General features: G+C 56.5%; 87 protein-coding genes and 1 tRNA gene. 51 read left to right on the top strand and 37 right to left on the bottom strand.

What is annotated here, in order from left to right; translation table 11 throughout:
* The coding region (locus GSQ82_RS11960; RefSeq protein ID WP_158792510.1) for a PQQ-binding-like beta-propeller repeat protein at positions 1-643 on the bottom strand (643 nt) is incomplete at its 3' end.
* Positions 644-1,230: 587 nt separating this feature from the next.
* Between GSQ82_RS11960 and GSQ82_RS25720 the strand changes: the two genes are divergently transcribed.
* Positions 1,231-1,833, top strand: coding sequence for a helix-hairpin-helix domain-containing protein (locus GSQ82_RS25720; protein WP_371417199.1), 603 nt, complete (start codon positions 1,231-1,233; stop codon positions 1,831-1,833).
* 88 nt (positions 1,834-1,921) lie between these two features.
* Entirely contained in the window at positions 1,922-2,827 is a 906-nt protein-coding gene (locus tag GSQ82_RS11950; RefSeq protein WP_158792508.1) for a sugar phosphate isomerase/epimerase, read from the top strand.
* 201 nt (positions 2,828-3,028) lie between these two features.
* Here GSQ82_RS11950 and GSQ82_RS11945 read toward each other — a convergent pair whose 3' ends face one another.
* The 6 genes from GSQ82_RS11945 to GSQ82_RS11920 all read right to left on the bottom strand — a co-directional run bounded on the left by GSQ82_RS11945 (position 3,029) and on the right by GSQ82_RS11920 (position 9,257).
* Positions 3,029-3,787 (bottom strand): c-type cytochrome, encoded by a 759-nt coding sequence (locus GSQ82_RS11945; RefSeq protein WP_254061596.1) that lies wholly within the window; start codon positions 3,785-3,787, stop codon positions 3,029-3,031.
* A 79-nt stretch (positions 3,788-3,866) separates the two neighbouring features.
* Positions 3,867-5,264 (bottom strand): multicopper oxidase family protein, encoded by a 1,398-nt coding sequence (locus tag GSQ82_RS11940; RefSeq protein ID WP_158792507.1) that lies wholly within the window; start codon positions 5,262-5,264, stop codon positions 3,867-3,869.
* Positions 5,265-5,289: 25 nt separating this feature from the next.
* Positions 5,290-6,249: a sugar phosphate isomerase/epimerase gene (locus GSQ82_RS11935; protein WP_158792506.1), complete on the bottom strand. Its 960-nt coding sequence runs from the start codon at positions 6,247-6,249 to the stop codon at positions 5,290-5,292.
* A 59-nt stretch (positions 6,250-6,308) separates the two neighbouring features.
* Positions 6,309-7,475 carry a Gfo/Idh/MocA family protein gene (locus GSQ82_RS11930; RefSeq protein WP_158792505.1) on the bottom strand — a complete coding sequence of 389 codons (1,167 nt, stop codon included), beginning with the start codon at positions 7,473-7,475 and terminating at the stop codon, positions 6,309-6,311.
* 79 nt (positions 7,476-7,554) lie between these two features.
* Positions 7,555-8,439: a ThuA domain-containing protein gene (locus GSQ82_RS11925; protein WP_254061595.1), complete on the bottom strand. Its 885-nt coding sequence runs from the start codon at positions 8,437-8,439 to the stop codon at positions 7,555-7,557.
* Between the two features lie 410 nt (positions 8,440-8,849).
* The gene (locus GSQ82_RS11920; RefSeq protein ID WP_254061594.1) at positions 8,850-9,257 is read right to left on the bottom strand and encodes a helix-turn-helix transcriptional regulator; all 408 of its coding nucleotides are present in this window, start codon (positions 9,255-9,257) and stop codon (positions 8,850-8,852) included.
* Between the two features lie 312 nt (positions 9,258-9,569).
* On the opposite strand from GSQ82_RS11920, the gene GSQ82_RS11915 reads away from it, so the two are divergent.
* Complete coding sequence (locus GSQ82_RS11915) at positions 9,570-12,056, top strand: TonB-dependent receptor (protein ID WP_158792503.1); 2,487 nt, start codon at positions 9,570-9,572, stop codon at positions 12,054-12,056.
* Positions 12,057-12,066: 10 nt separating this feature from the next.
* Here the strand turns inward: GSQ82_RS11915 and GSQ82_RS11910 are convergent, their stop codons facing one another.
* The 5 genes from GSQ82_RS11910 to GSQ82_RS11890 form a co-directional block, all read right to left on the bottom strand.
* The gene (locus GSQ82_RS11910; protein WP_216847076.1) at positions 12,067-13,035 is read right to left on the bottom strand and encodes a substrate-binding domain-containing protein; all 969 of its coding nucleotides are present in this window, start codon (positions 13,033-13,035) and stop codon (positions 12,067-12,069) included.
* Positions 13,036-13,468: 433 nt separating this feature from the next.
* Complete coding sequence (locus GSQ82_RS11905; RefSeq protein ID WP_158792501.1) at positions 13,469-14,194, bottom strand: response regulator transcription factor; 726 nt, start codon at positions 14,192-14,194, stop codon at positions 13,469-13,471.
* The gene (locus GSQ82_RS11900; RefSeq protein ID WP_254061593.1) at positions 14,191-15,660 is read right to left on the bottom strand and encodes an ATP-binding protein; all 1,470 of its coding nucleotides are present in this window, start codon (positions 15,658-15,660) and stop codon (positions 14,191-14,193) included. Before GSQ82_RS11900 ends, GSQ82_RS11905 begins: the two co-directional genes overlap by 4 nt.
* Before the next feature lie 173 nt (positions 15,661-15,833).
* Positions 15,834-19,295 carry a carboxypeptidase-like regulatory domain-containing protein gene (locus tag GSQ82_RS11895; RefSeq protein WP_254061592.1) on the bottom strand — a complete coding sequence of 1,154 codons (3,462 nt, stop codon included), beginning with the start codon at positions 19,293-19,295 and terminating at the stop codon, positions 15,834-15,836.
* 768 nt (positions 19,296-20,063) lie between these two features.
* Positions 20,064-21,806, bottom strand: a complete 1,743-nt coding sequence (locus GSQ82_RS11890; protein WP_158792499.1) for an amidase — start codon at positions 21,804-21,806, stop codon at positions 20,064-20,066.
* 320 nt (positions 21,807-22,126) lie between these two features.
* Between GSQ82_RS11890 and GSQ82_RS11885 the strand changes: the two genes are divergently transcribed.
* The 5 genes from GSQ82_RS11885 (at position 22,127) to GSQ82_RS11865 (ending at position 27,575) form a co-directional block, all read left to right on the top strand.
* Positions 22,127-23,887 (top strand): TIGR03118 family protein, encoded by a 1,761-nt coding sequence (locus tag GSQ82_RS11885; protein WP_158792498.1) that lies wholly within the window; start codon positions 22,127-22,129, stop codon positions 23,885-23,887.
* Positions 23,888-24,016: 129 nt separating this feature from the next.
* Positions 24,017-24,355, top strand: a complete 339-nt coding sequence (gene cyaY / locus GSQ82_RS11880; protein ID WP_158792497.1) for an iron donor protein CyaY — start codon at positions 24,017-24,019, stop codon at positions 24,353-24,355.
* 139 nt (positions 24,356-24,494) lie between these two features.
* A complete protein-coding gene (locus tag GSQ82_RS11875) occupies positions 24,495-25,304 on the top strand; it encodes a glycosyltransferase family 2 protein (RefSeq protein WP_158792496.1) in 810 nt (269 codons plus the stop codon).
* 55 nt (positions 25,305-25,359) lie between these two features.
* Positions 25,360-26,997 (top strand): carboxylesterase/lipase family protein, encoded by a 1,638-nt coding sequence (locus GSQ82_RS11870; protein ID WP_158792495.1) that lies wholly within the window; start codon positions 25,360-25,362, stop codon positions 26,995-26,997.
* Positions 26,998-27,155: 158 nt separating this feature from the next.
* Entirely contained in the window at positions 27,156-27,575 is a 420-nt protein-coding gene (locus GSQ82_RS11865; RefSeq protein ID WP_158792494.1) for a cobalamin B12-binding domain-containing protein, read from the top strand.
* Positions 27,576-27,653: 78 nt separating this feature from the next.
* Here GSQ82_RS11865 and GSQ82_RS11860 read toward each other — a convergent pair whose 3' ends face one another.
* The 5 genes from GSQ82_RS11860 to GSQ82_RS11840 form a co-directional block, all read right to left on the bottom strand.
* Complete coding sequence (locus GSQ82_RS11860) at positions 27,654-28,415, bottom strand: SDR family oxidoreductase (RefSeq protein ID WP_254061591.1); 762 nt, start codon at positions 28,413-28,415, stop codon at positions 27,654-27,656.
* Between the two features lie 13 nt (positions 28,416-28,428).
* Positions 28,429-28,881, bottom strand: coding sequence for a thioesterase family protein (locus tag GSQ82_RS11855; RefSeq protein ID WP_158792493.1), 453 nt, complete (start codon positions 28,879-28,881; stop codon positions 28,429-28,431).
* Positions 28,874-29,683: an enoyl-CoA hydratase/isomerase family protein gene (locus GSQ82_RS11850; RefSeq protein WP_158792492.1), complete on the bottom strand. Its 810-nt coding sequence runs from the start codon at positions 29,681-29,683 to the stop codon at positions 28,874-28,876. The genes GSQ82_RS11855 and GSQ82_RS11850 overlap by 8 nt, the downstream gene beginning before the upstream one ends.
* 35 nt (positions 29,684-29,718) lie before the next feature.
* Entirely contained in the window at positions 29,719-30,594 is an 876-nt protein-coding gene (locus tag GSQ82_RS11845) for a hydroxymethylglutaryl-CoA lyase (RefSeq protein ID WP_256370079.1), read from the bottom strand.
* A gap of 193 nt (positions 30,595-30,787) precedes the next feature.
* On the bottom strand, positions 30,788-32,500 hold the full coding sequence (locus GSQ82_RS11840; RefSeq protein WP_158793638.1) for an acyl-CoA carboxylase subunit beta: 1,713 nt from the start codon (positions 32,498-32,500) through the stop codon (positions 30,788-30,790).
* Positions 32,501-32,742: 242 nt separating this feature from the next.
* Between GSQ82_RS11840 and pncA the strand changes: the two genes are divergently transcribed.
* Positions 32,743-33,396 (top strand): bifunctional nicotinamidase/pyrazinamidase, encoded by a 654-nt coding sequence (gene pncA, locus GSQ82_RS11835; protein ID WP_158792491.1) that lies wholly within the window; start codon positions 32,743-32,745, stop codon positions 33,394-33,396.
* Positions 33,393-33,761 carry a hypothetical protein gene (locus GSQ82_RS11830; RefSeq protein WP_158792490.1) on the top strand — a complete coding sequence of 123 codons (369 nt, stop codon included), beginning with the start codon at positions 33,393-33,395 and terminating at the stop codon, positions 33,759-33,761. Before pncA ends, GSQ82_RS11830 begins: the two co-directional genes overlap by 4 nt.
* Positions 33,762-33,968: 207 nt before the next feature.
* On the opposite strand, the gene GSQ82_RS11825 is transcribed toward GSQ82_RS11830, so the two are convergent.
* Positions 33,969-34,583, bottom strand: coding sequence for an HD domain-containing protein (locus GSQ82_RS11825; RefSeq protein ID WP_158792489.1), 615 nt, complete (start codon positions 34,581-34,583; stop codon positions 33,969-33,971).
* A gap of 217 nt (positions 34,584-34,800) precedes the next feature.
* Between GSQ82_RS11825 and GSQ82_RS11820 the strand changes: the two genes are divergently transcribed.
* Positions 34,801-35,334 (top strand): helix-turn-helix domain-containing protein, encoded by a 534-nt coding sequence (locus GSQ82_RS11820; RefSeq protein ID WP_158792488.1) that lies wholly within the window; start codon positions 34,801-34,803, stop codon positions 35,332-35,334.
* A gap of 171 nt (positions 35,335-35,505) precedes the next feature.
* Positions 35,506-36,504: an isoprenyl transferase gene (locus GSQ82_RS11815; protein WP_158792487.1), complete on the top strand. Its 999-nt coding sequence runs from the start codon at positions 35,506-35,508 to the stop codon at positions 36,502-36,504.
* Positions 36,505-36,570: 66 nt separating this feature from the next.
* Here GSQ82_RS11815 and GSQ82_RS11810 read toward each other — a convergent pair whose 3' ends face one another.
* Positions 36,571-37,782, bottom strand: coding sequence for a DUF1624 domain-containing protein (locus GSQ82_RS11810; protein WP_158792486.1), 1,212 nt, complete (start codon positions 37,780-37,782; stop codon positions 36,571-36,573).
* Between the two features lie 147 nt (positions 37,783-37,929).
* Between GSQ82_RS11810 and GSQ82_RS11805 the strand changes: the two genes are divergently transcribed.
* The 4 genes from GSQ82_RS11805 (at position 37,930) to rseP (ending at position 42,256) form a co-directional block, all read left to right on the top strand.
* Complete coding sequence (locus GSQ82_RS11805; RefSeq protein WP_158792485.1) at positions 37,930-38,793, top strand: phosphatidate cytidylyltransferase; 864 nt, start codon at positions 37,930-37,932, stop codon at positions 38,791-38,793.
* A gap of 125 nt (positions 38,794-38,918) precedes the next feature.
* Positions 38,919-39,263, top strand: a complete 345-nt coding sequence (locus GSQ82_RS11800; protein ID WP_158792484.1) for a hypothetical protein — start codon at positions 38,919-38,921, stop codon at positions 39,261-39,263.
* 381 nt (positions 39,264-39,644) lie between these two features.
* On the top strand, positions 39,645-40,835 hold the full coding sequence (locus tag GSQ82_RS11795) for a 1-deoxy-D-xylulose-5-phosphate reductoisomerase (RefSeq protein WP_158792483.1): 1,191 nt from the start codon (positions 39,645-39,647) through the stop codon (positions 40,833-40,835).
* A 41-nt stretch (positions 40,836-40,876) separates the two neighbouring features.
* Positions 40,877-42,256, top strand: coding sequence for an RIP metalloprotease RseP (gene rseP, locus GSQ82_RS11790; RefSeq protein ID WP_158792482.1), 1,380 nt, complete (start codon positions 40,877-40,879; stop codon positions 42,254-42,256).
* A gap of 245 nt (positions 42,257-42,501) precedes the next feature.
* On the opposite strand, the gene GSQ82_RS11785 is transcribed toward rseP, so the two are convergent.
* A complete protein-coding gene (locus GSQ82_RS11785) occupies positions 42,502-43,533 on the bottom strand; it encodes a phosphoesterase (RefSeq protein ID WP_158792481.1) in 1,032 nt (343 codons plus the stop codon).
* 104 nt (positions 43,534-43,637) lie between these two features.
* Here GSQ82_RS11785 and GSQ82_RS11780 point away from each other — a divergent pair, with 104 nt between their 5' ends.
* Positions 43,638-44,690: a CPBP family intramembrane glutamic endopeptidase gene (locus tag GSQ82_RS11780; RefSeq protein ID WP_158792480.1), complete on the top strand. Its 1,053-nt coding sequence runs from the start codon at positions 43,638-43,640 to the stop codon at positions 44,688-44,690.
* Positions 44,691-44,720: 30 nt separating this feature from the next.
* Here GSQ82_RS11780 and GSQ82_RS11775 read toward each other — a convergent pair whose 3' ends face one another.
* Entirely contained in the window at positions 44,721-46,346 is a 1,626-nt protein-coding gene (locus tag GSQ82_RS11775) for a Na+/H+ antiporter (RefSeq protein ID WP_158792479.1), read from the bottom strand.
* A gap of 212 nt (positions 46,347-46,558) precedes the next feature.
* Here GSQ82_RS11775 and GSQ82_RS11770 point away from each other — a divergent pair, with 212 nt between their 5' ends.
* Positions 46,559-49,198 (top strand): penicillin acylase family protein, encoded by a 2,640-nt coding sequence (locus tag GSQ82_RS11770; protein WP_158792478.1) that lies wholly within the window; start codon positions 46,559-46,561, stop codon positions 49,196-49,198.
* A 142-nt stretch (positions 49,199-49,340) separates the two neighbouring features.
* Entirely contained in the window at positions 49,341-49,706 is a 366-nt protein-coding gene (locus tag GSQ82_RS11765; protein WP_158792477.1) for a VOC family protein, read from the top strand.
* A 106-nt stretch (positions 49,707-49,812) separates the two neighbouring features.
* Here the strand turns inward: GSQ82_RS11765 and GSQ82_RS11760 are convergent, their stop codons facing one another.
* Both GSQ82_RS11760 and GSQ82_RS11755 read right to left on the bottom strand, forming a co-directional pair.
* Positions 49,813-50,970 carry a phosphoserine transaminase gene (locus GSQ82_RS11760; protein WP_158792476.1) on the bottom strand — a complete coding sequence of 386 codons (1,158 nt, stop codon included), beginning with the start codon at positions 50,968-50,970 and terminating at the stop codon, positions 49,813-49,815.
* Between the two features lie 158 nt (positions 50,971-51,128).
* The gene (locus GSQ82_RS11755) at positions 51,129-52,934 is read right to left on the bottom strand and encodes a beta-L-arabinofuranosidase domain-containing protein (protein WP_158792475.1); all 1,806 of its coding nucleotides are present in this window, start codon (positions 52,932-52,934) and stop codon (positions 51,129-51,131) included.
* A gap of 206 nt (positions 52,935-53,140) precedes the next feature.
* On the opposite strand from GSQ82_RS11755, the gene GSQ82_RS11750 reads away from it, so the two are divergent.
* Entirely contained in the window at positions 53,141-54,823 is a 1,683-nt protein-coding gene (locus GSQ82_RS11750) for a tetratricopeptide repeat protein (RefSeq protein ID WP_158792474.1), read from the top strand.
* A 4-nt stretch (positions 54,824-54,827) separates the two neighbouring features.
* Here GSQ82_RS11750 and GSQ82_RS11745 read toward each other — a convergent pair whose 3' ends face one another.
* Positions 54,828-56,555: a CRTAC1 family protein gene (locus tag GSQ82_RS11745; RefSeq protein ID WP_158792473.1), complete on the bottom strand. Its 1,728-nt coding sequence runs from the start codon at positions 56,553-56,555 to the stop codon at positions 54,828-54,830.
* A 65-nt stretch (positions 56,556-56,620) separates the two neighbouring features.
* Between GSQ82_RS11745 and GSQ82_RS11740 the strand changes: the two genes are divergently transcribed.
* Entirely contained in the window at positions 56,621-57,655 is a 1,035-nt protein-coding gene (locus GSQ82_RS11740; RefSeq protein WP_158792472.1) for a tetratricopeptide repeat protein, read from the top strand.
* A 4-nt stretch (positions 57,656-57,659) separates the two neighbouring features.
* Here the strand turns inward: GSQ82_RS11740 and GSQ82_RS11735 are convergent, their stop codons facing one another.
* Positions 57,660-58,889: a hypothetical protein gene (locus tag GSQ82_RS11735; protein WP_158792471.1), complete on the bottom strand. Its 1,230-nt coding sequence runs from the start codon at positions 58,887-58,889 to the stop codon at positions 57,660-57,662.
* Positions 58,890-59,154: 265 nt separating this feature from the next.
* On the opposite strand from GSQ82_RS11735, the gene GSQ82_RS11730 reads away from it, so the two are divergent.
* The 7 genes from GSQ82_RS11730 to GSQ82_RS11700 all read left to right on the top strand — a co-directional run bounded on the left by GSQ82_RS11730 (position 59,155) and on the right by GSQ82_RS11700 (position 79,809).
* Entirely contained in the window at positions 59,155-62,748 is a 3,594-nt protein-coding gene (locus GSQ82_RS11730) for a TonB-dependent receptor (RefSeq protein WP_158792470.1), read from the top strand.
* 109 nt (positions 62,749-62,857) lie between these two features.
* Positions 62,858-65,383, top strand: coding sequence for an amylo-alpha-1,6-glucosidase (locus GSQ82_RS11725; protein ID WP_158792469.1), 2,526 nt, complete (start codon positions 62,858-62,860; stop codon positions 65,381-65,383).
* A gap of 11 nt (positions 65,384-65,394) precedes the next feature.
* A complete protein-coding gene (locus GSQ82_RS11720; RefSeq protein WP_158792468.1) occupies positions 65,395-68,031 on the top strand; it encodes a glycosyl hydrolase family 65 protein in 2,637 nt (878 codons plus the stop codon).
* A 542-nt stretch (positions 68,032-68,573) separates the two neighbouring features.
* Entirely contained in the window at positions 68,574-72,524 is a 3,951-nt protein-coding gene (locus GSQ82_RS11715) for an Ig-like domain repeat protein (protein ID WP_158792467.1), read from the top strand.
* A 12-nt stretch (positions 72,525-72,536) separates the two neighbouring features.
* Positions 72,537-72,944 carry a hypothetical protein gene (locus GSQ82_RS11710; RefSeq protein WP_158792466.1) on the top strand — a complete coding sequence of 136 codons (408 nt, stop codon included), beginning with the start codon at positions 72,537-72,539 and terminating at the stop codon, positions 72,942-72,944.
* A gap of 78 nt (positions 72,945-73,022) precedes the next feature.
* A complete protein-coding gene (locus tag GSQ82_RS11705; RefSeq protein ID WP_216847075.1) occupies positions 73,023-75,902 on the top strand; it encodes a glycosyl hydrolase 115 family protein in 2,880 nt (959 codons plus the stop codon).
* Positions 75,903-76,512: 610 nt separating this feature from the next.
* Positions 76,513-79,809, top strand: coding sequence for a TonB-dependent receptor (locus GSQ82_RS11700; protein ID WP_158792465.1), 3,297 nt, complete (start codon positions 76,513-76,515; stop codon positions 79,807-79,809).
* A 475-nt stretch (positions 79,810-80,284) separates the two neighbouring features.
* On the opposite strand, the gene GSQ82_RS11695 is transcribed toward GSQ82_RS11700, so the two are convergent.
* Positions 80,285-80,686 (bottom strand): hypothetical protein, encoded by a 402-nt coding sequence (locus tag GSQ82_RS11695; protein WP_158792464.1) that lies wholly within the window; start codon positions 80,684-80,686, stop codon positions 80,285-80,287.
* A gap of 1,236 nt (positions 80,687-81,922) precedes the next feature.
* On the opposite strand from GSQ82_RS11695, the gene GSQ82_RS11690 reads away from it, so the two are divergent.
* From GSQ82_RS11690 to GSQ82_RS11645, 10 genes are all read left to right on the top strand, one after another.
* The gene (locus GSQ82_RS11690) at positions 81,923-83,146 is read left to right on the top strand and encodes a site-specific integrase (protein ID WP_158792463.1); all 1,224 of its coding nucleotides are present in this window, start codon (positions 81,923-81,925) and stop codon (positions 83,144-83,146) included.
* A 513-nt stretch (positions 83,147-83,659) separates the two neighbouring features.
* Complete coding sequence (locus tag GSQ82_RS11685) at positions 83,660-85,651, top strand: FG-GAP-like repeat-containing protein (protein WP_158792462.1); 1,992 nt, start codon at positions 83,660-83,662, stop codon at positions 85,649-85,651.
* 154 nt (positions 85,652-85,805) lie between these two features.
* Positions 85,806-86,171 carry a PadR family transcriptional regulator gene (locus GSQ82_RS11680; RefSeq protein WP_371417198.1) on the top strand — a complete coding sequence of 122 codons (366 nt, stop codon included), beginning with the start codon at positions 85,806-85,808 and terminating at the stop codon, positions 86,169-86,171.
* Entirely contained in the window at positions 86,168-86,827 is a 660-nt protein-coding gene (locus GSQ82_RS11675) for a hypothetical protein (RefSeq protein WP_158792460.1), read from the top strand. The genes GSQ82_RS11680 and GSQ82_RS11675 overlap by 4 nt, the downstream gene beginning before the upstream one ends.
* Before the next feature lie 794 nt (positions 86,828-87,621).
* Positions 87,622-88,248 (top strand): hypothetical protein, encoded by a 627-nt coding sequence (locus GSQ82_RS11670; protein ID WP_158792459.1) that lies wholly within the window; start codon positions 87,622-87,624, stop codon positions 88,246-88,248.
* A 176-nt stretch (positions 88,249-88,424) separates the two neighbouring features.
* Positions 88,425-89,510, top strand: coding sequence for a class I SAM-dependent methyltransferase (locus GSQ82_RS11665; protein WP_158792458.1), 1,086 nt, complete (start codon positions 88,425-88,427; stop codon positions 89,508-89,510).
* A gap of 132 nt (positions 89,511-89,642) precedes the next feature.
* A complete protein-coding gene (locus GSQ82_RS11660) occupies positions 89,643-91,175 on the top strand; it encodes a diguanylate cyclase (RefSeq protein ID WP_158792457.1) in 1,533 nt (510 codons plus the stop codon).
* A gap of 983 nt (positions 91,176-92,158) precedes the next feature.
* On the top strand, positions 92,159-93,805 hold the full coding sequence (locus tag GSQ82_RS11655; RefSeq protein WP_158792456.1) for a glycosyltransferase family 2 protein: 1,647 nt from the start codon (positions 92,159-92,161) through the stop codon (positions 93,803-93,805).
* A 92-nt stretch (positions 93,806-93,897) separates the two neighbouring features.
* Entirely contained in the window at positions 93,898-94,002 is a 105-nt protein-coding gene (locus GSQ82_RS25715; RefSeq protein WP_158792455.1) for a PEP-CTERM sorting domain-containing protein, read from the top strand.
* A 145-nt stretch (positions 94,003-94,147) separates the two neighbouring features.
* Positions 94,148-94,726 carry an SOS response-associated peptidase gene (locus GSQ82_RS11645; RefSeq protein ID WP_254061590.1) on the top strand — a complete coding sequence of 193 codons (579 nt, stop codon included), beginning with the start codon at positions 94,148-94,150 and terminating at the stop codon, positions 94,724-94,726.
* Positions 94,727-95,994: 1,268 nt separating this feature from the next.
* On the opposite strand, the gene GSQ82_RS11640 is transcribed toward GSQ82_RS11645, so the two are convergent.
* The gene (locus GSQ82_RS11640) at positions 95,995-96,309 is read right to left on the bottom strand and encodes a hypothetical protein (RefSeq protein ID WP_158792454.1); all 315 of its coding nucleotides are present in this window, start codon (positions 96,307-96,309) and stop codon (positions 95,995-95,997) included.
* Between the two features lie 71 nt (positions 96,310-96,380).
* Here GSQ82_RS11640 and GSQ82_RS25710 point away from each other — a divergent pair, with 71 nt between their 5' ends.
* Positions 96,381-96,692, top strand: a complete 312-nt coding sequence (locus GSQ82_RS25710) for a helix-turn-helix domain-containing protein (protein WP_371417197.1) — start codon at positions 96,381-96,383, stop codon at positions 96,690-96,692.
* Positions 96,693-96,716: 24 nt separating this feature from the next.
* Here the strand turns inward: GSQ82_RS25710 and GSQ82_RS11630 are convergent, their stop codons facing one another.
* Positions 96,717-96,929: a hypothetical protein gene (locus tag GSQ82_RS11630; protein ID WP_216847074.1), complete on the bottom strand. Its 213-nt coding sequence runs from the start codon at positions 96,927-96,929 to the stop codon at positions 96,717-96,719.
* Positions 96,930-97,023: 94 nt separating this feature from the next.
* Here GSQ82_RS11630 and GSQ82_RS11625 point away from each other — a divergent pair, with 94 nt between their 5' ends.
* The 5 genes from GSQ82_RS11625 to GSQ82_RS25705 all read left to right on the top strand — a co-directional run bounded on the left by GSQ82_RS11625 (position 97,024) and on the right by GSQ82_RS25705 (position 99,720).
* Positions 97,024-97,188 carry a hypothetical protein gene (locus GSQ82_RS11625; RefSeq protein WP_158792451.1) on the top strand — a complete coding sequence of 55 codons (165 nt, stop codon included), beginning with the start codon at positions 97,024-97,026 and terminating at the stop codon, positions 97,186-97,188.
* Positions 97,189-97,299: 111 nt separating this feature from the next.
* Entirely contained in the window at positions 97,300-97,698 is a 399-nt protein-coding gene (locus GSQ82_RS11620; RefSeq protein WP_158792450.1) for a hypothetical protein, read from the top strand.
* A 117-nt stretch (positions 97,699-97,815) separates the two neighbouring features.
* Entirely contained in the window at positions 97,816-98,334 is a 519-nt protein-coding gene (locus GSQ82_RS11615; protein WP_158792449.1) for a hypothetical protein, read from the top strand.
* Positions 98,335-98,430: 96 nt separating this feature from the next.
* Positions 98,431-99,066: a hypothetical protein gene (locus tag GSQ82_RS11610; protein ID WP_158792448.1), complete on the top strand. Its 636-nt coding sequence runs from the start codon at positions 98,431-98,433 to the stop codon at positions 99,064-99,066.
* Positions 99,067-99,462: 396 nt separating this feature from the next.
* Positions 99,463-99,720, top strand: a complete 258-nt coding sequence (locus GSQ82_RS25705) for a helix-turn-helix domain-containing protein (protein WP_371417196.1) — start codon at positions 99,463-99,465, stop codon at positions 99,718-99,720.
* A 927-nt stretch (positions 99,721-100,647) separates the two neighbouring features.
* On the opposite strand, the gene GSQ82_RS11600 is transcribed toward GSQ82_RS25705, so the two are convergent.
* Complete coding sequence (locus GSQ82_RS11600) at positions 100,648-102,483, bottom strand: winged helix-turn-helix domain-containing protein (RefSeq protein ID WP_158792446.1); 1,836 nt, start codon at positions 102,481-102,483, stop codon at positions 100,648-100,650.
* A gap of 210 nt (positions 102,484-102,693) precedes the next feature.
* On the opposite strand from GSQ82_RS11600, the gene GSQ82_RS11595 reads away from it, so the two are divergent.
* Both GSQ82_RS11595 and GSQ82_RS11590 read left to right on the top strand, forming a co-directional pair.
* Entirely contained in the window at positions 102,694-103,404 is a 711-nt protein-coding gene (locus GSQ82_RS11595; RefSeq protein ID WP_158792445.1) for a DVUA0089 family protein, read from the top strand.
* Positions 103,404-103,967 (top strand): hypothetical protein, encoded by a 564-nt coding sequence (locus GSQ82_RS11590; RefSeq protein WP_158792444.1) that lies wholly within the window; start codon positions 103,404-103,406, stop codon positions 103,965-103,967. Before GSQ82_RS11595 ends, GSQ82_RS11590 begins: the two co-directional genes overlap by 1 nt.
* A gap of 72 nt (positions 103,968-104,039) precedes the next feature.
* Here GSQ82_RS11590 and GSQ82_RS11585 read toward each other — a convergent pair whose 3' ends face one another.
* From GSQ82_RS11585 to GSQ82_RS11575, 3 genes are all read right to left on the bottom strand, one after another.
* A complete protein-coding gene (locus GSQ82_RS11585; RefSeq protein WP_158792443.1) occupies positions 104,040-106,667 on the bottom strand; it encodes a hypothetical protein in 2,628 nt (875 codons plus the stop codon).
* A gap of 266 nt (positions 106,668-106,933) precedes the next feature.
* Complete coding sequence (locus GSQ82_RS11580) at positions 106,934-107,302, bottom strand: hypothetical protein (RefSeq protein ID WP_158792442.1); 369 nt, start codon at positions 107,300-107,302, stop codon at positions 106,934-106,936.
* 33 nt (positions 107,303-107,335) lie between these two features.
* Positions 107,336-107,875 carry a phBC6A51 family helix-turn-helix protein gene (locus GSQ82_RS11575; protein WP_158792441.1) on the bottom strand — a complete coding sequence of 180 codons (540 nt, stop codon included), beginning with the start codon at positions 107,873-107,875 and terminating at the stop codon, positions 107,336-107,338.
* Between the two features lie 68 nt (positions 107,876-107,943).
* Here GSQ82_RS11575 and GSQ82_RS11570 point away from each other — a divergent pair, with 68 nt between their 5' ends.
* The gene (locus GSQ82_RS11570; protein ID WP_158792440.1) at positions 107,944-108,444 is read left to right on the top strand and encodes a hypothetical protein; all 501 of its coding nucleotides are present in this window, start codon (positions 107,944-107,946) and stop codon (positions 108,442-108,444) included.
* 246 nt (positions 108,445-108,690) lie between these two features.
* On the opposite strand, the gene GSQ82_RS11565 is transcribed toward GSQ82_RS11570, so the two are convergent.
* The 3 genes from GSQ82_RS11565 to GSQ82_RS11555 all read right to left on the bottom strand — a co-directional run bounded on the left by GSQ82_RS11565 (position 108,691) and on the right by GSQ82_RS11555 (position 109,803).
* Positions 108,691-108,963 carry a hypothetical protein gene (locus GSQ82_RS11565; RefSeq protein ID WP_158792439.1) on the bottom strand — a complete coding sequence of 91 codons (273 nt, stop codon included), beginning with the start codon at positions 108,961-108,963 and terminating at the stop codon, positions 108,691-108,693.
* A gap of 164 nt (positions 108,964-109,127) precedes the next feature.
* Complete coding sequence (locus tag GSQ82_RS11560; protein WP_158792438.1) at positions 109,128-109,412, bottom strand: hypothetical protein; 285 nt, start codon at positions 109,410-109,412, stop codon at positions 109,128-109,130.
* 121 nt (positions 109,413-109,533) lie between these two features.
* Positions 109,534-109,803 (bottom strand): AlpA family transcriptional regulator, encoded by a 270-nt coding sequence (locus GSQ82_RS11555; RefSeq protein WP_158792437.1) that lies wholly within the window; start codon positions 109,801-109,803, stop codon positions 109,534-109,536.
* A gap of 50 nt (positions 109,804-109,853) precedes the next feature.
* On the opposite strand from GSQ82_RS11555, the gene GSQ82_RS11550 reads away from it, so the two are divergent.
* A complete protein-coding gene (locus tag GSQ82_RS11550) occupies positions 109,854-110,309 on the top strand; it encodes a hypothetical protein (protein WP_158792436.1) in 456 nt (151 codons plus the stop codon).
* An 814-nt stretch (positions 110,310-111,123) separates the two neighbouring features.
* Here the strand turns inward: GSQ82_RS11550 and GSQ82_RS11545 are convergent.
* Positions 111,124-111,198: transfer RNA gene (locus GSQ82_RS11545), tRNA-Val, on the bottom strand.
* A 338-nt stretch (positions 111,199-111,536) separates the two neighbouring features.
* Here GSQ82_RS11545 and GSQ82_RS11540 point away from each other — a divergent pair.
* Positions 111,537-112,187, top strand: a complete 651-nt coding sequence (locus GSQ82_RS11540; RefSeq protein WP_254061589.1) for an RNA polymerase sigma factor — start codon at positions 111,537-111,539, stop codon at positions 112,185-112,187.
* Between the two features lie 85 nt (positions 112,188-112,272).
* Positions 112,273-112,773, top strand: coding sequence for a hypothetical protein (locus GSQ82_RS11535; protein ID WP_158792434.1), 501 nt, complete (start codon positions 112,273-112,275; stop codon positions 112,771-112,773).
* A 108-nt stretch (positions 112,774-112,881) separates the two neighbouring features.
* Here the strand turns inward: GSQ82_RS11535 and GSQ82_RS11530 are convergent, their stop codons facing one another.
* Positions 112,882-113,094, bottom strand: a complete 213-nt coding sequence (locus GSQ82_RS11530) for a hypothetical protein (protein ID WP_158792433.1) — start codon at positions 113,092-113,094, stop codon at positions 112,882-112,884.
* On the opposite strand from GSQ82_RS11530, the gene GSQ82_RS11525 reads away from it, so the two are divergent.
* On the top strand, positions 113,083-113,355 hold a 273-nt coding region (locus tag GSQ82_RS11525), incomplete at its 3' end, for a DUF3106 domain-containing protein (protein ID WP_158792432.1). The two genes, GSQ82_RS11530 and GSQ82_RS11525, sit on opposite strands and share 12 nt — an antisense overlap.

Genomic DNA, 113,355 nt, shown 5'->3' with positions numbered 1-113,355 from the left:
AGTGGTTGTTAGGATATTTATCCGCCACTCCATCTCGCACATTGAGGATTCCACCTTCACCAAATCCAGAAATGAGCTTTCCGTTCGTGGCGTTCAAAGCAATCAGGCGTCCGTTCGAGGTCCCGATGAATATTTCGGGTGCGTCGTGTCCCTCTCCCGGCCAATAGGAGATACCACGCGATGCAGGTGAGTACGGCAGTACGTACTCCCAGATCTTCGCGCCCGTCTGCGCGTTGAGCGCGACCACACGATCGTAAGGCGTCGAAAAGTACATCGTGTCGCCAACGACCAAAGGTGTGCTCTTTGACTGACGAACACGAACGCGAACCGGAGATGTGTGACCACCAGGACGCTCTGCACCTGGCATCCCATCACCCTGCTTGGCGCTCTGGTCTGCCTCAGCATTGGCAGAAGCCCCTGAAGCGTTCGGGCGTGCGGGGCTTCCTGATCTTGGAACAGCAGCTACGATCGCCGTCGTGTCGAAGGTCCAGGCAAGCTTTAGCTTCGCTACATTTTTTCTATTAATTTGTTTGAGCGGCGAATATCTGGTCCCACCGGCGTCATGGCTGTAGTTGGGCCAATCTGTTTGCCCTTGAGCTTTAAACCCAACCGCGCTGATAACCAGCGTACCCAAAACCAACATCCGTATCCTCATGCACCCTCTCACCTGACCGCCACTCCACGTTCGTATGCGGCTTCATTACTTACATATTCATTGGCAGAATAGTGGCTATGCTCGAAATAAACCGCACAATGTTGTTATCAATCACTTGAGGTACAGCACTATGAACTCAGCACTCCGCTTTTTCCTTCCGAACCGTTATAATTCTTAATGTGCGTATTATGCAATTCAAATTTCTTAAATATCAAAGCTCCAAGAAGCATAGCCTCTGGACGAAGGAGAAGTTTAAGAACGAAACCTCGATGCGAATCACGCTACGGTCCAGGCAAATCAGCTTGCGAAGTCTCCACGAACAACCTCAGGAACACTATGCAGAGCTATCGAATGCCGCGATCCAGATATATGTAGCGATATTGAAATGACAAGGAAGACTATTTGTGACGGCAGACAGCAGATATCATTGTTATCAGTAAAAGCATATGTAGAGCGGCAAAACGTCTCGAAGACCAGGATCGTGACGCCAGCCGCAATACTGGTGACAGCCGGAAAATACAGAGCGTACTGTTCATCTGCGACCATCACAACAAAGCATGTAGACCGGGGAGTCTATGATCAGGCAAATTACTCTATCAATTCTTATGACTGCATCCTTATGCAGTGCAGTCGCGCAATCCAATCCTCCTGCAGCGCCCGGTACCCCGTTGCCGGATGGCCCAGGTAAGCCAGTCATTCAAAGAGCATGCGTCTCCTGTCACAGCACAGCCGTCATCACGTCGAAGCGAGCTTCCACAGATGGGTGGACGCAAATTGTTAACGAAATGGTGTCTCGAGGCGCTGACCTGTCGGATGATGAGATAGACCTGCTCGTTAAGTACCTCTCGACTAACTTTGGACCATCCGTTCCGAAGAGCGATCATCCCGCCTCGACAGGAGCTACATCCCAACCATCTACCCCTGACAATATAGCTCCCTCTTCCAACACTGACTCATCCACTTCTCCGGCACCTTCCACAATCTCCGCTCAGGTAAATGTAAACAAGGCAGGCGTCCAGGAGATTGAGTCTTCGCTTGGCATCTCCAAAACGGCTGCAGAGGCGATCGTTCAATATCGAGATCAGCATGGGAACTTCAAAACCTGGCTGGAAGTATCCTCTGTCCCCGGCGTGCCTCGTGAAAAGATCGAGGACAATCAGAAACGTCTTATCTTTTGAACCGATCATCCACGCCAATGAAACCACCATCGTGCCTACATGACGTGCAGAGAGCTGTTGCTACGGCAACACTCCGGAGGAATCACCCATGAAACAGGTCATCAGCCGACGCGACGTAACGAAAGCAATTGCAATGAGCGTCGCGGGTACAGTGTTGCCCACTAGGTTGTCTGCCGCAGAGAAGCGCCGAATTAAAATCGGCCACACAGGCATCACCTGGCCCAACAAAGATGTTACGGTTGCCATCACCGACGTCAGCAGCGAAGGCTTCTATGGGTTTGAGACCTTCGGAGAGGTCCTGGACACGTGGGAAGATAATCCGGGAGGGCTGGACGCAATTCTAAAGGCTCATCAACTGCCACTGATCTCTGCGTACTGCGGCATGAACCTGATGGATACTGCGAAGCGAAAAGACGAGGTCGCCAAAGCCGTCCGCTGGGCTACTATCGTCAAAAAATACGGAGGAACAGTTACAGTCATTGGGCCGAATGGCGTAGACCGCAGCACCTACGACTTCTCCGCAAATAAAGCAAATATCGTTGCCGCTCTGAATGACATTTGTCAGGCAGTAAGCGACGTAGGAATAACAGCAGCCCTGCACCAGCACACTGGCACATGTGTGGAGTCCCGCGATGAAACCTACGCGGTACTACATTCAGTGAATACCAAATATGTAAGATTCGGCCCCGATATCGGCCAACTGATGAAGGGCGGCTCAGATCCGGTCCAAGTGGTTAAAGACTTCCTGCCAATCATCGAGCACATGCATCTGAAAGACTACAACGGAGAAAACCCTCACCTTTCTGGTTACTGTCCCCTCGGCCAAGGTAAGGTAAACATCCCCGCCATCTTAGATCTCATGGAAAAACGAAAGCTTCATGGCATGGTAATGGTGGAGTTGGACAACGACGGAAAAACACAGCTCGTTCCCCTCGATCTAGTCAAGATCAGCAAAGCCTATCTGCAAGCTCAGGGAGTAGCCTTCAGATCCTAGAAAGCAGTCTCCGAGCCGCGCTGATGACATTTTACTGGCCGCATTTCTAGCGGCCAAAATTCAGCACAGTCATCGATCTACGAAACAGCCGTAGAGCAATCGGAAATTCTAAAGCAATTCTTGCTTCTACTTCCTCTTACCCTTGCTAATTGCAACTGACTAGTCCATCTTCAAAACTGATGGGTGTGCTTTCTCGTAAGCTCACAAAGCTCCATATAATTGCGCATCTCCAGTTTGAAGATCGGAGACGTCCACGCCGCGGCGATTACCCTTTTGCGACACAGCCTTGACCTCTTGAGCATGAATGAAGGCCGCGAGACTTAGCAACTCCTGATTGGAGAAGTTGAAGGCCGGCATCTTCTTCTCGGGACGACCATTTCGCACGACCTCAGAGATCTTGTCCCCTCCAACGTCAGCCGCTACCAGCTTGGATCGGGTAAGGTCCGGCCCAAGCTCTCCACCCGCAGCATCCCGCCCATGGCAAAATGCGCATCTCTGTTGAAAGAGCGCTCCACCTGCTTGGACTAGAGGAGACGTCGAGGCACTATCACTAGCTACGGAAGGAATGGAAGATAAAGGCGTTCCACTAGTCCCTAGAAACCGCAGCAGCGCCGTCAACTCTGTCTCCGGAAGATGAGGAAACCCGGGCATGCGTCCTCTGCCACCGTGAATGATGTCCGTGATTTGCTGGTTTGTCAGTTGCTGTTTCACTCCGATCAAAGACGGAAAGGAGGGCGGGATACCCTCTCGGTTGTCGCCATGACAGATCGCACAATGTCGCGCGAAGACCTTCGCCGCATCGTCTTCCACAGGCTTAGCATCTGAGGCCTGCATCGCTCCGGCTGTTGACCCAGCCACCGGCCCGGGAGCCGGAGTCACCCAAAGAGTCGCAGATCTTCCCTCACCTGCAACCGCCCCTACCCCTAAGATCAGAAATGTTAGAACCAGTAATTGTTTCATAAGTGGAAAAACATCCTCATATATCAAGGTGGGCTTGCTTGCTACTTTAGCGAAATGATCGCACTTACTTTCCAGCCATCTATGTCGAATACTTGATCAACTGCATAAATCCATAGTCCATGTGGAGTTGCTGGTGACAATGCAGCAAAGTATCCCCTGGGTTATTCGCGACGAAGTCAACTTCAACCGTATCCAGCGGCATCACGTTAATAACGTCCTTCATTAACCCGTTCATCAGATTGTCTCCAATCCGTGTCACTTCAAATGTGTGCCGGTGCAGGTGGATCGGATGTTGATCACCGCTGCCGTTACGAAAGACCATCCGATACCTCTTCCCCTGCTGTACCGTTAGCGGTTCAATCTCAGGCCAGGACTTGTTATTAATCGTCCACCTATCGAACTTGCTGCCGCGCCGCCGCCCTATATCTCTAAACGAAAGAACGAACGTCTCATCAGGCTTCGACGCCTCACCGGCATGAGCAAACTGCGTGTAATCCCAATCCTGCGGCGTTGGATCTTTCCACACAGGAGCACCCGTCTGCCCCGCATATTCAACGACGATGCCAAGTCCCATCTCCCGAGCCTTCTCCAGCGTCGAACCAAGCACCCAGACACCCGGCGTGTTCATCTCCACAATCGCGTCCACTCGTTCCGCAACAGCTAGCGACAATACCTCTACAGAACGTGGAGTCGGTACAGGATTCCCGTCCATCGCAATAATCTTGAAGCTATGGCCCGGAAGCGAAAGTACAACATTCTCCGTTGCGCTGGCGTTCAGTAGACGCATCAGCACACGCTGCCCCTTCTTGACTCGAATCGGCTCACCCTCGCCCAGCATATGAGCATTAATAGTTGCGTACTTATACCCCACATCGGAGCCTGCCGTCAGCGGCATATTCGATGATTGCTCACGCATCGTCTGCACCATGGGCACAAACGACGGCTCCCAGTGGTGAATCGCCAGGTTGATCTCCTGGTCATAATGCGCCGGTCGCTGCTTCCCTTCGATAAGCAAAAATCCGAACTGTCCGCTGTAAGTCCCAAGCGTTAGATCGTCGTAAGCCGCAGCATGTGTGTGATACCAGCGAGACCCCGTGGGCTTCGGGGTGAAGTTATACCGATGCGTCTCTCCTGCCGCAATCATCGGCGAACCCTCTTCCATCGCACCGTCGTTCAACGAGTCAATCGCCAATCCATGCCAGTGGACCAGGTCCGCTCCCGAGCTGGCATTCGTAACATCGATCGTCACCGGCACACCCTCACGCAGTCGCAGCAGCGGCCCCGGAACCTGTCCGTTATAAGAGAGCGTCTTGATCGTCACTCCCTTACCGATGTCCAGCGAGCACGGCCCGATACGAAGGACATGGTCAGGCTTCCCACCAGGCGCGGCTGCTGCCATCGTTGTAGGCAAAAAAGCATTAAGGGTCCCGCTCGCGATCACCGCACCCGTTGATGAGAGAAAACTTCTACGATTCATATGTCTCCGTTGCGGCTCTGTAGCACTATGTCCACCAGGCAGCTGTGGGCTTCTCTTTAATCAAAACTTCACTCAAAAATTGTGCTGCCTTCGTAAGGCCTTCTTCGGACGAGAGCAGGCTGTCTTCATGCTCGATGGAAAGCACGTCGTCGTACCCAAACATCCGCAAAGTGGAGACGAACTCCTTCCACCACTCCGCACCATGTCCATATCCGCAAGTACGGAAGATCCACCCACGATTTCGCTCGTCCGTATATGGCTTCGTATCGAGCACGCCTGTACGAACTAGGTTGGAGGGATAAAGCTGAGTATCCTTTGCATGAACATGGAAGATCGCATCACCTAGTACGCGAATCGCCGCTATCGGATCGATTCCCTGCCAGAACATGTGGCTCGGATCATAGTTACAACCGATCGATGGCCCCGCCAGGGCGCGAAGTCGCAGCATCGTCTCCGGGCTATACACCATAAAACCAGGATGCATCTCAATCGCAATCCTCACCCCATGTTGCGCGGCGAACTCAGCATGCCGCACCCAATACGGCGCCACGACCTCATCCCACTGCCACGCAAGCGTAGTCAGATACTCCGGAGGCCACGGGCAGGTCACCCAGTTCGGCGACTTTGCATCGGGCGAATCACCCGGACAGCCGGAAAAATCGACCACAGTCGAAACGCCCAACTTCTCCGCCAGCAGGATCGTCCTGCGACTTACATCCTGCGCCTGCTTCGCCTGCACCGGATCAGGATGCAGTGGGTTTCCATGGCAACTCAACGCACTGATGCTCGCACCGTACTTATCCAGCGTGCTCTTGAACTCCTTCAGCGCGCCCGCATCCTCAAGCATCGATAACTTGCAATGCGCATCCCCAGGATAATTTCCTGTTGCAAGCTCGACCGTATTGATCTGAAACGCCTTTAGCTTAATAAGTACATCTTCAAACGACATCTGTGACAGCAGCGGTGTGAATACTCCCAGTCTCATGAATCTTCCTCACTTCCACTTCGCTAAACTTCCGACTCGAATCCCCATCAAAACTACGATCACGTGGAGCTGTAGTTTACTTTTTGCCAGACACCACCGGCGGCATGGCTGTTCAACATCGCATCGACCACGCAACTGGAGCGGTAGCCGTCTTCAAACGTCGGAAGCATAGCCGACTTTGCCTCAGCCGCTCCGCCTTCGCCTATCCATCGATAGGCATCTCGAATCACATTAAGGAAGGCATCCGCCCAGGACTCCTGGTGACCACCCGGTAGATGGACATAAGGCCGCACATCACGTGAGACCAGCGACGGATCCTTAGCCATCACACCGTTCGGCCGGTTATGGTAACCGATCCAGAGATCGTTCTGCTCCTCTTGCTTCCACTTCAGAGAGCACGCCCTTCCATTCACTTCGAGCTGCAGGTCATTCTTGTGACCAGGAAGCACCTGCCCTACAGAAAATGTCCCTTTAGCGCCGTTTTCAAACCGCAGCAAAACACTCGCAAGATCCTCCGACTGCACTGCCACCGGCCTTCGCTCCCCCGTGACTCCCGCCGAGAAAGCCTCTCCCGAAGATCCCGCCGAATAACGAATCGGTATTACCGTCGTCAGATCCGCAAGCACCGAATCAATCTTCAATCCGCTTACGTGTTCCGCAAGATCGCACCAATGTGATCCAATATCCCCCAACGCGGAAGACACACCGCCCTTGGCCTGATCGGACCTCCAGGAGTACACGCTAGGGTCGGTCATCCAATCCTGAAGATAGTGGCCATGCACAAACGTCACACCCTCCGTCTCGCCCGCCGCAATCATTCCGCGCGCCTGTTGCACCAGCGGATTCCCACGATAATTAAATGTTACAACATTCGCCACGCCACTCGCCGCCGCCTCATCCCGCAACTGGCGCGCCTCCTCTGAGTTCAAAGCGAGTGGCTTGTCGGAGATCACGTGCTTCCCAGCTCGCAGCGCAGCCAACGTCACCGGAAGATGAAGATGGTTTGGAGTTGTATTGTGTATAACCTGCACATCAGGATCTGCAATCAGCTCCTTGAAATCTCCGTACGACCGATCCACCTTGAGTTCGCGCGCCTTCTTCGCCGCGGACGACTGCGACGAACCCGCAATGGCTATAACCTCGACATCACCCAGCCGCCGAACCGCGTCAATATGGTGAGCTGCTACAAATCCTGGGCCAACCAACCCCATTCCAATCTTCTTCATGAAAGTCTGCAATCCTCCTGTGCATGCCGCGAAACCACACCATCCATCTTCCATGCTGACTATCGGTTGAACTTGTCCCCTAAGGCTTCGTCATCCGAGGATGGGACAACACACTGCCCTCTGTCATGCCAAGCGCCCACTTGATGGCCTCGAAGTACATCTTGCGTATGTCCGGATCTTCCCAGGACTCTTCCGTATGGCCAAGTGTGGAATAAAAGACGCGACCCTTGCCATAGGATTTGCTCCATGCCACCGGAAAGTCATGATCCGTCCGATGTATCCGTGGATTGTTCTCATAGTCGAGCTTCGTCGAATCCAGGCTCAGAAGTACATTGACCTTATCGCGAGACCACTCTTTTGGCTGATAGATCTCGTCAAACTTCACAAACTTCTTTGGCAGATGACGCACGGCAGGAAACTCAGGATCTTCATTAACTATAGGTGCGTTGAACGTCCCCCATGGATGCTGATCGAACCAGCCGCCAATCATCTCCCCATACTCCGGCCACTTGTAGTTGGTATCGAGAGCGGCATGGACTCCCACGAAGCCCTTCCCATCTTCTTTAATGAAGGACAACATATCTTCCTTCTGACTCGCATCCATATCGAGTTCGCCTGTCGTACTCGCAAAGATCAAAACATCAAAGTAGTTCAGATTTTTTGCATTGTTGCCCAAGCTCTTCTTAGTAAGCAACTCCGTATCCGTTCGCAGAGTCGTATCCCACAATCCGCTCTCTTTGCCCATCACATAAATAGCACTCATCGCCGCCGAGATGGAGTCATGCTCAAATCCCTTTGTCTGGCCGATCACCAAAACATGCTTCAAGTGAATCTGCTTCGCGTGCGGTGCAGGAGCTACGCCGGAGACCGAGGCTCCCTGGCCTCGAGCGATGCTGCCCTGAATAAACAGTCCTAGACCCAGCGTAACCACTGAAGCTAAAGAGATCGTTCGTTGAATTCGCAAGTGGATTCCTCATCGTGCAAGAGCAGCTTGTTGGGGGTTCCAATAATCGTCCTGTCCAAGAAGACGAGAGAAACCGCGTTTACAATCCGTCGTCCATTTTATGCATTGAGAGTACTTGCTGCGAAAACTTGTACGCGCATCTCTGAAAATTGAACTGCTTTGTCATGCCGCGCTGAAGCACAGCCTAAAGAGGCAGTGTCGCTCTGTGAATCATATGTTCTCTCTAGCGCCATTGAAAACACTCATTTATCAGTGATTACCTTACGAAACATCACAGCCGTTCCGTCAACGTTAGCAAAAGTCCTATCGTCCCTATATTCTTTCGATAAAACATGCGGATTGATCTGGCGCTGCGCCAACGGTAAACACACCCCAGTCAACGGGAGAACACGAATTCTCTGCTTTGAAAACTACGCCGAAGCCCCAAGTCGCTCGATCATCACGTCGGTGGATTTAATAAGAGCAGCAACGGAATCGCCCTTCTTCAACGCAAGCTCGCGCACCGCATTCGCCGTGATAATCGCCGTGATGTGGCTATCTGCTGTACCGACGACCACCTCGGCAAGCAAACCCTCAATGCGGACACTGACAACCTTTCCAACGATCTGATTCCTCCCGCTCACCCGGCGATATCGCGCGCGCGACTCCTCAGAAAGTTTTGCACCGTCTTTCGCCAGAAAAGGCTTGAGCACCGACTCCGCAATACGATGATGTCCGCCCGGCGTCTTGTTTGTCTTCAGCTTGCCCGCAAGAATCCACTGCTTGATCGTGGGATAACTGATTCCGATCAGACGGGCTGCTTCACGAGGAGTCAACATGGGATCGAGTTTCGGCATGGACTATAGATTTAGCACTTTTTTGCGGAGAACGCATGTTAGCGCTATGCGACAACATATTCTCCTATGACGCCGCACAAACATCTCCAGCCATTCGTAAGCTTGACCATGCATTTCTATTCATATAAATTCGAAATTAAAGGCACACGTTTTCTTGTGCGAAATCGAACAAAGTGCTGCCAAACGCGCGCCCACCCTATCGCTGCCACAAACCTTCTTCTACCAACACCCTCCCCAGCGCGATCTTAGTTTTGTACGAATCGACTAGGGGAGGCGCCACTCTCAAGGAGCGCGATGTCTCGCTACGCCGTTGTCCCCCTCTCCCTCTTCAGAAGCTCACGCATCCTCCTTACACTCTGCCTGTCCTTTCTCTTGCTTGCATCAGCGCAGGCGTTCGCCCAATCCAGCCAGCTAAGCGGAACCATCAAAGATCCCGATCAATCCGTAGTAGCAAACGCTACGGTCACGCTGGAAAATATTCAAACGTCCAACACCCTTCAAGCAACCACGAATCAAACGGGGCAGTACACCTTCGCCTCCGTACCGCCAGGAACCTATAGGCTCGAGGCGAAGAGATCAGGCTTCGCAACCATCGTCGTTCCAGCCTTAGCCATCTATGCCGGCCAGAATATGACACGTGACCTGTCCTTCTCCCTCGCCGGTGCCAGCACCTCCGTCACCGTCAACGGTGGTAGCCCCGGAACCACTACAGATGGATATTACGTCGACAACGTCGACCCAGGCGTTCTGGGCTCTTCGCCGATCGTGAATCAGCCCTACACCATCACAGTCCTTCCCTCCGAGCAGATCGTCAACACCCAGGTAAAGAGCCTTCGCGACGCTCTCAAATATCTCCCTCTGGTCTCATTCACCGAGCAGCAGGGCTCGGAGATCCTCCGTCCTGCCACCCGCGGAGTTCAGGGTTCAATCGCTCAGAACACCCGCATGGACGGCATGGCAATCGCAATCACAGGCGCCAACCCCATGGAACAGTATCAGGAGTTGCAGGTAGAGAACGGCCTCGGAGCAGCCATGTACGGACCGGCCAACCCCTCCGGCATGTTCGACTTCATCCTCAAGCGTCCCACCGAAGACCGCACCACGAACATCTATCTCGAGCAGGACAGCAGCTCCATCGGCACCATCTACGGCGATGCCGGCGGCCGCCTCGGACCCCACAAGATCTTCGGCTACCGCAGCAACCTGCTCTTTGGCGATGGAACCGCTTACGTCGATCAGAGCCGCCTCCGCCGCCGCCTGGCCGAGTTCGCCTTTGATCTAAGACCTACCAACAAAACCACCATCGACGCTCACTACAGCGCATACGATCTCGTCCAGCGCGGCTATCCAGGATGGTTCACCTACGGCCCCAACAAGAAAGCCACCGGCACACCTCAAGACCCCGCACCCACACTCCTCCTTCCCAACGCACCCGATCCAACCCGAGTGGGATACGGCCAGGCCTACGCCGGCGTGAACCTCACCACCCAGAGCACTAGCGCGCGCCTCCTGCATGACTTCTCCCCGAACTGGCATGCAATGGCCGGCGGCCTTGCACAGCGCCTCGACCGCTTCATCGACACCCCAGTCAACAATCTGACCGACAACAACGGAGACTACAGCACCTCGCTCGCCACCGGCTTCGCACCTCGCTTCGGCGTAGAAAGCGATCTCGGCTACATCACCGGCCTGGTCTCGAAGTGGGGCCTCAAGCAGGACGTAGTCGTCGCCAGCGAAGGTTACCGCTTCAACCAGTACTCTTACATCTCACCATCCGCCGCCAGCGTCTTGCTCGGCACAGCCAACATCGCAAATCCTGTCATCTTTGCACCGCCCGCCGCTAGCCTCCCGAAGAACGTCGGCCTGTATCAATCCGCGGTCGTCCACCAGCAGGGCTTCACACTCGGCGACCTCATCTCGTTCCCCAAGCGCTTCTCCATCCGTCTCGCCGCCAGCCAGGATTGGATCGGCGTAGACAACAACAACTCCAGCAATGTGCGCACCAGCGGATCGAACAAGAACGGTATTAGCCCATCCGCCAGCGTCATGTACAAGCCAACGGCATCGACCACTGCATACGCAACCTATGCCAGCAGCCTCCAGCAAGGTGACATCGCACCCGGCGGCACAGTGAACGCCAACCAGGCATTAGCCCCCTACCGCAGCAAGGAGTGGGAGATCGGCTTCAAAACCGACGGACAGCCCATCAACATCACCACCGCACTGTTCCGCCTCGAACGTCCCTTCGCCAACACGGTAGCCTTCGGCACCACCGGGCAAACCATATTCGAGATCGTCGGCCAGCAGGTAAACTTCGGAGCGGAGATCTCCGCTCAGGGCACGCTCTTTCATCGTCTCCTCATCGACGGAGGCTTCACCGCCTTGAACGCACGGCTAAACGACACGGGAGTCCAGGCAACCGATGGCAAACGATTCGTCGGCATCCCCGCCTATCACTCCAATCTCTACAGTGAGTACCGCGTACCCGGCGTCGCAAACCTCAACATCACCGGAAACTGGCAGTTCACAGGGCGCCGCACCCAGGACGACGAGAACCTTCACTCCACCGAAGGCTTCAACACCTTCGACCTCGGCTTCCGTTACTCCCGAACACTCTTCTCCAAACTGGCAACGTTGAGATTCACGAGTAACAATATCTCCAACGTTCGCTACTACTCCACGATCGCCGCCGGAGACATCACCGGAACCAACGCGAGCAGCAACACCGCGCACCTCGCACCCCCGCGAACGATCTCAACCTCACTGCAGTTCGCCTTCTGATCTCGTCCGCTCAAGCGTGGATAGCGGAGGCCTCTCCCGGAGCATCGAACTGATGCTGAAGAAACAAAGCCTGCGCCTCCGCGCCTCTGAGCCAACTCAGAAATGCGGAGGCTCCAACCGGATTCGCCGCACCCTTCAGAAGCCCAGCGTAGTACACCAACGGATCCGGAAGATAAGTCCTTCCACCAATGGACAGACTTATCTCCGGATTCTCCGTATGAACATTCAGACTGCTCAGGTTGATCTCTTTGGGAAGCGTAATATAGGGAAGCTTGCTGCTCCCCACGCCGATCTTGTAAGAAGCGCTCACATCGATCGCACCACTCTGTAGACCGGCCTGCACCCCAGGAATGATCTGCTCCGGATTCAGAGTAGGCCCAACAACCTTGTCCACCAGATTTGGCTGGTTGTATTTTTTCGCAGCCAGCATCATCGCAAACAAGATGGCGCGCGCCCCCGGATCGGCAGCAGGATTGCCCCGTCCAATCCTCATACCCGGCTCCTGCAGAACCTCCCACCAGTTCGCCTTGCCTCCCGCAGCCGCCTCCAATTGAGGTGCGAATCGGCTCTTCGGACTGTACACAAGAACCAACTCCGTGCGAGCGATAGGCTCTCCCGTCTCTGCTTTGCCCGCGTGCATCACGGTTAGCATAGGCCCGGCCGTAACAGGAATAAAAACATCAGCCCGCAGAGCCTCACTCACAATCGATTGCGCCACCGTATCCGCGCCTTCAGCATGAGCGTGAAGATCCAGCTTTAGATCCTGCGCAATGGCTGTTTTAATTGCACCTTCCAGCATGGGGCGAATAGAACCCGCGGAAGCCACATCCAACACGGCCAACCCCTGGGCCAGCATGTGTCCAGGCACTCCGAAAACAATAGCCGCCCCCATTAACGAGCCGCCGCGCACTATAAGTTCTCGCCTGCTAAGGTGCCGTTTCAATATCTCTCCGTTCGGCCTGTCGGAACCCTGACTCATACCAGAGATTCTATTCGCAGCGAAATCCCACCGATCAGTCCTTAGCTTTTACTCCATCTCACTCGACAATCTCGCCCTGATACCAATCGCATGGCAGTACAACTCTCGTCGGCGCGACGCCTACTTCCAACCACGGCAAGACCGAACCCCAAAGCTGAAACAGCGATAAGATCCACCCCAAACACACACCAGAGATAGAGTCAGATGCTTGACAAACGCACTCCCCCGACGATTCCATCTAGCAACACCACAAGCCCCGTGGCATCAGCTAACCATCTTTAATGCAAGACTTTAGCTAGCCCCGTTCAAAAAAATTGGCCTTTTTTCGATTTCAAGGGTGCAATAAGACCCGAAGTCCAAGCCTAAACCCTATCTTTCGAAGAGTTTAGCAAAATTCGCCCACTGGGGGGAGCATCCAGTTCTAGCGGATTTATCAAGGCTGAACCCCAACACTCTCGCGAACCTCCTCGGCGAATCGGTATCCAAAGTGACTATCTGTTAATAGATAGATAGGGTCGGACGGATTATCTTCCAGCTTTTTACGGAGCTGGCTCATATACGTCCGCAGATACTCCAACTCATTCCCATACTCCGCTCCCCATACAACATTCAGCAGACGCGCATGAGGAATAGGTACCCCAGGCCTGGCCATAAGGTAATGAAGAAGTTCAAACTCCTTCGGAGTGAAATGTATCGTTTGACCCGACTTACGAACAACGCGCCGTGCAGGATCCAATTCGATACTTCCAATCTGAATCGTCTTGTTGTCGGTGGTATGAGGAGCCTGAGTTCTACGCAGCACAGCTCGTATACGAGCCGTCAGCTCGCGGACATGGAATGGCTTGGTGATATAGTCATCCGCACCCGCATCGAGCGCCCGCACTTTATCATCCTCACTATCTCTCACCGTCAGCATCAAAATCGCCAGACCTGGCGACAAACGACGCATCTCCCGGCACGTCTCAATGCCTCCCATGCCTGGCATATTGATGTCCACAAGTGCGGCGTCATACCGAATCGCGTTGAGAAGCGGCAACGCCTCTTCACCTCGAGTTGCTTCAGTAATGTCAAAGCCGAATATTCCAAGTGCTGTCCGCACCGCATGGCGAATAAGCGCCTCGTCCTCTACAAGTAAAAGCTTGATATGTGGTTTACTCAATGTTGTCTCCTTACAATGCGGGGAAGAGAAAGATAAAACGTTGTTCCTTTTTCGTGTTCGCTCGTGACCCACACTCTTCCCTTGTGCGCCTCCGCAGCCTTTTGAACGATCGATAGTCCCAGGCCTGTTCCCGCTGCACGATAGGAAGCGCCATGGCTTCTGTAAAAGCGCTCGAAGACCCGGGATCGATCTTCGACCGGAATAACTGGACCTTCATTGTGAACCGAGATTAAAACCTGAGAGACATCTTCCAGGGCGGTGACCTTGATTGCGGAGCCAACCAGAGAATACTTTGCCGCGTTTTCGATAAACTCACCAATAGCCGTTCCAATCAGTTCCTCATCCACTCGAACAAAGATATTCTGCGACTCAATCGATACATGAACCTCCTGTCCGTTGAGCCTGCCTGCTTTCATAGTCAACGCTCGAGAGATCAACTTCGAAGCTGCTATCTCTTGTTTGTTCAGCCTGAGGTCTTCAGCTTCAAGTCTTGCCTTCTGCAAGAGCCTTGTGGCTAGCGTGTCTAGCTCCGCCGTTTGCCCACTGATCAGCGCCACCATCTCCATCTGCTCAGCAGCCAATCCCCCAATCTCTGCCAAACAAGAGCTCGCCGTCATGATGACAGTTAGAGGCGTCTTGAAATCATGTGCCAGCGCATCCAGGACTGCTGTACGCAACTGCTCCGTCTGGCGTGCGGCTTCAGCCCTGCTCTCTTTCTGAAAGGAACGCACACGTTCAAACGCAATAGCCGCCAAGGATGCAACAGCCTCAACGATACCTGGACTAAGATTCGGACCACGCAGCACCATACCGCCGAAAGGATGTTGACCCAGACGTAGCGGCCGCAGCCATGTACCGGTGGTCACGTCTACACTGCTTTTATCTTGTAGATAAGCTTCGCGAGCCATCTCGTTCTCCTCACTCGACGAGGAGCCCGCAAAGTCCAGACGCGCAAGACTGCCATCAAAAATGGCAACCGCGTCGACACGCATCGCCTCTATGATCAGCGACGCCATCTGCGACCCAGCTGGCTGACCACGATCAAGAAACAACGTCGCCCTGCTCAGCTCGTAAAGCATTTCCATATGTTGGCTGTTCAGATCAGACTGCCGCGCATGCGCTTGAGACTGAGATGAAAGCTGACTTACGACAAACGCTGTAAACAGGAAGATTGACAGGGCAACCCAGTTCTTGGGGTCTGACATGTGCAAACTGAGAATAGGAGGAATAAAAAAATAGTCGAGGCATCCAGCAGCGCCAAAAGAAGTAATGATGGCCTGCACGAATCCGCATCGGACAGCCGTCACTAATACTAGGGCTAACAACAGAAGGCTAACTGTCGCTAGGTTTACATCGAGCCTGTAAGCACATAGTGAGATAAGCAAAGTAGTTAGCAGTAGAACGATCGACTGATATCCTACACGCCTAAAACTCTTTGAGCCGCTATGCTGACTCGTTATCGACACAAAGGAAGCTCCGCTAAAAAACAATCCGTAAAGCCATCTCTAAACTAACTGCTACTTCATAAAAAATCTGTAAGTATTATCTAAATAGAGCGCGCTGCACCCAGAAGGGCCGCAATCATATTTCATGACTGCGGCCCTTGCTGGATTTCGACTCTTATTACTTTACGGGCAGCTTAGAACTCAACCCGCAGAGCAACTTGTCCAGTCCTGTTACCTGCAGCTTCTGCAGTCTGGGCGCTGCTGAGGACACCAAACCCATTCGCATTGCTTATGCTCGTCGGTGGTGGCGCATAGTTGGTACGGTTCAACACGTTGGTGAAGGTCGACTCAAAACGCAGACGCCAACTCTCTCTTATCGCGAGAACCTTCGCGAGACCCGCACTGACTGCAATAGTGCCAGGTGCCTCGAGGGTACCAACTCCCGCATTTCCGATTCGTCCTGCACCTACCGGTGTCGACATAAACGCACATGGATTGAACACTCTTATGCCTGGAACGGACGATACCGAACAGTTCGGATTCGCTGTAATGGCACCTTTTTGATACGGGTTGCCCACTCTGTCCGGACGAACAATCGATCCATCACCAGAGGGGTCCGTGTTGGTCTGATCATTGCTTTCGCTGTCCGTAGGAGTAAGATACGGTCCCGTTTCAAGCAGCGTAATCGTGTTGATGTTCCAACCGCCGAGGACGCCATCCAGCACTTGAGAAGAGTTCATCCACTGCCGGCCTTTACCGAATGGCAGCTCGTAAGTTCCCGTCACCAGCAGGCGATCACGCCGTGTTCCTACAACGTTGCCGCGGTTTGCACTAATGTCAAAACGGTTCAGATCGGCGAGTCCATAACGAGTCTCCCCTTGGAATGCGGTGGGAGCATCGCCTTGAGCATCGCTGATGTTATGGGCCCAGGTATAGTTGGCCTGATACGACAAGCCCCTTGCCATCCGGTGTGAAGCTTCTAACTCCAGCGCCTGGTAGTTCTGTCCACCAAAGTTCTCTGTCGAAAAAATGACTCCCCAATTCTGAAATGGTGCATTCGCGGGGTTGTATGGAGTGGTGCTAGGCTTCGTCTGATTTAGGTTTACGGTGACAGGCAGCCGGTAGGAGTTCATTCCCACATAGCTCGCTCTCAGCGAAGTATTTGACGTGAGCTGGCGCTCTACCGTCACATTCCACTGTGCACTCTGCGCATCCCGATAATGAGGATCCGTAGCCTGCTCGAGTTCTCCGCCGCCAAACTGAAGACCTGCATTTGGAGGAGTTACATGAGGGAATGTGAAGATAGGCACTCCTCCGTTGTTATTTGCCCAGGTATTGACAGCCGCCTGCGGGTTGCTTTCATTGTTATTTTGTAGTTGCCCCAGAGCTGTCACGGTAAAGATGCCGAAGCCAGCGCGAATAACCGTCTTTGTGTCGCTAAAGGGACGATAAGCAACGCTGATACGAGGATCGAAGTTACGGAGATACGTCTGACGAAGACCCGCCGGCAGATTGTCCTGGCTATTCGAAACCACTGGTGTACAGGTAGCCGCGTTATAGTTCGGATTGACACCAGCCAAACCGCAGGCATTGAAGGATGCCAGAAAATCTGGTGCCGGTTTGAGCCCGTTTAGCAGAATGTCGTTGACGATAACCGCGCCCTGACCATTTGCACCAGTGCCGCTATAGTTTGGATCGAAGTTTGCCTGAATTCCATTCTTGTCGACGAATGGGGGCATGAGCTCCCAGCGCAGACCATAGTTGACAGTCAGGCGATCATTTACCTGCCACTGATCCTGAGCATAAATGCCTGTATCCAGACCACCCGCATCATCTCTGGGACCTGTCACAGCAAAGTAAGTCGTATTCGGTGCTCCGATGAGCAGGTCGCCGAAGGAACTACCGGTAAATATATTCTGATTGAAGGTAAACAGGCCGTAGTCGTCAGAGGGTGTCTCGATCTCCGGGACAGCGAAGCGTACCCAACGAAGATCGACACCGGCACGAATTGTATGCCTGCCACGGGTATACGTAATATTGTCGGCAAGCTGTTTGGTCGTAGACTCAGTGGGACCAACATGATCTCTTCCGATGGGAGTAAAGCCATTTCCATCGGTGAAGTTGATGGAAGGAAAGCCTTGGTCAGTCGGGTGATTAGAAACATTGACACCCTGATCGCCACCTACCTGGATTCCTATGCCTTGCAGTCCTGCAGCACCTTCAATGCCGAAGTTCGGAGATAGGATCGTATCTGTAAAGCCATAACGAAACTCGTTCAAGAGCTTTGCACTGATCACGTAGTTATGAGAGATCAGGAAGCTTCGATCATGCTCTGTATCTACGTCATTCGGCAACAAAGGGTTCACGGTATTTACCGTGAGATTTTTGCGATTGAATCGAGCATATACCTGCTGCTTCGAGTTAATAACCTGGTCGATACGAGCATCGAAGCCGTCTGTGTTGGATGGGATTGGAACTAGAGCCTGATAGTTGATGTTGCCGGGCGCGATATTGTTAGGATCGTTACCAAAATTCGGCAAAGGATAATACTGGTTCAGCAAAGCTGTTGCGGAAGGATTGATATTAGTGATGGTATTATTTTGGTACTTCTGACCAGTAAACGGGTTATTCAACGAAGGAGTTGTGCCGACAAGCGCCTGCAAGTTGCCCGCTCTCTCATCTGGCGTTGGTACAACATACTGCTCCGCTTGCGAAGTACGTCTCCGGTTCCCCTCATAGTCGAAAAAGAAGAATGTCTTATTGTGACCATCGTAAAGATGAGGAATTACCACCGGTCCGCCAATGCTACCGCCAAAAGTATTGAACTGCTTTGGAGCCTTCTCTGTAAAACTATATACGCGAGCATCAAGTGCATCGTTCTGCAAATATTCGAAGATGGTTCCATGGTAGCCGTTCGTTCCACCACGGGTGGTGAACGTCACGTCGGCGATTTGAGCAAACTCGGCATTATTATTGAATGCCGTGACCTTAAGTTCGGCAATTCCTTCCGGCGAAGGATAAGGGTTCGTTCCCGCAGCACTATTGAAGATATTTACCGTCGAGATTCCATCAACCGAAAAGCCGATCTGGTTCGATGTTGCACCACCAATCGCGACATTACCCTGGCTATCTTCCTGAACATTCGGAGAAGTCTGTAATGCAGTCAAAGGACTAGTCGTAGAGGCGCGGAAGTTCAACGGCAACTGTCCAATATCGTTCGTATTCTTTGAATCTCCGATAATTCCATTCTCAGTGTCGATCTGATTTGCTGCGGAATTTACCTCGACAGTAGTTGCCTGAGTCGCAACCGTCAGCTTGAAAACATATCGAACATCTTGCCGGGCCGCCAGGAGCACGCCGTCAATCACCGTGCTGGCAAATCCATCGCGCTCAGCGCGGATGCTGTACTTACCGGCGAGGACGTTATCCATCTCAAAGTTGCCCGCTGCATCCGACGTTACGACACGGTCCGTATTTTCATCGACGCTGTGCAGCGTTACCTTAGAGTCAGGCAATGCTGCGCCCTCGGTATCTTGAACAATTCCTCGGACGCTCCCAAATGTAGATTGCGCCAGTGCTGCACGACCTGAACCTACAACTGAGCCCCCCAAAATAAGCAAGAAAACAAAGAAAGATTGGTACTTCTTCAAATTCACAATGTACCTCCTGTACAAACCGATGGTAGGAGATTCTCCATCAGGAACGCCTAAAGATGAGCCTCTGCCTGTGTCGATCAAACCTCATTGAATAGAGAACGAAAGGGAAATTGAAACGATCGAAACCGGCGAAAGAACACCCCTCGGACCATCGCGATTCTGAAACCAAATATCACAAAATAAGGACTATGTTTATGCGAAACAACACCCGCAGCAGAGGCTGTAGAGTCGCAAACTGTCATCTATACATCCGTGACAGAGCACAGATTCGTATGAAAATAGAACGGCTCCTGTCCTTGAAATAAGCGAGTGTCGCGAAAGCGCGACGCTTGGCGATCGGGTGTGAGCTCCAATCCCAGCTACATTCTCAATTCACTAAGGCTGCAAAGGTTACCCAAGGTTTGGCGGGAACAGATGTCTGGATAAGAACATACGTAAAGCGTGCAAATACTGGCTCAGCTTCTAAGAAGCGCCTACGTTTGCAACCATCATAGTCAAGTTCAACCTGGCCGCGGCGTCTCAGCACGTGATGTGCGACACGAGGAGCTGTAATCCATACAGAATCCTAAACGTCTAAGTGCTCCATTACATAGACGGTCTACAGTGATTCGCTAAATCAATACATATACCCGATGAGATGCAAAGGTTGAAGTCACAATTGATCAATACGATATCCAAATGGAAAGGCCTGCGGAATAATCTTCCTAAAAACTTCTGATGCAGAATCGAGCCATTGTATTAACCCGCATCCCCCAGCCCATCACCCGATCACCGCGCGTCCGGCAACAAACCACTCTCCACCAGCACAGGCGGCCGACGATACTTCGTCGCCTGCTCGTAAGCATAGGCGTAGCCCAGTAGATCGCCGTCCTTCCACGGCCTGGTAGAGATCTCCAATCCAAACGGAAGTCCACCTGGATAAAATCCGCCAACCACGACCACGGCAGGCACGCCAATCATGTTGACCCAGCTCGTATCGCTATGCGGCCCCCCACTGATACGGCCATCCTGCGGCATCGTCTCATCCGGTGGAGGCATCTGCGTCGCAGGGTAGACGAACCCATCGAGATGCAACCGATCCAAAGCCTCGTTATAAAGTTCCAGCGCGTGCCGTCGCGGCCCATAGTAGTTAGCCTCCGCACTCGGATCCGTCTCAACAGTCGCCTGCGCGGGCAGCACCTCAGCCTTACGATCGCCGATGGTTGCGCCTTGCAAAATCGTAGCCGGCAGAGGCGACCCAACCACCCTCTCATACTCATCTGCCGAGTGATACTGTGCAGGACCGAAGACCTTTAGATAATTCTCTGTTCCCTCCCGCGTATACGGAAACGTACCCACCCGGCTTACAATCTGCGCAAAACTATCCGGCAGAATAGAGTCGTCAATAACAACCGTCGCACCCGCAGCCCGCAGTCCTTCAATCGCCTTCATGAAAGCCGCGCGCGTCTCCGGCCGTAGCAAAGTCCGAGCCGCAGCCTCCTCATCAGCCGCAACACTCTCAGGCACAGACGCATGAACTCCCTGGAACGGAACGCCAGCTCCATTCAGGATGAACGCCGGCACTCCAAACCTCTTACCCTTCAGTGCATTCGTCTGCAGATACTGCGTATAAGGTCCCGGCTGAGCCTTCGCCGCCGAATCTGCAGTCCGCGCATCCAGAGGATCTTCGCCCGCCATCACCGTCAGCGCAATAGCGGCATCGGTCACCGTACGTGCAATCGGTCCCGTATTATCGAGCAGCCAGTCAAGCGGCGCAATCCCCGCGATACTCACCAGCCCGCGAGTCGGGAAAACCCCAATCACTGCGCTCGTCGCCGCGGGCATACGGATAGAGTTGCCCGTATCAGTTCCATTGCCGAGCATCGCGAAGTTCGATGTAACCGCCGTCACCGTGCCGCCCGACGACCCACCCGGACTGAAGCGAACATCGTACGCATTCCCTGTCCTGCCGAACGCCGTGCTCCGATTCGTATCGCTCGCCGCGAAATCCGGCATATTCGTCTGTCCAAGAAGGACCGCGCCCGCGCCCTTTAGCTTCGCAACAATCGTCGCATCCTTTGTCGCAACGAACTCATGGCCGGGAATCTTATATCCCTCCCACCCATCCGTAGTTACAAGCCCTTTAATACTGGTATTCGCCTTAGTCACAATGGGAACACCCCACATCGGTCCTCGCTGAATACTCTCGCGCGCTGCTTCCGCATCCTCTCGAGCAGCCGTTGCAAGAGCACCCGACTCATCAAGAGTCTGCACCGCCCTGTAGATACCGTTGTATCTATGGATGCGCGCAATGTACCACTGCACCACCTGGGTCACGGTGTACTTATGAGAAGCGTAAAACCTCTCGAGCTGAGGAATAGTGACCTCCATCAGATCCTTATCCATCTCTGTCTGAGACGGTGCACCAGCTTCTACAGGCCTTCCACGGGCAGCGTCGGCGAACAATGGACGAGCGACAAAGGACGAAGCAAGGCAAACGGCGGCAACGAAGAACAAGCTCTTTCGCGTCATTCCTCATCTTCTCATCAGATCGCCAATACAAACAGCGGCCAATAAAAGATTGATCTGAGAAATAACCGGAACGTTACTCGACCGACTAACTCAGCGTCAATGAGACGCGGTCTTCGCAAGCCGATTCGCAGTGTTCGACCGTACTCATCGCTCACCAATCCCCTTCGTTACAAACGAATGACCTTGCGGTGACAATGCCCTGACAATGTGCTGACACACTCACTCGCCGCTCTCCCTACACTTCAACTTGACCGGACGAAGCCCTCCCCGTCCGGCAGGTAAGTCTGCTTCCCTGCAGAGAAGGAAAAAGAGTAGAGATCATGCAAAACTTCATCCATCATCCCGGCCTTGTAAATAAAAGAGCAGGAATCAAAGCCCTCGTCGCGACTCTGATCGGAGCCGCATCCTTGGGCATCTCAGCCAACGCCCAGACCGCCGGAAGTTACCAGGCGACCAACATCCTCTCTGACGGATCTGTAACCGCAACCGCTACAGATCCCAACTTCATCAATCCATGGGGAGTCTCCGTTGGCCCTGCCTTCTGGATCAACACCCAGGCCACCGGCTTCGACTACGTCGCCACCGCAACCGGAACCATTCCGTTCAAAGTCTCCATCCCGGCAGCCTCCGGCACTGGTACCGGCGTTCCTTCTGGAACCGTCTTCAACGCCTCAGGCGCAGGCTTCAACCTGCCCAACGGGTCCGCCTCCACCTTCCTCTTCTCTACGCTCGACGGCACCATCAGCGGTTGGAACAGCGCACTCGGCACCACCAACAGCGTGGCCCAGATCGCCATCAATAACAGCGCCAACAACGCCGTCTACACCGACATGGCGCTCCTGACCAACGCCAACGGAAACTTCATCCTCGCCGCCAACTTCGGCCAGGGATCCGACATCGAGGTCTACGACAGCAACTTCAAAGCCGCCACCTTGGCTGGAACCTTCACCGATCCAAACCTCCCCGCGAGCTACTCACCCTTCGCCGTCCACACCATCGGCAACCAGGTCTTCGTCACCTACGCCCTGCGCGCCACCACCACCACCTCGCCCACCTCACCCGTCGTCGGCGGCTACGCGGTCTCCTCTTCCGGAACACATCCCGCTGCAACCTCCTACATGCAGACCGTGGGCGCAGGAAACGGCATCGTCGACGTCTTCGACACCAACGGCAACTTCGTCGCGCGCGCCATCACCGGCGGCAATCTCAACGCCCCCTGGGGCGTAGCCATCGCGCCCACCGGCTTCGGCGTCTTCGGCGGCGACCTCCTCATCGGCAACTTCGGCGACGGCATCATCAACGCCTACAACCCCACCACCTTCGCCTTCCAGGGCCAGCTCACCGACGCCACCGGCAAAGCACTCTCCTACGCCTCACTCTGGGAGATCACCTTCGGCCAAAGCAACGCAACTCCCGCCGGTGCCGGCGACCCCAACACCCTCTACATCGCCGCCGGTCTTGCTAACGAGCAGCATGGCCTCTTTGCCGGCATCGCCAACTCCGCCACTGCCACCGGCACTCCTGCCTTCGGATTCAGTGCTTCCACCTCGACTGCCTCCGTTACCGCCGGAAGCTCCACCACCGCTACCATCAGCGTCGCACCCACCAACAGCTTCAGCGGAAACGTCACGCTCGCCTGCAGTGGACCCGTCGGTGTCACCTGCACCTTCTCCCCCAGCCAGCTCAGCGTAACTCCCACTGCCGCTGCCACCAGCACCGTCACCATTCAAACCGCAGCAAGCATGGCCCAGCAAAAGCATCTCAGCCCCTGGAATCGCGAAGCAGGCACCATCGTGGCAGCCTTTCTCCTGCCCTTCGGCTCTATTCTTGCCTTCTCTCGCAGACGCGCCGGCAGAAAGTCCAACCCTCTGCAGCTTCTTGGCCTCTTCATGCTTCTGCTCGTCACCTCGGGTCTTGCCATCGGCTGCTCCAGTTCGATGAACGGCGCCGCCTCACCAGCCGCCTCCACCCCCGCACCCACGTCCACACCCGGCACACCATCCGGCGTCCAGCAAGTAACCATCACCGCGACCTCCGGAAGCCTCACCCAAAATACGACCATTGCCCTCACCGTGCAGTAGGTCAGATGTTTTACCTCACCGGCCGCCCGAATGCCTAGGGCGGCCGTTTTTTTATTCTGCAGCGCCACCGAACACGCCCTACGTGCCGGGCTAAAGCACGTTCACCGCGCAACCAGCTAAACTAACCCCATGATCGACGAAGCCACCTTCCGCCGCGAATCCGACCTCGCCCTAGAATCCCTCAAACAGTCCCTCATCTCCGCGGAAGACGACGACGGCACCTTCGAGTTCGAAGACAACAACGGCGTCATGAACATCATCTTCGAGAATGGCTCCAGCAAGTTCGTCATCACCCCCAACACCCCCATCCGCCAGGTCTGGATCTCTGCCCAGGCCACCAGCTACAAGCTCGACTGGAACGAAGCCACCCAGGCCTTTGCCCTCGCTAAAACCGGTGAAGATCTCAAAACCCTCGTCCAGCGCCTCCTCCGCGAGCACCTCGACGACCCCACCATCACCCTCCCATAAAACACACGCACTATCACCACATCTGCCTTACAGTAGAAGCATCCTCAAGCTCATCCAGATCTGCGTCATCTGCGTCGATCGCACCGAAGAACCACACGTAGCACCACAGAGCGCCCGTTCGTCGAGAGAGATAGCCATCATGACGCAGACGCTGTCCGTAGCCATCATCACGCTCAACGAGGAGGCTAACCTCGCGCGTACCCTCGCCAGCGTGCAGTTCGCTCACGAGATCATCGTCGTTGACTCCGGCTCGACAGATCGCACCCTCGAGATCGCCGCCTCCTTCAAAGCCAGACTCTTCCTCGAACCCTGGCGAGGCTTCGCTGCGCAGAAAAACTTCGCCATCGAACAATGCACCGGCACCTGGATCCTCTCTCTCGACGCAGACGAGGCGCTCAGCCCCCAGCTCCAGACCGAGATTCGCAACCTCCTCTCTCTCCCGCCCTCCGCCGACGCCTACCTCCTCCGCCGACGCAACATCTTTCTCGACCGCTGGATTCGCCACGGCGGCTACTATCCCGATCCCAAACTCCGCCTCTTCCGTCGCCATGCCGCAAATTTCGCCCCGCCCGCCCGTTTCACCGACCGTCCCGTCCACGAGACCATCACCCTCGACGGCGACCTCGAAACCCTCCGCTTCGACATCGTCCACCACGCCTACCCCACCGTCGAAAACTACGTCGAGCACCTGAACCACTACAGCACCCTCGGCATCCAAACCCTCATCGACAAAGGCCGCATCAGCCGCTCTCCCATCGCCTTCCTCTGGAACGTCCTTCTTCTTCCAACCTTCGTCTTCTTCCGCAACTATCTTCTTCGCTTCGGACTCCTCGACGGCCGCGAAGGTCTTCTGCTTCACCTCTACCACGCCACCTACACCAGCTGGCAGTACGCCAAGGCCTGGGAGCGCACACGCAAACAATCTCAGGCCACAGTGCAACATCCATAAGCAATTCGCACCCTCATCAACCGCTCGTGATATTTTCATCTCCGGAGAAACACTCATGTCCCTGCGCCTCCCCAAAACCTCCCTCGCTGTGTCCCTTCTTGTCCTTGCGCCAGCGATGATCGCCCACGCGGTCAACCCCCTGAAGCTGAAACCAAATCTTCACAAAGACAAGACCAACTCCATAAAGGTCAAGACCGACAAGGGCGACGTCGAAGGCGCCTACACCGCCGACCACCAGGTCATCGCCTTCAAGGGCATCCCCTACGCGGCCCCGCCCGTCGGCGATCTTCGCTGGCAGCCCCCTCAACCCGCGGAGAAATGGAAGCGCACTCTCTCAGCCAAAGACTTCGGCAGCCACTGCATGCAGTCCGACTCGTACGACGACATGACCTTCCACGATCCCGGCCCCAGCGAAGACTGCCTCACCCTTAACGTCTGGGCTCCCGCCAAAGCCAAACGCGGCAGCCTCCCCGTCATGGTCTGGATCTACGGCGGCGGCTTCGTCGCAGGTAGCACCTCCGAAAACCGTCAGGACGGCCAGTTCCTCGCCCATCGCAACGTCATCATCGTCTCCATGAACTACCGCCTCGGCATCTTCGGCTTCTTCGCTCATCCCGAACTCACCGCCGAGTCCCCCAACCACGCCTCCGGCAACTACGGCCTCCTCGACCAGACCGCAGCCCTAAAATGGGTGAACGCCAACATCGCCAACTTCGGCGGAGACCCATCCAACGTCACCATCTTCGGAGAGTCCGCAGGCTCCTTCTCCGTCAGTGCCCAGATGGCCTCACCCCTCGCTCGCGGCCTCTTCTCCAAAGCCATCGGAGAGAGCGGCGCAGCCTTCTCAGGCGCCTCCCTCCCCACCGAATCCCGCGCAGTCCTCGAGCCGCGCAACGTCGCCTTCGCCCAGACCGCCTACAACACCTCCCGCCTCGCCGATCTCCGCAAGCTCTCCGCCGACGAGATCCTCCGCGGCGCCACCGCCAAGACCACTCCCCGCCCGCCCCGCTTCGGCATCAGCGTCGACGGCTACTTCCTCCCAGACTCCGTCCCCAACATCTACGCCTCCGGCCATCAGGCGCACCTCCCCCTCCTCGCCGGATGGAACGCAGACGAAGCACGCGGAGAGGTCATCCAGGCCAAGACCCCCACCACCGTCGAATCCTTCACCGCATCCGCGCGCACCAGGTTCGGCGACAAGGCAGACGACTTCCTCGCCCTCTATCCCGCCTCCAGCGACGCCGAGGCCACCCTCTCCGCAGGCGACCTCGCCAGCGACCGCTTCATCGCCTTCTCCACCTGGCGCTGGCTCGAAGCCCACGTCGTTACCGGCCAATCCCCCGTCTACCGCTACCGTCTCGACCTCGGCTCACCCGGCGACAAATTCCACCCCGCCATCCTCGGCGCCTTCCACTCCGACGACATCGAGTACGTCTTCGGAACCCTCGACTCCCGCCTCGGCACAACCTTGCGTCCCGAAGACCGCAAACTCTCCGACCAGATCGGAGCCTACTGGACCAACTTCGCCCGCACCGGCGACCCCAACAACACCGGCCTGCCCACATGGCCCACCTACAACGCAAAAGATGGCTGGCAGGTCATGCACCTCGATGCCACCTCCCAAGCCAAACCCGACAACCAACGCGCCCGCTATCTCTTCCTCGACTCCGTTTGGTCCAAACCAAAGCAATAACCACCAACACCAACCATAGAAACGCGGCCAGAGGAAACCCTCCGGCCGCGTCTTTCTTAAAGCGTTCCCCATCTGCTGCCATATCATCGCAGTCAGAAGCAGCCAAAAACCCGAAGCACTACACCACGCACCCTCTCGCCAGATATACTCGCTTCTCAGTGCAGAACACTCCTCCCATCCGCGTCCTCGTCGCCAAGCCCGGCCTCGACGGCCACGACCGCGGCGCCAAGATCATCGCCCGCGCCCTCCGCGACGCCGGCATGGAGGTCATCTACACCGGCCTCCGCCAAACCCCCGAGATGATCGTCACCGCCGCCATCCAGGAGGACGTCGACTGCATCGGCCTCTCCATCCTCTCCGGCGCACACAACATCCTCGTCCCCCGCATCGTCGCACTCCTCCGCGAACAAAAAGCCGAAGACATCCTGCTCGTCCTCGGCGGCACCATCCCCGATGAAGATCAGCCACGTTTAAAAGAAAGTGGCGTCTCGGCCATCTTCGGACCGGGAACGCCGCTCGAAACCACCATTACCTTCATCCGCGACCACGTAAAGCCACGCGGCCTGCTCTCCGCATAGAACTGAAATCCAGTCATAAGCTCCGAGTACCGAATCTCCCAACTCCAGGATTCGGTACCCACAGAACGTACAGCGTTCTTACCAGGGCAGCGACTGACCCATGTGAATGAAGCCGCCATTCGGCCCATCCGCGCCGATCGTCGCCAGCTCCACCGAGGTCTTCGCGCCATCCTCGATCTCCATCATCGCGCCCTCGCCGCCCATGTCCGTCTTCACCCATCCCGGATGCGCCGCATTCACCTTGATCTTCGTATCCTTCAGCTCATACGCCAGATGAACCGTAAACGCGTTCAGCGCAGACTTAGACGTATCGTAAGCAAGGTTCTTCGACGCATAAATCGGCGAGCCCGGCGTAGCATGCAGCGTGCTCGAACCCAGGATGCTCGACAGATTCACAATCCTGCCCGCGGGACTCTTCTCCAACAGCGGCAGCAACGTCTGGGTCAACTCAATGACCGCAAAAAAATTCGTGTCGAACGTCTTGCGCAGCAGCTCCTGTGACGTCTTGCTCGCCTTCGATGCAACCCTCTCGTCCAGAAACACACCCGCATTGTTGATCAGAATATCGAGCTTGCCGAAGTCCTTTTCAATCAACTTCGCCACCGCAGCATAGTCAGCCGGCTTATCCACGTCGATCTTCACCGCCCGCGCATCGATGCCTTCCTTCTTTAGCGTAGCCACAGCAGCCTCGCCCTTCGCCGCATCGCGCGCACCAACCAGTACCGTAATCCCAAGCTTGCCCAACTGGCGAGCCGTCTCAAGACCAATCCCTTTATTAGCGCCCGTAATCAGCGCAACCTTCTTCGCATCAGCACTCATGCCCATCGCTCCTTCATTCATCTGCTTGCGATCCTTACTGCGATCCATCCATCTGATGTAAAACAGCGGCAAAACGCTCCGCATATTTTGGCGGCAGCGAGCGTTTTTTCATATCCTTCCCCACCACCACATGCACCGTCACACCCTCGCACAACAGCAGCCCGTCTTCCACCCGCAGCACCTTATACCCAAACCGGATCACCGCCCCACGCGCAGCCAGTAGCGTCGTCTGCACCACCAGCTCATCGTCATACCGCGCCGGAGCACGATACCGCGCCGTCGCCTCCACCACGGCGATCCCGCAGCCCTCTTCTACCTCCATCCGCTTGTAGTCCAGCCCCAGCCGCCGGATAAACTCCACCCGCCCCACCTCAAACCAGATCAGATAGTTCGAGTGATACACCACCCCCATCTGATCGGTCTCCGCATACCGCACCCGTATCCGCGCCTCGTAAAACACCTGCTTTGCCTCTGCTGCCTCAGTCATCTCTACAGTCTATCGAACCCCATCTACTCCCCCACACCGGCTTCCGCTTCTCCAGAAACGACGCAACCCCCTCGCGAAAGTCATGCGTCGCCCTGGCCTCAGCGTTCGCCGCCAGCGCCTGTGCAATCGCTGCATCCAGCCACGCCTTATTCTGCCCAGCCAGCAGCCGCTTCGTCGCCGCCATCGACGCCGGACTATTCGCCTTCAACACCTCCGCCAACTCCCGCGCCCGCGCCGCCAGCCCATCCGCCGCAACCACTTCATTCACCAACCCCAGCCCCAGCGCTTCTTCACTCGAGAACAGCCGCCCCGTCAACAGCAGATCCCGCGCCCGCTTATCCCCAATCTGCAACACCAGAAACGCCGACACCAGCGCCGGCACAAAACCAATCCGCGCCTCCGTATATCCAAACTTCGCCCCCGGCACCGCCAGCGTAAAGTCGCACATCGTCGCCAGCCCCGTCCCGCCGGCAATCGCCGCCCCATGCACCACCGCAATCGTCGGCCTCTCCAGCTCATACAGCGTCCGAAACAGCCGCGCAATCCGCTCCGCATCCGCCGTATGCTCCGCGGCAGACTTATCGTTCATTCCCTGCAGCGAACTCAGATCCAACCCCGCGCAGAACGCCTCACCCGCGCCCGCAAACACCACCACCCTGCACGCAGACGCCGCAGCCTCCTCCATCGCCGCAATCAGCTCCCCCTGCATCTCCGGCGTCATCGCATTGCGCCGCTCAGGACGATTCAACGTAATCGTCCGAACCCCATCCACATCCGTAACCAACAAAGTTACATAACTCAAATCACCCTCCACACTCGCTTTTCAGTCCAGCCGAACTACTGCACTCTCTCCCCATACTTCCGCGCGATCTCCACGCCTGCAGCCAGCAAACCATCCAGCGGCCTCATCGGCTCCAGCTCCGCCCCCAGCGCCTTCAGCTCTGCCAGCAGAAGCTCCGTCGCCACATTCCCCACCAGCGCATCCTGCGCAAACGGACATCCGCCCAGCCCGCCAATCGCCCCATCGAACCGCCTGCATCCCGCCTCATACGCCGCCCGAATCTTCGCCGCCGCCTGGTCCGGCCGCGCATGCAGATGCACCCCAATCTCGATCCCATCATGCACCGCCAGAACATCGGCCACCAGGTCAGCCACCTGCTTCGGCGTCGCCAAACCCACTGTATCCGCCAGCGAAATCTGCCTCACCCCGTTATCCGCCAGCAGGTCGCACGCCGCAACCACCTCATCGATATCCCATGCCTCGCCATAAGGATTCCCAAACGCCATAGAGATATACGCCACCACATCCATCCCCGCCTTGTACGCCAGCGTCCCCACCTTCTCCAGCTCCTCCAGCGACTCCTCCGGCGTCTGATTCTGGTTCCGCTGCAAAAACGTCGGCGACACCGAATACGGAAACCCCAGCGTCTGCACACTCCCCGTCTTCACCGCCCGCTCCGCGCCCTTCGCATTCACGCAGATGCCGATAATCTCCACATCATCCGGCGGATCCAGATACTCCAGCACCAGCTCCGAGTCCGCCATCTGCGGCACCGCCGACCGCGAAACGAAGCTCACCGCATCGATATGCTTGAACCCCGCCGCAATCAAAACCCGCAGATAATCCGCCTTCACCTCCGCCGGCATATTCTTCGGCAGCCCCTGCCAAGCATCCCGCGGACACTCAATAATCTTCACCACATTCGTCGTCACTTTAAACCCCTAACCTCTCGCCATTACTAATTATTCTCTTCGTCACGTTCAATGGCTCTCTACTTACTTTTTGCCCTTTTGTTTGTCATCCCGTAGGAATCTGTTTCTGTCGTTCTTTGTTTACGTCGTCATTCTGAGCGAAGCCAAGAACCCCTGTATTCGCCTTTGTTATTGCCTTTCCTTTAAGGAACCATCAAGTTTGCAAAACCCCCGGATTAAACCTAGCCACCTCCGGATTCAAACTAGCCGCCTCCAACGCCGTCATCAGCACCTCCCGCGTCTTCACCGGATCAATAATCGCATCGATCCAAAGCCGCGCCGCCCCATACCTCGGATCAGCCTGCGCATCATACGAAGACTTGATCTCGTCATACAGCGCCTTCTTCTCCTCCTCCGACAACACCTTCCCCCCACGCTCCATCTGCTTCGCCCTCACCTCAGCCAGCGTATTCGCAGCGCTCGCCCCACTCATCACCGCATACCTCGCCGTCGGCCAGGCAAACAAAAACCGCGGATCATAAGCCTTCCCACACATCGCATAGTGCCCCGCCCCAAAACTCCCCCCAACGATCACAGTAATTTTAGGCACGACCGAAGTACTCACAGCCGAAACCATCTTCGCCCCCGCCCGAATAATCCCACTCCACTCCGCATCCTTCCCCACCATGAACCCATTCACATCATGCAAAAAAATCAGCGGAATCAAACTCTGATTGCAATCCATAATGAACCGCGCCGCCTTCTGCGCACTCTCCGTATAGATCACCCCGCCAAACTCCGTCCGCTTCTGCCCCGCCATCGGCCCCGTACTTACAGTAGAAGCCTGGTGCATCTTCTGGTTCGCCACAATCCCCACAGCCCGCCCACCGATCCGCGCATACCCACACAGCAGCGTCCGCCCAAACTCCTCCTTGTACTCATCAAACTCCGAGCGATCCACCACCCTCGCAATCACCTCCCGCATGTCATACACATTGCTCGCAGCCTTCGCCGGATCAGGATCGATCAGCCCATACAAATCCTCCGCCGCAAACTTCGGCCCATCCTTCCCCTCATCACATGCAATCACGCTAAACGGAGCCTTCGCCGGCGAACCAATCTTCCCCACCAAAGAACGTAACCGTGCCAGGCACAGATGATCGTTCGGCTCCTTAAAATCCACCGTCCCCGATATCTCCGCATGCATCGCCGCGCCCCCAAGCTCCTCCGCACCCGTCTTCTGCCCAATCGCCGCCTGCACCAGCGAAGGCCCCGCCAGAAACAACCCCGAGCCCTCCGTCATCAGCACCGTATCCGTCATCACCGGCAGATACGCCCCACCCGCCACACACATCCCCATAATCGCCGTAATCTGCGGTACCCCCAGCGAACTCATCACCGCGTTATTCCGAAACACCCTCCCAAAGTCATCCGTATCCGGAAACACATCCTCCTGCAGCGGCAGAAACACCCCCGCCGAGTCCACCAGGTACAACGTCGGTATCCGATTCTCCAGCGCAATCGTCTGCGCCCGCAGCACCTTCTTCGCCGTCATCGGAAAGAATGCCCCCGCCTTCACCGTCGCATCATTCGCCACGATCATGCACAGCCGTCCGCTCACCCTCCCCAGCCCCGTCACCACACCCGCCGCAGGAGCGCCACCATACTCGCCATACATCCCATGCGCCGCCCACAGCCCCAGCTCCAGAAACTCCGTGCCCTCATCCAGCAGCAGCGCCAGCCGCTCCCGCACTGTCAGCCGGCCCTTCGCACGCTGCGCCTCCGCAGCCTTCGCGCCTCCACCCAGCCGAATCTCGCTCTCCTCAGCCTTCAGCGCCGTCATCAATACCCGCAGCGCATCACGATTCGCGCCAAACCGCGCCGCCTTCACATCCAGCTTCGTCGTCAACCCGTTCTCCAACGTCAAACCCTCCACCTCACACCATCCTAAAAACACGCCAGCATAGCATCTTAGTCAATTTATCCACTTCCCGCGCCCAACACCCTCATCACCAACAAACTCCACGTTACGTATAGCTATCTTCCTCTCGCATCCCTCAAAGCACCACCCCAACACCTTGCCGGGTGCCCCATATCTCGATCTTGAGATGTGGGCATCGTCCGAAGGACGACCGTACTCTTCACTTGTTGCACTACCATCAAGTCACGATGCAACTTCATCCCACCGACGTCCTCCTCGTCATCGACGTCCAAAACGACTTCACCCCCGGCGGCGCCTTAGCCATAGCCGACGCCAACGCTATCGTCCCCCTCATCAACTCCCTCGCCAAAAAGTTCGACCACGTCATCCTCACCCAGGACTGGCACCCCACCCAACACATCTCCTTCGCCACAACCCACCCGCACAAGCGACCCTTCGAAACCATCGAAGCCCCCTACGGGCCCCAAACCCTCTGGCCCGAACACGTCCTCCAGCACACCCAAGGCGCAGCCTTCCACCCAGCCCTCTCCATCCCTCACGCCGAACTCATCCTCCGCAAAGGCTTCCGCCGCCACATCGACAGCTACTCCGCCTTCATGGAGAACGACCACACCACACCCACCGGCCTCGCCGGCTACCTCCGCGAGCGCAACCTCACCCGTCTCTTCCTCTGCGGCCTCGCCTACGACTTCTGCGTCCGCTACTCCGCCATCGACGGCAAAGCTCTCGGCTTCGAGACCATCGTCATCGAAGACGCCACCCGCCCCGTCAACCTCACCCACTCCATCGCCGAAACCAACGCCGCCCTCGCCGCCGCCCACATCCCGCGCATCCAATCCCCAGAAATATCCGCAGAGATATCCGCAGACATCGCCAAATGACCGAACCCCAAACCACCCCCGAACCCTGGATCGCCACCCAAGCCACCGTCACCACCTGCCGCTACCAATCCCCCGCCCTCGGCATCCTCGCCTTCGGCTTCCAAACCACGCAAAAATTCCTCATCACCTTCGACTACTACGCCCACGGCCGCCTCTACTCCAGCCAGTTCCAATCCCCCACCGCCATCCCTCAGAACGAGCACCTCCCCATCACCTACAACCCACTCCACCCCGAACAAAACAGCCGCACCCACGGCCCCACCTCCAGCCCCAGCGCAACCCATCCCCCACTCCTCGCCATAGGCATCATCGGCTCCGTCATCCTCTCGTTCCTCTGGCTCACCCTCCTCCGCGGCTGCCAATAGACACGATCTAAGTAGTATCGACACATAACCTGAGCGTAAGTGACGGATTGATAGAAGTGTCATCCTGAGCGGAGCCTCTCGCAGTCTCATCGCGAGAGGCGCAGTCGAAGGACCCGCAATACGTTCAACGTCCCAATACCTTCTCCATATCTCGCACCACATCCGGACCAGTTCCGCATCGTCCTATAGGCCGATACCACCTAGAAACTACGCCGGCGGCGAACCCAACAACCCCAACTCCTCCGCCCGCGCCTGCATCGCGTTTAGACAGTTCCGCACATGCTCCTCCACGCTCAACCCCAGCAGCTCCGCCCCACCCGTAATGTCCCCCCTCAGCACCGCCCGCGCAAACGCCTTATCCTTCATCTTCTTCTTCACCCCGGCCACCTCGACCTCCAGAATTGACTTGCTCGGCTTCACCAGCGTGCAAGCCGTCAAAAATCCCGCCAACTCATCGCACGCAAACAGCGCCTTATCCAGATGCGACTCCCTCAGCGTCCCCGAGTAGTCCGCATGCGCCAGAATCGCGTGCAACACTGTCTCCGGCCACCCAGCCTCGCGCAGATACTTCACCCCAACAAACGGATGCTCCGTCAATGAAGGATGCCGCTCATAGTCCATATCATGCAGCAGCCCAGCACACGCGTACATGTCAACAAACTCCGCAGCCTCCGCACCGCTCAAACCCAGCCGCGCAGCCTCCAACACCCCATACGCCTCGGTACAAACCGACACTGCCATCCCATGCTTCCTCAAGCTCTCGCCCTTGGTCCACTCCTGCAGCAACGCCAGTGCCTGCGCCCGTCCCAACGTCTCACTCATCAAAAAATCCTCCTTATCCGCTCCCGCATAATCTCTGATCCATGCCACCACAAGTTACCAACTTGGTTCATCTTCGGTTTTTTTAGGTCTTTCGCCGCGAATCAGCGGGTTTCCCCTTGACTCCAAAGTACACCAGTGTCAATCTAGGCACATCACATGCTCCGTTATCGGACATGTGCCGGGTCCTTGCTCTGGGTCCCTTCGCTACACACAACTTATGGCAACCATGATGGCACCTGTCGAACAACGTGAGGTGTTACGTTGCGACCACTGCAGTTTGGTGCAGTTCCGCACAGCGAGCGCTCTGTGCAGACGCTGCCACAAATGCCTCGAGGTCGAAGAGCCCGAACCGGCTCCCGCACCTTTGGCTCTCGTTCCCCCACCAGCAGCCACCAACGATGGAATCCAGGTAGCCACTGCCGTTCGAGACCTGCGCCACGTGCGCAACCTCTCCCAGCGTCAGCTCGCCGCCCGTATGGGCGTTCCCCGTACCTACATCTCGAAGATCGAGAACGGCAAGGCCATGCCTACCCTCTCCTCCCTCGACCGCCTCGCCCGCGCCCTCCAGGTCGATATCTCCGCCCTGCTGCGCGACTCCAACACCCGCCATCGCGACGAGACCGCGGTCCTCATGACCGACCCCTTCCTCGCCGAGATCGCCATGTACACCTCGCAGTTGGACGTACTCCAGCGTTCCATCTTCCTCAACCACGTCCGCGAACTAGCTGCAGGGCGTCGCAGAACGGCCTAACCGCCGTCCCTGCAACATCCTGCACTGCCCTCCTTGGAGAGCGCCCGCACCCTCACGGCGCTCTCCACTCCGTCGCCCGGCGCCTCTGTTCCATCCTTGCGACTTTTGTAGCATCGACGTTCATTGCACGGCCAACATCCGTGTGCTAGCGTCAATAACTGCGAGGTCGCTTTGCGCGCATCAACTCCCCTATCGAACTCTGGTCGCAAACCCAGCAGCGTGTCCAACCGCGCCCACGAACTCTCCCTCGATGAGCAGGCCGTCTACCGCGAGCTCGACCCCGAAAGAATCCCCCAGCACGTAGCCATCATCATGGACGGCAACGGCCGCTGGGCCGGCAAACGCTCCCTCAAGCGCTTCCTCGGCCACCAGAAAGGCGCAGAGAGCGTTCAGTTCGTCGTCGAGACCGCCTCCCGCATCAACCTTCCCTGGCTCACCCTCTACGCCTTCTCGCTCGAAAACAACCTGCGCCGCCCCAAGTCCGAGGTCAGCTTCCTCATGAAGCTCCTCAAGAACTACCTCGTCGGCAACGTCAAGCGCATGAACGACAACAACGTCCGCATGGCCTACATCGGCCGCACCCACGATCTCCCCCAGGAAGTCCAGGACACCATGCAGTGGGCCTCTGAGTCCACCGCCCGCAACACCGGCACCGTCCTCACCCTCGCCCTCAACTACGGCGCCCGCTCCGAGATCGTCGATGCCGTTCGCACCATCCTCACCGACCTCACCACCGAAGCCCACACCCGCGGCTGCTCCGTCGACGACCTCCTCGGCGCCGGCGCCCTTGAGTCCCTCGACGAGCCCACCATCGCCCGCGCCCTCTACACCGCCCACATGCCCGACCCCGACCTCGTCATCCGCACCTCCGGCGAGCAGCGCATCTCCAACTTCCTCCTCTGGCAGATCGCCTACTCCGAGATCTTCGTCACCGACCGCCTATGGCCCGACTTCAACGGCCTCCATCTCCTCGAAGCCATCCGCGCCTATCAACAGCGCGAACGCCGCTTCGGTGGCCTCGGCGAAAGCTTCACCGACGAAGACCTCAACAACCTCGAGCCCGCCGAAGACGTAGCCGCCGAGATCCAGGACCACCTCATCCCCAAATCGGCCTCCAAATCCGAGGCCAAGTCCGAAGCCAAGCCCGACCCTGTCCTCACCCGTCGCTAGACAAAAGGGTACGACTCCAGAAAAGAGCCGTACCCTCCAGAACAATCCCGAACTGAATCTGCCAACCTACAAATAGCTCAACCACCAGTCACGGCGGCGAGCCTTCATCCTGCTGAACCAGCGGCACGGCAGATACATCACCAGCAGGACCGACAGCCAGACACAATAGACTCCCCAAAGTGGAAAGCCCCACCCCGGCACATGGCCAAAGAACACCGTGCCCGGAGTAACCCACAGATGCCAGTTCAAATGATCCGCCGCCGTCAGCACCAGCGCAACGCTGTGCAGTAGATAGATGTGCAGCACATAGTAGAAGAACGGCACCCGCCCATACGTCTCCATCACCTCGCGCACACCCGGCACCCAGTCGCGCCTCACCGCAAAGTCAAACAGCGCATACAGCAGCAGCAGAACCCCGAACGTCGCCAACAGGTAATGCAGCGATGGCGGATATTTTTCAACGCTCAGGAACGACATCGCCGACCGCGCCACCGTCCCCAGATGCTCAAACCGATTGTGGTCGCCATACCCATGCGTCACCCGCAGCAGCGCGAACACCGCCAGAAACGTCAGCCCCAGTATCGAAGCGATTCGCTCCCGCCGCGCCGGAGATGCAACCGCCAGCGGCCCCGCAGCATATCCGACGAAGATCACTCCAACCCACGGCAGCACCGGATAACCCGCCGCAACAAAGAACCCATGGAAGCTCGTAATCGTCATCTGGTGCAACAGGCCCCAGGCAAACGCCCCATGCCCAAACGACGACGCCTTCACCGGATCCAGCAGATTATGTAGCAGAATAATCGCCGCTCCGAGAGCACCGACTGCAACCCGCGGCACCCACTGCAACAGCCCCAGCAGCACCATCGCCAAGCCGACCACCCATATCACCTGGAAGATAAATCCCGGCGCAAACGTCCACGCGAAGCTCACCACCGTAAGCTCGATCAACATCAGCCACAGCCCGCGCGTCACCAGCAGCTTTGCCATCTGCGCCGCCGACTTTCCCCGCTCGCGCTGAAGGTACACCGACACCCCGGCCAGAGCGATGAACCCCGGCGCGCAAAGACGCGTCACCCACCTGGTCACAAATAACGAGGGCCACGATTGAAGGGGGTTTGCCGCGTCCACCGTCGCCGAAGAGAAGAAGTCGCGCGTATGGTCAAGTGCCATCAGCATCATAAGCACCCCCCGCAGTAGATCGATTGATTCGAGCCTAAACGAAGGCCGGACAGAGCCGGCCGGGGTAGAAACAAAATTTGCCTGCGTGGTAGCCATCTGGTAAATCCCGTCCGTGCGTGTGTTAGCTCACGCACTCCACCATTTTAACTCACCCGCGCACGCCTCTTCCTCTCTTCGTCTTCGCACCACCGCCCATGTCTCAGGAGCATCCGTATATTCCGTATATCCTGCTAACAGACATTCATGAAACGTATCGTCACCGCCATAGTCCTCATCCTTGCCGTCTTTGCCCTCATCTTCCTCGGTCAGCTCTGGATGATCACTCTCTTCGCCGCCATCGTCGCCGAGCTCGCCGCCTACGAGTACCTCAGGCTCGCCGCCGTCGGCGCAGAAGCCCACGGAGCTAAACTCCGCATCCCCGCCTGGTGGATGGCCCTCGGCACCGCGCTCGCCTTCATCGTTACCCTGCCCAACTTCCCCGTCGAAGCCCAGCTCCCCGTCCTCAGCGCCCTCACCCTCGCCCTCTTCGTCTGGAACGGCTTCCGCGCCCCCCTCATCCAGGTCCTGCCCGACACCGCCCAGGGCCTCTTCGGCCTCATCTGGATCGCCTACCCCCTCACCCTCGTGCCTCTGCTCTGGAAGCAGGAAGACGGCCCCGCCCTCGTCCTATTCCTCATGGTCTGCGTCTGGACCGGAGACATCGCCGCCCTCTACATCGGCCGCGCCTTCGGCAAACACAAGCTCGCCCCGCGCCTCAGCCCCGGCAAGACCTGGGAAGGCTCCATCGCCTCCATCGTCGGCAGCATGCTCGCCGCAGGCCTCGTCATCTACATCGCCGACGCCCTCACCGCGCGCGGCAACACCATCCTCCACATCTCCGAACCGCTCTGGCAGTCGCTCCTCATCGCCGCCATCCTCAACATCGCCGCCCAGCTCGGCGACCTCCTCGAGTCCGCCGTCAAGCGCGGCGCAGGCGTCAAGGACTCCGGCACCATGCTCCCCGGCCACGGCGGCATCCTCGACCGCATCGACGCTCTCCTCCTCGCCGCCCCTATCCTCTGGCTCATCCTCCTGATAAAAGACCACTTCAACCTCGGCCGCTTCTAACCTCCCATCACAGCAAACCCCATCGGCACAACACCCCTCTCCCACCCGGCATCCAATCGTATGAAGCTGGGCAGCTCAACCACGAGCCCCCACACAACCGGGAGCACCCAGCCCAGGGAGAAAATATGAAACTCAACAAAGGCGTCATCTCATCTTTGGCGGCCATCGCCACACTCGCCTGCGGCCCCACAATCCTCACCGCCGCGTCACCCGGACCAATTGCTCCCTACGTCGCACAAGAGGGCTGGGCAGTCCCGCCACCCGAGTACAAAGACGTAGCTCGCCAGGGCTATCAGGACGGCATAGAAGGCGCCCGCAAGGACTTTCAGAACCACCGCCGCCCCGATGTCAACAACCGCGATGAGTACAAGCACCCCAAAGTCCCCAGCGCCGTACGCCAGGACTACCGCGACGCCTTCCAGCGCGGCTACCAGGCCGGTGTCGATCACCTCATCAACGAACACAGGTAAGGCATCCGGCGAAAGCTTGAATAAAACTTGTCAAGCCCCTAAACCGCCAAAACCCTTGCCAGTCCAGCGAATTCACGTTGCGTACTAGTTACTCTCCACCAGGTATATTTGAATAAGAGTAGAAAAAGCCCCGGCCAAAAACCGGGGCTTTTCCATGCATCCGCGATCAAAAACGAAGAAAGAAACCTTCTACGGATAAAATTTCCCGCAACCCCTTTAGATATAAATATTTACCTCTAACCCATTTATTTAGAATATTTTACAAAGAGCCATTTTCATAAAGTATTGAAAATAAGCAATTTGCATTGGGGTACCCCCCAGGGGGAGGGGTACCCAACCGATAAAACCTGCCAGCGCCCGCACTCTGAGAAAATAGACGATGTGAAAAAGTTAGCGATTCTAGGCTCCACCGGTTCCATCGGCAACAGCACCCTCTCCATCTGCGAGTCCTTCCCCGACCGTTACCAGGTCGTCTCCCTCGCCGCAGGAACCAACATCGACGCAGCCTTCAGCCAATGCCTCCGCTGGCGCCCCAGGGTCATCTCGCTGGCCACCGAAGGGCTCGCCGCAACCCTCACCACCCGCCTCCGCGAAGCAGGCATCACCGGCATCGAAGTCCTCCACGGCACCGCTGGCAGCATCCTCGTCGCCACCCTGCCCGAGGTCAACTTCGTGGTCTCCGCCATCGTAGGGGTAGCCGGTCTCGAAGCCACCTACGCCGCAGTCTGCGCCGGCAAGACCATCGGCCTCGCCAACAAGGAGTGCCTCGTCGCCGCCGGCGAGCTCATCATCGCCGCCGCCAAGGCACACAACGTCGCCCTCCTCCCCATCGACTCCGAGCACAACGCCGTTCACCAGTGCATGCGCGGTGGCACCCCCGCCGAAGTCAAGCAAGTCTGGCTCACCGCCTCCGGTGGCCCCTTCCGCAACACGCCGCTCGCAGAGTTTGAACACATCACCCCGCAGCAAGCTCTCAAACATCCCACCTGGGTCATGGGCCAGCGCATCACCATCGACTCCGCCACCATGATGAACAAAGGCTTCGAAGTCATCGAAGCCTGCCGCCTCTTCAACCTTCCCGCCAACCGCGTCCGCACCACCATCCATCCACAATCCACCGTCCATTCGCTGGTCGAGTTCGTCGACGGCAGCATCCTCGCCCAAATCTCCGTCACCGACATGCGACTCCCCATTCTCTACGCCCTCGCCTACCCCGAACGCGTCGCCGTCACGGAGAAGGAGTCCCTCACCTTCGACCTCACCACACTGAGCCAACTGGACTTCTCCCAGCCCGACCTTAACCGCTTCCCCTGCCTCCGCCTCGCCTACGAGGCCGCCGAAGCCGGAGGCAACGCCTGCATCGCCCTCAACGCCGCCGACGAGATCGCCGTCGCCGCCTTCCTCGAAGGTCGTATCCCCTTCCTCGGCATCCCGCGTACAATAGAGGCTGTGCTGCAGCTAACATCCGGTCAAGCTCCGGAGTCTATCCTCGATGTGCTCGAAGCAGATCTTGCCGCGCGGGCCTGTGCGCGCGAAGTGATTGTCCGCCAATCCACCGGCGCCCGGCGATAGTCAAAAGAATTCAACCAAAGTAACGAGGTCTCACTCTCCCCATGTCGACAATCATCCAGCTTGCCATCGTCCTTGGCATCATGGTTCTGGTCCACGAATTCGGCCACTTCGCCGTCGCCAAGCTCTGCGGCATCCGCGTAGAGGTCTTCTCCATCGGCTTCGGCAAGCGCCTCTTCGGCTTCCGCCGCGGTGACACCGAGTACCAGATCGCCGCCGTTCCCCTCGGCGGATACGTCAAGATGGCCGGCGAGATGACCTTCCCGACCAACGAAGCCGGCGAAGCAACCGCCAGCGATCCCGGAGACTTCAACGCGCATCCCCGCTGGCAGCGCATCCTCGTCGCTCTTGCTGGACCCTTCGCCAACTTCATCCTCGCCCTCGGCCTGATGACCGGCGTCTCGATGCTGCACAACGAAGTGCAGGAGTACATCGACGGCCCCGCCTACACGGACTACATCTCCGTCAACAGCCCGGCCAGCCGCACCGGCATCCACAGCGGCGACACGATCGTCCACTATGACAACGTTGAGAATCCGACCTGGGATCAGGTTGCTATCCGCTCCCTGCTGAACCTCAACCAGACGATTCCGTTCTCTTTCGTGCATGACGGCCAGCGCGTCGATACGAAGCTATTTATTGAAAATAAAGGCACTCCCGACGACTTCTCGCTCGACAATCTCGGACTTCTCCCCAAGGCTCAGAACACTCCTGTTCAGGTCGATGCGCTTGAGCCGTCGATGCCTGCAGCCAAGGCAGGACTCAAGCCCGAGGACAAGATCCTCAGCATCGACGGTCTTCAGCTGCACTCTGTTCCTGCTTTGCTTACGTATCTGCAGGACGAGGCTGGGAAACCCGCGTCATTGCTGATCGAACGCACTGTCAATGGCGCGACTCAGACTGTTCCCATTCAGGTGACGCCGGAGTTGGCGCCGGTTCCGGGTGGAAACAAGGACTATCGGCTTGGTTTCGTGGCTGTTCAGCCTCCTGTGAAGGTTCAGCGCCTTCCTTTGGGCAAGGCGATCGTTGCTTCCTGGCAGTTCAACAAAAAGGGATCGCTGCTGATTGTGGAGGTGCTGAAGCGCCTGTTCACGCGGCAGGTTTCGGTGAAGAGTCTGCAGAGTCCGATAGGGATCGGCCAGCAGATTCATCAGGCTGCGCAGATGCCGGGATGGATGCCGCTGATTGGGTTGATGGCCTATATCTCGTTGAATCTGGGCATCTTCAACCTGCTGCCGATTCCTATTCTGGATGGCGGCATGATTCTGTTTCTGGTGATTGAGACGATCATGCGGCGGGATGTGAATCAGCAGCTCAAGGAGAGGGTCTACCAGGTTGCTCTGGTCTGTCTGCTGGCGTTCTTCGCGTTCGTCATCTTCAACGATCTGACGAAGCTGAATCTGTTTACAAAATTGAAGCCGTAACTGGTTCGTTTTTGCAGAAAAAGTCAGACCCCGGTGCGAGCCGGGGTTTTGATGTTTTTGCTGGTGTTTTCAAGGGTGTTTTGGAAAAAGCGGGTGTAAAGACGTGGTGGCTTGCTGGTGAGTTTTGGTAATTAGCGTGGTGGATGTGGACGGGTAACGTCCTCTTTTCGGGACGCGAAAAATACGACACGGGTTTGAAGTTTATTTTTCGAGGCTGGGTCGTTTTGAACTTCGAGTCTTTCGGGCTATGCCTGTCGCAGCTCGGCCACGATCTCTGCGACTGCCTTTCGCGCCTCATCTTCGCGGTCCGGTGGGAAGCTGATGGCGCCGACGCGGGCGTGGCCGCCGCCGCCGTATCGCTCGCAGATTGCAGCGATGTTCACGAGGTGTTCGGAGGACTTCGGCGTCCACGGATTGGTTCCGACTGAGACCTTGGTTCGGAAGCTCGACTTGCTGAGGCCCACGTTGTAGGTTGCGTCGGGGTGCAGGTAGTACGGAATGAACTTGTTGTAGCCTTCGGTGGGCTGGTCGGTGATGTCGAAGGCGATGACTCCCTTATCTACTGTGGCTCGCGAGCGGATCAGCTCGAGCGCTGCAAGATGCTTCTCCATCAGCGGATCGACGAGCTCCTGCACGAACGGCTGGTCGAGAACGTGCTGGAGGCTCATCTCGGTCAGAAGCGGAATCAGGCGCGGGACGAGATTGTTGTCGGAGGAGCTTTCGATGATCATGGTGAGCTTCATCGCGGGTTCGGCCATCTCGACCGCAGACTTTGCGCTCTCGTAGCGCGCGCCGTCGACGATGTCGGCCCACTTGATCAGATCGAGCAGGGGCGCGGTATCGAAGCCGAAGTTGACCTGCGCGGTGTCGGCGATCAGGCTGGTGCAGGAGATGTAGTTGGGGTTGAAGAACTTTCGCATGCGCTGGGAGCCGTCGGCCTGGCCTGCTTCGAAGTGCTTCTGATCTTCGGGCGTGAGAAACGCGCTCTGGTGATGGTCGAACCACCAGGTCAGCTTGGGCGAGGCAGAGTACTTGAAGTCGACGATGGCGTTCTCTCCGTCCACGAAGGCACCTTCGTCGAAGAGCGCACCGGCCCGGTGGACGAGGCCGTGATAGAGGAACCGGTCCGCTGTCTTCACGCGCTCGCGATGGAACCGCATAAAGAGCGAAGCAGAGCAGGCTCCGTCGAAACATTTGTCGTGATAGAAGATCTTGCAGTCCAAGTCGGTGGTCCTCCGTGCATGACACTCTTTGGCAAGGGTGCGAAGATTCAGCATAGCGCACCTCGCGTCTTCGGTAACCTCACGGGGCCAGTTGCGCGGGGCCGAGGGAACTTCGAACAGCCGTCACTCGTATACTTTCCTCAGCAAGAGGAGCCCCTTTGCAAATCGAGACCAATCGTAAGACCGCAGACCTGTCGCCTGACAACAAAGCAGAGCTTCCCTTCGCGGGGCAAAGCCCGTCACCGCAGCCGTCGACCCTCCGCAAGGTCTTCCTGGGCGCTGAAGGCCTGCGTGCCGGTTGGAGCCTGCTCATCTTTTTCGCTCTTATGGCCGCGTTCTTCAAGGGCATCGACATCGCGGGGCATCTGCTGCATCTCACACCCAAACGAGACGCTTTAGATACAGGTGCATCTCTCAAATTCCTGTTCCTTGGCGAGTTTCCCCTGCTCCTCGCAACCATCGTCGTGACCTGGATCATGTCGAAGATCGAGCGCCGTCCAAACTCTATGTACGGACTCGGCGGCAGCAATAAGCTCTCCCGCTTCTTCTCCGGACTTGCCTGGGGAGTGACCTGTCTCTCCCTTCTCTTCCTCACGCTCTGGAAGACCGGCTTGCTCATCATCGATAGCCGGCTCGTCTTCGGTTCCGACGTCTTTCGTTATGGCGCGGCATGGCTTGCCGGATTTCTCGTGGTTGGGATGTTCGAGGAGTACCTGACTCGAGGCTACCTGCAGTTCACCCTGAGCCGCGGGCTGGCCGGCATCTACCGATGGGCGTTCAAGACCCGTCACAGCGCAGCGCTTGGCTTCTGGACCTCGGCTCTGCTGCTGTCGTTTCTCTTCGGACTTGGCCACACCAAAAATCCCGGCGAGTCGCCTATCGGACTGCTCTCTGCCGGGCTTGCCGCCATGGTCTTCTGTTTCGTTCTTTGGCGTACCGGCTCGCTGTGGTGGGCTATCGGCTTCCACGCCTCGTGGGACTGGGCTCAGTCTTTTCTCTACGGCGTTGCCGACAGCGGCCTCTTCGTCCAGCACCGCCTGCTCGCCACTCATCCGACAGGCAGACCTATCCTGAGCGGCGGCGCCACGGGGCCAGAGGGCAGCATCTTCGTTGTGCCCGTCCTGATTCTTATCGCCGTTATTATTTTGACGACCGTGCGCGGCACCCATGCCGGTTATACATTTCGCGATGTCGAGCGCGTCGAGGCCTGATCCGCATCTTGCGCGCCGGAGGCAGATGCCTCAGGCTATGGGTGATATCTGTGATCTGCTCTCGGCGAGATCGAGCTCGCGTTCCATGGTGCGCAACGTGTCGTCGCCGATCTTTCCCCTGTCCCGCAGGCCGATGAGGGTGCGACGCTCGACATTCAGCGCATCCTCGAGGATCGTTTGCAGCCGGGTGACCATCTTCGGATCCAACGCATCAAGGCTTTCTTCAGCGCCTGCGCCAACAGCCGCGAGCTTGTGCCGGTATCGATGGAGGATGTCGTCGTACATATGCTCGGTGGGAGGTCCGTCGTGCTTGCGTGCTGCTTCCAGATGATGGACTGCGGCGAGGAGCACGATTCTGCGCGCGTCTCGCTCCTCCCGATCCATTCCACCTTTACTTGCCAATCCAAGACGGCGGATGAGTGCGGGGAGGGTGAGGCCCTGCAGCACGAGGGTTACGAGGATGACGCAGAAGGCGAGGAAGACGATCAGGTTGCGCGGTCCGAAGGGACGTCCGTCGCCGAGAACCTCCGGCACTGAGATGGCGGCGGCCAGCGCGAGGACGCCGCGCATGCCGGTCCATCCGACGACGAAGACCTCGCGTGCGGAGGGCGTCTCTTCTTCGTGGCTCATCCACCTGCGCTCGACGTAGGAGGCGAGCTTCATCGCGGGAAAGACCCAGATCATGCGAAGCAGAATGAGGATGCCGCTGAATACGGCGCCGTAGAAGATGAGCGTGCCGGTGGTGTACTTGCCGTGGATTCCCGCGAGGACATACGGCAGTTGCAGGCCGATGAGCACGAAGACGAGACCGTTGAGCATGAAGGTGAGGGCCTCCCATGCGCCGTTGACCTGGAGGCGGACGGTGGGAGAGAAGAAGCTCGTGCTCTTGCGGCTCATGTAGAGTCCGCAGGCTACGACTGCGAGTACGCCGGAGGCCTTGGCGCGTTCTCCTGCGAGGTAGGCCGCGTAGGGAACGACGAGGCTGACGACAAGCTCTACCGGTCCGTCATCGATAAACTTTTCGAGCCATCCGACGATGATGCCGATAAGGAGTCCTATGACGAGACCGCCGACGACAAGGTAGATGAGCCGCGCTGCGCCGCTTCCGAGGGTGGGTGTGTGGTCGCGGAGGATGATGCCGAGGCCGATCTCGAGCGCGAGCAGGCCGGTGGCATCGTTCATGAGGCTCTCGCCTTCGAGGATGTCGACGATTCTTCTGGGCAGGCCGACGGCTTTGGCGATGGAGGTTGCGGCGATGGCGTCTGTGGTGGAGACCACGGCGCCGAGGAGGAAGCCGGCCTTCCAGTCGAGCGCGGTGATGAAGCGGTCGGAGAACTCGGCTACACCCCAGACGGTGAAGCCCACGAGACCGACTGCGAGGAGTCCGATGACGACGGCGTTGCGGCGGAACTCGCGCCATGACGCTGTCCAGGCCGAGGCGTAGAGCAGAGGCGGAAGAAAGATGACGAAGACGATGTTGGGGTCTAGGGGGACGCGAGGCATGTGGGGAACGAAGCTGATAAAGAGACCGGCCATCACAAGGACGATCGGATACGGCACCTTCAGCCGGTTGGCCATGACGGCGAATACCGCCACCAGCACAAGCAGAAGAAGGATCACGATCTCGACTGCGTGAAAGTTCTCCCCCAAACCCATTGCGAAGTTCCTCCGTTTCGTTCTGTAGATGCTGATTCATAGCTGCCTGGCTTCGTGAGATCTTTCCAGGCTCGGAGTGCCGCCTTCAGTAAAACAAATTAAACGGCTGTTCGCCGATTTTTCGGCTGACTTCGTGTAGGGAGGAGTTAGGGCAATGCAGCCAAAGGCGTACTCCTCTGGTCGACATGCTCCATTTACACTTGCGATCAGGCATGACTCTCTACGACCCTATCCCCGCAGACGACGCTGATTCTGTGAGTTCGCTGACGGCATTGCGCCGGCGCATCTTCTTTCGGACTGTGGCTGTCCTTACTGTGCTGGTGGTTGTGGGGACGGTTGTGGGTTTGTTCGCTGGGAGGCACTGGGTTCGGCAGGCTCTGAAGGGCTCGCTGCCGCAGTTGGATGGAAGCGTTGCGATTCCAGGGCTCTCGGTTGCTGTCAGCGTGCAGCGCGATGCGCATGGGGTGCCTCATATTCGGGCGGCGTCGCTGGACGATCTGCTGATGGCGCAGGGCTATGTGACCGCACAGGACCGGTTGTGGCAGATGGATGCGCTGCGGCGACATGCTGCGGGGAGTCTTGCGGAGGTGCTTGGGGCTTCGCTGGTGGCGCATGATCGTTTGCAGAGGACGTTGCAGCTTCGTGCGTCGGCGGATCGTGCGCTGGCGACGCTGCCGCCGGAGCAGCTTCATCTGCTGGAGCAGTATGCGGAGGGGGTCAATGCGTCCATGGAGGCGCAGCGTTCGCATCTTCCGCTTGAGTTTCGCATTCTGCGCTATGAGCCGTCGCCGTGGACGCCACGGGACAGCATCCTGGTGGGGCTGGTGATGTTTCAGGACCTGACGAACAGCTTTTCGATGGAGCTTAGCCGGGAGGCGCTGACGGCGCGGCTGCCTGCGCATTTGATCGCTGATCTTTATCCGGTGGAGACGTGGCGCGACCATCCGCCGGCGCAGCCTGTGGTTGACCTGACGGCGCCGCAGACCGATATTCCTGATGTTCCGCTGGATGAGTCTCAGTCGAGGCTGGCGAGGCCGGTGGCTCCGGTTGGGGAGACGGCGAGTCCGGGTGATCTTGCGGCGCTTGAAGAGACGCTTAAGAATCCTGTGTGCGATGGTTGTTTTTCGGGGTCGAACGACTGGGTTGTCTCCGGGGCGCATACGGCTACGGGAAAGCCGCTGCTCTCGAACGATATGCATCTGGCGCATGGGGTGCCCGGCATCTGGTATCAGGCGGATCTTGAGGCGTCGACTTTAACTGGTGGGCTGCATGTCACGGGCGTATCGCTGCCGGGGGTTCCGTTCGTCATCGTCGGACACAATGAGCATGTTGCGTGGGGATTCACCAATCTGGGTGCGACGGTGCAAGACGTTTACATCGAACATATGCGTGGTGCAGGCTCATCAGCTGAATATCAGGCGGCTGACGGGGGCTGGCGGCCCGTGCTTCATCAGCAGGAGACCATTCACGTCAAGGGCGGCAAAGACGTTGTGCTGGATGTGCAGGCGACACAGCATGGCGCTGCGGTTACACCGGTTCTCACGGGGATACTGCCGTCGGAGAAGCGTACGCTCTCGTTGCGCTGGACGATCTATGATCCTGCTAATGTGACGCCGTCTTTTCTAGCAATGGACAGCGCAGTTGATGGTTCCAGCCTGGTCAATGCCTTCTCTACCTTTGGTGGTCCCGCACAGAACCTGGTCTACGCGGACGATCAGGGTCACATCGGTTACCACGCGGTGGGAAGGATTCCGATTCGCGGCAGCGTCGCTGCACCTGCTGCTATCAGTCCTGTGCCGTCGGACGCGCTCGACACCACGCAGGAGTGGGTGGCGAATATTCCATACGACAAGCTTCCGCAGGCTGTAGACCCGCCTAACGGAATTCTTGCAACGGCGAATGCGCGGGTTACTGCGGACGACTATCCGTATCCGATCACGCTGGACTGGTCTGCTCCTTATCGCAACGAGCGCATCTGGAAGCTTCTCTCGGAGCGCTCCATCGCTACGAAAGATCACCTCACGCCGTCTGACATGCTTGCTATCCAGACCGATGTGTACTCCGATCTCGACCACGTCATCGCTGAGCGTCTGGCGTACGCCATCGATCATGCTTCCAAGCCCGACTTTACCCATGACAAGCGTCTGCACCAGGCTGCAGACCTTCTCCGCGACTGGAACGGGAGCATGGATACGGACGCCGCGGCACCGACCATTGTCTCTGCCGCTCGCACCGCGCTCTGGCCGCTTCTGCTTGATCCGCAGGCGTTGCCACAGCCGGGACAGTCACAGGCCGAACACGCCAGCGATACGAAACCGGAGGACCTCGCGGCACTCTATACCTGGAGCAATAAGGCGTACGCCGAAGAGTGGCTGATCATGCACACGCCTGCGCGCTGGCTCTCCTCCCGATACTCCAACTGGGACGACCTGCTTACGGCGGCTGTTGCGCGGGGGCTGGTGGAAGGCCATGCTCCACATGATCTCTCCACCTGGCGTTATGGCCACATCCACACTGTCGATATCGAACATCCTATCTACGGACAGTCCGCGCTGCTGCAACGCCTGATTGGGGTGCCGATCGGCACTGGTGACCAGCCCCAGAGCGGCGACGGTACGACCATCAAACAGGTCGGCCATACCTTCGGACCATCAGAACGGTTCACTGCGGACTTCGCGAACTTCGACGACAGTACGCTCAATCTTGTCCTTGGAGAGTCTTCCAATCCGGCGAGCCCGTGGTTCCTCGATCAGTGGCATGCGTGGTATCACGGCACCACCTTCTCGCTGCCGTTTAGCCATGCGGCGGTGGACGCTGCCACGACTCACACCCTGACGTTGACGCCGCGTTAGAACGACGAATAAACTTTGCCTGAAGTTGTCTGGTCGCACAATTTCTACTGGGACATTCGTGGACGTTCCGGCGTAGAATCTCACTTCATCTATCTTGTTCGACGGGCCACCTAGTCACTACTTCCGCATTCGAAAGGCGTCTATGGCAAACCCATTCTGTCATCTCGAACTGAACACCACCGATACCGCCAAGGCCAAGAACTTCTACACCAGTCTCTTTTCGTGGGAGCTGAGTGATATGGAGATGGGCTCCGGTGGCTCCTATACGTTCATCAAACCTGGCGAAGGACCGGGCGGCGCGATCGCGCAACATCCTGTTCCCGGCGCACCTTCAGCGTGGCTTACCTACATCTCGGTGGACGACATTCACGTCTCCACCGAGAAGGCGGCCAGTCTAGGTGCGAAGATCATGCGCGATGTTACGGAGGTTCCGGGGATGGGATGGTTCAGCATTATCCTCGATCCCACGGGAGCGACTCTTGGGCTGTGGCAAGCGAAACAGGCTTAGGCTGCGCTATTGATTTTTAGCAGATTGCTCATGAGATCAGCCTGCTGGCTGTGGTGTATCGGTCAGCAGGCTGAGGCTCATGAAGGTCTGTTATCTGGATGAATGTCTAGGCGCTTTTTGTGTTGAAGGCGTAGTCAAGCCAGTCCAGAATCGCTTCCATGTCTTTTGTTTCGACGGTTGCGCCACCCCATATCCGCAGGCCGGGAGGCGCGTCGCGATAGGAGGCGATATCGTACGCGACACCCTCTTTTTCGAGATAGCTCGCGATATCTTTTACGAACTTTGCCTGTTGCTCAAGATCGAGTGCAGCGATCTTCGGAGCGACGATGCGAAGGCAGATCGAGGTGCAGGAGCGAGTCTCCGGGCGTTGCGCGAGAAAGTCGAACCACTTGCTCTTTCCCTGCCGATCGACGACTGCGGCGAGATTGCTCTCCGATCTGCGGATGAGTTCCGGCAGGCCGCCAACGGATTGAGCCCAACGCAGACCGTCGATTGCATCTTCAACGGCGAGCATGGATGGCGTGTTGATGGTTTCGCCTTCGAAGATTCCTTCGATGAGCTTGCCGCCTTTTGTCATGCGGAAGATCTTTGGCAGAGGACGATCGGGCGTGTAGCTTTCGAGACGCGCCACCGCACGCGGGCTGAGAACGAGCATGCCGTGCGCGCCCTCTCCGCCGAGGACCTTCTGCCAGGACCAGGTGATGACGTCGAGCTTGTTCCACGGAAGCTGCATGGCGAATGCAGCCGAGGTCGCGTCGCAGATGGTGAGGCCTTCGCGCTGGTCGGAGATCCAATCGCCGTTGGGCACGCGGACGCCTGAGGTCGTACCGTTCCAGGTGAAGATGACGTCGTGATCGGGAGATACCTTGGTCAGGTCTGGAAGCTCTCCGTACGGTGCCTCGAAGACACGGGTGTCGGGGAGCTTGAGTTGCTTGGTGATGTCTGTGACCCACTCCTTGCCGAAGCTCTCCCACGCCAGAACGTCAACGCCACGCGCACCGAGCATGGACCAGAGCGCCATCTCCACTGAGCCGGTGTCTGATCCGGGAACGATGCCGATGCGATAGCCGTCTGGAATGCCGAGGATGCTGCGCGTCAGTTCGATGACCTCGTTGAGCTTGGCTTTTCCCGGCTTCGAGCGATGGGAGCGACCGACGAGCGCGTCCGCCAACGCCGCAGGCTGCCAGCCGGGCCGCTTGGCGCATGGGCCGGAAGAGAAATGAGGGTTCATCGGACGACGGGTTGGTTTGACAGGTTCGGACAAAGGATCTTCCTTTCGGTGCTGTTGATGGTTTCGCGGCTCCCAGGGTGGGATACGTCGTTCTCTTTAAGTTTAGGCGAAGGAGACGGCATGGCAAGCTCTGTTTGTTACAAAGCTGTATTGGCCACTTGCGGTGGCCTATGCAGAGACCTATGTGGGCGCTACGTCTTTGGGTAGGTCAGATAGGCGGTGTAGGGGGCGTCGCCGACGTGGGTGAACGGCAGGAGACGGAGTGGGGAGGCTGCTGTTTCGATGGACCACTCGGTGGGGCTGACGCGATGGGCTGCTAAGGCTTGGGAGCGCGTTATGGGGGGTGCGTCGCTGGTGATGGCGAAGAGAACGAGTGGGCCGTAGAGGAGCGCCGCGGTTTCGGAGTGAGCGAGGCTGATCGGTTCGAGCCGCAGAGTTGCAGGAAGAGTGAGTGTGAGAACGTCTCCGGTCTTCCAGGTTCGGCTTACGATGGCAAAGCCCTTTGTGGCGGTGACTGGAACGGATTGGCCGTTCACGTCGATACGCGGATTGCTGGACCATGCAGGGATACGAAGGCGAAGTGTAAGGTCTGCTGGGCGAGAAGCTGTGATGTTGAATGTGATGGTGTCGGCAAACGGGTAATCGCCGCTCTGCTCCAGCTTGAACGCGACGTCGTGGTGATCGAACTGAAATACCGAGGGGATGTAGAGGTTGACCCAGACGGAGGAGGGATCGCGAAGATAGGTGTTGATGCCATAGTCCGTGGCGACTTGGGGCAGAGTGCCGGAGCAGCAGGGCCAGCGGTGGTCGGAGTAGACACGCTTCCCTTTCAGGTTGTAGTCCGAGTAGTAGAAAGCGTGTCCGTCGGGCTGAAGCGGCTTTGCGCCAAGGGCGGTGTTGTACATGATGCGCTCCATGCTGTCGCCGTAGCGGCCGTCACGCGTGACTCGCAGCAGATAGCGGGTGAGCTTCATGTGGGCGTAGGAGCCGCACGGTGTCTCGAAGCTGTTGTGCGACTTTGTGAGGCTGGCGAAGACCTCTTCCGAACCTGGCTTGCGGAGGAGCTCGTCTGGTCCCCAGCCGCCGGTGGCGAAGCTCTGCTGTTGGAGCATGTCGAAGCCGTTGCGGGCGGCGGCCAGATGCTTTTCGCTGCCACCGATGAGGTAGGCCTGCATGGCTGAGCAGAGTGCGTTGACGTAGCTGTAGGCGTGTTTCTTGCCGAGCACGTTTTCGCCGCGTGCGAGTGGGTCGAAGTAGGTGGCATCGTCGAGATACTGCTTCGCCATGTCGAGATAGCGGGAGCCGGCGCCCATGCTGTAGACCAGGTAGAGGTTCTCGGGCATGGTGTAGCTCTCGTCCCAACTCCACGAGTTGTCCTTGCCCGGCCGCCAGTTGATCTCGCGATCGATGGCGTGGCCGGGGAGTTGCTTCTGGGCGGCATCATAGGTTTCGTTCAGTATTGCGAAGGCGTCTGGATCTTGGACGAGTCGGTGAGAGTCCATAAGGCCGCAGACCAGCTTATCGAAACAGTAGGCGGGGAAACGATTGTTCTCGTAGTAGACGGGTGCGATGGTCTGGCGATAAAGACGATTCAGCCGAAGTACTTTGTCGCGGGACGCGGTGTCTCCGGTGATCGCGTGATAGCGACAGAGCGCCGAGACCCACTGACCGAAGGTTGCACTGGGGGCGAGGCCGGCGTCGGTCTTGCCGGGGTCGAAGTTCAGCATGTACTGATACCAACCGCCGAGTTCTTCGCCGGGCGCAGGTTGGCCGACCATGGCGCGTAGAGGCTTCAGCAGGCTGTCGTCGCTGAGGCCCATGAGGATGGTGTGGGTCTCTTCGAGTTGTGCGATGTGGGCAGGGCTGGTGAAACGGACCTGCGCGTACTCCACCTCCTGCAGAGGCTGATCCGCCGGAGTGATTTTGGGAACTGCTTGGTGAACCACCAAGGCGGCGGAGGTTTGCATGAATCTTCTTCGTGTGATGTCGGGGGACATGGGCTGCTCCTGCCGTCAATCGTAGTCCGAAGTGATGGTCGTGTCGCGTCAGTGGGCTTTGGCATATCGATTTGTTATGACACACGCGTGATAGGCAACCAAGTGGACGGCTGCGGTATTCTAGGCAGGACGGCGGGCCAACGTGCAGTATGTTCTACGAACAACAGAGCAAACAAAGACGATCGTCTGACCGGGCGAGGACCGCTGTGGTTGCACGCTGTCTGGCGACACTCGGTCTCATTGCGATGGTTGGGTTGGTCTGGCTACTACAGGCAACGCCTCGGGTTGAGGCGAGCGGTCCGATAAAAGACCCGGATGCGATCTGTCGCAACTGTCATGAGCAGCTCTATGACCGATATCAACGAACACCGATGGCGCATGCCAGTGGGGATGCGGTCGATGGGCTACTGCCGGGAAAGTTTGTCCATAAGACTTCAGGGGTTAGTTACAAGCTGTTTGCGCGCGATGGCCAGGCATGGCTTTCGTATGCGCGTGCAGACGCAGCGCCGGGGCGGGAAGTATCAGGCGAGCAACAACTGAAGTATTTTATTGGGTCGGGAAACCGTGGTCGAACTTACCTATTTCAGCACGACGGATTCTGGTTCGAGAGTCCTGTGAACTGGTACAGCAAAAAAGAGGTGTGGGATATGAATCCCAAATCGCTCGATGCGCGGGAGATGCCGTTTACGCTGCCGGTGGATTCGACGTGTCTGCATTGCCACACCAGCGGAGGACAGCCTTCGCTGCCGGGCAGCCGGAATCACTTTGCGGAAGAGCCCTTTTTGCATGGGGGCATTACTTGCGAGTCGTGTCATGGCGATACGACGGCGCACGTCGCGCAGGGTGGGCGCGGCCCGATCATGAAGCTGGATTCGCTGCCAGGAAACCGTAAGATCTCGGTTTGCCTTCAGTGCCATCTAGAGGGCGAGATCGCGGTCAACAAGCCTGGCCGTTCGCTACAGATGTTCAAGCCGGGCGATTATCTCTCGGAGGATGTGCAGTTTTTTGTGCATGCTGGCGAAGTAGGTTCGAATGGCCGCGCGACTAGTCAGTGGGAGGCGTTGTTGCAGAGTGCGTGCTTTCGCAAGAGCGATGGACGACTCACATGCACTACCTGTCACGATCCGCATAGCACTCCGTCACCGGCGGAGCGCGTTGGATACTATCGAAGTAGATGTTTGAGCTGCCATAACGAACCGTCGTTTGCCTCGCGTCATCACCCTGATACTCAGGACTGCACGACATGCCATATGGCGCGAGAGAAGGCGGAAGATATCGCGCATGAACAAGTCACGGATCATTTCATCCAGAAGCGACCAAGCGGACAGCGTAGTGAGCAGGATCATCGAGCGGAGACATTGATGGCTGTGGCGGGTGAACCGGTCAGCGATCGTGCGCTCGGGTTAGCTTATGCGCAACTCGCGCTGCACGGAGATGCCGTCGCGACGACTGAAGCACGACGCTTGCTGACGAATGCCGCGCACGAGGAGCAAGCTGCAGGCAAGTCGAAGACCGATGCTGCGCTTCATGCTCAGCTTGGGTATCTGGATCTGGCGAGCGGCGATGCAGCAGGAGCAGAACGGGAGTACAAGGCTGCTCTGGCTGTGGATCCGACGAACAGCGTCGCTGCCGGAGATCTTGCTGTGCTGTATGCACGGTCGCGTCGGTTAGATGAAGCTGTGAGATTGTGGCGGCAGGTTTCAAAGGACGATCCGGGCGAGACTGCGGCAGGAACCAATCTCGCGCTTGCCGCCTGTATGCTGCACGACCGGGCAACCGCGACTGCGGCGCTCGAGCGGGTGATCGCGTTTTCGCCGGATAATGAGAAGGCAAAGGGGCTGCTGGCTCAGATTCAAGTCAGACCACAGTACTGCGATGCCAGACGGTAATGGTCTATTGAACCGGTTTGCCTGCGCCTTCGGTGAGCGACAGGAAGCGATCGACGGAGCCACCGGGAAATTGCTCTTGCTCTCCGTTTGGCCAACGCACGTTGATGTGATCGATTGTCTTTGACACTCCGAGGCCGAAGTGCAGACGCAGATCGTTGCTGGATATGTAACTGGAACCGCTACGAACTTCCTGCACATAGCTTCGACCTGAGACCGCGATGGTTACTTTGGCGCCGATCGCGTCGCGATTTGATTGTGTGCCATGGAGCGAAAGCCCAAGCCAATGGTTTTGGTTCGGCGCCAGGTTGACCAGTAGCTTCGGCGTGCTGCCCATGTTGTTGACGACTACTGAGACACGACCGTCGTTCCAGAGATCGCCTACAGCCAGACCGCGGCTCGATGCTACCGCGGTGCAGCCTGGCCCTGCGCTTTTGCTCAGATCTTGAAACGTCGCCTTGCCGGTGTTCCAGTAGAACAGGCACGGCTGCTTGTAGGTCGAGCCGAGATGCGCGCTATCGACCTCTGGATAGACGTGGCCGTTAACTAACAGCAAGTCAGGCCAGCCATCGTTTTCTGCGTCGAAGAAGGAGACTCCCCAGCCAAGATACTGCGTGTTAAGTCCAAGTCCGGCCTGCTGGATGGTCGAGGTGAAGGAGCCGTCGCCAGTGTTGCGGTAGAGCGAGGAGACATCATCGGAGAAGTTGGTCTTGAAGATATCGGGACGTCCATCGCCATCGTAGTCGCCGATGGCAGACCCCATTCCAGCCTGTTCGCGGCCATCTTCGTCGTATGCCACGCCTGCTTCCGCGGCAACATCGGTGAAGGTGCCGTCGTGGTTATTGCGATAGAGAATGCTCGGGGTGCTGTCGCAGGCGACGTACATATCGGGCCAGCCATCGTCGTTATAGTCGATGGTAGACACGCTGAAACAGTAGTGGCCAAAGGTCTTTTCGATGCCGCTGCTCTTACTGACATCGGTGAAGTGGCCGTCGCCAGTGTTGTGAAAGAGCGTGTTGGGAACGGAGGGCAGACCGCGCGGTCCACACATTACCGGCGTGCCCTTCCAGATGCACATAACGCCTTCGCCTGGCTTGGGAATCGTGGCTAGATCGAAGTGAACGTAGTTGGAGACCATTAGATCGAGCTTGCCGTCGCGGTCGTAGTCGACAAAAGCGCAGCCCGTGCCCCACTCTTTGCCGGTGCCGGTTACGCCTGCTTGTTCGCTTACGTCCTTGAACGTTCCATCGCGCTGGTTGTGAAAGAGGCGGTTCTTTCCGTAGTAGGTGACGTAGAGGTCGTCGTAGCCGTCGTTGTCGTAGTCACCCACACATACGCCCTGGCCCCATCCTGTGGTGGCGAGACCCGCGGCTTTGGTGACATCGGTGAAGGTGCCGTCGTGATTGTTGTGATAGAGATGGTTGGTGTGGCCGATGGCATGGCCGGGTTCGAAGTCGAAGGCGTCGCCGTTGACGAAGAAGATGTCGGGCCAGCCGTCGTGATCGTAGTCGAGGATAGCTACGCCGCTGCCGGTGGTTTCGATAATGTATTTTTTTGTGGCGGTGTCGCCGTTAACGTTCAGCATGGTCAGGCCGGCATTGGGAGCAATATCGGCGAACCACGCTGGGCCTTTGTGCGTAGGGTCAGGCGGATAGGGCGGTGCGGGCGCTCGCTGCGCGGAGACGATTGCCGACCAGAAGAGAAGGAGGGCGGAGAGTCGCCAGAGCACCGACATTTCGCCATGGTATCATCATGGGTCGAGCACGGTTCGTAGCTGTTAGGGTTATCCTTGAAGATGTGATGCGTCGTTCTCTGTTTATACTTTTTACTATCCTGTTCTCCTTGCCTGCTGCTCATGCGCAGGCTCCAGCGTCGGCTGCGCCACCCGTAAATACGGAGCAGCAACAGGCGGTGGAGGAGATGCAGCGTGGAAAGTCTGCAGATGCAATCGCGGCGCTCGAAAAAATGGCGGCGGCAAATCCAAATCAGAAGGGCGTGCAGCACGATCTTGGGCTGGCCTACTATCGGGCGGGTAAGCTGATCTCCGCCAGGCAGGCCTTTGAACGTGCCATCGCGGCGGACTCTCACGATCTGGAATCGGTACAGCTTCAGGGTCTGACGCTCTATCGACTCGGACAGCCTGCTGCGGCGATTCCCTATCTTGAGCGAGTCAAGACGTGGAGTCCTAATGTGAATGCGGACGCCAGTCATGTGCTGGGATTGTGCTATCTGAATAGCGGCAAGATCGATGCTGCGCGTTCGGCGTTCGCGACGGAGTATGCACTGCCTGCCGAGAGTGGTGCGGCGTATCTGATCCTGGCCAGGATGCTGAGCACGGCGAATCTGCCGGATCAGGGTGCTGAGGCGGCGCAGAAGGCGCTAACCATCACGCCGGGCCTACCGCTGGCGCATCTGCTGATTGGCGAAGTTGCTCTGTATAAGTCCAATATCCTCGAGGCGATCACCCAGTTCGAGGCGGAGCGAAAGCTTAATCCGTCGTACGCTCCTATCTACGAGAGGCTGGCGGACGCGTATATCAAGGTTGGGAAGTACGATCAGGCGCAGGAGGCCTTGATGCAGTCGCTGGCGCTCGATACGTCGAGCACGGGGCCGTTTCTTCTGATGGGGAAGGTGTTGCTGCGGAGGAACGATCCTGAGAACGCGTCCATGTATCTGAAGCACGCGGAGAAGATGGATCCTTCGAACTTCATCACTCATACGTTGTTGGGACAGGCTTACCGCAGCCTGGGGAAAGAAGCCGACGCCAAGGCCGAGTTTGACGCTGCCTCGAAGATTCATGCGGGTAGCGAACTCAAACTGCAATCCGTTCAGTAGGAATCTAGTGTTTGTGAACGGCGACCAGCTTGGTTTGCATCGGGACGCCGCCTCCGATGGTTGTCTCGATGAGCGCCTCAAAGGGACGGACCTCCCCCTTAGGACCTGAGACTGCCACGAGTAGCTGGTCGAGAGTGTCGGGGCGAGACGCGAATTCGACGGCGGCCTCTGTGCCCAGCGTGGTCAAGCCGCTGAAGACGAGCATCTTCTTCCCGTTCTGCAGACCTGGCAAGAGCGCCACCATGGCGTAGTCCGTAATGAATGGATGCTCAGGACGGCTATAGAATGGCTGTTCGCCCGGCTTCGGGTGATGGTTGATGAATCCCGCCGTACCATTGCTTGCTGTCATGGTGAAGTCGGAGTCTGGGGGGAGCATGCGGAGCGAGGGGTTCTCGGCAACCGAACCGATGAAGATGAGATTGCTTAACTGGGCCTCGTCCCAGGTCACGAGCAGGCTTCGTTTGAGCTTGAAGCTAGCATGATGACTGTCGAATAGACGTGTCAGATTGTAGACGCTGTTTAGTTCGCCTACGCCTGTATAGGTGACGACATAATGATCGGACAGGGGATCCTGCGGAATATTTTCCGGGGCGGCGTATTTGAGGCCATTCGTCGAATCGCCGGTAAATACAGCGTTGCTATATATGACGAGTGAATCGTTATCCGATAAAAACGGTCCCCAGAACCGATCAATCGCAGATGTCTTGTGAGAGCGGAGTGGCCAAAATACAAATAGCCCAAGTAAAACTACGATGCCTACAAACGCTGACAAGGTTGCCCAGCTTCTCTTTTTTTCAGCAACCGGTTCGATTAGGGGGAGATTTGCAGGTGTCTGAGGATCTGCTTCTACTGGCACCACTGTTATCTGAGTAGGTGGCGGGAGTTCGACAGCGGGATGGCGCGGCTGAAATACCGGAAGGTAATGACCTTTTGGTATTTCAATAATGAACTCCTCGTGCTCCCCTTCGCCGGTGAAATATTCATTCAACTTTTGGCGTAGCGCCCGGGCCTGGGTGCGGACGATGCTGTCTTCTCCGGAGTTATAACCGGGGAGGCGCTGGAACACATTAATGCCTATGGGCTGCTCGGTCGCCTCATCGGGAGCGTTCCTAAGAGCGCAGTCCGCGACATAAAACAGGAATTCCTTGAGTCTTGTGGAAGAGTGGAAGCACTGGCTCGCAGCGACGCGTAGCACCAGCGCACTATGAGGGTGCCGCTGCGCTTCTTCACTCAACTCCTGTTTTATCAAGGGAGGCGGCATAACAAAAAATTATTACACACGGGTTTTTCACGGGTCAATCACCGTGAGACACGTAGACAACAGTGCAAATGAAAGCCGAAGCTTTGTCGTCGAGAAGTATCCGATTTCATTTTTTACTGATTATCTTCTGACTACTAAGTCGGTTTAGCACATCAAAGCACCAAGCAGCACTCACCTGATGAGTGCGTTATGAATTCAACCTGCGACATTTTGCTTCAAAATTTCTGGAGGTAGTGACATGCAAAGTACTTTTCTTTTCAGCCTTGGGCGGCAGCTCCGTAGTGCAAGGTCTTCGTTCGGAGTTGGTCTGGGGCTTGCCGGATTGCTGGTTGGCTCACTTCTCTTGAGTCCGGCGCTTATCGCACAGGCGATCTACGGTTCCATCTATGGGACCGTATCGGATCCCACCGGGGCATCTGTCCCGAACGCAAAGATTACAATTAACGATGTCACGAAGGGGACTTCGGTGACGACCCAGTCAAATGGCAGCGGCGAGTTCCGTGTCGACCATTTGATTCCAGATACTTACAACGTTGTGGTGGAGTTGCAGGGGTTTGAGAAGACGACCGCCAGCAACGTCATCGTGTATGCGGACACTTCGCCCAAGGTAGACATCAAGATGGCACTGGGAGAGACCTCCACCAGTGTCGAGGTCTCCGCAGGAGCTCCGCTGTTGCAGACGGACCGCGCCGATGTCAGTACGGTGCTGAACGAGCGTGCTGTGCAGGATCTGCCAAACCTTGACCGTAACTTTACGGCATTTGAGCTTCTGACCCCCGGTACGACCTATATCGGCTGGAGCGTCGGTCAGTCGACCAATCCTCAGCAGAGTGAACAGATTGAAGTAAACGGCCAGCTTCCCTTCGCAACCGGGTATCAGCTCGACGGAACCGACAACCAGGACCCGATCCAAGGAGTTGCGGTTATCAACCCGAACCTCGACGCCGTCTCCGAGATGAAGGTTACCTCGCAGAACTATGACGCTGAGTTGGGCAACGCAGTCGCCGGAATCGTCTCGGCCCAGACCAAGTCGGGCAGCAATGCGTTCCACGGCTCGGCGTTCGAATATCGCCGTTCCGATGCGCAACAGGCGCGCGATCCTTTCACCCAGTTCGCACCTGACCCGCTGTCAGGCAAGTACATCCCGTCGTTCCTGCATAATCAGTTTGGCGGTTCGGTAGGAGGTCCAGTCAAGAAGGACAAGCTGTTCTTCTTCGGCGATTACCAGGGACTACGCGAAAAAACGGGCACCACCGTCCTGACAACCGTACCCACCGCGCTCGCCAAGAGCAGCTGCACCTCCGGTAATGCCTGCAACCTTAGCGACTACCTGAACGCCGGTTCGATCTACCAGATCTATGATCCGGAGACGAATCCTGCCGGTCCAACCGGACGCACTCCCTTTGCCGGAAATATCATTCAGGCGAACCGGCTGTCCGCGCCCGCAGTCAATCTGCTGAAGCTGATGCCGGCCCCGAACAATGGCACTGGCATCACCGACAACTATCTTGCTTCCGGCTCCGGCGGTTTCAATACTGACCAGTTCGACGTGCGCGTCGACGATCAGGTCACCCAGAAGCTGCATGCCTTTGGCCGCTATACGCGTTTCAACTCAGATCTCAATGGAGCAGCGATCTTCGGGCCAGCCGGCGGCGTCGGATTTGGAGCGGGCAACTTTGCCGGAGCCGATCAGGCTTTGGATCAGAGCGTTGCCGCAGGCGGCGACTACTCCTTGTCCGCTAAGTGGCTCACCGACTTCCGCTTTGGATGGGTTCGGCTGCACATCAATGAGGAGGGACCGAATAACACTGAGCCTCTGGGAACGCAGTTGGGAATTCCAGGCGTCAATCAGGGAGATCTATCGCTGACCGGTGGACTTCCTCAGTTCCAGATTGCAGTTCCAGCCAATGGATCGAACGGCAGCAGCAGCATCACCTACGGCACATCGGCTAATACCTATCTCCAGACGGAGAGCCAGTTTCAGGCAGTCAACAACTGGACTCGCGTTCAAGGTAATCACACCATCAAATTTGGCGGCGATATTCGCTACGCGATGAATCATCTTGTTGGTGTGAACAACAACAACCTACTTTCCGGCCAGTTCGAATATGCGAGTTCGGTTACGGCAGGATCGACTGGAGACGGTGTGACTACCGGCCCGCCGGTCAGTCAAGGCGTTGGCTATGCCAGTTTTCTCCTTGGCGATACTTCCAGCTTCTTCCGCACTGTGATCCAGAACACCAATGCTGCAGAGCGTCAGAAGCGCATGTTCTTCTACGGACAGGACGAGTGGCGCGCTACACACAATCTCACCATAAGCTATGGTCTGCGCTGGGAACTCTACTTCCCGGAGTCGGTTGCGGGCAAAGGACAGGGCGGTCTGCTTGACCTGAACACGGGTAACGTCCGTATCGCAGGATATGGTCCTTACGGCAACAATTTGAATGTGGCGATGGACTACGCTCACATCGCTCCACGTCTTGGCATTGCATGGCAGCCCCATGAAAATACGGTGGTGCGCGGTGGTTATGGCCGCACGTATGGCATGGGCTGGTCGGGTGATACGTTCGGCGAAGTCCTGACCTTCTCTTTCCCGACTGCCGTGGTGCAGAACTTCAATGCGCCCAACAACAACTACTATGCGCTCGCTCTTTCGCAAGGACCCGCGCCCTATGCTTTCCCTGCGATTCCCAGCAGCGGCGACTATGCGCTGCCGAACGGTATTCAGCAGCCGACTCGCCCTCTAACCATGCGGGTTCCTACTCTCGATAGTTGGAACGTCATGGTGCAGCAGCAGTTTGCGCATGACACTTCCCTGCAGATCGGTTATGTAGGCAGCCATGGTATTCACAATATGTTCGACTCGTCGAACCAGGCGAATCCGAACCAGCAGACCCTGGCTGGCTTCGGCCAGATCAATCCTGCGACCGGGCAAACGTACACTCAGTTCGAGCGTATGCCTTACTTCGACGGCACCGCACAGACTCTGGGGGTCAAATTTGGCTCCCCGTTTGGTTGGACACAGCAGCTTCGTTACAACGCAAACCAGGCAACCACACGCTACGATGCACTGCAGGTGGTCTTCCAGAAACGCTTCAGCCAGGGCTTCCAGATCCTGTCGAACTACACCTGGTCGAATGCTCGGGCGAACGAGTCTGACTACTTCTTCATCAACTCTCGCGCTGACTATGGCAACAGCTACTACAACCGCCGGAACGTATTCGTACTGTCGGGTAACTGGGATCTTCCGATCGGTCAAAAACACCTGATCGGCGGCAACGTCCCGGGATGGGTGAATGAGATTATCGGCGGCTTCTCCGTCAACGGAGTCGTCAGTGCCGATACCGGTCTGCCCTTCACACCATCGTACGCGCTCTGCGCCTCGGACCAGGATATCGATGGTCAGGGCGGGTCGCTCTGCCGTCCTAACAAGGTCGGTGATAACTTTGGCCTGGGCGCTGGCTCCTTCGATCCAATTGCCCATCGGGTCAAATTCTTCAATGAAGTTCCGACCCTAGCAACGCCGGGACAGGTTGAAGGCGCCTACCAGCGGCCTCAGATTGCAACCTTCGGCAACATTGAGCGCGACTCACTATGGGGACCGGGACTCTTCAATACGGACTTCTCCGTGGCCAAAAAGTTCGCTATTACAGAGAGGGTTAATCTGCAGTTTACGGCGCAGGCCTTCAATCTGTTCAATCATCCCAACCTCGCAGGCCCAAGCGGTTGCGTTGACTGCGGCGGCACGGCAGGTTACATCACAGATGTTGTTTCATCACAATTGGGAAGTTCCATGCGAGGGCTGCAGTTTGCTGGACGACTTCAGTTCTAGCAACAGACAAGGGAGCGGGCCAGCCGGCTCGCTCCTCCCTTTTAATCTGTGCTCTATGAAGCCCTTTATTTAACGTGGCTGAGCCCACTGATGATGTTTGAGCGATTACATGACACGACTGGCAGCACTTCTGTTATTTCTATGTTCGACTGCGGGTCTGTCGCAGACTTCGATTGCGCCTTTGTCTGCACTGCCGGCGTTTCCTACGAAAGCATCTGATCTACCTCTTATCTCGCGTGAAGCTGTACCTACTAAGCCATTCTCCGTTCTAGGGCCGCGTGGTGCGTTACTCGGCCAACAGGATGGAAGCTTCGAGGCGTGGCTCTTTCCATGGAAGATCTTCAGTGGAATGAAGATCACCGCCAACATGCAGGACTATGCCGTTCCCATCGACGTGAACGATCATGCCGCATGGATCGATGTGCAACCAGACGCGACAACCATTACCTACTCGCACGCTAACTTCACCATTCGCCAGATCATGATCGCTCCCAAGGAGTCTGCGGATCAGGCGGGCGTGCTCGTCTTCTTTCAGATCGAATCCATCCGTCCGATGACGCTCACCTTCAGCCTTCACCCGGTGATGCAGAGAATGTGGCCGGCGGCGTCTGACGATGTTCCCTCGCCGGAGTGGGTAGCGACCGGAAAAGAATCTGGCTACTACGTTTTGCATCTCAATCTGCCAGACAACGCAGCCGCATTGGCGATGCCCGGTGCTCAATCGGGAATACTTGCTCCATATCAGGAGCGCGCGAGTTCCTGGCCGCTACAGTTTGTTCTGCACTACGATCCCGCAAAAGACGGCAACAAGCTCTTTCCTCTACTGATGAGCTTTGGTAGTACGGAGCAGACCGCAAATAAGGCTGCTCTTGGAGATGCACTTACTTCGCTGAATCAATCCGCGCAGTCGCTCTTCACAAAAAATGAGGCTTACTATCGCAATCTGCTGGCAACTCACACCAGCATAGACACTCCCGACCAGAAGCTGAACGAAGCATTTACCTGGGCGGTCGCAGCCATCGACCAGTTACGTGTAAAGACTACGCCTGACCTGAAGGAAGAGGCACTCACCGCAGGCTTTGTCGGCTCCGGAGATGCAGCTCGCCCGGGCTTTGGATGGTTCTTCGGACGTGACGCCCTATGGTCGCTATACGCGGTGAATAGCTATGGGGACACTTCCACCTTCAAATCAGAGATTGAATTTCTGCTTCGCCGCCAGGGAGCCGACGGCAGGATGATTCACGAGTGGTCTCAGACCGCCGACTTAGTCGACTGGAAGTCGCTACCTTATGAGTATGCTTCGAGCGATGCCACGCCCCTGCTGCAGATGATCGTCAAGGATTACTTTGACATCACCGGCGACAAAGATTTCGTAACCTCGCACTGGAGCCAACTCGAGCTGGCTTGGAAGTACGAGACCTCGCATGATTCGAGCGACGGCATCTATAACAATACTGTCGGCTCAGGCTGGGTCGAATCATGGATACCGAGCATGCCCCACCAGGAGATCTACCTCGCGACCCTCGACGCCCAGGCAAGCGCCGCCTTCGCTAACCTCGCACGAATCAGCGGACACGATGATCTTGCGGCACAGGCCGATCAGCGCGCACAGCATCTGCGGCAGGTCATCGAGCAGGAATACTATCTTCCACAAACAAGCTTCTACGCCTTCAGTCACAATGAGGACGGCACGACGGACAACACCCCGACTATCTTTCCATCCGTGGCATGGTGGGACGGAACCTATAAGTTGAAGCATGCTGAACCGATGCTGCAGCAGTGGGCCTCCAGCGAGTTCTCGACAGACTGGGGTACGCGCATCCTGAGTGACAAGGTCAGCTTCTATGATCCCATCAGCTACCATCAGGGATCGGTGTGGCCTCTGTTCACGGGCTGGGTCTCCGTTGCTGAATATCGAGCCGGCCACTCGCTCTCCGCCTATGCGCACCTGATGCAGAATGCCGACCTTACCTGGTCGCAGGATCTTGGCGCAACAACTGAACTGCTCTCCGGACGTTTCTACCAGGTGCTTGGCCGCAGCACGGCACATCAGTTATGGTCGTCGGCCATGGTCATCTCTCCGATCATGCGTGGCATGTTCGGCGTGGAATGGGATGTGCCACATCATACGCTCACAGTAACCCCTCATCTTCCGGCAGACTGGAACACGGCCACCATTCACCACGTTCCTTTCGGCGACTCGCAACTCGATCTCACTTTTAGTAGAGAAGGCCAGTCTCTCGTGGTCAGAGCAACTGGGCCAGCCGCCACGGGCTTGCATCTCGTGTCGCACATCGATGGAGCTAAGGAAGACCACGGAATGCTTCGTCTGCCACTAAAGCCGATTGAGGTGTACACCGGCCACGAGCTACCAAGTTTTGGATCGGAGACGCACCAGATGAAGGTGCTCAAAGAGCAGTACGATGACCGATCGATCACGCTGCTCCTGGCTGCTCCCGCATTATCCGCGCAGAGCATGTCCATTCGCGTCAATGAATCTCGGTTACGTCCGCACGCGGAAAACGCAGAGTTGTCCACGGTCTTCGATGGTAGGTCTAAATTGAACGTTGCGTTTCCCGCGGCCTCTGGGGATGTCGATGGCTATGTACAGAAGACAGTCACGATTCGCTGGTAATGAAGATGAGAATGCCTCGCTCCGTATCTCTGCTGCTCTGTGTAGCTGGGTGTCTGCAACTCATAACTTTTATGGCCGCACAAAACACCGTTGCCACCGTAGACCTTAGCAGCTCCGAGATAACCTCCAGTACGGATACTGGGTCACAGCACTTCATCGCCGTGCATGGCCGTAAGTCCGTCGTCATGGGTTACCCCGCAAGCGGTTTGGAGGTCTGGGCCTACCCGTTGCAGATCGTCAGCGACTATCAAGTCAGCTTCCTACCAAGCGATCAGACTCAGCCGATCTCTGGAGCAAGTCTTCTGCAACGCGTCGAGTATCGCCCTGATGAAGTGATACGCACCTACGTCGGTGACGACTTTGTCGTTCAAGAGCGGATCTTCGTTCCTCTCGATGAACCTGGGGCAATCTTTAGTTATCAAGCCGAAGGTCGGCGTGATATTTCAGTTCAGATCCAGTTCCACCCATCGTTGAATCTCATGTGGCCAGGCGCGCTAGGTGGCCAGAGTACACAGTGGAACGAAAAAAAATCGGGCTACTCTATTAGCGAGCCCCTCCATGGATTCTCTGCTGTAATCGCATCGCCCGAAGCCACACTCCACGACCCAAATGGGAATCGAACGATTCAGCCCTCCGGGGACAATGCGCTAAAAGCCATGGTGTTGAAGCCTCGAGTACAGACCGACGGCACAAGAGCAGCTTCTGTTTTCATCGGCTACAATCCTCCGCACACTGAGCCTGACGACGCTATTATCCAGCGGCTGGAACGACAAGAGGCTGCGCTTCGCAAGACTGCAGTGAAACACTACAACGACCTACTGGCAAATACGCTGCAGATTGAGACACCTGATTCAGAGTTGAATCGTGCACTGCGCTGGTCCATCATCGCGCTTGATCAAGCGTGGGTCTGTAATGAGTCGCTCGGTTGCGGGGAGATCGCAGGCTATGGTCCGTCGCGAGCAGGACGTCGACCGCAGTATGCATGGTTCTTCGCTGGTGACGGCCTCGTTGCTACCGATGCGCTGGTAGCAGCTGGGGAGTACGCCCGGGCACGAGAAGAACTAGCATTTATTACGAAGTATCAAGACAAAAGTAATGGCATGATCTGGCACGAACTATCTCAGAGTGCTGCACTCATAGATTGGAAGAATAAATATCCTTACATGTATGTCCATGTAGATATAACGTTCGACTATTTGGCCAGCTTCGCAAACTATGTGCGAGTAAGTGGAGATACCGAATTTTTGAAGGCCAATTGGAATAATATTCAGATGGCTTATACCTACTGTGAGTCGCTGATCGATTCTCCAACCGGGCTACCCAGCATTCCGCTCGGACGGGAGGGCGGCAACGAGCAGGATCGCATGCGCGACGATCTCGGACTATCGTCAAGCTGGGTTACAGCATCATCTTCTTTCGCACAGATGGCGCGCATCATGGGATCACCCAAAGCAGATCTGGCCGAACGTGCCGCGTCTACTGCACGCGCTTCGATTGCTCGTGGGAATTGGGATTCGACCCATAATTACTGGCTCGCTGGCCACACCATCAGCGGTCAGCCAATCTACGACCAACGACCAAGTCCGAGCGGTATTCTCTCGCAGGGAGTCTTCTCGCCCCAGCAAACTGCTGAGGCTCTCGACCAATTGGCGTCTCCGAACTTTCAGACCGACTGGGGCACACGCAGCATGTCCTCGCTGTCTTTAAGATTCGATCCCAACTCCTACGCGGCCGGCAGTGTCTCGGCACTCGGATCGTCGGTAGTAGCCAACACATTCTGGCAACAGGATCGCCCACTGACCGCATGGCAGATATGGAGTTCGCTGATTCCCTGGAGCACACTCGACGCACGTGGTCATATCCACGAAGTACTCGCAGGCGACTTCTACCACCCGCAGATCGAGTCGGTCCCTGAACAAACCTGGTCCTCTGCGGGATTTCTACACGCAGCAGTGAATGGTCTTCTAGGCCTAAACATTGAATCAGGCAAAAATCATCTGAGCTTCTCCCCTCACCTCCCAGCCCAATGGAACGAGTTATCAATCGGCAATGTTCGCGCAGGTGAGTCAGTTCTACATCTTCAGATCAAACGCGACTCCACCGGCATTGAAGCGAAGATCGAGAGCAGCGGCGATACCTTATCGTTCACGTTCAATCCTGAGATACCACTCGGCGCCGCGATAGAAGGTGCGACACTAATTAGCTCATCGAAAGATAAAACTAGACTTGAAGTACATAGTGAAGCACATGAGCAAGATCAACATGCGAGTGTTTCGTTTCCAGTCGCTAAAGGCATCACGACTTGTCGGATCGCATATAGCGGTGGTGTGCAGGTAGGTGTCAATTCGACGCACCCACAAATTGGCACGTCGAGCTCAGGGGTGAAGGTCAAAACAGTTCATCTCGACGAGAACATCCTCACCGTTGATACCTGGGTAAGATCTGGCGGAGATCAGATACTGACGCTCAGCACCGTGTGGAAGCTTGCATCGGTAGAAGGCGGAGCCATCACGCAAAGTGCTCTCGGCATGTACGCCATCCGCGTTGATGCCGCTAAGTCACAATCGGCGGATGCTACTAACCCCTATGTGCCAGCCAAAATTATTGTTAAATTCGATAAGGCAGAGCGTCCGAAGATCAATCACTAAACTTACTCTATGACAGGCAACAATCAGAGTGCATTGTCGCGATAGACCTTTCGCAGAACATCCTCGAGCAGGCTCTCGATGCGCTCTCTACCCGCGTCCAAATGATCGTCGTCAAATGCGGTTCACGCGGCGCCCGTCGTTCAACAAGGAGGCCGGGATTGGGCGTCCCCTGTCCTCCTTGCATCTCAAAGGAGAGAATGCGCTCCGCTCCGTCGGGTAATGTTGCAGGTGCTCTCTCCACACTAAGGGCCGGAGGAACAGAGGCCTTCCGCGACACGGAGCTTCGCACAAGTTTCCTGTCCCAGCATCCGGTCCTTTAGACAAAGGAAGCGGATCTCCAAGCCGCTGGATCGAATTGGAGGTCATGACGGATTGCGATCTGGCCTGCATTTCCAAAATGGGCCAGAAACGGCCTCAATACAGCCATATAACACCAACGGGTGATATTAAGAGTGTTTTGGCGCCCGTATAAACAAACTGGCACAATCTATTCTTTGCGGACCTGACTCCGCTCGAAGGCTAACTCCATGTTGTTCTTAGGTTTGCGATTACGCAGCGCTGCGTCTGCCTCGGCTTGTCTGTTTCTTCTCACCGCTGCACAAGTTGCCCATGCGTCGTTCAGCCTTACATTTCAAGGAAATGTTCAAACGATCAACACAGGTGGAAGCGTTACCCTGAGCTCTCCCTCCGGTATCGTGGTGGACTCCGCAGGCGACATATTCATCGCCGATACGATCAGTGGAAGCGGACGAATCGTGGAAGTGAATGCACAGGGGACTGCGTCGGTGCTTACGATCAGTGGGTTGAGCCCGGCACTGGGTTCTCTGTCCAGCATCGCGATCGACGGTGCGGGCAACCTCTATCTTGCGGACACGAGCAACAGCCGCGTCGTTAAGGTTAGCCCCTCCGGGGCTGGCGCCGTAGTCAATACGGGGAGCGTGACGCTGAACGCTCCGCAAGGTGTAGCGTTGGACCAGGCCGGAGATCTCTTCATCGGCGATACCGGCAACAATCGCATCGTTGAGGTAACTTCCGGAGGCTCAGCCGCTCTCACCGTCACCGTTTCCTCAGGAGCCTCTACGCTCAGCTCTCCGAAGGGGCTGGCGGTGGACACATCTGGAAAGCTCTATATCGCCGACTCCGCGAACAATCGCATTGTGACGGTTGCATCGGGAAGCACCACGGGCGTTGTCTTCAGCACAGGAGAGTTGGACCCTGCCCTGAGTAATCCGAGCGGCGTCGCCGTGGATCGCGTCGGCAACATCTTTATCACCGATACGGGCCACAACCGTGTCGTCGACGTAGACACGACAGGCAATGGCAATGTGTTGCTGAACTCGGTCTTCCTCCAGGGCACGACACTCAGCGGGCCTCTGGGAGTTGCAGTCGATGTATTCGGCGGAGTTTATGTTGCCGACACTGGCGACAGCCGAGCCCTGGTTGTGAATCTATCTACAGGTGTGGAGAGTTCCTCATCGTTGAACAAGACAGCGGTTGGCTTTGGTCATATCAGCCTCGGTTCTTCAACTCCAACTTCGTTCATCCTGAGCTTCTCCGTAGGATTCCCGGTCGAAAACCTGGGAAGCGTGAACGCGTTTACCTTCGGCACGCAGAATCTTGATTTTCAGATCGTCAACGGTGCCAACACCACCTGCAGTGGTGCGCCATCGGTTACCTATTGCACGGTGCAGGTCAGTTTTCTGCCCACAGCTCCCGGCCTGCGCAACGGATCGCTGGTGCTTTATGATCCGGATTCGAATCCTGTCTTTACCGTTCCGCTGTACGGATTTGGCGATGCCCCTGTAGCGGCTCTGTCTCCCAACATGGGGACGGTGATCGGCACCGGCGGTCTGATCCTCTCCAATCCGTACCAGGTCGCTCTGGATGGAGCAGGCAATATATACGTTGGCGATTACACCGGTACGAATGTAACCAGGATTCCCGCCGGCGGCGGTAGCGCCACGGTGGTGAGCCTGGGCACACCTGGAAGTATAGCGGTGCATAACATCACCGGGGTCGCTGTCGATGGCTCCGGCAATCTGTTTATCGGCGATCACGAGAACAGCCGCATTCTGGTCGTAACGCCGGGTGGTGTTGTCTCGGCGTTGAACATCACTGGCCTTTCTCAAGTGCTGGGCTTCCCCACCGCACTGGCCTTCGATGCTTCCGGAAATCTGTATATCGCGGACTTCACCGGTGGCCGGATTCTCGAAGTCTCGTCCTTGTTCGTCTCCGGATCGACCTCGACGGGCATTGGAACAGTGATTCCTACTGGCAGCTATAGCTTCACTGGAAGCACGCTTACCGGCCTGACGATCGATTCCCAGGGCAACATCTACGCGGCGGCCCGGAGCCAGAACAACAACAGCATCATCAAGGTAACTGCCGCAGGCGTCGCCTCTGCATTAGACATTCCGGAAAACATCACTCCCTCGATCAGCAATCCGCAGGGCGTGACCGCGGATGCGATGGGAAATATCTACATCGTAGACTCGAACAACAATCGGATTGTGAAGATCACAACCGCAGGAGTAGCGTCGGTCCTTAGCCTAAGCGGACTGCCGAGCCCATCCAGCCTTGGCTCCTCAATCTTTGGGGTAACGGTGGATCCGGTCGGAAATATCTATATTCCGGACTTTACCAACAACCGCCTCGTCTTCGTCAACGTCTCGGGCGCGCTACTGACATTCCCCACCCCAACCGGTACAGGAACGACCGACACTACGGACGGTACTCAAACAGCAACCGTGACCAACCTCGGAGACCAGCCTCTGGCCTTCTCCGCCAATCCCACCTACACCGCTAATTTCTCCAGCAACGGCAACGATACCAATCCCTGCGCCTCTTCCACCTCGCTGTTGCCCAGAACGGTGTGCGACGTCTCGGTCAACTTCACGCCGCAGTCGGCGGGCAGTCTTAGCGCTGGCATTAACGTCGCCAACAACACTCTCAACGTTTCCGGAAGCACCGAGCAGGTCTCTGTAAGTGGCACCGGCCTGAATTCGAGCGACAGCACCGCAACCACGGTGGCCGCCAGTCCAACCTCCCTGGTCGTTGGCCAACCCGTGACGATTACTGCAACTGTGGCGGATACCGCAACCGGCCATACCTCGAACTCTCCGTCCGGCTCGGTCAGCTTCACCGATACTGTTGGTTCGACCATGACCTCACTGAATAATGGCACGGCAGTGAACCTTGCCAATAAAATCGCGAGCTTGACTGGTATCGTACTCAGCGGCACTGGCACTCATACCATCACCGCGAACTATTCGGGCAGCGAGGGACAGTACACAACCAGCAGCGCCTCCACGACCGTCGTGGTGGGCAAAGCCTCCGTTACGGTGACCGGTCCCGCGCAATCGGTCTCCCTGTCACCGGGCCAGACGGGTTCGGCTCCGATCACCGTGACCGCATCCTCTACGACCATCGCGGCACCCTCGGGAAGCATCAGCTACAGCATCCTCAACGCCTCCGGCATCAGCATCGCCGCAGGAGTCCTGCAGCTGACGGCGGGAAACAGCAGCTCGACCGCAACCGTTCTCATCCCCAGCTCGCTAGCGCCGGGCAGCTACACCATCAGCATCACCTATAGCGGCGACAGCAACTATGCCGTCCCTTCGACCTCGGCCACGATCTCACTCCATATCGGCCAGGCCACCACAACGGTGACCCTCACCAGCAGCGCCAGCTCTGTGGTCCTCACCAATCCCCTTCTCTTCACCGCAGCCGTCTCGTCGACCACATCCACGCCCACTGGCACAATGAGCTTCCTGGATGGCACCACGCCGCTCGGTCAGGGAACCCTGTCCAAGGGTGTGGCCGCCCTTAGCACCTCCTCACTGACAGCGGGCAGCCATACCATTACCGCGGTGTACAGCGGCGATGCCAACTTCAGCGCAGCGACAAGCGGCTCGATCACGGAGACAGTCCTTGACTTCAGCCTGAGCAATGTCGGTGGGTCAGGAACCAGCCCCTCGCAGACCGTGGCTCCCGGAGGCACTGCGAACTATCTGCTCACCATCCTGCCCACCAACGGAACGATCTTTCCCGCTCCGATCACCTTGTCCCTGACCGGCCTCCCCTCCGGGGCAACCGCGGTCATTGTTCCGTCCGCGTGGACCCAAACCACCAGCACCACCTGGTCGTTCCCGGCCAATACCGCCCTGCCCGCAACGACGTTGGCCATTCAGACTCCATCCATTGTTGCGCGGCTTGAGCCTGGAACTGTGCTTCACCGTAGATTGCCTCCGGTTGCCTTGGGGCTCCTGCTGCTCCCGCTTGCCGGGATACGGCGTCGCCTCGGAAAGACACTGGGAAGGACGATCTTTACCCTGTTGCTGTTGGTGGCCGGAGCATCCGCGATGGCCGGACTGAGCGGCTGCGGAACAAGCAGCGGCTTCTTCGGACAAGCAGAAACCACCTACAACCTGCAGATCACCGCAACCTCAGGCTCCTTGTCTCATTCCACCTCGGTTACCCTCACCATCCAGTAAAGGCACAAAAGAATGTCAGCAATAATTCGCAACGGTGTGCTGCTTCTACTTGGCGCAGCACTTTCAACGGACCTGCTGGCACTGGCCCAGCAAAAACCCGCATCGACCTATACCAGCGATGTCGACGTAGTAATTACGTACGTAGCGGAACGAGCAAAGGTCGCTTCTGTCGACTGCGGATGCTTCTGGCTGAACGGCGGAGGCGGCAACTTCGCGATAACTCTCTTTCACGGCCTTGGAGTCGCAGCCGATCTAACCGGTGAGCATGCTTCTAATATCGGAACCGGGACCGTTCCTACTGATATAGTCCCACTTAAAAATCAAGATGGCGTAATTCATGTGAAGGCGACCAAACCCATGACACGATCGAGTGGTGCCACCTTCCCTACATATCTTTATACAAAAATTATCTCTCTCTAGTGCGAGGCGAGTTGCCCCCGATATCGTCAGGGCGAATAATGGGCACTCCCGGCTTTTCGAGCCGACGGAGGAGCCATAGTGAAATTTGTTTCGCCACTTTCGATCGCAATCATAGCTCTCGCGGCAGTCATCGCACCGAATGTGGCAATGGCACTTGGGGATTCGAATTACATTTCAAAGTCACCGTCGCCGGGCAGCTTCACGCTTGAGGCTGGCGGAACTTCAGCTCCCATACTGATCAGTGACTCAGACTGGCCCGGAGTTACGCGCGCAGCCGCCGACCTCGGACAAGATGTGCTGCGCGTTACAGGCCATGCTGCACCTGTGCTCCATGAGCTTCCCGCCGGCAGCAGGGACGTCATTCTCATCGGCACAATCGGTAAAAGCCCGCTCATCGATGCGCTCATTCGAAAGCATAAGTTAAACGTAGGCGATGTTGCCGGCAAATGGGAGTCCGCCGTCACAACGATCGTCGAACACCCGATGCAGGGCGTGGACCGCGCACTCGTGATCGCGGGCAGCGATAAACGCGGGACCATCTACGGCATCTACGATCTCTCTGAGCAGATCGGAGTCTCGCCCTGGTACTGGTGGGCGGATGTCCGCGTCCAGCACCAGGACGCTTTGTATGTTGCACGAGGGCGATACGTGCAGCCCGAGCCTGCGGTGAAGTATCGCGGCATCTTCTTCAATGACGAGGCGCCAGCCCTCTCCGGCTGGGTGAAGGAGAAGTACGGAACGTTCAATAGCCAGTTCTACACACACGTCTTTGAGCTGTTGCTTCGTCTGAAAGCGAACTTTCTATGGCCCGCGATGTGGAACAACGCCTTCGCGCTCGACGATCCATTGAATCCAAAACTCGCCGACGAGTACGGAATCGTAATGAGCACTTCGCACGAAGAACCGATGATGCGTGCAGAAAAGGAGTGGACCTGGGGGCACCACGGCGCTTGGAACTACACCACCAATGCGGCGGAGATCGACGACTTCTGGCGCAAAGGTATGCAACGGAACAAAGACTATGAGCAGATAGTGACGCTTGGCATGCGCGGGGTGAATGATACCCCGATGTCCGCGACGGCGAACACGGAACTGCTGGAGACTATCGTCGCAGACCAGCGCAATATCCTGAAACAGATCGTGAATCCTGACGTCACCATGGTTCCACAGGTGTGGGCGCTCTACAAAGAGGTGCAAGGGTACTACGAGAAAGGTATGCGCGTGCCTGACGACGTGACACTCTTGTGGTCAGATGACAACTGGGGCGATCTACGCAGGCTGCCCACACCCGAAGAGCGCAAGCGTTCAGGCGGTGCGGGCATCTACTATCACTTCGATTACGTTGGTGGTCCTCGTTCTTATAAATGGCTGAACACGAGCCCTATAACGAAAGTGCAGGAACAGATGAATCTTGCGTTGGAGTACGGGGCGAACCGAATCTGGGTCGTCAACGTAGGCGACGGCAAGCCGATGGAATTCCCAATCGAGTTCTTCCTCGACTACGCACGCACGCCGCAGCGCTGGGACAAAGACCATCTGCACGAGTTCACGCAGCTTTGGGCCACGCGAGAGTTTGGGCCCGAATACGCAAGCGATATCGCCACCGCGATGGAAGAGTACACGCGCTACAACGGCCGCCGAAAGCCGGAGCTGATCGATCCATCAACGTTCAGCTTAGCCAATTACAACGAAGCAGCCCGAATAGAAGACGAATGGAGATCGTTGGCCGAACGAGTTGACGCTATCTCACAGAAGTTGCCGGAAGACGAAAGAGCTTCTTACTTTGAACTGGTGCAATATCCCGTGGACGCTTGCGCCAACCTTACGGAGATGTACATCGCTGCCGGCAGAAACGCGGCAGACGCACACGCTGGAAACCCGGCTGCCAACGATGAGGCCCAGCGAGTTCACGAACTCTTCGACAAAGACGCGGCGCTAACCGACGCATACAACCACAAGCTTTTGAACGGCCGGTGGGATCACATGATGGACCAGACGCACATGGGCTACGTTGCATGGAACGACCCACCAGTTAATGTCATGCCTGCCGTTAGTTGGATACAAGTTCCGGAAGCGGGTTCGCTCGGAGTGACCGCTCAGGATGCCGTTCTTCGACGTTCGCCGGGAGTCTTCGCTTGGTCACTCGGCACTCTTGATTCAAATGCGCGGCAAGTCCGAACACTGACACTGTTTAATCGTGGTCGCAGCTTCATTCCCTATACCGTGACGACGAGCGCGCCCTGGATCGTCGCGTCAACGACACAGGGGACCCTGACAAAGCAGCAGGATGTTACTGTGAGCGTCGATTGGAGCAAGGTTCCCGCCGACGAAAATGCAGGCTCCGTTACTGTGATCTCCGGCACAGAGCGACCGATTATCTATTCGCTGCGTGCCCTGCGAATTCCTTCCGATCTCGACGCCCCCGGTCACGAGTTTGTAGAAGGCGACGGCTACGTTGCCATGGAAGCCGCAGACACCACCAAGCGCACAGAGGACACTCACGCACACTGGGAGGAGCTGCCCGGATACGGAGCTACGAAGTCTGCAATGACAGTACTCCCCGTCACGGCGGCAAGCAGCGAAAACTCAGGAGCTTCTCTGCAGTATCGAATGTATCTCTACGACGCTGGCGACCTTCAACTGCAGGCGACGTTGTCACCAACCATGAACTTCGTCCCCGGACGCGGGCTCCGCTTTGCGGTGTCAGTGGATGACGGACCACGCACCGTCGTTGATACGCTCGAGCACAACAGCCAGCAGGATTGGGAGGAGTCTGTCAAAGATAGCGTTCGCCGCGTCACCATCCCGCTACACATAGACAAGCCCGGACACCATACGCTGAAGCTCTGGGTCGTCGATCCCGGAATCGTTCTCGAGCGAGTCGTTCTAAGTCACGATCTACTTCGCCCAAGTTATCTCGGACCACCCGAGAGCGCTCATGCTGTGTCTGCAGACTAGGCAAAGGTGCATCGTACTAAGCACGCATAGCCGATGATCTGTCGCCTAACTCGCAAACGGTCAGCCAAGAATTGTTGAGACGCGCACCGTAATCGATCACACTTGCTAAGTGATCAGACGATGCACCTGCTAACTCCCGCGCTCCAATTCTTCAAACTCGATCCAGCTTCACCGCACACTGCGAGGTCAGCCTAAACCCGATCTCAAGGAATGGAGTAACTCTTCGACTCAGAGGAGCGGTAGTTTATTCACGTACAGCCAAGCGGATGAAGCCAGCGTCCTCGCGCTCTTGCAAGACCGGCAGAGGCGTTTTCATGTTGACAGAATAAACAGGCAAGAATAAGCTGAGAAACCAATGCTACCCAAAACATGTAAAACATACAGCGCAGTCTGCTGCTGTCTATTCCCCAACGCAATGTTGACGGAATAGCAACGGTTTTTTTCAGTAGCTGTTATGTAGTTCCAGGTTGAACTTCCTCCATTCGTGTTGCTCGCCAGACCTGCGGTGTGCGCTCGTACCCTGGGCCCGTTCTCCAGCCGCATTCCATCCAATTGCACCTTCATACTAATCGCCAATCTAAATCGGCTACGTACTTCTTTTGGAGGCTTCATGCAACGCGAACGGTCATTCCTATCTGTTTTTCTACTCATCATCGGGCTGCTCTCTCTGCCCGGCACACTGATCTCCCAGACATTTCGTGGTGGCATCAACGGCACCATCACTGACCCTTCGGGAGCGGTCATCGCCCAGGCACATGTCGTTGCTACCAGCGTTGCCACGGCAACTGCTTACAACGCCACAGCCTCCAGTGCCGGCGAATTTTCTTTCAACGATCTACCGTTCGGCGAGTATAAGGTGACGGTCACCGCCAGCGGCTTCCAGACCGAGGTCATCAACGGTGTGCAAGTCTCAGCCGGCAGCGTTCACACGATTCCCGTCAAGCTGGGCCTAGTGCAGCAGGCCGTCACGGTCGAGGTCTCGGCCGACGCTCTCTCGCTCGATACCACGTCCACCACGCAGACCACGGTTCTCAGCAATAAGCAGCTGCAGGACGTGCCGCTCAACGGTCGCGACTTCACACAGCTTCTCGGCACCTCAGCCTCGTTTGCCGGCTACAACAACTCGGGCTCAGTGAACGGCATGCGCAGCAACCAGGTCAACTACACCATCGACGGCACAGACAACAACGACTTGTATCTGGCCGTGGACGCCGTCAACCAGGGTGGCATCAGCGGCATCGCCGGCGTGGTATACCCCGTGGATGCACTCGACGAGTATTCTCTGCAGACCAATGGCAACAGCGAGTCCGGCCACAGCCCGGGCGGCACGCTGAACATCACCACCAAGTCCGGCACCAACACGCTGCACGGCTCAGCCTACTACTACAACCGTAACGAGGCACTCGCTGTTCGTTCGCCCTTCACAGCTCCTGGTTCGCCCTCGTCGCCACTTCGTAATGAAAACTATGGCGGCTCGGTCGGCGGCCCCATCTGGCGCGACCATACCTTCTTCTTCCTCACCTACGAGGAGCAGAAGTTCGTCATCGGTGCAGCGAATACCGTCACCGAACCCTCGCCTGCCTACCAGAAGCTGGCGCTCGCGGAACTAACCAAATACGGCGTCCAACCCAGCCAGGTCTCGCAGGGTATCCTCAGCACGCTGTGGGACCCTTCGGTCATCGCCAACCTTCCAGGCACGCCGGGCAACTACTCCAGCACCGCGCCGCAGAGCGGCTATAGCCACAACATCGTCGCCAAGATCGACCATAACTTCAGCGACCGGAGCCACCTCTCGGCGCGCTGGTACTTCGGCCAGGGCCACGCCGTAGCTCCTGACTGCGTATTTGTCTGCGGCTATCTGCCGGAGTACTTTCAGACCGTTCCCTCGCATATCCAGAACTACGATGTGGTCTGGAACTACAGCCTTCATCCCAACCTGAGCAACCAGCTTGCCGCTGGCGTTAGCTACTTTACGCAGGGCTTCTCCGATGCGGTGCACAACCAGGACCCCCTCGCCCTGGCCGGCCTCAACACCGGCGCCAGCCTGGCCGGCGCTCCGCAGATCGCCATCAACGGCTTCGACTCGATCGGCATCACGCCGACCTCGGGCCGCAACGACATCACCGGCCATATCTCGGACACCGTCTCCTGGACAATCGGCAAACACCAGCTGCGCTTCGGTCTGGAGTATCGCCGTGCCTACATCGACCTCTACTACAACTGGGGCGGTCGCGGCGCCTTCAACTTCGGCACTGGCGGTGTGCTCGGACCATGGGCAAACGATACCTCCGTCGCCGACTCCAACGTCTTGAACCTCGCCGACTTTCTTGCTGGCTACTCGTATCAGTCCACCATCACGCTCGGCACCCAGGAGCGCTTCATCTACACCCACACAGGCACAGCTTTTGCGCAGGACTCCTGGCAGATCACTCCAAAACTCAACATCAACATCGGCCTGCGTTATGACTACCAGCAGCCCTTCTACACCAACGACCCGAACCTCTCCGTCTTTGACCCCAACAACGGCGGTCTGGTGCTGGCAGGCGGCGGCTCGGGCACGCCGGACTATATCTACAATAGCAATAAGATCAACCTCTCGCCGCGCATCGGTCTCGCCTACGAGCCGCAACCGGGCACGGTCCTCCGCGCCAACTACGGTCTCTACTATGACCAGCCAGCTGGCCAGGCCTTCTTTGGAAATATCGGCATCCCCAACGGCGGCGCTGGCGGTGTCAACAACAACCCGCTCGGCAGTGCCCCCAACGAGTCCATCGTTCTCAACTCGCCTACCACTCCCGCTCCCGTGTGGGCGTACAACCAGACAACGCCTATCTTCACCGCCAGCCAGGGTCAGCCCACGGGCAGCAACGTGGTCTCCATCTATTCGGTCAGCCGCAACTTCAAAACGCCCTACGCCCAGCTCTTCGGTCTGAACATCGAGCAAAGCCTCGGTCACAGCTGGCAGGTCAATATCGGCTACGTGGGCACTCTCAGCCGTCACAACCTCGTCCTCCAGGACATCAACCAGTCGGCACTCGGTCAGGATCAGAATCCGGCCACCGTCACCGCGAAGGGCATCCCGTTCTCGGCACAGCAGGCCTCGCGTCCGTTCTTCAACCAGTACCCCAACTTCGGCATCATCAACCAGATCAACTCCGCCGCCGGGTCCAGCTACAACGCACTGCAGATCACACTGCGTAGCTCTTCGTGGCATGGCCTCACCGGACAGTTTGCCTACGCCTGGAGCCACAACCTGGACGACTCCAGCGTCTTCAACACCCTCCCCCAGGACTCCTCCAATCTTGCAGGCGACTGGGGCAACGCGAACAACGACATCCGCAACCACTTTTCCGCGTATCTCAACTACGGCATTCCGAGCCTCGCGCACGGGCCAAGAGTGTTGACACACGGCTGGGAGCTCAACGGCGTCCTCAAGTTCCAGAACGGCGAACCGGTCAACATACTCACCGGCCAGGACAACAGCGGCACGGGCGAGAACGAAGATCGTGCCGACATCACGGGCAAGGCCCTCAACAGCGATCGGTCAGTGAAGGGGTACTCCGCTGCCCAGTACCTCAACCCGAATAGCTTCGCTGTGCCGACCTATGGCTCCTACGGTAATCTGGGCCGCAACCAGGTCACTGGACCTGGCTTCGGGGATGTGGATCTGTCGCTCGTCAAGAACACGCCCATCTACAAGGATCGTGTGACTGCACAGTTCCGCGTGGAGATGTTCAACGTCTTCAACCGCGTCAACCTGGCGCAGCCGAACAATAACAGTCCGAGCCTCGGCGACGGCCCCTTGTTCGGCGCGAGCACCTCGACCATCGGCGTCCAGTACGGCGCACCCGGCATCGGCTCGGGCGAGCCGTACAACACGCAGCTCTCCCTGAAGATCCTCTTCTAAAGCGCCTTCAGGCCACAACCCAGCGAGCCAGCCAGAGATGGCTGGCTCACTTTTTTCAGGTCTAATGTCTGAGCAGCGATTGCCGTCACCGCGCCAATAGAGAAGTAGTGAAGTGGTACAGATACGCCGACCAGAATCGACGGACTGTATCCGCTCCCCAGCTCATCTACTCCGTCCAGCCCCAGCTCTCCGAGGAGGCCTGCAACCCCAGGGTCGGCAATGTCTGCACGCTGGTCTCAATAATTCGGGTTGGCTGGAGGAGTCGGTATCGTTATCGCCCTATACAAGAAGGCACGCCGCAACATAACAGGCATCGAAGACGGATGGGTTCAGAAGCTGAATCCTCTATGTTGACCTCGACAGATGTTATGTCTCTCCGCATCAATCGCGACTCACTCTGTGCGGTGCTCCATACCAACCGATCATCGACCGCGATGACCGGTGTCTCGAAAAACGGGTGACCCTGAATCACAATTCAGAACTTGTAGCCGAAGCCGATGGAGAAGATCGGAAAGAAGGAGGCGTAACTGAGGTTATGGTTATTGCGCGATACGAAGGCTTTCAAATTTTGTTGGAATCCGGGGTCCTGATCGACTGACTCACATCCGATCGCCTGTGGCTCCGTGGGGTCGCAGGCACTCCCGTCGAAGGCTACTTTCAAATCAGGTTGGCCCGCATAATAAAATCCGGCTTCAACCGGAACGCTGAAGCGGCTCCTCCGTCGCGGGATGATGTTCCCAAAGCCCAAAGAAAACCCAGGCGAAACTTTGCGAAAATCCACCGATCCGCTTCCGTGTAGTGGATCGGTAGAGCTACTGACGTAATCCTGCCCGTTCAAGGTGATTGTGCTGCCTGAAGGCACCAGAGCTGTCGCCACAACTCGATTGTTGTTGCCGTACACAAGCAGTGGGCTCAGCCGGAACCGCCCCCCGAAAGGAAACCAATCCAAAGATGCATGACCTGAACGGAGGCGAAGATTCGCGGTAACGTCTGCACCTTGTTCCTGGAACGAGGTCCCGTAGGAGAAAAAATCCGAACCACTTCTCAGATTGAATCTTCTGGAGAGAGGTGTGGCGATGTCGAAGCCAATCCCTCCGATGCTGATGTGCGCATCCACTCCAACGGACGAAAAGGGACGAACACCAGTGGTTTCAGGAGCGACAGCGGTCGAAACTACCGAAGTACTTGCGGATGCTCTGCTGCTTGAATTGAACGCATCTCCATCTGTTTCCGAATGGCTTTGCCCGAAGGAGCAATAACTAGCCGTCAATAATGCTATAACCACTGCACCCAAAATAGATCTCTGCGCAACCTTCCGAACTATCATGTAAACCACGGTATATCTTGATTTAGTAGCCGTCTATGACCTGACTGGGGGAGTAAAATCGGGTTCTCAGAGCAGCGGCTGGGAACTTTCCTCTAGCAATTCGGGCGGAGCTGGAGAAGTCGGAGTCTCCCTGTATGGCGATAGATTCCCAAACCTCCCTCGAACCTCTTTGGCATCCATCGACGCCGCAACCTACCTCGGCATCCACGAGAAGACAGCCATCAAAGCGGTGCCGATAGCGGGCGTGACTGGCCTCCGCCGGTCTGAAATCCGGGGTTGAAATGGTCAGATATAGACTTCGACCGACTGTGGCTGCGACTCGTAACGAGGTATCGTTCGCAACCTTCAACCTAAGCTGGAGACAGAGGGAAGTAGAAAAGCTGTACCCCTGACTGATGTCCTGGCGGAAGCCTGCTAGCCTGGAGAAAGGTAAGGACATCCAGGCGCACCTGCGTCATGCGAAGGCAGACACCACAGCCAACGAGGCAACGCTAAGTTGTTGAAAGGATTGGTGGGCACAGCAGGATTCGAACCTACGACTTCCACCGTGTGAAGGTGAAAAAAAGTGTCATCCTGCGCCTTGCTGACTTCCGTAGAAACGCAACGCTTCATATTATTCAACGTTTTATCTCTTCCCTGTTCTAGCTACGTCCACAGAGTTCAGGACTATCTATTACGTATAATGTTACGTAAATGGGACGAACCTCTTCACGGAAGTCGCACGGACTCATCAACAGGACCGGCCGTGCAAAGCTGGCCGCACGCCATGATCCGTACTGGCACCTTATGGCCGAAGGACAGCACCTCGGCTATCGCAAGGCCTCGGAGGGCTGCGGCAGATGGATAGCTCGTTACTACATCAAGGATGGTGAGAAGAAGGCATATCGCTTCGAAACACTCGGTTCGGCGGACGACACGGTGCCAGCCGATGATGCAGAAATCCTGTCATACTCTCAGGCCGTATTCCACGCAAACAAGTGGTTCAACGGAGTCGATAGGGATCTGGCCGCAGGGGTCCGCAGGGGTGCCTACACGGTCCAGGATGCTGCAGATGATTGGATAGCAGCATGGAAGAGTAGCGAAGCTTCAAAACGTAATTCTCTGAGCAACCTGAAGCACCATATACTTCCGGAACTTGGAAATCGGGAGGTAGCGAAGCTGACCCGCCACGAGATTCAGAAATGGTTGGGGAAGGTGGCCGACAAAAAACCGATTCGCGCTCAGCAGCATGAGGAGATACGGAAGAAACTCGCGCCGTCACGTAGAAGCAGTATCGTCTATGACCCAAACGACCCGGAAACCAAACGTAAGCGCCGCGATACAGCTAACCGAATATTCAACGATCTCAGTGCACTGTTGACGCTCGCATATCGCAACCAACGAGTCGCGAGCAAAGCAGCTTGGGAAACGGTCGACAAGTTCGAGAACGTCGACCTGGCAAAGAATGAATATCTCACCCTCAAAGAAGCGAACAGGTTCATCAAAGTTTGCCCCGTAGACTTCCGTGATCTAGTCCAGGGAGCTCTCATAACCGGGTGTCGATATGGAGAACTGACGCGGCTCAAAGTAAGCTCCTACGATGTCCAGCTTCGCGCTATCTCACTAGTTCAACCCAAGACGAGCAAGGTTAAGCACATTTTTCTTACAGATGAGGAATCCTCGTTTTTCGACCGGCGGATAGAGAACAAGGGCGGCGGCGATCTGATGTTCAAGCGAGACTATGGAGAACCTTGGGCTAAGTCTAATCAGCAGGGACGCATGAAGGCGGTTTTGAAATCCGCCGGTATCCGCCGGCACGTTCGCTTTCACGATCTGAGGCACACATTTGGCACTCTTCTAGCAATGAACGGAACATCAATGCAGTTGATTGCAAATCAGCTAGGCCATTCTGGGACACGCATTGCAGAGAAGCACTATGCCCATTTTTCACCTTCCTATGTCGCTACAACCATCCGAGCGAACAAGCCTAGCTTTGGGTTCGAGAAGATCAAGCCGCATCAGAGCCAATGAATTCGTCTTTACGGATGCATACGAAACTCCCAGTTGGCGGCGGCCGCGGCGGTTCTTGATTCCTGTCGAAGAGGAGAAGTAAAGCCGGAGTGGAGGCAATTCGTTGACGCGGAGACCGATCCGAAACGGAATCCTGCAGCGAAGTCGGACCGGCGAGTCATATCGTTCCCGGCGCGTATGGCATGATGCCATACACCAACGCAGCTACAACCGCCAGGCATGTACCGCACCGAGATCACCTAATCGATTGGATCGAGCCCGAAACATTTTTGCTACGTAATGCGACGAGAGCATAATCATTGCTCAATAGACGTTCAGCAGGTGGGGCGGCAACGGGAAAGTCGCCTTCACCCAGAATTCACGCATTCGCCTGATGCCTCGCTTGAGCAAATATTCCTCCGCAGCTGTGAGGAACAGGAGCCAACTGGTTGCTCGATGGTGTAAGGTTTCTATCGCGAGTGAAATGGCCATTTCACTGAGCGGAATGCCGAGACCACGAAAAGAGGAAAACTCATGTCATGTTGCCACAGATTGCTGGGAGCTGCGATCGTTCTTCTAGGCCTAGTTCCAACGTTCGGCCAGCGGCAGGAGTTTCTTCCCGGTCCTTCGTTTACCCCCGATGCGGTGCTCAACGGCTCGAGTCTTACTGGCTGGCATACGCTGGGGCAGGCGAAGTGGCAGCTAAACAGCGGTGAACTGACCGGAACCCCAAGACCATCCGGTACCGGCGGCTGGCTAATCATGGATCACTCCTTTCAGGACGTCGAGCTGTTCACCAAGTTTCTCTGCGCGACCGGCTGCGAGACCGGCATCCTCTTCCGCATTGAGAAAACACCGGCTGGCGGGATGAAGGGCACGTACGCCTCGCTGGGTGAGGGCGACACCGTCAAGTACTACGACGTCGCGACAGATGGGAGCGGGAAGATCATCGAACGTACGCCGCTGGGCTCCGGCGGCGGTAAGATGCGCATTGCTCTTCCTCCACCCTCTGAGCAACCCAAGCGGTCTACGCCGCGCACACCCAACCCGTATAGCCCCTATGGGCAGACACCCGGCGTCAAATATCCCTACGTGAAGCCCAACTCCGATCTCTATCCCGCGCAATGGAACGACTTGGAGCTCATCTTCGACGCTAATATTCTTCGCGGCGACCAGAATAATGGGCGTGAGAGCGGCGGAGTCACAGAGACCTCCACCGGTTACGGCCCAATCGCCCTTTACATCGGCGGCAAGGGAGACGTTCAGTTCAAGAACGTCGCCTACAAAGACATCAGCGACCGTTATCGCGCGCCCGAATACACCGCACCCGACTTCCGCCGGCAAAATCTCAACACCTTCTACTACTCCTGGTCCGACGCTGTAGCCGATTTCAATCACGATGGCATCCCCGACATCGCCACCGGCCCCTACATCTACTACGGCCCCGACTACACCCACTCCAGCGAGATCTATCTCGGCGAAACCGTAAATCCGTCCACCGGCTGGGCCACGAAAGCCTGGCTGCAATTTGCAGGCGATTTCACCGGAGACGGCTGGTCCGACGTCTTGAACTGTAAGTTCATCGACGCTGATATGGGCTGTTATCTCTATGTCAACCCCAAGGGAGAACACCGGCGCTGGGACGTCTACCGCGTTCTCGACAAGTTTGACTCCGAGCGAGCGCTGTTACGCGACATCGACGGCGATGGCAAGATGGCCGTCGTCTATACGGCCGACGGCTACGTGCGTTACGCCGAGCCCGACCCGGCCAGCCCGACCGGGCCCTGGGTTGTTCACAATGTCTCCGAGCGCGGCTATGACAGCGCCCACGGCATTGGCGTCGGCGACATCAACGGCGACGGCAAGCCCGACATCCTGACCGCCTTCGGATGGTGGGAGCATCCAGCCGTCGGCAGCAACCAGACTTCGTGGAAGTATCATCCGGAGGTCTTTGGCCGCTACGGCACGGGCGTCGGCGGCAGCGGCATGGCCGTCTATGACATCAACGGCGACGGCCTTAACGACATCGTCACTGTGCTCGACGCGCACGGCTGGGGAATGGCCTGGTTTGAGCAGAAGCGCGACGCCCAAGGCAACATCACCTTCATTCGCCACCTGATCTTCGACACTCTCAACACGAAGGACGCCAACGCCGGCGGTATCGCCTTCTCTGAGGCGCACGGCGATGTGCTTGCCGACATGAACGGCGACGGCATACCCGATTTCGTCGTGGGCAAGCGATACTTCACGCACCTGGACGATTATGCCGATCCCGATCCATACGGAACCCCGGTCCTGTATTGGTATGAGACCGTGCGGGATCCGAAGGCACCCGGAGGCGCGCGCTTTGTGCCTCATCTTATCGACAACAACTCGGGCGCCGGCTCAGACATGACTGCGGCCGATCTAAATCACGACGGTAGGATAGATATCATTACCGCCACGCGATTCGGCACTTTCATCTTCTGGAACGAGATTCATGGGACCAAGGCAAAAGTACAGAAGCCATCCAAGGGCCAGCATTAAGCGTCGTAGTTCTTCTTGCAGAGAGCGGTCCCATCGCCAACATGCACCGTGTAGTGAATGGCCCGCTCGTATTCCGCGGGATCTACATCACAGCCTAGCTGGACGGAGCTCGGAGCGCCCGAAATTTGTCAGCTATGGTGGTGATGACTAAGGCATGCTATATTTCTTCACTAAGGTAGAAGATATGGGCGAGCCTAGCTATCTCGGTGAATTCGAATTGATGGTTCTTCTCACGATCATCCAGTTGGGGGACGATGCGTACGGGGTTCCGCTCGCTAGAGAGCTTGCGATAAGACGGGGACGAGATGTCTCCGTCGGAAGTGTTTATGCGGCATTGGACCGTCTTGAAACCAAAGGCCTGGTGGTATCCCGCCTTGGAGAGGCGACCCCTGAACGAGGCGGCCGGGCAAAGAGATACTTTCGCGTGACGGATGAGGGGCTTCGCTCGGCTCATGCGACGCGGAATGTACTGAATAAGCTATGGAAGTCCCTTCCGTTGCCGGGAAAGGAGCTCGCATGAAGCGTCTTCAGTCCGTAGCGTTTGCAACATGGATGTTGGACCATTTGACATTCAGGGTTCGTAACAACGCCCTCACCGGTGATTTGTTGGAAGAGCTTCAATGTGGACGTTCTGCGGGATGGTATTGGCGCCAGGTATTAGTTGCAATCGGCGTCGCGTTATCCAGCAGGTCACGCGTTTATGCGTTGCCTCTGGTATTTTCTGCGGGTTGGAGCATCTTGTATCCAGAGTTGTGGTTTTCCATTATGAGAAGCCGATTTGTTCGAGCAATATTGGACGGGTTGGCGGCGTACGATTGGCCATACTCCACCGGTCTGCAGTTCGTTCGCGTTGTGCTTCCCGCCGCGTTGTTCGTGTGGCTCGGCCTCTTCATTTATCTAGCGTCTCATAAACAACTTGAGCGCAAGCTATCAGCGCTTCGGCTTATGGGAAGCCTGTCGATCAGCCTCAATGTGCTTTTGGTTGCGCTCATTGGTCAGCATCTAGGAGATTTTGGCGTCAGCTTGCGCGACCTCTCATGGGAGAGCATTAACTCTCATCTCGTCGCGATAAGCGTTCCATTGGCGTTGAGTCTGTTCTCAGCCCTGATATTTGCGCTTCCTCCGATGCGACAATGTGGCGTCGATCCTACTCTGTCTAAGATCATATTTTCTTGATACGAATTGCTGTGCAGTGCATGGTGCCTGGCATGGGATATGGCGATTACCAACCGACTGCTGAAAGACGGTATGGGAGAGTTGGCTGGTTTGCCCTGGCCACCGGATTGAACCTCGCAATCGCTGCCTGCTCCCTGATCTGTAAATCGCCGCAGTCGTTGACATTTTCCTGGGAGACTAGGGTTTTCAGATCCGCCTTCTATCTTCTTCTTGCATGTCTTATGGGCGCGACAGGGACGTGGATGCTGCTGCCGAGTAGCTCTGACGGGCGGTTCAGAGCGCTCTATCATTGCGGAGCCCGCGGTTGGATCTTCCTTCCCGCCACGATCTTGTTTCTGCAGCAGGAGTCCGTGTTTGGGCCCCTTGTGGCGGTTTTGGGAGCGGCGTCCATGGCCGCCTACCTGTTTCGGTTTACGGGTGTGATGCCGAAGGGAGCCCGCAAAATCCCCAGATCCCAACGGTATCTGGAGAGAGTACTTTTCACAACGCAGGTTCGCCTCGCGCCCACATCGTGGATTCCGTTCGGGCTCTCGCTTTGCTTTTATGGAGCCTTTCTGTCCGCAGTCACGGGAAGCCTCATACTCGTCACGCTATTGCTTGTGACTGCTACTTTCCTTATTGTTTTACAGATCGTCAGGGCGCAAATAAAGGGTGAACAAGGCGATCCTGCTGATCGGAGGTCTCGCCCTTATTCTTTGATTGGGATTGCGTTCTGCTGCGTCTTCGTTGCGTTATCCGCATCTTCTTCTCGCCTCACTTTGCAAGGGTGGAGGCGATCTCCTCCGAGTGGTGCAGTGAAACAACCCGTTCTTTCGCCACACGCGTCCAGCGGATACCACACCATTGTTTTGTGGCCAATCCAGAAGAAGGAAAATGTGATTCCGTCGCCCCCAGTGAACACCACCGCGTTGGCTTCCGGCATGGCCAAGCCTTGGATCATCCCGTTCTACGGGCCTTACTGGTACTTCAAGTTTGCAGGTGAATCACCTGGACCTACTGCACGCACGGCTCGAGGAGATCCACTCAAAGTCAATATTCGTTCAACAGACGCGAGTCCCTTACTGATGGAAGCGCATCAGCATCTATCTGAGCCGATTGACATGGCTTGCTGCCGCGCCATGCAAACCGTATTGACGAATGATGCCTCGCTTGGCGCAATCGCGGTCGGTCTTTCGCTTACGGATACGCAATCTAAAGGTGCCCCATCTCAGAGTCTTGGGGTAAAGTTCGCCACTTCCAACGGCGCCGATCAACGTGCGGAAGATAGCGCGTCGATTGAGGAGACACTAATGTTTCTGTTTCCGAAGGCTAGAAGCATCCAGAGGTTCGATGCGATTACAGTGACTCTCTTGCCCGACGCCACGCATCGCACTGTCGGGCGGAAGGTTGCTGTCGAAAGATTCGTCATGCTGCCAAACTGACGGTCTCTGGCGATAGATCTGTTGACGGTGGAAGACAGCGCGGCGTATGCTCTCGGCAAATCAAAGGGCCCCGGGATCTGCGCGATATACGTGCTCTTGGTGTGTCTGCTCTTATGCTCCTGCACATACTGTGAGTCATCGTTGCGTCCCTGGAGCTCTTCCGAGGAGGATACGAAATGTCTACGACACAACAGTTGCCAGGGCGGGCGATTGATCCCGATGCGTTGAATGCATTACTGGGGCGTGCGGTGCAGGATATGGGAGCGGCACTGCAAGCTCCGCTGATCCTGATCGGCGACAAGCTTGGGTTGTACCGCGCGATGGGCGATGGGGAGCCGGTGACTGCGGCCGAGTTGGCGAAGAAGACGGGCACGGCGGAACGTTATATACGTGAGTGGTTGAACGCAAATGCGGCCGGGCAGTTGGTGCAGTATGACGCAGCTACGGGCAAATACTTTATGACTCCAGAACAGGCGATGGTGCTGGCGCTGGAAGATACGCCAGTACATTTGCCGGGCTTCTATCATCTGCTGGCGTCGGTGATGAAGGACGAGGAGAAGCTGACGGAGATCTATCGGACCGGCAAAGGAATGGGATGGCATGAACATGAGAAGGGTCTGTTTGAAGGTACGGAACGGTTCTTTCGTCCGACATATCTTGCGAACCTGGTCTCGAACTGGATACCTGCACTCGATGGGGTGGAGGCGAAGTTGAAGACTGGTGCTCAGGTGGCGGATATCGGCTGCGGTCATGGCGCTTCAACACTGCTGATGGCGAAGTCCTATCCAGCGTCGAAGTTCTATGGGTTCGACTATCACGGGCCGTCGATCGAGATGGCGCGGGCGAAGGCGGAGGCGGCGGGTGTGGCGGACCGGGTGACGTTCGAGGTGGCTCCGGCGAAGTCGTTTCCGGGGAGGGGCTATGATCTGGTGGGATTCTTCGACTGCCTGCACGATATGGGTGATCCTGTGGGTGCGGCGAAGCATGTAAAGACGACGCTGGCTCTGGGTGGGACGTGGATGATTGTGGAACCGACGGCGAGTGACGATACGGCGGAGAACCATAACCCGGTGGGGCGGATCTTCTATTCGGCTTCAGCCACGATCTGCGTGCCATGTTCGCTGGCGCAGGAGGTCGGGCTGGGACTGGGAGCGCAGGCGGGGCCGGGGAGGATTGAGAAGGTAGTACGGGAGGGTGGGTTGACGCACTTTCGCAAGGCTGCTGAGACCCCGTTCAATATGGTGTTCGAGGTGCGGGCGTGACGGGACAAGCAGGATAAGCATTTAGCGGTCAGAGCCAGCCCTCTGAGAACTAAGAAGTTGTAGGGACTTCTGTGGACGATTCTGGTATGAATTATGCTGTTGCGAGAAGACTTTGAATCCTAGAGGATTACGATGGTAAGCCGTTCGCTGAAGCTGGGTAACGTCGTCCCAGTTGCTTTGGCGTTCTTCTGCATGCACGCGCTTGCAATGGTGATTTTCAAATCACACGCGACAACTGCCACCTATCCTTTCCTGATTCTGGCTTCCACGCTGGCGCTGCTTGCCAGCTCTTGGCAAGCTCGAGTCATGAGTTCGCGCGTACGGCTTCCCTGGGTTTTGTTCAGCATAGGCTTACTTCTTTGGACCACCGGAATCATGCTCTCTGCCTGGGAGGAGCTGTTTCAGCACATCTCCTCCACAGCTGCATTCTTTTCCGATTTTGTTCTATTCCTCTATGGTGTTCCCGTTCTGTTATCGATTTCCTCTTCGACCCAGGAGCAGAGGATCCCGCTGTTTGTTTGGCTGGACGGCATTCAGGCCGTCTTGACGGCGTATCTAACCTACATCACACTCTTCGCCGTTGTGCCTTTCACCACTAGGACTATTCATCCGATCTCTGAGTCTCTCCTAATGTGGGTCTATACCATTGAAAATCTGGTTCTCGCCTGTGCGGCAAGCCTGCGTTTGCTGGCACGGCCGAAGACAGGGGAAGAGAGGCGCTTCTTTCAGATCCTGTGTGGTTTCTTGTGGATCTACGCGGTTTGCGTGGGTATCTACAACTACAGTGACTTCGTAAAACAACGCAACACCATTGTTGATGCGATTGCTGATATTCCTTTTCTGTTCTTGGCAATAGCTGCCTTCTTCCCTGCCGTCCGGGACGGGGAAGAAAAGCTTTCTGCGCCCAAGAAACCACTCACACTCTTCATCGATAGCGCCGTTCCTATCTTCTATACTGCGGTGCTCATAGCGCTCGGCATCGCCGTCATACGCTCGCACTTCTATATCGGCATCATTGCAATTATCGTTGCTCTGGCCGTATACGGCATAAGGACAACGACGCTCCAGAGTCGCTACATGCAATCGCAACATGCTCTGCAGGAAGCACGTGACAGACTGGAAGAGATGTCGCTCAAAGACGGACTCACAAACGTCGCCAATCGACGGTGTTTCGATCAGGTACTGGAGCTGGAATGGCATCGTGCCACGCGAAGTCAGCAACCGCTCTCACTTTTGCTGATTGACATCGATTTCTTCAAAATGATCAATGACCGTTACGGCCACACTCGAGGAGACGATTGTCTAGTGAATGTAGCCATCGCTTTACAGTCGGTAGTCTCCCGCAACAGCGATTTATTAGCTCGATACGGCGGGGAGGAGTTCGCTGTCATTTTGCCCGGTACAGACTCTTCCGGAGCAAAGAACATAGCCACACGTATGCAGGACGCGGTTGCCGAGCTTGAGATTGCAAACGAGAGTGCCCTTGGTCGCTATGTCACGCTGAGCATAGGCATAGCAACCTATCAGTTTCCTGGTGCTGGAACTGCGAACGCATTACTAGAAACATCGGATCAAGCCCTCTATAGGGCGAAAGAACAAGGACGCAATCGCATAGAACTAAGTGCGATGCCCGCTTTTCCAAACGCTTCTTTGACTACCGGATAGTGGATGTCTACGCCGTTTGTATTGAGTGATAGCTGCTCAAGATGTAGTCATATCGCCGACAGCCCAAGGGGAGCATGGGAATATCCCCGGCTCCATATTCTTGCGGGACGAACCGGTCTAACGTTGCAGAACCACAGCGACCGTAAACTGCTAGTCTCCTCAACATGAAACTCATTGTCTGGGACGAGATGTAGACTTGATTAGGTGGTCGCACCCCGATGCTGTGCCGCGCGATACTTCGATGCCATGAACGCTCAGGATGCATCATTGCTCGACAGCGGCCCGGAACAGCAAAAGGATTCATCTTCCTCTCGATGGAGGATGAAACAGGGATCGCCAATGTGATCGTGACTCCTGATCTCTATGAGCGCAACCGGCTGGTGGTTACCCGTAGCGACGGCGGCAATCGGTATCGCAAGCTGAACAGAGTTAGGCCAATCGCATAGGGCACTCGTCGATATCCACATGGACGACGTGTACGAGTACGTGGACACCCAGGTTGAAGAGCAGAACGAGATAGCAGAATAGATCTTCGGGATGGTGGCCCATCGCAATGGTGAGCCTCGGGACAAGACCAGAGGCGCAGCTTGGTTGCGTGGGTGGGATCACAATCAAGAATAGAAAGGGCAATCCTGTTCCAATCATTTCCCTAGACTTTGCATACAGATACTGCATATCGTGAGCGATACCAAAGTGTTTCGCCATCTTAAGCAGAGGTTCATTTATGCGAAGCGCACGGTCTCTCGCGAGAGCCCTCTCTCGATTTAATGTCACGGCAGCACGCCCCGATACACTTCAGATCCCGGTCAACTCCAGTGTTCTCGCATCTATTGCAGATCCAATATCTCTAACATTTGGCTAAAAACGTGGCCAAATGCTGTAGGATCATGTGACTCCCCACGATTCATGGGCCCCCTAGCATTCATCCGCACGTCAGTTCTCTAGTATTCGCTGGCCTATCCAGCAGATGAAGGGAGAGCCGCATGAGCGAAGGACCCACTGCGCCGAGCGTCATCACAGTCGTCATTCCAACGTTCAATCATCTGCTTACGCTTCGTCTCTGTCTGGAGCACCCGGAAGCACAGACTCTAACCAACTTCGACGTCATCGTCATCAACGATGGTTCGACCGACGGCACAGAAGCAGCGCTCACGGAGATTCAGCAGAGATCCCCTCTCCGCATGCAGGTTCTGCACCAGCAATATGCCGGACACGGACGACAATTGCGTCGCAACGATGTGGACGTAAGGGGCGCCAGCCCTTTCAAGCTGGAAGGGGTGTATCGCCGTTTGAAATTGCTTAAAACGAATCCTAGAGAGATATTCGGAGGTAGTTATATGGCAACAAGCGCACAGGTTATACCGACACGGCATTACCACCAGCGATTCAGTGTCTCTTCTGTCATCATGATTACCCTCGCTGCCACGCTTTTTCTCGTTGGCTTTTTTCTCAATTGGGACCCAGACGGCGGCGCGCGGTTCGACCTCTATCGCTTTCACTTGCCCGCTATCTACCTGTTTCACAATCAGCCATGGTCACACGCCGTTCGCGACTATAGCTCGGCTACCACTCCGCTGTTCCACATGCTTGAATCTCTTAATCCCTTGCTCGGCTACGACACGGCATTTCGAGCGGTTCATGTAGGCTTGGCTTTGCTGCAATGCAGCCTGTTCGTGTATGCCGTTTACAGGCGGTTCGAAGAAGACAACCTCGGTTTTGCCCTAGTCTTAGGCGCAACACTCTTGGTTTCCCCGTTTTACATGAGCATGTCGTACTGGCCGGTAACCGATGCCATGCCCTTATGGTTTGTGCTTGTAGTATTTCTGCTGATTCGGCCGATTATGGATGGCCATGCCACGCGGAATACTCAATCCCCATACCTTCTAGCAATCATTGCACTGACAGCACTTGTTAGCTCAGCCGCGTTCTATACCCGCCAGAACTATCTATTTCTGCCCATGTTTGCTCTAGTACTCTTTTTCCAGGCATGGCCGAAGATGCGTGCGGCTGCCTTCATAACATTTGCGCTGTTTGCCATCCCTGGGCTGTATTTAGTCATGACGTGGAAAGGATTTACTCCACCATCGTTTCAAGTCCTGCATCAAGGCACATCTATGGCGATAGCACTGTACCCGCTTACGATGGTCGCTTTTTACTCGCTGCCGTTCCTGATTGAATTGACACTGCAACGCGGTATTGGCGGGGTTCTGCCGTTTTCCCGTCGAGGGTGGATCGTCATCGCATCTGGCGGCATTCTGTGCTTGCTCATATTTCTCCGCTTTAGGCTGCCAACAGGACCTGGAGGGGGCATCGCCAGTAAGCTGTTCGAGCATTGCGGCAAACTCGGTGCTCCATTCTTCGTACTATTTGCCTATGCCGGACTAATCATTCTGATACAACTTTTTCGTAACCTGAACTGGCAGACCTCATTCCTGCTGATCGCACTCCTAGCTCCTACGCTTACGATGAAGATCGTCTATCAACGCTACTACGATCCACTGCTCTTCATCTTGTTCTGGCTCTACTTTGACAAAGACCTAGTTTGCCGATTCGTAAGTGTTAGAACTGGCATGATCTGTGTTGGATTTTCCTTTGCTTTACTTCTTGGCTGCTTAAAATTTCATTCTTAACGGGAGATGCCAGAGGTTGCGATGAAAAACAGAGTCGGCTCCGGCGTCGTATGCGATAAGCAGCATTTCATCCGTAGGGAACGTGGTGACGGTTGGAGGTCACGTATTCACCCGTCCCAGAGCCATCTTCCTTTGCTTTGCTAGGAACAGGCGCCGATCTGTTCGGAGCGATGCGGCGCAAACTCGCTGTGCGGTAGCATGGAACCCGATGTGCGGAAGATACGTCAGGCGGTCTGATAAACAACGCATTGCCGAGGCATTCAAGCTCGGCAAGCTCCCGCCTGGCTTCGTTCTGCCTCCAGACTTCAACGTTGCACCTCAAACATTCCAGCCGTGGTGAGATTGAATGCAGAGAATGAACGCGAACTGACCATGATGCGGTGGGGATTGATTCCTTTCTGGGCGAAAGACTCCAAGATCGGATTCAGCACAATCAATGCCAGGGCTGAGACGATCACTAGTGCGAACACATTCAGAAATGCATTCAAGAAGCGTCATTGCCTTGTCCCGGCTGACTTGTTTTACGAGTGGCAGAAGCTACAAGGCAAGGATAAGCAAGCGTTTGCGATTGGCAGGCTGGACAAAGAGCCTATGGCGTTCGCTGGATTGTGGGAGAGGTGGAGAGACCCAGTGCCGGATCTCCCGCTAGAGACTTTTACCATCATCACTACAGATCCAAACGAACTCATGCAACCAATACATACTCGTATGCCTGTGATAGTTCCACGGGCTGATTGGAGCCGATGGCTTGGCCCTGTAGATCCTCAACAGCCTCCAGTGGATGTATTGAGGCCGCACGTCGCAGAAGAGATGACGGCGTGGAAGGTCAGCAAGAACGTTGGGAACGTAAGGAACAACTCACCTGAGTTGCTGGAGCCATGTGAGCCGTGCGCAGATGAAACGGGCTCTCTGTTTGGTTGACTTCACTTTCTGCTCGACAAATATAACTTGTTGGTCTGATCATTCCGCATGACAAATTCGAGAACCAGACAAGTTATGAGTGAATGTGGCATCGTGTTGTTCGCCGTCTCTATAGCAGCAGCACTGATTCATTCGATAGAGACCTGCCTGAATATGATCATGATGTCGTCGGTGTGATGGTAGTGTCTGTCATTTTGGCTCTAGCATGTGTTGTTTATTGTGTGAGAACAAAGACTAGAAACTGAACGTGGCCATGCAAACGAAGCGATTGGGAAACCATCTTAGTAGTAATGCGTTCAGTACGAGAGTTGCATCGCAGACGCGAATGTCTGTTAGACGAAATAAATATCGAACAATCAAAAATCTCAGATGGGGTTCCAAACAGCGCTATGATGTACGAGCTGTATGCAGCTCTGGCAGAAACCGAAACGGCAATATCCCACTCAGATGACGAGTTCAGCTAACCATATTGATAGCGATCTTACAGACAGACTTCCGCATGCGTCGCGCATCATATTGAGAGTACGAGGGAGTGAGCCGCAGGTTCGATCCGAACGCCACTCCCCTGTCCATCCCACCTTCAATCCACTCCAAATAAGGTTCAGCGCAATGAAGCTTCGCTCAGAATTGGAAGCAGATCTCCTGATTTCAGAGACACGCTACCGTGAGCTTGTACAGAGAACAGTTTCTATAGCTCTACAGCGATCTCATGACGAAGGACTGCCGCCAAAAAGATTGGTATGAGAAAGAGGAGCAAAGACATGTCGCCTTGAGGCAATGCAGTCGAATCTTCTGCCAACTGCAGGATTGCCAGAGTGTCAAAAGTGATCCTGACGTTTGTGGCATTCATCATGCAACTTCGGGTGGATAGAAAATTCTTGGGCCCAATCGTAGACTGTTGGAGTGAGAACACAACAGCTTCCACATTGAACACCAAAAAGCCCGCTGCCATCCCCATTGAGTTGTCTGCATTGGGTCCGGTGACGGGCTTTTGCCATTTAATAAAATAGTGTGGCTTAGGCTGCCTGGAGCACGTGCCATGCTAATTTCGATGGTGGAACGCATCGGTCCCATCATCGACTAGACCAAGGCATCTTATCTCTGCGCATCCGCCCGCGGTATCGAGCGTGTTGAGATAGACGATCGCCGGCGGACCTTCTTCGTCTACTGGTCATGGGCGTCAGGTTTCCCGTCGTCATCATCTGACCTCTAATCCGGTGGAGTTCGTCAGGCAGCGGTGCAAAGTTTTGCTTATGAGCTTGACACCATCAGAGGCCGCGATTCCGTTTGGTCTGTTGCGCCTTGGAATAGCTGGAGGGGCGTTGGGTCTCCGGCGGCTTATGAAGCTGTCGCTCCAACTCTTGAACTTCTGCGAGCGTTGACTGGAGATCAGCGAGATAGTCCATCTTTTTCGCGATCTCAGCTCGTGTTTCGAGGAGTCTGGGACTCGGCAATGGAGATCCTTTTCGGTATGCCTGGTCCATCTTCAGGATATCGGCCTCCTCAAGACGCAACAGGTAGAGTTCGCGTTCTACGCCTCGAATCATTGAATACCAAAATTCCGTCAGCGAGATTCTCTTCATCCAGGTAGCTTAGCTCTACGTTTTCGAGACCAGCCAGTAATTAGTGGCAAAAGCCTGTGGGAATCTCATATATGAGACGCGCGCCACTAATTAGTGGCTCGTCGGGCCACCAATTAGTGGCAGAACAAAGAATGCAACACTTAGCCCGAGAATATGCTGCTAGGATCTTCCCGATGACACTGGAAAATAAGCGCACGAAAGATAGGATACGGAATGAGGTTCTGACTCCATATCAGGTAGCCGAGATTCTTCAGCTCAACTTCCGGACCGTGATACGCAGGTTTGAGGATGGCACTATACCGGCGAAGAAGATAGGCTCTAAATGGCGCTGCTCAAGGAAGAATCTGGATACCTACCTCGATAGTACGAACGAGCTTTCTTAGTTTGGAATGGACTGCGGAAATGTGCTATTTCAGCATTTCATCTCGGACAGCTTTTGACGGCGGGAGCAGTCTCAGGTTCAGGACGGACGCCAGTTTCTTACTTGGCCACTTTCCTTTGATAGCGCTGTAGATCGTTTCATGAGAGACGCCAAGCTTTGCAGCTAAGGGGCGAACGCCGCCGGCGTCCTCAGCAAGTTTCTCCACGAACCCCTTTACCTGCGCCAGGTCAATCTCCATGTAAGAAGTGTATTCGCTGAAAATATATTTGTCCAACTCTATTGACAAGTCCAACTAGTTGGACGAATATAGAGACAGCTTCAAGGAGGTTCAAATGTCATTCAAAGAGCTGCCCACCGAATGCATCTGCGAAACGTATAACGGCGGTCATATCATCGCAGTGTCTAGAACAACGAACAAAGCTTACGACGCAATGTCTGCTCGCGGTGCTGAACCTAATGATGCCGAGCAGAAACCTACTAACCTGATCCAAGCTTGATTGGCGCCGACAGAGGAGAGCGCCAGGCACTCTTCAAACAATAAAACGCCTCCAGTGAGTGCTAGAACACTCAGCCAGAGGCTAACCAGAGAAGTTCCAGGAGAACTCACAGTGGCTACCAAGAAGAATATCAGCGCTACACCCACCCGCGTCTTCAAGAAGAAATCCACCAAACCCACCGCCGCCCAAATGAAGCGGTTTGATGACAAGCTGGCAGATCTCCGACACCTCTTCGGCTGGGGTCTCAGCGACGCTCAGACCGACCTCTCAAGGATCTGCTACGGCGACGTAACCGGTCAGATGGAGCCAGTCATAGCAACTGCGATGGCCGCGATGAAGGAATCGCCGATGTATGCTCTTCTGGTCAAAGACTTTCAACAGCTGAGTGGGGATTTCAATCTGCTCTGCCTATGCAGTCGCATGTACCTGGCTGGCAAGATGTCACCTGCCCGCATCGATGTGGCAGTGTTTGATGCTGCCAATCCTCCTATAACTCCCGACAAACTCTAGAGCACCCGCCAGATCCGCCCTCCGCTCGAGGGCGGTCCGACGACCTGCGTGGCGCCTTGGCCCATGAAGGCGGACCTACGCTCCATCACAGCGCCGACAACCAGAACGGAGAACAGTATGTCGAGTATTTCCAACTATCCCTTCCAGTTTCCTTCACTGCAAGCCATGCCTCTTGAGGACTCGTTTGGCACTCTCGAAGCCATTAATAGATGCCGCGTCAATCGCCCTACTCTGACTATCTCGGTCGAAGACCTCGACGCGATCTACGAAGGTAGATACAAATACGCTCGTGGATTAGAGGAGGATTTGCTAGATGGCCGCTATTTCAATGAAATGCTACCAGCCGTCGGATGGTGGGTAGAGGTAACCCAAGCTCTTTCGAGGGCGAGATTTGCTGACAACGATACGGTGTTCGATAGGAGAAAGAATTTGCTTCTCAAGCTGCTGGATGATGTGCTTTCCACCTATGCGGCTGCACTCGCGGAGGGCAACTCCTTTTGCGATACCCAGCCCGAAGGATCCCCTGCGTCGATCAAGTTCATGCGAACGTATCGGATGTTTACGCGCGCCGTCTGTGCGCTGGCCAGGGAGATCTTTCCAAATGTGGATCTTCACTGGCTGTTGAAGCAAGCATGACCGACACTCTATGACCTGTGGAGCGTGCTCTGCTTCATCGGCAAATCTGCGCCCCACGCCATATCAAAGAACCGTCACCTAGGAATGGAGAACAACATGCACGAAGACACGATCCTTGATACCAATAGCCCCGTCCAGCCATCACGCAGAAAAACTTCGGATAGAAAGATGGAGCGCCCGAGTTTAAAACGTTCTGCCTTTAGGACAAACCGTAAATCTGCCTCAATAGCAGAAGTCCCTTCGGTCGCCGAGGTGGAAGAACAGCCAGCTCTAGAAGTGCTGTTCAGGGATCTCTTGATGAAGATCTCTTCGCAAAGCTATACCGAAGAGCGAGAATTTCCCGAACCTTGGGAAGATGAAAAACAAAACCAAAGCGAAGAGCATTTTGGAAATCACTTTCTATGGGGCGCATACCAAGAAAATACAGACTTAGCCCTGGCTGCAGAGTGCGAATCCGAAAACGATATCAACATTGACGGGCCCGAACCGATCTTCAATCTCACTCGTTGCCCGATGTATTGGAAGCTGAGGCAGCAGTTTGTAAAAGATGCTGCCAGCGGGGATGAGCATAGCTTCCTTTACGCCATCTGGCGAGCCTACAACGCAGGTCGACTCTCCCCTGACCGTCTCACTCCACGTACACCGGCGGAGCGTCGAGAGTATCGTCTGAGTTTACACAGTATCAAGAGGTCGTCTGAGATACCCATTTCTCCCGAAACGATCCTTCACTAGCAGATGATTGCCGCTCTCCGCGGCGATCGCTTGATCTATACATGCTGCACCATGAGCATGAAAACCCAAGGATAAGGGCCAGCCTCTAGACTGGCCCTTATCGGACACCAGTCAGCAATGCCCTTGCAGGGGCACCACCGTAAACGCTCAGTCAGGAGCAACCTAGTGTCTAAAATCTATGATGCACTATGCCTCAAAATCAGGCGATCTCCGTTTCAAGTCGCGGGGTACTCTATTTTGATCTTGTTCATCGCAGCAGTCGTATTTCTTTCCGTCATCTTCGCTTTGTAGCGCGCCTCTGAACCGGAGGGGAGTATCCCTATCCGGTTCAGCTCAACCGAACATGCTACTTCCTATGGCGCGGTGAGGGTTGCGCCTCACTGCGCCGCATGCCTGATGGTAAGGCGGAGGAAACACGTGTACGATTCGCAAATGGAAATCGGAAACTCTAAGATGCTGGCACGTATGCGCGGGGAGGTTCTAACCCCGCGAGAGGCCTGCGAAGTGGTGCGTATTTCCTACCCAACCATGATGCGCAGACTGAAAGACGGGACGATCCCTGGCAAAAAAATAGGTAGCGTCTATCGCATCTCGCGAAAGGCCCTAGAGGCTTATCTGGGAATTCCCGAAAGTACTGATAAACCCTCCAAATGAGGTCAGAATGAAGTTGATTTCGACAAAAGAAGCTGCCGAGATGATGGGAGTTGAGGCCTCAACATTTCGCGGCTGGCATTGCGCCAAAACCGGACCCGCCGTTCATTCGTCTGACGGCTAGAAGCGTGAAGTACGACCAGGAGGACATAGAAAAGTATGTTGCTGAGCGTACATTTACGCCTCCCGAGCGCGCTAGCTCAGAAGTAAATCACAATGCAGTTCTCCATGCAAAGCTTGCCCGCCAGAACAGATGATCTCTGATTCGTGCTAGAGTTCTTCCGCAACTTGTTTAGGAGGTAGGTAATGTCCAGCCAACCCAAAAAGTGCGCGCGCGAAGTCTGCACCTGCATATGCACAGACGGCAAGAAGTACTGCTCCGCCCACTGTGAAGACTCTAAGAAGGTCACGGCCATGAAATGCCACTGCCCGCATGAGGAATGTGGCGGTCACGCTAGGTTCTAGCAACCAGAGAGACGATCATGAGCCCAGAGGGGTGTCATTCCACTCCGCTCACTTGCAGAGAATGGGGTAACGAAACAAATCGTACGCAAGGCTCGGCCCGATTTAGCTCATTATGGTTCCAGATTTAGAAGTTGCCGAAAACCCGCTTCTTCTTGATCCCTATTTTGATGGCACAGACAAACATAAGTCTTAGAGGGGATGGCGGGATCGGCAGCCTGACGCAACGTGGGACCACGACAATTCAGGTTCTAGGGCTCAATCGGGTTCCTTTAGTCGGCGCCAAGGCTTGAGTAATACAGCAAAGCCGAACCGAGTTCATGTCGCTCGTGTCGGCTGTCAACGCTAGAGAAAAAGCGGTCCAGCGCCTCCTACATGAGAGACGAAAATACGCGGGCGCAATTCGGCAGTGTTAGCGGGGTCGATAAAAGAGTGAGGTCTTTAGCCATCTCCAAGGAGATGATGCGTTTACTGATGCATACGTTTCAGGAGAGCGGCGTACCGAGAGTCGTGGCGTACGGCGTCGAGCAATGGGTCCACACGGATGAGTGCCATGTAGAAACAGTGGCTGTCGAGCGCATGTTGAAACGAGCCAAACGCTTGGTCCACTTCGTTGACACGAAGATCAGCGATGCCGATCTCGTATGCGGTGCAAGCGTCCGATGAGGTGTTGAGGATGGTGCGGGTGCGCGCACGCCAGTATGCTTGCCACCCACGCTGTTGATATATGCCAGGGAGAGCAGCGATGTCGAACCGGGGATTCTTCTCATGCAGCGCAATCAAATCGTGCTGCACGGCCTGATCGCGTTCTCCCTTCTGCTCGTAGATAAGACTGATGTAGTTATCGATCGAGCCGGTGTGCTGTTCCATCTCCGCCGCGCGCTGCAATTGGGAGAGTGCCTCATCGTAGTGCCGGGCAAGGTACAGCGTCGCACCGAGCCTGCGATTGATGATGAAGGAAAGAGGGTTGAGCTGAACGGCGCGCCGCATGTGAGTCACGGCAGCGTCCGCCCGGCCAACGGCATCCAGGTAAACCGCGTACTTGAACTCGGCAATCGAATCGTTCGGATTTAGCGCGATTCCGCGGGTAATGTTCTGCTCGGCCATGGTCCAGTTCCATTTGTAGATCGTCTCGACGCTCCCCAGAGCCGTGTAGGCTTCACCGTTCTGAGGGTCAAGCTCGATCGCCCGCTTCGCTGCTGTCACTGCCTTTGGCATCAACTGTTCGGGCGTGCCGATGCCGAACGTTGCGGCGGCATCGAGCGCGGACGCGTAGCCGGCGAACGCGGAGGCGTAGGTAGGATCAAGGGTAACCGCTTGCTGAAAGGACTCCAGGCTGTGCGAGAAGTCCTGCTTGTCGAAAAAGTAGCGGCCCCGCAGATACGCATCGTGCGCTCCCGGGTTGACAGCCATGTGCGGCGCGGTAGGCGTGAGGACGAGCCGCGTCTGGACCGCGATCTGTTGCGCAACACTATCTTGCAGAGACAAAACGTCCGAGGCTGATCCCTCAAAGGACTGGGCCCAAAGATGACGATCGGTGCGTGTGTCGATCAGCTGGATCGTAATACGGATGCGATCACCCGAGCGAACGATGGAGCCTTCGATGATCGCTTCGACGTCAAGCTGGCGGGCGATGGCCGACAAAGGCCGGTGCGTGCCCTTTCCGGCCAACACCGACGTGCGGGAGACGACCCGCAGGTTGGGGATACGCGCGAGTTCGGTGGTCAACTCGTCCGTCATACCGTCCGCGAAGTACTCCTGCGAGGGATCGCCGGAGAGGTTTTCGAGCGGAAGTACAGCCAGCGAGCGGATCGGCTCCGCCCGGCTTCGCCTGGTGAAGAACCAGAAGGCTGTAACTGCGGTAAGGCAAAGGAAAGTTACGGCGGCAACGCGGTATCGTGAGCTGGTCCTCGGCGAAGCCTGCGCGAGCGGTGCGGGTGTTTGTGGCGGCACGAACGGGATGGTGTCGCGTTCGACGTCCGGTTCCGCGTCTGCGATGATGTCGACGTGCGCAATGAAGCGAAAACCGGCGGTGGGCACTGTCTCGATGAAGCGGGGGGCCCGTGAATTGTCATCGAGCGCTTTGCGCAGCAGCCCAACCGAGCGGGTGAGTGCACTCTCGGTTACGGCAGCATCCATCCAGACCGCGTTGAGCAGTTCCTGCTTGCGAATGAGGCGTCCGCGGTTCTGGATCAGGTAGAGCAGAAGGCGAAGCGCCTTCGGCTCCAGGGCTACGGGGACACCATCGGCAATCAGTCGGAATGCAGCATCATCTGCGTCGAAGCGGTCGAATCGGAAGATCATCGCTTCTCCTTGTGCCGCCTGGTCGGCTCAGTCTCACCCACTTACGTTATCGACGGAGTGCACGATTTGAGAAAAATCGTGGTTCCATACTACTTCCATCAGGACGCGAACACCTCCTCCAAGGCAATCTTGGACGCATCGGCACAGAGATCTTGTAATCCGGGACGCGGCACAGAAGCTCGAAAATGTTCAATGTGACTTGAGGAGACTATGAACAATCGCAGGTTGTGGGGCAGGATCGTGATGTTGATGTCCGTCATCTGTGCCGCAGGCACCGTTCCGGCGGAGACGGTTTCGTACACCGGCATTCTGGCCAATGCGGAGGATAGCTTCGCTGTGGCGGTTAATGTGGGGGCCAATAGCACGGTGACCTTGCAGACGTATGGGTTTGGCGGCGGCGTGAATGCGGCCGGAGCGAAGATTGCGCCCGGCGGGTTTGATCCGTTCGTTGGATTCTTCTCCGGGACCGGCGACACCGCCGTATTTGTAGGTGGGACCTCGGACATTTTGACGAATGACGCGCCCGGCTGTCCGCCGGCGGGAACCGTGACGATCGGCAGCGTTCCCGGTCAGTGCGGCGATCTTGCGCTATCGTTCAGCGGGCTGGAGGCCGGAACCTACACCGTGTTGCTGACGGACGGCGAGTACCTCCCGTCGGCCGTCTTTGAGAACTCGCCGGCATACCTTGGCGATGGCTTCATCGATCTGACGGGCGGTGTCTTTCAGACCTGCGTGGATGAAGAGAATTGCAATACTGACACAGCCGCCTGGGCCCTGGACGTGACGGGGGCAAAGGGATCGGCCCCATCGCCAGTGCCGGAGCCAACATCGCTTGATCTGGTCGGGACAGGCGCAATGCTTGTCGCCGGCTGGCTATCCGTAAACAGGAACATGTCACGAAAAGAAATGAAGGGACTCTGATGCGACTTTATAAACTTGTTTTGGCGATAGGCAGCGTGGCGGTTGCGGCCTCAGTCTTTGTATTAACGACACCCAAAGCGGTATACGCCGTCACGGCGGCGATGGTGCAGGTGACGAATACGGCGTTGAATCCGGCGGTCATCCAGAGCACGGATCACCAGGCAGCACAGATCCTAGACCTGCAGTGCCCGACCAATAACGTGCCTTGCACCGTGATTAACAAAGACACTGATAACTACAACGGCAGTAGCACTTATTTCCAAGTGCCGACCGGCAAATCCTTCGTTGTGACGTCCGTCGACATCACGGCCAGGCCTGACAGTCAGGCATGTTCCACCTCCCGCGACTTTTTCCTTCAAGTCGCCTCCGGTAACGGCCATCAACCGGCCTTCAGCCGTTGGCATATAACTCCAAACCAAAACTACCACTTCACCTATCCGACCGGAATCGTTTTCGGGTCCGGCTCCTACCTGTATGTCGAAGACGATGAGAATGTATGTCAAACCTATTACACCGGTGAGTTTGATGCCGTGTTTTTGCAGGGATATCTGACAAGCAACTAGCTGAGTTCAACTGATCCTTTAGCCTGCAATCGTTCGCACTTCCGCTTTGCCGCGCGCCAGTTTTTCGTAAAATCAGTGCCCCGCGTTTCGCATGTGTTTTTGAACGGCGCCAGCGACGTGCTTCGAATGCTTGTTGAGCTGGCGGACGAAGTCGGCGTCCGTGGATCCGCCGTTGAAATGATTGTTCTGGTTGATGGTGAGAGGATCCCCACCAACTGAGCTACCCCGGAGCTCATTCATAGTCGGTGCCGGGATGACGGCTTCACCTTGGTGCAGGATCGCCATACCAGTGCGTGGAATGTATCCGGACCCATCTTCAAAGGCTGCAACCGCAGCGAATGCCCCAGCGGCGAGCACGGGTGCGAGGACCGGGCCTACAACCGGCCAGCCGGAGACGGTGGCGTAAGTATTGGTGAACGCCAGTTCTGCAGCTGAAAGCTTTTGCGAGGCGGTAGCACTTTGAGCGATCGCCAGGGAGGCTGCAGAGCCAGAGGCATCAGTTGCCGTGTTCGTAGCTACTGTCGCAGTGCGCTGAGACCTCATTAATAGTTCCGTAGTCAGCGATTTGACTGCGAGCTTTTCCAGTCCGTCAATGGCGGACAAGACTAGCGACTGCCCCATCTTCGCGAATGCCAAACCAACTCGCTCGGTGCCGTTGATGAGGGCATTTTGTGTAGTCAGCCAAGATTGATTTACCTGATTGATCGCGTTCAGATACGGCTGCATTTGAGCCTGAGCGACCTTAGTCGTATCGTTACTCTTGGAGACGGCAGCTTGTCCCTGCACCTGTGTCATCTGTTGCTGAATCCCGGCGCCCTGTGACTCCTGCTGATTTACGCCCTTCTGATCGGTCGGCTGTTCGCTGTTGACGGCATCCAGTTGGGCCTGCAAGGCCTTCAGCTTGTCGGTGTACTCCTGAGCATGTACCGCAGCGATCTGCTGAGCCGCGGCCAGCTTCGAAATACCGCCCTCAGCCTCAGCGGCTGCAATGCCGGCCAGCCTCAAGCTGGCAGCGTTCTCGGCTTCGCTCTCCTGTATCTTGCGTGTCTCGGCGTCGAATTCAGCCTGAGTTTTGGCAGCTTCTTCCTGTTGCTTCGAGATATCCAGGTACGTCTTTGTCAGTTCCTCCCCGAGCTTCTCACTGCTGGCAGCGGACTGAGCATCGCTTTCGACCTGGCGGATGGCATCCCTGCCAAACTCCTCGCTGACCCTTTGCTTTGCCGATAGCAACTTCTGCGCGACAGCGTCGTATTGCGACGATCCGGCGGAGAACGTCGAGACGTACTGCGACCAGTAAGCAGCCTCGTTTGCGGCTGACTTCCCATTGACGAGCTCCTGCTGGACCAGCCCCGCCTCGAGAGCTCTCAGGTGTTCGCTGGCAGCTTTGTTGCTCGTATCTTTGGGCTGCTGCGCTTCCTTCAATTGGATCTCAGCAACGGAAAGCTGATCGGTGTCAGCCTTGAGGTTTATACGAGCCGTTGCAAGTTCGTTCGTGGCGTTCGCCATGGCCGCCTGCGCAGCTCTGGCATCATCTGAGACCACTTGCTTAGAGCCGACGACGGCGGCACCACCAGGACCGGCAACAGTTCCACTTGCTACCGTCGACGTGCCCGCAGCGACACGTGCCTGCAGGCTTTTCACCTTGTTTTCGGCATCGGTAATCTTGGAAACGTCGTCTCTATTGACCGTCAGGCGAAGATGCTCCAGATCGAACTTGAGAGCGCCAACATGGCCTTGGGTGTTCTCTATGAGGTCGCGTGCGGCGACCGAGGCCCTATCGACTGCGGCCTGCATTGAGTCGATTACCTTGCCCGCTTCATCACTCGCACGTTTCTCAGCTTGAGCGACGGAATCCCATGCCTGCTCCAAGGAATAGAGCTTTTCGCCCACCTGTGCGAGTACTTCAATCAGGGCGAGCGCACCGAACGCCACAAAGGCGGTTTGCATCGCCTCCCCAAGGCCGGGAATCATACTCAGGAGAGCGCCGGCGGCCCGGGTCGAGCCTTGCATGTTGCCTTCAAAGAGACGCAGCTCCGTATTTGCTGCCATACGTGCTGAAATAGCGCCACGCGTGGCTGTTGCTACACGCTCCTCTGAATCGGCCATGGCATTGGTTGCCGCAGTGACGGCTTCGTCTGCTGTAGCCTCCATGCTCGTCTGGACGTTCAGGTACTCGGTTACCTCGGCGAGGTTGGCTTTGGCATCCTTCAGGTTGGTTGCAGCTACGGCCGCGATCTCCTCGAAGCCCGCAAGGACCTGCGTCTCCAGTCCAGCCTGAAGTTCGCCGTCTTGTAGCTGTTTATAAGCTCCGGCGAGTAACTTAGTCGCCAGCATGTCAGCTACCTTGGCCTCAGCCAGTTGGGCGTACGCCGCGGCCTGGATGTCGACCGCAGCGGTAATGGCGGCTGCGCTGTCCTCCATAGCTGCAGAAGCGATTGTGGCCGCCTGGACGCTGCTATCGCTGAAAGCGGCAAGCGCTTCTTGCCCCTGAGCGGACATGGCAGTAAACGATTCGGTGATCGCATCGGTTGCGGCCTCTGTCGCCGCTACGGTCTGATCGAAAGCATCAGCCGCTGCTGAGAGTGCATCCTCCATCTTTGCAGAGGAGGATGCTACTGCATCGGCGGCGGCCGCCATTCCCGATTGAAGGCTGGATATATCAACTGAAGTGCCTATCCGAATTACGGAGTCATCTGACATCAATTCCTACTTTCTGTGCTGAGCATGAGCATCCCGCAAGAACTGCGGCATCTCTGAATAGGGCGTTGCTCGCCCGAACACGCTATTCGCGGTCCGCACGGCCTCGTTATCCTGGACCTGTTTTTTGGGGGTGGGCTTGTAGCCGGAGAAGCTGCGGAATAGCTCATTGATTGGCGGGAATTCTTCCCAATATTCGAGGAGTGCAAGGACGTCAGGAAAAGGTAGATCCTCGACGTCTCTGAAACTCCAACCCTGCAGGGCGTTGACTATTCGGCAGCAGATTCGTCTGTAGTCGAACCGGCTGCCGGAGCTTCCCCCGGTGCATCCTTTTTCAAACCGCTGACTTCAAGAATGGCCACGAAGGCGGTGCCGACATCCATCCAGGGGGTCTTGGTGTCGACGATGTCCATGACTTCATCCGCCTTCTTCCCCTCGAAAGATCCGCCATTGAGGAGGCTGTAGGCGACACCGCGCAGCCGGCGCTCGACCATATCCTTATTCGCTTCGTTCTCGCGCTTGTCGAACACAATCTCGTTGATCTGGCGAAAGGTCAATGAAACGAGCGGGTACTCAGACCCGCCAATGACGACATGTGGTGAGGTGTTTCCTGTGACGCTTGTGTTTACTACTGACATGGTGATTCTCCTTTTGGTTGGTGGTGTTGATAATTAGTTGATGTGCGCACTTCCCCTGACGGCCGCCTTGCCGCTTATAACTACTACCGGACCCGGTGGAGGAGTCACGAAGTTCAATGCTCCAATGACGGGCGGGTTGGTGGAGGCCACGCCATTCGCGTCGGAGGATATCCCGACGTTGACGCGGATGAGGCCAGTGTCGACGGCGTATTCAGCCATCACCATTTCACCAGAGACTTTGAACGTCTTCACCAGCAGGCCGGTCTTTCCACCCGGCACGTTCTGCATGTCCGGATCTTCGGCGCGCTGCTCTATCACCGTCAGAAGCTTGCTGTGGACGCTGGCGAGACAGTTTATGCGGTAGTACTTTCGGGTTATGCCGAGGCTCCAAGAACGCTTCTGGAAGTCACTTGAAAGCTGGGACACACGTTCGGTGAATGTAGAGAGGGCGCGCCACTTGTAGAGCGTGCGAACCTCAATCCCAATCTTTTCAGCGATTTCCGCATACTGATAGCGACCTTCGGCGAGGAGTTGGGCGGCCTGTTCTTGCTGGTTTTTTATATGGCTTTTCATCGGAATTTACCGGAACGAATTTGGGGGTTGGAGGTGCCATTTATCGAGTGCAACTTTGCAAGGAGCTTTTGCTTGACATCCTGAACCTCAACCTGAAGCTCTCCGTCCACCTGCACCTTATCCGTGAACAGTTTCAGGTGGCGGCCCAGATCTACCAGGGCACCGCGTTTATCGGAGAGCTTGAACTTCGTGCGGCGGACATTCTCAAAGGTCGGCTTGCCTTTGTCATCCTCGCCGGTGCGCTCAGTGAACTCCTCAACCGTGATCTCAGAGATTGCAGCAGCCTGCTCGCGGGAGAGCTTAGAAAGGTCAACGCGCGCCGCGCCATTATCCCCCACGGCGATGTAATCCAGCATGTTCGAGAATGCGAAAAAGAAGAGTTGGCGTTTGGTTCAAAGGGTGGTTCAACCAAAGTTGAAGGTTGGTTGATTGTTGGTTCAACCAAGGATGGTGGTTGGTTGGTGGACTCTGCGTTATTCTTTTTTTCTTTACGAACCTTCGCCGACTTCTTTCCAGCCTCCGCCGATTTCAACCTCCATTCGGCCTGCTTCTCTTTCTGGATCTCGTGATTCGGATAGATCAAACGATCGGGCAGGCTGGGATGTGGCTTGAAGCAAGCCTCCACCACCGCTTTCAAAACGACAGTTGGAGCTCCCTTGCAGAGGCGCGATAGCTTGTCTAAATCGGAAGGAATACTTTCGGAGACCCAGCAAATCTGCTTGAGGCGTGCCAGCGCGCCCTCTTCTTCAAGGCTCATCAGATTGATGGTCTCGTCGGCCAGATAGTCGGCGGCATATTCCTGGTATGCGGGCGCCTTAGCCATCGATGCCCCCATCAGCGGCTGCCATGTCGCGAGGGTTAGAAGGGTCGTTGCCGACTCTCTTAGCTTCGGAGTTCCGCTCTGCAAGCTGACGAAACGGAGAGATCCGGGCGCGGGCGAGTAATCTTATCGATCTGCCCTTAAGGCTTAGTGCGAGACCACGCTTCACTAAATCATCGGCGGCGTCGGGTGTGATGTAGCTGATTGGAGTCGCTGTTGGACTTTTTCCAGGAGCGAAGACTGGAACGATTGTCAGGTTTTTGCGCACGTTATCGGCGATTCTTCCAGCCCTCTGTATTGTTGACTTCGCGCGACCGTCGGGGCTGGAGCCTGCGGCGCGTTACCGGTTGCAGTCTCGACGCCAGGCCATTAGCCCAGTGCGTTTGACCGTGGAGAACCCGGCAGGGAGGTCCAAGATGAGAGAAGAGAAACCTAATGTATGGAGCGGTCCGCGTAGCCTTCGAGGCGATCTTCCAGTCGGCGGGACATATCGCGAACGCCGGCCAGCGACTCCATGTCAGAGACCGTCAAACTTGTTGGCGAGAGACGCGACTCCGATGCCTTGGTCGACATGGTCAGTTGATACCTTTTGAGCTTCAATTTTCGCGTGAGCTTTTTCGCTCCACCCCGCGCGACCAGCCAATCGGCGTACTCCTGCGTCACAAAGCGATCGAGGTCGCCAGCCTCATTCATAAGTCTGCAGTCGCGTATTTGCATCCAGGTACTCCGAATGGGTTTGGGTAAATTGAAAATTCAGACGGGTTTGCCGCTTGGTGAAGATGCCGGGTGACGGACGACACCGGAGGATTATCGGATCCTCAACCGTTCCGTATAGCGCTTATGCCGCCGTCGACCTATCCGACAAGCCACCTGAACGGGACGCTCTGACCCGGCCCTCGATCCAAGCTTCTACTTCATCCTCCAGCCATCCGCTCCGGCGACCGGACAATGAAATCCTGCCCGGGAACCCCGGAATAGCGTAGAGAGACGATTTAGGAAGACCGGTCCTTGCCATCACCTTATCCGCCCGAAGAATCACTTTTTTCTTTCTCACAACAGCCTCCAAAGTCACTGAACTTGGTAGAAGATTACATAACAGTTTAGACATGTCAACTGTTATGTTTATAAAAGCACATCGACACGTTAGATTTCATAGACATGCTGTTCAGGCTTGCTTATGCTGGGGGCATGGTTGCCAAAAGAAAGCCAGAAACGAGCGCGATTATCCTGCCGGATCAGCTAAAGATGTACCTGACTATCAAAATGCAGATTCTGAAACTGGACGCTACAAACTACGTCAAAAAGTTGGGCATCACGCGGCAGATGCTGTGGGCGATCACGAATGGAACAAGAAAGCCTAGCCCTGATTTGCTAAAAAAGGTCGGTCTTGAGATCGCCTACCGCATCCCCGGCGCGCCAGAGATCATATCGCCTGACCAACTTCAAATGCTGGTAGTGATGAAGATGCAAAAGTCTGGCTTGGAGCCGAGCGATTACGCTGCTCAGCTCGGAATCCATCCTCAAACTCTCTACACAATCCTCTCCGGACTGCGTCTTCCGCCGAAGTCGCTGATGCCGAAGCTGGAACTCGAAACGGTCTACCGGATTCTCTAGGTGCCAGCGTCTACGCACATTTCGTCTACCTAACCATCCATCCCAGATGTGTAAGGGCGAAGCGGCAGTGAGCTTTGGCGTGTATGCTCTTCGCCATGCAAAAATTGAGTGAGGCGCAAGCGTCCGAAGTCAGGCGTATCATTCAGGCCGGAAACCTTGCTGGTGCCATTGAAATTCATAGACAGCTCTATCCCCCGATGGGCAAGGGGCACCTCCGCGAGACAGACACAAGCGATCTTCGAGAATGTCTCACTGCCCCGCTGCCTATCTTTTCCTTTTGCTCCGACGGTGAGTTGCTAGAGCTTCGCCTACGGATGGCGACGGAACTCATCGGGGGTAGATTTACGCTCACCCCAGATGTGAACTTTCCATGGCGCCACCCCATGACGCCGAAAGCGACTGTTCATAATTTCTTCGCCTCCATCGCTTCTTTCAGAAACGTTTCCGCTTGGAGAAGGAATAAAAATGTCCTTATGGCCAGGATTCAGAATTCTTCGTGTGGTCCGTGTTCGAGCTGCGTGGAGGCTGCCAGGGAATACGAACTCGCCGATCTTCCATCTATACCGATTCACAGCTGCGAGAACATCAACACCGTAGGCTGCCGCTGTGTAGCGATCGCCTCGAAGATTCACGGAGTTCACCCGTAAGAGGAGCGAAAACCGCTCTTCTGTGAATGACAGGTCAATCCAGCAAGTTGCATACGATCATCTCGTCCGCGGCACGTTATGCCGGACGCAACCTCGGACTCAAAACCGGACTATTACGTACACATTACGTAAGCACCGTCTTTGATTTCGCTAAGTTGTTGATTTTATGGTGGGCACAGCAGGATTCGAACCTACGACTTCCACCGTGTGAAGGTGGCACTCTACCGCTGAGTTATGCGCCCAAGATACACAAAGCTACGCAACCAAAGCCACGCAACAGACCGGAAGGGCTCCAGTCTTTCTTTTTTCAAGGATAACATCTCCCTCTCATCTCGGCCACACCGCCGCGCCTCCCCAACCCCTTCCGAACCAATGCTTCGGAGCAACCGACAACCGCCAACCCCCATGGCGGTACAATTTGAAAAGCAGGATGCCCGTTACCCCTCCAAATCCCGGTCGTTCGGGTCCGGTAGATTCTCCCCGCTCGGCTGGTGCCGGCGATATTCCAGCGGAAGGCGATATTCCAACGGAATTTGAGCCGAAACCGCAACCCGACCGCGAAGACGGGGTTATGGATGATATGGCTACTCTCGCGATCAACCCGCGGCTTCTCGAGAATCTCCAGGCTGCCGAAACCCATCACGCAGCCGGCGACTTCGGTCAGATGGACGATGCCGCCATCATGATGGAGTTGCGCACCGGCAACATGGCCGGCTTCGACTTCCTCATCCAGAAATATCGCAAGCCTATCATTCACTTCATGTACCGCATGGTCCGCAACCAGGCCGTCGCCGAAGAGCTCGCCCAGGAGGTCTTCCTCCGCATCTATCGCTCCCGCGAGACCTACCGTGCCGAGGCCCGCTTCAGCACCTGGCTCTACCGCATCGCCACCAACCTCGGCGTAAACTACGCGCGCGACACCAAGCACGAGCGTTCCGCCTCCACCATCTATCTCGACGAGGCCGACTCCGAGACCGGCACCACGCCCGACGTAGCCGACTCAACCCCCGGCGCCGAGTCCAATCTCCTCCGCCAGGAGCGCCTCAACGCCATCCGCCAGCACGTCCTCGATCTACCGGAACGCCAGCGCATGGCCGTACTCATGCATAAATACGAAGGCATGGACTACAAGCAGATCGGCGACGTGCTCAAGCTGAGCGAGTCCGCCACAAAATCTCTCCTCTTCCGCGCCTACCAGACCCTGCGGGAGAAGCTCAAAGGCTTTATCTAATGAAGAAAACTAGGGAAGAATTCAGAATCGAAACGCGCCTACACGCACAACGCGCCTGAAGCAACCGATGTTGGAAAGGTTCACCATGATCTGCAAAAAATATCAATCCGCTGTACTTGATCTCCTCCTCGATCCGGCCGCGCCCTCCAACGCCGCCGTGCGCGCCCACATCGACTCCTGCGAGGAATGCAGCCGAGAGTTCAAGTCCATGGAGGCCACCTTCGCCCTGCTCGATGTATGGCAGGCGCCGGAGCCCTCCCCTTACTTCGACCAGAAGCTCGCCGTCCGCCTGCGCGAAGAGCAGGCCCTGGCGCCGGCCGGTTGGTTCGAACGCCTGAAGTCTCGCCTCCAGTTCAATACCGGCCGCCAGTTCCGTCCCGCAATGGCAGGCGCTCTCGCCCTCATTCTTCTGGTTGGCGGTGGAACCGTCGCAGACTTTACGATTCCCTCTCACCCAAACACGGAGGCCTCTGCCACCGTGCAGGATCTGCAGATTCTCGACAAGAACGACCAGGCCCTGCAGACGATGGATCAGCTCCAGGACGACAGCCAACCCGATGACGCTGCAGCTCCTCCTTCCAGCTAAATGTAAGCTTGGCTGGTACAAATATTTATCTCGAAGGGAGACAGATCGCAGTTACTCTTCTCTAGCAGCCCAAAAAATGCAAAGTTACCCGTGTATGGGCCTTCTATCTCATTGAATACCATGCCATCTCTCGTGAAATCCCGAAGCATGTGCCGACTCGGCATAGCCGCGCTGCTCCTGTCCGCAGCCGCTGGGATAGCGTTCGCCCAGCCAGGCGGGATGCGCAGAGCAGGCGGTCAAGCGCGGCCCATGGGCGCCCCGCAATCCAACGTCGGTCCAAGGCAGAACCAGGAGCATCTCGCCCAGTGGATGAATCGTCACAGCAACCTTCCACTCGCCGACCAGCAGCGCGCCCTTGAAAACGAACCCGGCTTCCGCGACCTGCCCCCCCAGACCCAGCAACGTATGCGCGACCGCCTCACCCAGCTCAACAACATGACACCAGAGCAGCGCAGCCGCATCATGCAGCGCACCGAAGACATGGAGCACCTCACCCCGCCGCAGAGACAACAGGTCCGTGGCGCTCTGTCGCAATACCATGAGCTCCCCGAAGACCGCCGCCGCATGGTCGCCCGCGCCTTC

The sequence above is a fragment of the Granulicella sp. L60 genome, assembly GCF_009765825.1.
Taxonomy (GTDB): Bacteria; Acidobacteriota; Terriglobia; order Terriglobales; family Acidobacteriaceae; genus Edaphobacter.
The sequence above is the reverse complement of the archived record's forward strand: the minus strand, read 5'-3'. Positions and strand labels throughout refer to the sequence as shown.

Coding starts and splice junctions, on each gene's coding strand:
- GSQ82_RS11830 (WP_158792490.1), top strand. CDS start 33,393: ATGACCGAACCCCAAACCACCCCCGAACCCTGGATCGCCACCCAAGCC.
- GSQ82_RS11600 (WP_158792446.1), bottom strand. CDS start 102,483: ATGATCTTCCGATTCGACCGCTTCGACGCAGATGATGCTGCATTCCGA.
- GSQ82_RS11820 (WP_158792488.1), top strand. CDS start 34,801: ATGGCAACCATGATGGCACCTGTCGAACAACGTGAGGTGTTACGTTGC.
- GSQ82_RS11930 (WP_158792505.1), bottom strand. CDS start 7,475: ATGAAGAAGATTGGAATGGGGTTGGTTGGCCCAGGATTTGTAGCAGCT.
- GSQ82_RS11910 (WP_216847076.1), bottom strand. CDS start 13,035: ATGAGTCAGGGTTCCGACAGGCCGAACGGAGAGATATTGAAACGGCAC.
- GSQ82_RS11860 (WP_254061591.1), bottom strand. CDS start 28,415: ATGAATGAAGGAGCGATGGGCATGAGTGCTGATGCGAAGAAGGTTGCG.
- rseP (WP_158792482.1), top strand. CDS start 40,877: ATGTCGACAATCATCCAGCTTGCCATCGTCCTTGGCATCATGGTTCTG.
- GSQ82_RS11890 (WP_158792499.1), bottom strand. CDS start 21,806: ATGACGCGAAAGAGCTTGTTCTTCGTTGCCGCCGTTTGCCTTGCTTCG.
- GSQ82_RS11710 (WP_158792466.1), top strand. CDS start 72,537: ATGTCAGCAATAATTCGCAACGGTGTGCTGCTTCTACTTGGCGCAGCA.
- cyaY (WP_158792497.1), top strand. CDS start 24,017: ATGATCGACGAAGCCACCTTCCGCCGCGAATCCGACCTCGCCCTAGAA.
- GSQ82_RS11855 (WP_158792493.1), bottom strand. CDS start 28,881: ATGACTGAGGCAGCAGAGGCAAAGCAGGTGTTTTACGAGGCGCGGATA.
- GSQ82_RS11810 (WP_158792486.1), bottom strand. CDS start 37,782: ATGGCTACCACGCAGGCAAATTTTGTTTCTACCCCGGCCGGCTCTGTC.
- GSQ82_RS11915 (WP_158792503.1), top strand. CDS start 9,570: ATGTCTCGCTACGCCGTTGTCCCCCTCTCCCTCTTCAGAAGCTCACGC.
- GSQ82_RS11555 (WP_158792437.1), bottom strand. CDS start 109,803: ATGTCTAAACTGTTATGTAATCTTCTACCAAGTTCAGTGACTTTGGAG.
- GSQ82_RS11680 (WP_371417198.1), top strand. CDS start 85,806: ATGCTATATTTCTTCACTAAGGTAGAAGATATGGGCGAGCCTAGCTAT.
- GSQ82_RS11630 (WP_216847074.1), bottom strand. CDS start 96,929: ATGGAGATTGACCTGGCGCAGGTAAAGGGGTTCGTGGAGAAACTTGCT.
- GSQ82_RS11950 (WP_158792508.1), top strand. CDS start 1,922: ATGAAACAGGTCATCAGCCGACGCGACGTAACGAAAGCAATTGCAATG.
- GSQ82_RS11640 (WP_158792454.1), bottom strand. CDS start 96,309: ATGAAGAGAATCTCGCTGACGGAATTTTGGTATTCAATGATTCGAGGC.
- GSQ82_RS11800 (WP_158792484.1), top strand. CDS start 38,919: ATGAAACTCAACAAAGGCGTCATCTCATCTTTGGCGGCCATCGCCACA.
- GSQ82_RS11775 (WP_158792479.1), bottom strand. CDS start 46,346: ATGGGTTTGGGGGAGAACTTTCACGCAGTCGAGATCGTGATCCTTCTT.
- GSQ82_RS11725 (WP_158792469.1), top strand. CDS start 62,858: ATGACACGACTGGCAGCACTTCTGTTATTTCTATGTTCGACTGCGGGT.
- GSQ82_RS11540 (WP_254061589.1), top strand. CDS start 111,537: ATGGCTACTCTCGCGATCAACCCGCGGCTTCTCGAGAATCTCCAGGCT.
- GSQ82_RS11885 (WP_158792498.1), top strand. CDS start 22,127: ATGCAAAACTTCATCCATCATCCCGGCCTTGTAAATAAAAGAGCAGGA.
- GSQ82_RS11870 (WP_158792495.1), top strand. CDS start 25,360: ATGTCCCTGCGCCTCCCCAAAACCTCCCTCGCTGTGTCCCTTCTTGTC.
- GSQ82_RS11560 (WP_158792438.1), bottom strand. CDS start 109,412: ATGCAAATACGCGACTGCAGACTTATGAATGAGGCTGGCGACCTCGAT.
- GSQ82_RS25710 (WP_371417197.1), top strand. CDS start 96,381: ATGAGACGCGCGCCACTAATTAGTGGCTCGTCGGGCCACCAATTAGTG.
- GSQ82_RS11615 (WP_158792449.1), top strand. CDS start 97,816: ATGTCGAGTATTTCCAACTATCCCTTCCAGTTTCCTTCACTGCAAGCC.
- GSQ82_RS11770 (WP_158792478.1), top strand. CDS start 46,559: ATGACTCTCTACGACCCTATCCCCGCAGACGACGCTGATTCTGTGAGT.
- GSQ82_RS11740 (WP_158792472.1), top strand. CDS start 56,621: ATGCGTCGTTCTCTGTTTATACTTTTTACTATCCTGTTCTCCTTGCCT.
- GSQ82_RS11945 (WP_254061596.1), bottom strand. CDS start 3,787: ATGAAACAATTACTGGTTCTAACATTTCTGATCTTAGGGGTAGGGGCG.
- GSQ82_RS11535 (WP_158792434.1), top strand. CDS start 112,273: ATGATCTGCAAAAAATATCAATCCGCTGTACTTGATCTCCTCCTCGAT.
- GSQ82_RS11940 (WP_158792507.1), bottom strand. CDS start 5,264: ATGAATCGTAGAAGTTTTCTCTCATCAACGGGTGCGGTGATCGCGAGC.
- GSQ82_RS11625 (WP_158792451.1), top strand. CDS start 97,024: ATGTCATTCAAAGAGCTGCCCACCGAATGCATCTGCGAAACGTATAAC.
- pncA (WP_158792491.1), top strand. CDS start 32,743: ATGCAACTTCATCCCACCGACGTCCTCCTCGTCATCGACGTCCAAAAC.
- GSQ82_RS25705 (WP_371417196.1), top strand. CDS start 99,463: ATGGTAAGGCGGAGGAAACACGTGTACGATTCGCAAATGGAAATCGGA.
- GSQ82_RS25720 (WP_371417199.1), top strand. CDS start 1,231: ATGATCAGGCAAATTACTCTATCAATTCTTATGACTGCATCCTTATGC.
- GSQ82_RS11720 (WP_158792468.1), top strand. CDS start 65,395: ATGCCTCGCTCCGTATCTCTGCTGCTCTGTGTAGCTGGGTGTCTGCAA.
- GSQ82_RS11660 (WP_158792457.1), top strand. CDS start 89,643: ATGGTAAGCCGTTCGCTGAAGCTGGGTAACGTCGTCCCAGTTGCTTTG.
- GSQ82_RS11745 (WP_158792473.1), bottom strand. CDS start 56,555: ATGTCGGTGCTCTGGCGACTCTCCGCCCTCCTTCTCTTCTGGTCGGCA.
- GSQ82_RS11690 (WP_158792463.1), top strand. CDS start 81,923: ATGGCCGAAGGACAGCACCTCGGCTATCGCAAGGCCTCGGAGGGCTGC.
- GSQ82_RS11700 (WP_158792465.1), top strand. CDS start 76,513: ATGCAACGCGAACGGTCATTCCTATCTGTTTTTCTACTCATCATCGGG.
- GSQ82_RS11590 (WP_158792444.1), top strand. CDS start 103,404: ATGCGACTTTATAAACTTGTTTTGGCGATAGGCAGCGTGGCGGTTGCG.
- GSQ82_RS11875 (WP_158792496.1), top strand. CDS start 24,495: ATGACGCAGACGCTGTCCGTAGCCATCATCACGCTCAACGAGGAGGCT.
- GSQ82_RS11585 (WP_158792443.1), bottom strand. CDS start 106,667: ATGTCAGATGACTCCGTAATTCGGATAGGCACTTCAGTTGATATATCC.
- GSQ82_RS11550 (WP_158792436.1), top strand. CDS start 109,854: ATGCTGTTCAGGCTTGCTTATGCTGGGGGCATGGTTGCCAAAAGAAAG.
- GSQ82_RS11935 (WP_158792506.1), bottom strand. CDS start 6,249: ATGAGACTGGGAGTATTCACACCGCTGCTGTCACAGATGTCGTTTGAA.
- GSQ82_RS11595 (WP_158792445.1), top strand. CDS start 102,694: ATGAACAATCGCAGGTTGTGGGGCAGGATCGTGATGTTGATGTCCGTC.
- GSQ82_RS11785 (WP_158792481.1), bottom strand. CDS start 43,533: ATGCTGAATCTTCGCACCCTTGCCAAAGAGTGTCATGCACGGAGGACC.
- GSQ82_RS11580 (WP_158792442.1), bottom strand. CDS start 107,302: ATGTCAGTAGTAAACACAAGCGTCACAGGAAACACCTCACCACATGTC.
- GSQ82_RS11675 (WP_158792460.1), top strand. CDS start 86,168: ATGAAGCGTCTTCAGTCCGTAGCGTTTGCAACATGGATGTTGGACCAT.
- GSQ82_RS11655 (WP_158792456.1), top strand. CDS start 92,159: ATGAGCGAAGGACCCACTGCGCCGAGCGTCATCACAGTCGTCATTCCA.
- GSQ82_RS11575 (WP_158792441.1), bottom strand. CDS start 107,875: ATGAAAAGCCATATAAAAAACCAGCAAGAACAGGCCGCCCAACTCCTC.
- GSQ82_RS11685 (WP_158792462.1), top strand. CDS start 83,660: ATGTCATGTTGCCACAGATTGCTGGGAGCTGCGATCGTTCTTCTAGGC.
- GSQ82_RS11825 (WP_158792489.1), bottom strand. CDS start 34,583: ATGAGTGAGACGTTGGGACGGGCGCAGGCACTGGCGTTGCTGCAGGAG.
- GSQ82_RS11755 (WP_158792475.1), bottom strand. CDS start 52,934: ATGTCCCCCGACATCACACGAAGAAGATTCATGCAAACCTCCGCCGCC.
- GSQ82_RS11805 (WP_158792485.1), top strand. CDS start 37,930: ATGAAACGTATCGTCACCGCCATAGTCCTCATCCTTGCCGTCTTTGCC.
- GSQ82_RS11610 (WP_158792448.1), top strand. CDS start 98,431: ATGCACGAAGACACGATCCTTGATACCAATAGCCCCGTCCAGCCATCA.
- GSQ82_RS11665 (WP_158792458.1), top strand. CDS start 88,425: ATGTCTACGACACAACAGTTGCCAGGGCGGGCGATTGATCCCGATGCG.
- GSQ82_RS11920 (WP_254061594.1), bottom strand. CDS start 9,257: ATGTTGACTCCTCGTGAAGCAGCCCGTCTGATCGGAATCAGTTATCCC.
- GSQ82_RS11765 (WP_158792477.1), top strand. CDS start 49,341: ATGGCAAACCCATTCTGTCATCTCGAACTGAACACCACCGATACCGCC.
- GSQ82_RS11730 (WP_158792470.1), top strand. CDS start 59,155: ATGCAAAGTACTTTTCTTTTCAGCCTTGGGCGGCAGCTCCGTAGTGCA.